The sequence below is a fragment of the Pseudomonas sp. 910_23 genome (assembly GCF_052850795.1).
This window is the reverse complement of record NZ_VXCZ01000004.1, coordinates 57,672-171,315: the sequence shown is the minus strand read 5'-3', so window position 1 is coordinate 171,315 and position 113,644 is coordinate 57,672. Positions and strand designations below refer to the sequence as shown.

The following is a 113,644-nucleotide window of genomic DNA, read 5'->3' as shown; positions in this document are numbered from 1 at the left end:
GATGTCCGCCCCCGCAGTCTGGATTGCGAATACGCCATGACCTTGCAGTACCCCACAATCGCCGATTGCGTCGGCAACACGCCCCTGGTCCGCTTGCAACGCATGGCGGGTGAAACCAGCAATACCCTGTTGCTCAAACTCGAAGGCAACAACCCGGCCGGCTCCGTCAAGGACCGCCCGGCGCTGTCGATGATCGCCCGCGCCGAGTTGCGCGGGCAGATCAAGCCAGGCGACACCCTGATTGAAGCCACCTCCGGTAACACCGGGATCGCCCTGGCCATGGCCGCCGCGATCAAAGGATACAAGATGGTGCTGATCATGCCCGACAACGGCAGTGCCGAGCGCAAGGCGGCGATGACCGCTTACGGTGCCCAGCTGATCCTGGTCACCCAGGAAGAAGGCATGGAAGGCGCCCGTGACCTCGCCGAGCGTATGGCCGCCGAAGGCCGTGGCGTGGTGCTGGACCAGTTCGCCAACGGTGACAATCCCGAGGCGCACTACACCAGCACCGGCCCGGAAATCTGGCGCCAGACCCAGGGCACCATTACCCATTTCGTCAGTTCCATGGGCACCACCGGCACCATCATGGGCAACTCGCGCTACCTGAAGGAGCAGAACCCTGCGATCCAGATCGTCGGTCTGCAACCGATGGAAGGCGCGGCCATCCCCGGTATCCGTCGCTGGCCCGAAGAGTACTTGCCGAAGATCTACAACGCGACGCGAGTAGACCGCATCATCGACATGGCCCAGCGCGAAGCCGAAGACACTACGCGCCGTCTGGCCCGTGAAGAAGGCATCTTCTGCGGCGTGTCCTCCGGCGGCGCTGTGGCCGGTATGTTGCGCTTGTCCAAAGAAGTGGAAAACGCGGTGATCGTCGCGATCATCTGTGACCGAGGCGACCGCTACCTGTCGACCGGCATCTTCGACGAACCCAACTGATGGCCAAGCACGAGAGAGGCCTGCGCTTCCAGCCGACAGGCGGCAGCCGGGCCCCGCAGATCCCGGTGGGCAAGAAACAGCGCCTGACCATCGAGCGCCTGGCCAATGATGGCCGTGGCATTGTGTTCTTTGAAGGCCGCACCTGGTTTGTGAATGGCGCGCTGGCCGGCGAAGAAGTCGAAGCGCGGGTGTTGGGCGCCCACGGCAAAGTGGTTGAGGCCCGCACCGAGCGGGTGTTCAAGGCCAGTGAGCTACGGCGCCCGGCACCCTGCGCCCACGTTGGCCGCTGCGGCGGTTGCAGCGTGCAGCATCTGCCCCATGACCAGCAACTTGCCCTGAAACAGCGCATGCTCGCCGAGCAGTTGTCGCGGGTGGCAGGTGTCGAACCGCAAGAGTGGGCGCCGCCGTTGAGCGGGCCGGAGTTCGGTTACCGGCGTCGCGCCCGTGTGGCCGTACGTTGGGACGCCAAGGCGAAGAAACTCGAAGTGGGTTTTCGCGCCGTGGCCAGTCAGGACATCGTCGCTATCGACGATTGCCCGGTGCTGGTACAAGCCTTGCAACCGATCATGCAGCGCTTGCCGAATATGCTGCGTCGCCTGAGCAAACCGCAGGCGCTGGGGCATGTGGAGCTGTTCAGTGGTTCGTCCATCGCCGTTTTGCTGCGGCATATGGCACCGCTGTCCGAAGCAGACCTGCTGATCCTTAAAGAATTCTGTACCTTCCATGAGGCCCAATTGTGGCTGCATGGCGAGGGCCAGCCGGAACCTGCCGAGCCCGACCAGGCCCTGGGGTTTCGCCTGGATGCGTGGAATCTGGAACTGGCTTACCGGCCGGGAGATTTTGTGCAGGTCAACGCCGGGGTCAATCAGGCGATGGTTGCCCAGGCATTGGAGTGGCTGGCGCCACAAGCCGACGAACGGGTGCTGGACCTGTTTTGCGGCCTTGGCAACTTCGCCTTGCCGCTGGCGCGCCAGGTGCGCGAAGTGGTGGCGGTAGAGGGTGTGCAGACCATGGTGGACCGTGCGGCACTCAATGCCGCGAGCAACCATTTGCCTAACGTGCAGTTCTTTCAGGCCGACCTGTCTCAGCCTTTGACTGACGCGCCATGGGCCAAACAGGGCTTTTCTGCGGTACTCTTGGACCCACCCCGCGATGGTGCCCAAGAGGTTGTGCGCAAGCTCGCCACCCTTGGAGCCAAGCGCCTGGTGTATGTGTCCTGTAACCCAGCTACGCTGGCGCGGGACACGGTTGAGTTGGTCAAGCAAGGCTACCGGCTAAAGCGTGCCGGGATTCTCGACATGTTTCCGCAGACTGCGCATGTCGAGGCCATGGCGTTATTTGAAGCGGGCTAGGATGCCCGTTTAATCCGACTGGCCTGCGTTCTCCAAGGCCTTGGTACTGCTACGGAGCTCGCAGTAAAAGTCGGCGATGATTTTGGCGCATCAAAGGTGCGTCGTAGGGAAGGTAAGCAAGATGGTACAGGTGAGAGCACACCAGCCGATCAACACTGACGGCAGTATCAATCTCGAGGCATGGCTGGATCATGCCGTCAGTGTCGACCCGGCACTGGACCGTGAAGCCTTGAAAGCAGCCTGCGAGTTCGCTCGTGAGTCTGAGCAGCAAGACAATGCGGCCAAGAACCTGTGGGCCGAAGGCACTTCAAGCTTTCGCACCGGGTTGGAAATCGCCGAGATCCTCGCCGATCTCAAGCTGGATCAGGATTCGCTGATCGCCGCCGTGCTGTATCGCGGCGTGCGCGAGGGGCATATTCCGTTGGCAACCGTTGGCCAGCGCTTCGGCTCGGTGGTGACCAAGCTGATCGACGGCGTGCTGCGCATGGCGGCCATCAGTGCCAGCCTCAGCCCGCGCCAGTCGATGGTGCTGGGCACCCAGGGCCAGGTGGAAAACCTGCGCAAGATGCTGGTGGCGATGGTCGACGACGTGCGCGTCGCCCTGATCAAGCTGGCCGAGCGTACCTGCGCGATCCGTGCGGTGAAGACCGCCGACGACGAAAAGCGCAACCGCGTCGCCCGCGAAGTCTTCGACATCTACGCGCCGCTGGCCCACCGCCTGGGCATCGGCCACATCAAGTGGGAGCTGGAGGACCTGTCCTTTCGCTACCTGGAGCCGGACCAATACAAACAGATCGCCACGTTGCTGCACGAGCGGCGCCTGGATCGCGAGCGCTTTATCAGCGACGTGATGGGCCAGCTGCGTTCCGAGCTGCAGGCAACTGGCGTAGACGCCGACATCAGCGGCCGGGCCAAGCACATCTACTCGATCTGGCGCAAAATGCAGCGCAAGGGCCTGGCCTTCAGCCAGATCTATGACGTGCGGGCGGTGCGCGTGCTGGTGCCGGAAATGCGCGATTGCTACACCGCGCTGGGGATCGTCCACACGCTGTGGCGCCACATCCCCAAGGAGTTCGACGACTACATCGCCAACCCCAAGGAAAACGGCTACCGCTCGCTGCACACCGCGGTGATCGGCCCTGAAGGCAAGGTGCTGGAAGTGCAGATCCGCACCCACGCGATGCACGAAGAGGCCGAGCTGGGTGTGTGCGCGCACTGGCGCTACAAGGGCACCGACGTCAAGGCCGGGTCCAACCAGTACGAAGAGAAAATCTCCTGGCTGCGCCAAGTGCTGGAATGGCACGAAGAACTCGGCGACATCGGCGGGCTGGCCGAACAGCTGCGGGTGGATATCGAGCCGGACCGGGTCTATATCTTCACCCCCGACGGCCATGCCATCGACTTGCCCAAGGGCGCCACGCCGCTGGATTTTGCCTACCGCGTGCACACCGAAATCGGCCATAACTGCCGGGGCGCCAAGATCAACGGGCGCATCGTGCCGCTCAACTACAGCCTGCAAACCGGTGAACAGGTCGAGATCATCACCAGCAAGCACGGCACACCGAGCCGCGACTGGCTGAACCCGAACCTGGGCTATATCACCACCTCGCGGGCGCGGGCGAAGATCGTCCACTGGTTCAAACTTCAAGCGCGCGACCAGAACGTCGCCGCCGGCAAGACCCTGCTCGAACGCGAACTGGCGCGCCTGGGCCTGCCTCAGGTGGACTTCGACAAGCTGGCCGAAAAGGCCAACATGAAGATCGCCGAAGACATGTTCGCCGCCCTCGGTGCCGGTGACCTGCGCCTGGCGCAACTGGTCAACCTGGCCCAGCAACTGGTCGAGCCCGAGCGCGGCAACGAACAGCTGGAACTCATCCCACGCAAGGCCACGGGTTACAAACCGGGCAAGCGTGGCGATATCCAGATCCAGGGCGTGGGCAACCTGATGACGCAAATGGCCGGCTGCTGCCAGCCGTTGCCGGGCGACGCCATTGTCGGCTACATCACCCAGGGCCGTGGCGTGAGCATTCACCGCCAGGACTGCGCCTCGGTGCTGCAACTGGGCGGGCGCGAGCCGGAGCGGATCATCCAGGTCAGTTGGGGGCCGGTGCCGGTGCTCACTTACCCGGTGGACATCATCATCCGTGCCTACGATCGTTCCGGCTTGCTGCGTGACGTCTCGCAAGTGCTGCTCAACGAGCGGATCAACGTGCTGGCGGTTAACACCCGCTCGAACAAAGAGGACAACACGGCGTTGATGTCCCTGACCATCGAGATTCCGGGCCTGGATGCGCTGGGGCGGTTGCTTGGGAGGATTTCCCAGTTGCCGAACATCATCGAGACGCGGCGTAACCGTACCCCATGAGTAACTGGGTGAACGCCGTTTAAAGTGTGGGAGGGGGCTTGCTCCCGATAGCTGCCTATCAGTTGATACATCTGGTGACTGAAACACCGCTATCGGGAGCAAGCCCCCTCCCACATTGGATCTTCAGTGGAAAGAGATTGATGTATTCACTAGATGACCTGCTGCACCTGATGAACCGCCTGCGCGACCCGCAATACGGCTGCCCGTGGGACATCAAGCAAACCTACGCAACAATCGTCCCGCATACCCTCGAAGAAGCCTACGAAGTGGCCGACGCCATCGAGCGTGGCGATTTCGATCACCTGCAAGGCGAGTTGGGCGACCTGTTATTCCAGGTGGTGTATTACAGCCAGTTGGCCCGAGAAGAAGGGCGCTTCGAATTTGCCGGGGTGATCGACAGCATCACGCGCAAGCTGATTCGACGCCATCCCCATGTGTTTCCCACTGGCGATCTGTATGCACCGCTGGATATTCCGCAATTGAGCGAAGAACAGGTCAAGGAGCGCTGGGAGCAGATCAAGGCCGAGGAGCGTGCGGAAAAATCCGACGCACCTGAGCAACTTTCCCTTCTGGATGATGTGCCAACGGCCTTGCCTTCACTGTCCCGTGCGGCCAAATTGCAAAAGCGCGCCAGCCAGGTCGGTTTCGACTGGCCAGCCGCCTTGCCGGTGGTGGACAACGTGCGTGAAGAGTTGGATGAAGTGCTCGAAGCCATGGCCGATAACGATCCGCAGGCCATTGCCGATGAAGTCGGTGACCTGCTGTTTGCCGCCGTCAACCTGGCCCGTCACCTCAAGGTTGACCCGGAAACCGCACTGCGCGGAGCCAATGCCAAGTTCGAACGACGTTTCCGATTTATCGAACAGGCATTGCGCGATACGCACCAACCCATAGAAGATTGCACCCTCGAAGAGTTGGACGCCCTGTGGGGCGAAGCCAAACGCCAGGAAAAGAATGTGTCCAGCTGCGGTTGAGCAGCTGCCTAAGTGAGTAAGCACCATGAGCCTTTCCCTTCGCGACCAGTTGCTCAAAGCAGGTCTGGTCAACCAAAAGCAGGCCAAGCAGGTCGGCAAAGAGAAGCAGAAGCAGCAGCGTCTGGTCCACAAGGGCCAGGCCGAAGTCGATGATACCCAGGCACGCCTGGCCGCTGAGGCACACGCCGAGAAGGTCAAGCGTGACCAGGAGCTCAACCGCCAGCAGCAGGAAAAAGCCGAAGCCAAGGCGCGTACCGCCCAGGTCAAGCAGTTGATCGAAACCTCACGCTTGCCCAAGTTGACCACCGAGGACTACTACAACTTTGTCGATGACAAGAAGGTCAAGCGCCTGTCGGTCAACACCTTGATGCGCAACAAGCTGAGCAACGGTTCTCTGGCTATCGTGCACCACGGTGGCGGCTACGAGGTGATCCCGCGTGAAGCGGCGCTCAAGATCCAGGAACGTGCACCGGAGCGCATCGTGCAGCTCAACATCCTCACCGAAAGCCAGGTGCCGGATGAGGATGATCCGTACGCCGCCTACCAGATCCCGGATGATCTGATGTGGTAAGGCTGTAGAAACAACAAACCCCGCTCAAAGGCGGGGTTTTTGTGTGTAGACGGCCCGGCTGCGTGGGCCGGGCGTCCACATGATTTCAGTGTTTCAGGAGCTTTTTGCCTGGCGTTGCAGTTCGAGAGTCTCGAGCTCGTTTTTATAATTGTGGGCGTCGCTCTCGTTGTGGAACATGCCGACCAATACGTCTTGCTGATGGACATCCCAGATGTGAATCCCGTGGCCTACTGCTTCATGGGACATATGCTCATCGTCGCGTTCAGTTACTTTTACAGTCATCTGCTTGCTCCAATCTCTGGTTGATCTGCGGCAAGTCGTCGCAGGCCTTTGTTATATAATTTGTTAGCTTGCTAAGTAAACTGATTTTGCGCGCAATAATTCATTGCAGAAAGCGCAACAGTGCTGCAGGCCGCGTAAACCAAGACATTGCGCCGCAGCTGCCGGAGTTTTATGACAAAAGTTTCATGTTCAGGTCGGTCTTTTTAGCTGGTTTGGCCCTGCCACCGCCATCGCAGGCAAGCCAGCTCCCACCTTGAAATGCAGCCCAGTGTGGGAGCTGGCTTGCCTGCGATAGCGGTAGTGGTTTTCTCTGAAATCCCAAGCAAAAAAAAGCCCCGCATTCAGCGAGGCTCTCTTCCAGCTCATCAGCGCAATCAGCTGCCTTTAACGGCCTGACCGTCAACGGTGCCATCCTGCAGCATGATGTTGTATTCCTTGCCATCGGTCTCAACCTGGCGCAGGGCAACCAGAATGCCGCCCTGGTCCTTGGCAAACCACATCTGCGTGATGCGTTTGCTCTGGGAGGGATCACGTACGCGTTCAACTTTGATCGCGTCAATGGAGCCTACCTTGGTCTGAACCTTTTCCGGGCCAATCACACGGAAGTCATAGGTATCGACATCAGTGCCTTCGGCCACTCGGTAGCTCATGCTCTTCTTGCCGGCAGCCACGTCGCGCTGAAGGGCGAGCTGATACGTGGACTTGTCGAGCATGCCGCTTTCGAGGGTGACGTTGACCGGATCCTTGTTTTCAAAGCCGGTGATTTTCTTGTTCGCCTGGTCGAAATCCAGGTTGATCTTCTTGGCCTTGCCCAAACCGCCGCGCTCGAAGCTGTAGCTCTTGGGTTGCAGGGTGTCCTTGTCGAACAGGATCACACTGGTTTCGGTCAGGCTGGCAATCATCATCGAGGCCTTGAAGTTCAAGGTCCAGGTGCCGTCGCCGTTTTTGGTCAGGCTGCGTTCAGCCGAACCACTCATGGGCAGTTGCTTCCAGTCGGCGGTGTAGCTGACGGAGAAAGGGTGAAGGTCTGCCGCTTGTACGGCAGGCAAAGCGAACAGCGCAAAAGCGAAGAGCAGGGCGCGACGCATAAAATCTCCTAGGTTCGAATCAAGTGGCCGCTGGCCGCGAGTAACTGACCGTCCAATAATGCACCCTGGTCACCAAGAATCAACCGTCCCTCGGCAAACCAGCGAACAGCCAGCGGGTAAATCCTGTGTTCCTGGGTATGAACCCGTTGCGCAAGCGTCTGCGCCGAGTCGCCTGACTCTACCGGAACCACTGCCTGTACGACCAGAGGCCCGCCATCGAGTTCCTCGGTGACAAAGTGCACGCTGCAGCCATGCTCGCTGTCGCCGGCGTCGAGGGCGCGCTGATGGGTGTGCATGCCTTTGTACTTGGGCAGCAGGGAAGGGTGGATATTGAGCAGGCGCCCTTCGTAGTGCCGCACGAAATCAGCACTGAGGATGCGCATGAAGCCAGCAAGCACGACGAGCTTGGGATTGAAGGCGTCGATCAGTTCGACCAGGGCGCGGTCGAAGGCCTCGCGGCCGTCGAACGCCTTGTGATCCAGCGAGCGGGTGTCGATACCCGCGTCCCTGGCGCGTTGCAGGCCGTAGGCGTCGCTGCGGTTGGAAATCACCGCAGCGATGCGCACCGGGCTGTCGCCGCTGCGCGTGCTATCGATCAGGGCCTGCAAGTTACTGCCGGTGCCGGAGAGCAGCACCACGACATCACAGGTTGCAGGCATCAGTGCGCCTTAAGGTTCTTCAGTTCAACCTGGGCTGCGCCTTCCGGAGCAGTGGCGATCTGGCCGATGACCCAAGGTTGCTCGCCGGCTTCACGCAATACGTTCAGCGCGGTTTCAACGTGCTCTTGCGCCACGCAGATGACCATGCCCACACCGCAGTTCAGCACGCGGTGCATCTCGGTTTCGTTGACGTTGCCTTTCTCTTGCAGCCAATCGAAGACTGCCGGGCGCTGCCAGCTGGCCACGTCGACAATCGCCTGGGCGCCTTTTGGCAGGACGCGCGGGATGTTGTCCAGCAGGCCGCCGCCGGTGATGTGGGCCATGGCCTTGACGGCACCGGTGTCCTTGATCAGCTTGAGCAGTGGCTTGACGTAAATGCGGGTCGGGGCCATCAGCAGGTCGGTCAGAGGCTTGCCGTCGAGCTGGATGTTCTCGATGTCGGCGCCGGACACTTCGATGATCTTGCGGATCAGCGAGTAACCGTTGGAGTGCGGGCCGGACGATGGCAGGGCGAGCAGGGCGTCGCCGGCAGCCACTTTGGAGCCGTCGATGATCTCGGCCTTTTCCACGACGCCGACGCAGAAACCGGCCAGGTCGTAGTCTTCGCCTTCGTACATGCCTGGCATTTCAGCGGTTTCGCCGCCGACCAGCGAGCACCCCGACAGTTCGCAGCCGGCGCCGATGCCGGTGACCACCTGGGTTGCGGTTTCGACATTGAGCTTGCCGGTGGCGTAGTAGTCGAGGAAGAACAACGGCTCGGCGCCGCACACCACCAAGTCGTTGACGCACATGGCAACCAGGTCGATGCCGATGCTGTCGTGCTTGTTCAGGTTCAGGGCCAGGCGCAGCTTGGTGCCTACGCCGTCGGTGCCGGACACCAGTACAGGCTGCTTGTAGCCGGCCGGGATTTCGCAGAGGGCGCCAAAACCGCCCAGGCCGCCCATGACTTCAGGGCGCGCAGTGCGCTTGGCGACGCTCTTGATGCGTTCGACCAATGCTTCACCGGCGTCGATGTCTACACCGGCGTCCTTGTAGCTCAGGGAGGGTTGCTTGCTCATGATCCAGGCCTTTAGGGGGGGATTCAGGGGTAACGACCGAGCGGGCGGGCGCTTTTTAAAAAGGCCGCTGCCGTTGACGGTCTGCGAAGGCGCGCGATTTTATCAGGCTTGAAGGGCAGCGGCCATCCTCGGGCCGACGGGCAGGGCCATATAGATTAAAAAAGCCGGTTAAAAAATGCTGATCGGCTCTGCCAAGCGGCGTATTAAGGTATAGCCTTGAACCCGCTATCGTTATGACAGTACAAAAACTTACCGAGGCCCTGTGAATGTTTTGCCGGGTGCTGTGGTCACAGCCTGGCTAAACCGATTCACGCGGTCTGTTCCAGCCGCTAAATTTGTCGTTCGGGAATCTTCCATGCGTCTGTGTAAATTCTTCTTTGTGGGCTGTTTGTCGTTGGTCAGCCTGGCGAGTCATGCCGAAACCCTCAATGGCCTCTATCAAGTGCTCGAACCGGTCAGCAGCCAGTCGCCCCAGGAGCGTGACCAGGCCACCCAGCGCGCCGTGCAGACCCTGGTGATCCGCCTCACCGGCGACGCCAAGGCCGCCGACGGCCCGGGCCTGGCGGCAATCCGCAAGGACCCGCAACAAATCATCACCCAATATGGCTACGACGCGGGCCCGCCCGAGAGCCTGCAAGTGGACTTCGACCCGGTCAGCACCGACCGCGCCTTGCGTGATGCCGGCCTGTCGATCTGGGGCAGTAATCGGCCGTCGATTCTCGGTTGGTGGCTGAACGATTCCACCGAAGGCAGCAGCCTGGTCGGCGATGGCCAGGCGGTTGCCCAGACACTGCGCCGCGCCGCGCAACACCGTGGCTTGCCGTTGCGCCTGCCGCTGGGCGACCTGGATGAGCAAGTGGTTGCCACTGCGCCGAATCTGGAAAGCGCGGACGCTGCGCCCTTGCGTGCAGCCTCCGAGCGCTACGGAGCCGATGCGTTGCTGGCTGTGCATGCGCGCCAGGAAGGTAATCAGTGGCAGGCCAAATGGCGTCTGTGGCTGGGCGATAAGTCTGAGCAAGGTACCGTCCAAGGCGCTGATACTGCCGCACTGGCAGATGCTGTATTGCTGGAGGTCAGCCAAAAGCTGGCGCCGCGCTTTGCGGTCAAGCCCGGCGTGAGCAGCGAGCAGCTGCTTGAAGTGCAAGGCATGAACCTGGAGCGATACGCCGCCCTGGGCCGGTTGCTGGAACCCTTTGGCGGTCAGCCGCAGTTGGTGGATGGCAATCGCATTGTGTATCGCGTCAACGGTAGTGCTGAGCAGTTGCGTACCCAATTGAGCCTGGCCAAGTTGCAGGAAGTTCCCGCAGGTGAAGTCCCGGCCCAGCAACCTGTGGTCGATGGCACGCAACCGGCTGCTGTACCTGAGCCTCAGGCGCAACTGCGTTTTCGTTGGTAAATAGTGTTCCTTCTTCTATATAGAAGAAGGGCGTCGATAATAGATGGAGTGGTTTATGGCGGATACGCGTCGTTGGGTGTGGCTTGGCGGGATAGTCCTGCTGTGCGGTTTTGTGTTCTTGCTGCATTCGATCCTGACGCCGTTTCTGGTGGCGCTGTTGCTCGCCTATCTGTTCGATCCCGTGGTGGATCGCCTGGAAAAAGCCGGTATGTCGCGTACTTTGGGCGTGGTCACGGTGTTCGCACTGTTCACGCTGATTATCACCGCGCTGGTGTTGATACTGGTGCCGATGCTGGCCAAGCAGCTGTTTCGCCTCTACGAGCTGGCGCCGCAGATGCTCGACTGGTTGCAGCACACGGCAATGCCGTGGGCTCAGTCCAAGTTCGGGTTGGCGGATGGGTTCTGGAAGTTCGACAAGGTCAAGGCGGCCATCAGCGAGCATATGGACAAGACCACCGATATCGTTACGGTGGTGCTCAGCCAGGCAACCGCTTCGAGCCTGGCACTGATCGGCTGGTTGACCAACCTGGTGCTGATCCCGGTGGTGGCGTTTTACCTGCTGCGTGATTGGGACATCATGATGGCCAAGATCCGCAGCCTGCTGCCCCGTGACCGTGAAGAACGCATCGTCTCCCTTGCTGCAGAATGCCATGAAGTACTGGGGGCATTCGTTCGCGGTCAGTTGCTGGTGATGCTGGCGCTGGGGGTGATCTACGCAGCTGGCTTGATGGCCATCGGCCTGGAGCTGGGGCTGTTGATCGGCTTGATCGCAGGCCTGGCAGCCATCGTGCCGTATATGGGCTTTGTGATTGGTATCGGCGCGGCGCTGGTGGCCGGTCTGTTCCAGTTTGGCGGCGACCTCTACCCAATGCTGGGGATTGTCGCGGTGTTCATGGTCGGCCAGGCATTGGAAGGCATGGTGCTGACGCCGTTGCTGGTAGGCGATCGGATTGGCCTGCACCCGGTGGCGGTGATCTTTGCGATCCTGGCGGGTGGCGAGTTGTTCGGGTTTACCGGCATTCTGCTGGCGCTGCCGGTGGCGGCGGTGATCATGGTGCTGGTGCGTCATGTTCACGACTTGTACAAGGATTCGGACGTGTATACGGGCGTTGATGAGCCCGAGTTGTAATCGCAATGTCACAAACCCGGCCAAGGCCGGGTTTGTTGTTTGTGGGGCAGGGGGCGTCAAACAATCCGCGTAAAACCGCCAGGTTAACGCAAACCTTTGATTTTGCTTGTGGTCTGCTGCATTGTGCACCCGGCGTCACGGGTATAAACTTTGCAAACTTTACACAGAGGCCACTAACGGTTCGATGGGAGCCGTTCAGTCAGCATGAAACCGATTCAGCTGCCCCTAGGTGTGCGTCTGCGTGATGACGCTACCTTTATCAATTACTACCCAGGCGCCAATGCCGCTGCACTCGGCTATGTGGAGCGGCTTTGCGAAGCCGACGCCGGGTGGACTGAAAGCCTGATCTATCTGTGGGGCAAGCATGGCGTGGGGCGTACCCACCTGTTGCAGGCCGCGTGCCTGCGTTTCGAACAGATGGGCGAGCCGGCAGTGTATTTGCCCCTGGCCGAGTTGATGGACCGCGGTGTCGGCATCTTCGACAACCTTGAGCAATACGAACTGGTGTGCCTGGACGACTTGCAGTCGGTGGCCGGCAAGGCGGATTGGGAAGAAGCGCTGTTTCACCTGTTCAACCGCCTGCGCGACAGCGGTCGTCGTTTGCTGATCGCCGCTTCCACATCGCCTCGTGAGCTGCCGGTGAAGCTGGCCGACCTCAAGTCGCGCCTGACCCTGGCGCTGATCTTCCAGATGCGCCCGTTGTCCGATGAGGACAAGTTGCGTGCCCTGCAGCTGCGTGCTTCCCGACGTGGCCTGCACCTGACCGACGAAGTCGGGCACTTTATCCTGACTCGTGGCACCCGCAGCATGAGCGCGCTGTTCGATTTGCTTGAGCAGCTTGACCAGGCCTCCTTGCAGGCGCAAAGAAAATTGACGATTCCTTTCCTCAAAGAAACACTGGGTTGGTAAGGCGTTGATTTGCCAGCAATCGGCAATTTACGGGCGCCAGAAAACCTGCGTTTGAGCCCAGAGGGCCACGCAAGTGCAGTGATAAATGGAATTACGGCTTAGATGGCATAGTCCAAACAATAAGTCACATAGATCACGATTGAATTTGCAAATCGATGTGATAGAGGGCATAGTCTCGGCTTCTTTACACATCAGCCACGGTCGTGCCCATGCTAAATCGCTTCGCACCCCTCGTGCCTCTCGCACTCGTTACCCTATTGTTTGGTTGCGCCTCCCACCCTCAACAGGTGGCAGAACAGCCCAAACCACAGGTTCAAAATCAGGCCAAGTTCGTTGCTGCACAGTCTGCTTCTGTTTATGAAGAAGAGATGGCAACCGAAAAAGAACTCGCCGAGTTTTCAGACAGCAAGCCTTACCAGCTGCCCCTTCTGGCCGACAGCATTCTTGAACGCGGCAAGTCCCTGATCGGTACTCGTTACCGTTTTGGCGGCACCTCTGAAGCCGGTTTCGATTGCAGCGGTTTCATCGGTTATCTGTTTCGTGAAGAAGCTGGCATGAACCTGCCTCGCTCCACCCGCGAAATGATCAACGTGGATGCACCGTTGGTCGCACGCAACAACCTCAAGCCGGGCGATCTGCTTTTCTTTAGTACCAGTGGCCGTGGTCGTGTCAGCCACGCCGGTATCTACCTGGGCGATAATCAGTTTATCCACTCCAGCAGCCGCCGCAGCGGTGGTGTTCGGGTCGATAACCTGGGCGACAGCTACTGGAGCAAAACCTTCATCGAAGCCAAGCGCGCACTCGCCATGGCCCCGACTACGGTTACCGCTAGTAAGTAAAGTTAAAGTGATACTTGAAGTTTGACGTGTAAGCGCTAGAATCCCTGGACATTGTTGTTATCCGTTCGCGCGAGCTTTGCTTGCGCGTTCTGGTTTTCAACGTTCGGCAGCGAAAGCCGCATCCAGACCAGGATTGTTCTGCACATGTCGACCTCGGCCCGCCTGATGCTCATTGTTTGCGCCGCGCTGCTCAGCGCCTGCGCCAGCCGTCCACCGCCGCCCGCGCCTGTAGCGGTCAAGCCCAAGCCGGTATTCAACTACGCCACCCAGAATTTTTCGCCTGCTGCCGAAGACGTGCTCTTCCGTGCGCTGGGCCTGGTCGGCACGCCTTATCGCTGGGGCGGCAATACACCGGATTCGGGGTTTGATTGCAGTGGCCTGATCGGCTTTGTGTTCCGCGACGCCGCCGGCATTTCCCTGCCGCGCACCACCCGCGAACTGATCGTGATGCGTGGCCAGGACGTCAGCGAGCAGAACCTGCAAACCGGTGACTTGCTGTTCTTCGCCACAGGCGGTGGTTCACGGGTCAGCCATGCGGGAATCTATGTCGGGGAAGGGCGCTTTGTGCATGCGCCGCAAACCGGCGGTACGGTTAAGCTCGACACGCTATCCAAAGCGTATTGGCAGAATGCCTACCTGAGTGCCAAGCGGGTTTTACCGGGGAATCTGGCACGCAACCCTTGAGTCGTACATAGATCCATGGTGGGAGGGGGCTTGCCCCCGATAGTGGTGTAACAGTCGGCACATACTCAGCTGACAGACCGCAATCGGGGGCAAGCCCCCTCCCACATTATTTGCAATGCTCTTGAGATGGGTTACTTGGCTGCAGAAACCCGCCACACCTTATTGCCCACATCATCAGCCACCAGCAAATCACCCTGCTGATCAATCACCACGCCCACCGGCCGGCCCATGGCTTTCTCGTCGCTGTTGAGAAACCCCGTCAGCACATCCACCGGCTGTCCTTTCGGCTGGCCCTCTTCAAACGGCACAAAAATCACCTTGTAGCCACTATGCGGCTTGCGATTCCACGAACCATGCTGGCCGATAAACGCGCCGTTGCTGAATTGCGTAGGCAACTTGCTGCCCTCGGCGAAGGTCAGCCCCAGTGAAGCGGTGTGCGGGCCTACCGCGTAGTCTGGCGCGATGGCTTTGGCAACCAAGTCCAGGTTTTGCGGCGTGACGCGCACATCCACATGCTGGCCGTAATAGCTGAAGGGCCAGCCATAGAAGCCGCCATCCTTGACTGAGGTGATGTAGTCCGGCACCAGGTCACTGCCGATTTCATCGCGCTCGTTCACCGCCGTCCACAGTTTGCCGCTCTGTGGCTCCCAGGCCATGCCGTTGGGGTTGCGCAGGCCGGAGGCGAAAATGCGGTGTTGGCCCGTGGCGCGATCAACTTCCCAGATCGCCGCGCGGCCTTGTTCGGCGTCCAGGCCATTTTCACCGACGTTGCTGTTGGAGCCGACGCTCACATACAACTTGCTGCCATCCTTGCTGGCCACCACGTTTTTCGTCCAGTGGTGGTTCAAGGGGCCACCTGGCAACTCCACGACTGTTGTGCCTGGGGATGTGATTGCGGTTTCACCTGGCTGATAAGGAAAACGCAGCAACTTGTCCGAGTCCGCCACGTACAGGTCGTTGCCCACCAGTGTCATGCCAAACGGCGAATTCAGATTTTGTAGAAATACCGTACGCGTTTCGGCCACGCCGTCATGATCGGCATCGCGCAACAACGTAATGCGGTTCGGGCTCGGCACACCGGCACCGGCGCGGCCCATGACTTTTTCCATCACCCAACCCCGCACGCCTTTGGTGTCGTCTGGCTTGGGTGGCGCATTGGTCTCGGCCACCAACACGTCGCCGTTGGGCAGTACGTAGAGCCAGCGTGGATGCTCCAGGCCCTCGGCGAATGCGGCCACTTGGGTGCCGGCGGCAGCCGTTGGCTTGGCGCCTTCAGGCCAACCGATCGCCGGGGCGATGTTGACGGTGGGAATCAGCGTCTTGTTCGGCTCCGGCAGTTTGGGCGAGGGCCCGGTGCCATCGGAGACTTGCAAGGTAGAGCTTTCGCCGCAGGCGGCGAGGCTGCCGGTGAGCATGATCAGTAAGGCCAGTCGGGTTTTAGGCATGGTTTTCTCCTTGATACCTGTAAGGGTAGAGAAGCACGCTGTACGGATGGTTCAAGTACAAGGCCAGCTTTAATTGACGCTCCACCCCCAACCCACTAACCTTCGCGGCTTGTTCCAGGTGCTCTGTGGCGTGCGCGTCGACAGGGTGAAACAGGGAAGCCGGTGAGCGAGCGCACTTGTACACAGTGCTGCCGCGATTCCGGCGCTGCCCCCGCAACGGTAAATGAGTCAAGACGGTGCTGTTTGCCACTGTATCGCCCGCGATATGGGAAGGCGCGCCCTCGGCTGCTTCGACAAGACGCGCCACTCATGAGTCCGGAGACCGGCCTTGAACATTCAACAGCATCACGGTGGGCGATGCTTGGCTGTCTGTTTTTTCTTTTTCCTGCCCGCCGTTTTTGTCCAGCCCCAACGGAGAGCTGCCATGACCGATTCCCCCGACCGAGACGAACGCCACCTGGCGCGCATGTTGCGCAAAAAAGCCGTGATCGACGAGCGCATCGCCAATTCGCCGAATGAGTGCGGCTTGTTGCTGGTATTGACCGGCAACGGCAAAGGCAAGAGCAGTTCGGCCTTCGGCATGTTGGCCCGCGCCATGGGTCACGGCATGCAGTGCGGTGTGGTGCAGTTCATCAAGGGCCGCAACAGCACAGGCGAAGAGCTGTTCTTCCGGCGCTTCCCCGAGCAAGTTCGCTTCCACGTCATGGGCGAAGGCTTCACCTGGGAAACCCAGGATCGTCAACGCGATATCGCCGCCGCCGAAGCAGCTTGGGCGGTGTCGCGGGCAATGCTCAATGACCCTTCCATTGGCCTGGTGGTGCTGGATGAACTGAACATCGCTCTCAAGCACGGCTACCTCGACCTGGACCAGGTACTAAGCGACCTGCAAGCCCGCCCGCCGATGCAGCATGTGGTGGTCACTGGCCGTGGTGCCAAGCCTGAATTGATCGAAATGGGCGACACCGTCACCGAAATGGGCATGCTCAAGCACGCGTTCCAGGCCGGTATCAAGGCACAGAAGGGCGTTGAACTTTGAATCAGCCCCGCCAATGCCCAGCCGTCTTGATCGCCGCTCCGGCGTCCGGCCAAGGCAAAACCACGGTCACCGCTGCGCTGGCCCGTTTGCATCGCAACCTGGGGCGCAAGGTGCGCGTGTTCAAATGCGGGCCGGACTTTCTCGACCCGATGATCCACGAGCGCGCCAGCGGTGCGCCGGTGTATCAATTGGACATGTGGATGGTGGGCGAGCAGGAAAGTCGTCGTTTGCTGTGGGAGGCGGCGGGGGAGGCCGACCTGATCCTGATCGAAGGCGTGATGGGGCTGTTCGACGGCACCCCCTCCAGCGCCGACCTGGCGCGGCACTACGGCGTGCCAGTGCTGGGGGTGATCGACGGGACTGCCATGGCCCAGACCTTTGGTGCCCTGGCCCTGGGCCTGGCGCGCTATCAGCCCGACCTGCCGTTCGCCGGCGTGCTGGCCAACCGTGTCGGCACCCTGCGCCATGCCCAGTTGCTCGAAGGCAGCCTCACGGAGGGCTTGCGTTGGTACGGCGCGTTATCCCGCGAGACCGGTATCGAACTGCCGAGCCGCCACCTGGGCCTGGTGCAAGCCAGCGAACTCAATGACCTCGATGTACGCCTGGATGCCGCCGCCCAGGCATTGGGCAGTAGCTGCGAAGTGGCCCTGCCGCCCCCCGTGACCTTTGCCGCGCCCGAAGTGATCAAGGCCGAACCGTTACTTGCCGGTGTGCGTATCGCCGTCGCCCGTGACGAAGCCTTTGCCTTTACCTATGGCGCCAGCCTGGATTTGCTGCGGGCCATGGGCGCAGAGCTGACATTCTTCTCACCTATTCATGATCGCCAACTGCCGCAGGCAGACAGCCTTTACCTGCCAGGCGGGTACCCGGAGCTGCACCACCAGGCGCTGTCGGCAAACACCTCGATGCTGGAGGCCATCCGTGCTCATCACGCCGCCGGCAAGCCACTGCTCGCCGAATGTGGCGGCATGCTCTATCTGCTCGATTCGCTGACGGATGTAGAGGGCGCCCGAGCCGAACTGGTTGGCGTGCTGCCAGGCGATGCGGTGATGCAAAAGAAACTCGCGGCACTGGCCCTGCAAAGTGTCGAATTGCCGGAAGGTACGTTGCGCGGGCACACCTATCACCACTCCTTGACCAGCACCGCATTGGCGCCGATCGCCCGTGGCCTGAGCCCTAACGGCGGGCGCGGGGCTGAAGCGGTTTACCGACAAGGGCGGCTGACCGCTTCCTACGTACACTTTTATTTTCCGTCGAATCCTGGCGCGGTGGCCGCGTTGTTCGTGCCAGACCTTGAGACCGCTATCGCAGGCAAGCCAGCTCCCACAGTTGACCGAGTTGAAACCCCATCCAATGTGGGAGGGGGCGTGCCCCCGATGAGGCCATGACTGACAACGCCTTCCCCGAGGCCGACCGCCAGGCCGTTTACCGCGCCATCGCCGAACGCCGCGACATGCGCCACTTCACCGGCGGCAGCGTCGCCCCGGAACTGTTGCACCGCCTGCTCCAGGCCGCGCACCAGGCACCCAGTGTAGGCCTGATGCAACCGTGGCGTTTTATCCGCATCAGCGACCGCTCATTGCGCAGGCAGATTCAACAGTTGGTGGAAGAAGAGCGCGCACGCACCGCGCAGGCCCTGGGCGAGCGCTCCGATGACTTCATGAAGCTCAAGGTCGAAGGCATCAGCGACTGCGCCGAGGTGCTGGTGGCTGCACTGATGGATGATCGCGAGCGCCACATCTTCGGGCGCCGCACCTTGCCGGAAATGGACATGGCGTCTCTATCTTGCGCAATCCAGAACCTGTGGCTGGCGGCGCGCGTGGAAGGCCTGGGCATGGGCTGGGTGTCGCTGTTCGAACCCCTGGCGTTGGCCGAACTGCTGGGCTTGCCAGCCGGCGCGAAACCCCTGGCCGTGCTGTGCCTGGGGCCGGTGGCTGAGTTCTACCCGGCACCGATGTTGCAGCTCGAAGGCTGGACCGAGCCGCGGCCGCTGAGTGACATGCTGTATGAAAACAAGTGGGGAGTGAGTCAATGAGTGTGGCCTTGCTGTGTGTCGCTGCGGTGGCGCTGGATGCGCTGCTGGGTGAACCCAGGCGCTGGCATCCGCTGGTGGCGTTCGGCAACTTCGCCGGGCGCATCGAGCAGCGTTTCAATAGCGGTGGGCGTGGCTGGCGCAGCCATGGCGTGACCGCGTGGTTTATCGCAGTCGTGCCTCTGACCTTGCTGGCCACCGCGTTATCGTGGGCGCCTTATATCGGCTGGCTCCTGGAAATCCTGGCGTTGTACTGCGCCTTGGGCATGCGCAGCCTGGGCGAGCATGTGACGCCGGTGGCCCAGGCCCTGCGCAGCGATGATCTGGATGAGGCACGCAAACGCGTGAGTTACCTGGTCAGTCGCCAGACCAGCGAACTGGACCGCACCGAAGTTGCGCGCGCCGCAACCGAGTCGGTGCTGGAGAACGGCAGCGATGCGGTATTCGCCGCATTGTTCTGGTTTGTGGTGGCGGGCGTGCCAGGCGTGGTGCTTTATCGCCTGAGCAACACCCTCGACGCCATGTGGGGCTATCGCAACGAGCGCTTTGAGCGTTTTGGCTGGGCGGCTGCAAAGATCGACGATGTGCTCAACTACATTCCTGCGCGGCTGGTGGCCTTGACCTACGCGCTATTGGGCAAAACCCGCCTGGCCCTCAAATGCTGGCGCACCCAGGGCCCGACGTGGGACAGCCCTAACGCCGGTCCGGTGATGGCTGCCGGTGCCGGTGCGTTGGGCGTTGAACTCGGTGGCGCAGCGATTTATCACGGCGAGGTGCATCAGCGCCCGCAGTTGGGCGAAGGCCCGCCGGCCGATGCCGACTCCATTGATCGTGGCTGGCACTTGGTGCAGCGCGGCGTATGGTTGTGGCTGCTGGTCTTGTGCGTAGGGGCGCAAATCTATGCTTGAACACGGTGGTCGGCTGCGAAAGGCCGCGATTGAATACGGGATTGCCGAAGCGGATTGGCTTGATCTGTCCAGTGGCCTGGCGCCCTGGCCGTGGCCGATTCCCGAGATCCCGCTGCGTGCCTGGGCCCGCTTGCCCGAAACCGATGACGGCCTGGAGAAGGCCGCCTGCGAGTATTACGGCGCCGCCCAGTTGTTACCGGTGCCGGGCTCCCAGGCCGCGATCCAGTTGCTGCCACGCCTGCGCCGCTCCGGCAAGGTCGGCGTGCTTTCGCCTTGCTATGCCGAGCACGCCGAAGCCTGGCGCCGCGCCGGTTATGTGGTGCGTGAAGTGCAGGAGCAGGAGGTCGACTTCTTTCTCGACAGCCTCGATGTGCTGGTGGTGGTCAACCCCAACAACCCCACGGGCCTGAGCCTGCCCCCGCAACGCTTGCTGGACTGGCACGCGCGGCTGGTCCAGCGCGGGGGCTGGCTGGTGGTGGACGAAGCGTTCATGGACGTGACCCCCGATTCAAGCCTGGCGAGCCATGCCGATCAGGTCGGTCTGATCGTACTGCGCTCGTTCGGCAAGTTTTTCGGCCTGGCGGGTGTACGCCTGGGCTTTGTGCTGGCCGAACGCAAGTTGCTCAAGTTGCTGGCCGAACAGGTCGGGCCCTGGGCAGTCAGCGGGCCGACGCGGGTATTGGGCCAAGTGTGCCTGCGCGATACGGATGGGCACACCCGCCAGCGCAATCGATGCATCGAAGCGGGCCAGCGCTTGTTCGAACTGCTTGAGCGCAGAGGCTTTCAACCTCACGGCGGCTGCGCATTGTTCCAGTGGTTGATCACGCCTCATGCCGAGCGCCTGCACGAATTCATGGCCCAGCGCGGCATCCTGCTGCGCCTGTTTGTGCACGACAGCAGCGTGCGTTTCGGCTTGCCCGACACCGAAGCTGACTGGTTGCGGCTGGACGAGGCTTTGGCCGCATACAAGGACGCCACATGAGTACACTGATGGTGCAGGGCACTACCTCCGACGCCGGCAAGAGCACCCTGGTGACCGCGCTGTGCCGTTGGCTGGTGCGCCAGGGTGTCGCGGTGGCGCCGTTCAAGCCGCAGAACATGGCGCTCAACAGCGCGGTGACGGCCGAAGGCGGCGAGATCGGCCGCGCCCAGGCAGTGCAGGCCCAGGCCGCCAACCTGGCACCCCACACCGATATGAACCCGGTGCTGCTCAAGCCCAACAGCGACACCGGCTCGCAAGTGATCATCCACGGTCGCGCCGTGACCAGCATGAACGCCGTGGCCTATCACGACTACAAAGCCATCGCGATGCAGGCGGTGCTGGCTTCCCACGCACGTTTGAGCCAAGCCTACCCGGTGGTGATGGTCGAAGGCGCGGGCTCCCCGGCCGAGATCAACCTGCGCGCCAATGACATCGCCAACATGGGCTTCGCCGAAGCGGTGGATTGCCCGGTGCTGTTGATCGCCGATATCAATCGCGGCGGCGTGTTTGCCCATCTGGTCGGCACCCTGGAGTTGCTGTCGCCCAGCGAGCAGGCACGGGTCAAGGGCTTCATCATCAACCGTTTTCGCGGTGATATCGCGCTGTTGCAGCCTGGCCTGGATTGGCTGGAGGCGCGCACCGGCAAGCCGGTTGTCGGCGTGTTGCCCTACGTGATGGACCTGCACCTGGAGGCGGAAGACGGCATCGACCAGCGCCAGATCGACAAGGCCGCCCACGTGCTCAAGGTGGTGGTGCCGGTGTTGCCGCGTATCAGCAATCACACTGACTTTGACCCGCTGCGCCTGCATCCTCAGGTGGATTTGCAGTTTGTCGGGCCGGGCCAGGCGATGCCTGCGGCTGACCTGATCATCCTGCCTGGCTCCAAAAGCGTACGCAGCGATCTGGCCTTCTTGCGCGCCAATGGCTGGGATGCGGCCGTGGCGCGGCATCTGCGTTATGGCGGCAAGGTGCTGGGGATTTGCGGCGGTTTGCAGATGCTGGGTGAGCAGGTGCATGACCCGCTTGGGCTGGAGGGTGTGGCCGGGTCCAGTGCCGGCCTCGGGCTGCTGGCGTTTACCACAACGCTGGAGGAGCACAAGCAACTGCGCAATGTGCGCGGACGCTTGGTGCTCGAAGATGCTGAAGTGAGTGGGTATGAGATTCACGCGGGTGTGACATCAGGCGATGCCCTGCTCAGCGCTGCGGTGCTGCTGGACGATGGTCGCAGCGATGGCGCGCTGAGTGCTGATGGGCAGATTCTCGGCACCTACCTGCACGGGCTGTTCGAAACACCGGCGGCGTGCAGTGCCTTGCTGCGGTGGGCCGGATTGCAGGAGGTGCAAGAGGTGGATTATCACGGGTTGCGCGAGCGTGATATCGAGCGGTTGGCGGACTTGGTGGAGAACCACCTGGATACGGATTTATTGCGTCGATTGTGCGGGATTTGACGGCATGTATAGGACGCAAATGTGGGAGGGGGCTTGCTCCCGATAAGTGCTTCACAGTCACTGAGGCATCGACTGATACACCTTAATCGGGAGCAAGCCCCCTCCCACAATGGATGGTATCAATCGCAATTTTTTCGGCTGGCTGGAAAAGGTATTTGCTCATGTATCAATTAATCCTCGGCGGTGCCCGTTCGGGCAAGAGTCGCCTGGCTGAAAAGCTCGCCTGCGACAGCGCTTTGCCGGTCACTTATATCGCCACCAGCCAACCGCTGGATGGTGAAATGAATCAGCGGGTGGCGCTGCATCGCGAACGTCGCCCGGATCATTGGGGGCTGATTGAAGAACCCATCGAGCTGGCGCATGTGCTGCGTGAAAACGCCGCTACCGACCGCTGCCTGTTGGTGGACTGCCTGACGTTATGGCTGACCAATCTGCTGATGCTCGACGATAGCGATCGTTTGGTGTTCGAGCGCGATCAACTGCTGCAAACCCTGGCCTCGCTGCCGGGTGAAATCATTTTTGTCAGCAACGAGACCGGTCTGGGTGTCGTGCCGCTGGGCGAATTGACTCGCCGCTATGTGGATGAAGCCGGTTGGCTGCATCAAGCCTTGGCCGAGCGGTGTCAGCGTGTGGTGTTGACGGTTGCCGGCCTGCCCCTGACTTTGAAAGGTACTGCGTTATGACGGACTCCTGGTGGCTCAACCCCTGCAAGGCCATTGATACTGCGGCCCATGAACAGGCGCTGGCGCGTCAGCAACAATTGACCAAGCCCGCCGGTTCCCTCGGCCAGCTGGAAGCGCTGGCGGTGCAGCTGGCGGGTTTGCAGGGCCAGGTCAAGCCGTCGGTGGAGCAACTGTGGATCGCGATTTTTGCCGGTGATCACGGTGTGGTCGCCGAAGGCGTGTCGGCATTTCCTCAGGAAGTGACCGGGCAGATGTTGCATAACTTCGTCACCGGTGGTGCGGCGATCAGCGTGTTGGCGCGGCAACTGGATGCGCAGCTGGAAGTGATTGATCTTGGCACGGTGACGCCCTCGCTGAACTTGCCCGGCGTGCGTCATGTGAATATCGGCGCGGGCACGGCCAACTTCGTTGATGGCCCGGCGATGACCCAGGCTCAAGGGCTGTTGGCATTGCAAGCCGGCCGAGACAGCGCGCACCGCGCTCTGGAACGCGGCGCGCAGGTGTTTATCGGCGGCGAGATGGGCATCGGCAATACCACTGCGGCCAGCGCGTTGGCCTGTGCATTGCTGGATTGCCAGGTGAGCGACCTGACGGGCCCGGGCACAGGTTTGAATGCAGCGGGCGTCAGCCACAAGGTCGCGGTCATCGAGCGCGCTTTGGCGCTGCATGCCGGGCAACGGGGTGATGCGTTGCAAACGCTGTTCAATCTCGGCGGTTTTGAAATTGCCGCGTTGGTTGGCGCTTACCTGGCCTGTGCGCAGGCAGGTATCGTGGTGCTGGTGGATGGGTTTATCTGCAGCGTTGCCGCGCTGGTGGCGGTGCGCTTGAACCCGGCGTGCCGCGAATGGCTGGTGTTCGGGCATCGCGGTGCCGAGCCGGGCCATCGCCATGTGTTGCACAGCCTGGATGCCGAACCGCTACTGGAACTGGGCTTGCGCCTGGGCGAAGGCAGCGGCGCGGCGCTGGCGGTGCCGTTGTTGCGTTTGGCCTGTGCGTTGCACGGGCAGATGGCAACCTTCGCCGAAGCGGCCGTGGCAGATCGCCCCGCATGACCTTGCACCTGGACCTGCTGCGCCACGGCGAAACCGAGCTGGGCGGCGGCCTGCGCGGCAGCCTGGACGATGCCTTGACCGCCAAGGGCTGGGCGCAAATGCGAGCCGCGGTGGTGGGGCAGGGGCCATGGGATCGGTTGATCGGCTCACCATTGCAACGCTGCGCCTTGTTTGCCCAGGAGCTGGGAGCACAGCTCGGCCTGCCGGTCAGCCTTGAGCCGGCTTTGCAAGAACTCCACTTCGGTGCCTGGGAAGGCCAGAGCGCCGCGGCGCTGATGGAGACCGATGCCGAAGGGCTGGGTTTGTTCTGGGCCGATCCCTACACGTTCACGCCGCCCCAAGGCGAGCCTGTCAGTGCATTTTCCGAGCGGGTGCTCGGCGCGGTGTCACGCCTGCATCAGGCTTACGCCGGCCAGCGCGTGTTGTTGGTCAGCCATGGCGGCGTGATGCGCCTGCTGCTGGCCCGGGCGCGTGGGATGCCGCGCGAGCAACTGCTGAACGTCGAGGTCGGCCACGGCGCGCTTTTCAGCCTGCAGGTCGGTGCCGACGGCGTACTGAAAGAAGGATCGTGACGATGTTGCCGTTCTGGATCGCCCTGCAATTTCTCAGCTGCCTGCCGATCCGCTTGCCGGGTATGCCGCAGCCTCAGGAGCTAGGCCGTTCGTTACTGTTTTATCCGCTGGTGGGACTGCTGTTCGGTCTATTGCTGTGGGGGTTGAACCTGGTATTGATGGGCGCGCCCTTGCTGCTGCACGCCGCGCTGTTGCTGACGGCCTGGGTGCTGCTCAGCGGTGGCCTGCACCTGGATGGCCTGGCGGACAGCGCCGATGCCTGGTTGGGTGGCTTTGGTGATCGCGAACGCACCCTCAGCATCATGAAAGATCCGCGCAGCGGGCCGATTGCGGTGGTTACCCTGGGCTTGGTGCTATTGCTCAAGTTCAGCGCGTTGGTGGCCTTGATCGAGCAGCATAATGGCGCCGCCCTGATCCTGGCGCCGTTGATCGGGCGGGCTTCGATGCTGGCGCTGTTTCTTACCACGCGCTATGTGCGGGTAGGAGGGTTGGGCCAGGCCTTGTCGGACTACTTACCGCGGATTGTCGGCCAGCAGGTGCTGATCCTCAGCGGATTGACCTGCATCCTGATCGGTGGTTTCAACGGCGGTATTGCGGTGTTGCTGGCGGCGCTGTGCTTTATGGGGCTGCGTCACTTGATGATCAGGCGCCTTGGCGGTACCACGGGCGACACGGCAGGCGCGCTATTGGAACTACTGGAAGTCGCTGTCCTGGTCGGGTTGGCGCTGTAACGCTTTCTTGCAATTCCTTAACTCCGGGTATATACACGCTCTATGCTTGCTTCCCAATGTTTATGCACCAACCTGCGACGCGCCGCCCGTGGCGTCAGCAGGCATTACGACGGCGCTCTCGACGGCTTCGGGATCAACGTCGCCCAGTATTCTTTGCTGTGTAACCTGCAGCGCCTTGACCAACCGAGCATTTCCAGCCTGGCCGAAGCCATGGGCCTGGATCGCAGCACCCTGGGGCGCAACCTGCGTGTTCTGGAGGGCGAGGGGTTGGTGCAATTGGTCGAGGGCGATGACCTGCGAAACCGCCTTGTGCTGTTGACTGAAAGTGGCCAGCAGCGATTGGCCGCCGCGTTGCCGGCATGGGAAGCGGCGCAACAGAAACTGATTGATAAGCTCGGCGCTGAAAAGCGCGAAACCTTGTTGGCCTTGCTGGATGAACTCGCCTGAACGGCGGTTTGTTCGACTACAAGCGGGTATATACCCGCGAGCGGAGAATAAAAAATGACCTCGATGTGGCGCACCAGCGGTTGGATCCTTGTGGGGAGTGCGCTGATCCTGGCGTTGTCCTTGGGCGTACGGCATGGCTTCGGCCTGTTTCTGGCGCCGATGAGCAGCGAATTCGGCTGGGGGCGTGAGACCTTCGCCTTCGCCATTGCCTTGCAGAACTTGATCTGGGGCCTGGCGCAGCCGTTTACCGGCGCCTTGGCCGACCGTTTCGGCGCAACCAGAGCGGTGTTTGTCGGCGGCGTGTTGTACGCCGTGGGCCTGGTGCTGATGGGGATGTCCGACTCCGCGTGGTCATTGTCCCTGAGTGCAGGCTTGCTGATTGGCATCGGCCTGTCCGGTACCTCGTTTTCAGTGATTCTCGGTGTGGTCGGTCGCGCCGTACCGCCGGAAAAACGCAGCATGGCCATGGGCATTGCCAGCGCCGCCGGGTCCTTCGGCCAGTTCGCCATGGTGCCCGGCACCCTCGGCTTGATCGGTTGGCTGGGCTGGTCCGCAGCGTTGCTGGCGTTGGGCTTGATGGTGGCGTTGATCCTGCCGCTGGTTGCCATGCTCAAGGACCGGCCGTTGCCGGTCACGGTCGGTCAGCAAACCCTGCGCGAAGCGTTGAAGGAAGCCTGCTCTCACTCCGGGTTCTGGCTGCTGTCTTTCGGTTTTTTTGTGTGCGGGTTCCAGGTTGTGTTTATCGGTGTGCACTTGCCGGCGTACCTGGTCGACCAACATCTGCCGGCCACGGTGGGCACCACGGTGCTGGCCTTGATCGGTCTGTTCAATGTGTTCGGCACCTATACCGCTGGCTGGCTGGGCGGGCGCATGTCCAAGCCGCGCTTGCTGACCGGCCTGTACCTGCTGCGGGCGGTGGTGATTGTGTTGTTCCTGTGGGCGCCAGTCACTGAAGTGACGGCCTATCTGTTTGGCATGGCGATGGGGTTTCTGTGGTTGTCCACCGTGCCGCTGACCAACGGCACCGTCGCGACGTTGTTTGGCGTACGCAACCTTTCGATGCTCGGCGGGATTGTGTTCCTGTTCCATCAACTCGGTTCGTTCCTCGGCGGTTGGCTGGGCGGGGTAGTCTATGATCGAACCGGCAACTACGATTTGATCTGGCAGGTGGCGATTCTGCTCAGCCTGCTCGCCGCGGCCTTGAACTGGCCGGTGCGTGAGCGGCCAGTGGCGCGTGTGCAGGCGCAGATGGAGGCGGCATGAGGGTAGCGGTGCGCTTGATGGTGATGGCGGCAGGGTTGCTTCTGTTGCTACTGGCCTGGTGGGGTTGGCAGCAAGGTGGCCTGGCGTTGATGCAACTGGGCATGGCGATCTGTTAAGTTCAATGCCTGAACTGACTCAAGGACTTTGATCATGTTGATGCGCTGGCTCGCTGTACCCGTCCTCATGGCTGTTGGCAGCGTGGCCATGGCCGCCAGCTGCCCGTCGCTGCTGACGGGCCAATTGCCCAAACTGCGGGCCAAGGAATCCATTGACCTGTGCCAGCAATTCGCTGGCAAACCCTTGGTGATCGTCAATACGGCGAGCTTCTGCGGCTTTGCCCCGCAGTTCAAGGGCCTGGAAGGCTTATATCAACGCTATAAGGGCGAAGGCCTGGAAGTGATTGGCGTGCCGTCCGATGACTTCAAGCAGGAAGCCAAGACCGGGGAGGAGACCGCCAAGGTCTGTTACGTGAATTATGGCGTGACCTTCACCATGACCGAGCCGCAGAAGGTCAAGGGGCCGGATGCGGTGCATCTGTTCAAGGTCCTTGCCGAGCAGGCCGACGCGGCGCCGAAGTGGAACTTCTACAAGTACGTGGTTGACCGCCAGGGCAATGTTGTCGCCAGCTTTTCCAGCCTGACCAAGCCGGACAGCCCGGAGTTGATCAAGGCGGTCGAGCAGGCGATAGCATCCAAACCCTGATAACCAGCCACTGAAAAGCCCCGCCTCCTTCACAGGAGAGCGGGGCTTTTTTATACGGTCGCGGTTTAGAACTTGTAGGTCATGCCCAGGCCGAAACCGTTGGCACTGTTTTCATACTTGGCGTTGTAGCTGGCCAATTGGTTGGAGCGCGAAACCTTGACGTCTTCTTCCTTCAGGTAGGAGTAGGCCAGGTCGATGGTCATGTTCGGCATGACCTCGTAGCCCAGGCCCAGGCTGAAGATCGTGCGGTCGCCGGTCGGGATGCGTGGCGAACGATCCGTGTTGTTGGTAGGCGACTGGTCGAAAGTCAGGCCGGTACGCAACACCACTTGCTTGGTGAGCTGATACGAAGTACCCACGGCATAGGCCCAGGTATCGTGCCAGTTCTGGTCTTCCTTGATAGTGCCTACCAAGGCAGGGGCGAGCGCGCCGCCTGTTGCGCCGGACACGCCGTCGTTCTTGACGGTGATGTCTTTCAAGCGGCTCCAGCGTGTCCAGGTTGCACCTGCATAGAGTTTCCAGGCGTCGGTCAGGTCTTGGGTCACCGACAGGTCGTAGGACTCAGGCGTATCGATCTTCAGCGACGCATCGTAGCGATTGCTGCGCAGGGCGGCAGCGGTCGCGGCTGGTGCGGTGACTTCGGTGTGGCCGTCCAGCTTGTAGCTGACCTTGGAGTGATAGGTCAGGCCGACGCGGGTGGTATCGGTGGCTTGTACCAGCACGCCGATGTTGAAGCCCAGCGCGGTGTCGTCACCCTTGATCTTGATGTTGGTGTCTGGCGCGAGAGCGTTCAGCGTCAGGTCTGATTCCAGGGTGCCGGCGATGCGGTTGATGGTCGGGCCAAAACCAACGGAAACACGGTCGTTGAAGGCGTAGCTGACCGTTGGCTGGAAGGTGATGACTTTCACTTCACTCTTGCTGCCAAAGCCACGGCCCTGGAAGCCGCTTTCGTAGTCGGTTACCAGGCCGAACGGTGCATAGACACCGAAGCCGACAGCCCACTGATCGTTGAGTTTATTGGTGTAGAAACCGAAAGGGACGGCGGTGAATGGCACCATGTCGCCTTTGTTGCTGCCGCGGGAGCGGCCGCTGACGTCGCTGATATCAGTAGAAGCATCAATGGCTGCAACGCCGCCGGTGATCTGTTGACCTTCCAGGCGTGCCATACCGGCAGGGTTGCCGAACACAGTGCTTGCATCATCGGCAGAAGAAGATCGACCTGCAAAACCAGTACCCATCCCGCTGACGCTCTGTTCGTTCAGGGCAAAGCCGCTGGCGAATAGTTGGGAGGATGCCATGGCAACGGCGAGGCTAAGTGTGGTCTTGAGCATTACTTTTTTCATTATTAGAACTCCGAGGTGATCACCGCAGCGGAAAGTAACAATAAATTTGCGATCGCGCTATAGGGTGTAATGCAGGAGATAGAGCGGTTTTGTAGGACAATCCGACCAGATTCGCTGTTTTTTGCCGAATCTTGCAATTTACCCGGTCAGCAGATCACCTGTTTCATGGCTGGAACACAGGTTTGCCAGGCTTGGGTGAAATCCCGCAGCCGACCTTGAGGGTGGAATATTTCTTTCCAGATACGCGCCATGGCCAATACGTCGCCTGGGGCGGGGAGTGCTGGGCGATGTTGTTCTACCAGCAGCCAGGCGATTGCCGTGGCGTATCGCAGGTTTACCGTCAACTCCAACTGGGGCGCACTCAGAAACGCATGTTGGCTGGCCAGCCCGCGCACCAGGCTTGCGCGTTCCGGGTCCAGCGCCAGGTATTCGTCCCAGAGGGCACGGTGGCGGGGTTCAGTGATGCTATAGAGGCCATGGCCGCGCCGATCATGCAGGGCCGACCCCAGTTCTGACTGGCTGGCGGCGATCCCCAGTAACAAGGACTCGGCTGTTGGGTTATGGCAGCCGAGGTAGGTCAAGGTCGGCCTGATCACATAACGACACAATTCGCTGGCGGCAATACCCATACAAGCCTCAGTCCATAAATGGGGTTGACGAGCCTGAGAATGAGGGCTTGGCAGCGGTGAATCGGATCTCAGGCCCGTCGCAAGCGGACGATGCCGCTTGAGTTGAAGTGTAGTGTCATATTCATGATGTAAAGGACTGTTTTTAAAACATCTTATCTATTCAGTTATAACGTTTATATCTATCGGTGCTTAGTAAATACCGGCCCGCGCCAAATTTCAGGCAATAAAAAACCCTGTTTTTCAGACAGGGTTTTTGTTTTCAGCGACTCGGTCGATCAGGCAGTCAGTGCCTGACGGGTACGCTCGATCACGGCCTGCAGCGGTTCTGCGCTGGAGTATTGATCGGGGTACAGGCGTTCGCTGTGACGAGCGATACCGTGTTCATTGACCAGGGTGAAGCTGAAGCAGCCTTTGCGAGCGGCCATGATCAGGCAGTTCATTGGGGCAAAAGCGTTAGTGAGGGTGCGAATGGCATCCTGAGTGTGGATTTGAGCGTTCATATTATTGGTGTTCCTACAAATGACACGGATAAGAACCGTGCAACGTTAAAACGTTCCAGTAACGCTGATCACCATTGATCAAACGAAGAACCTGACTGGAACAAAGCAGCCAGTTTGAAGCGCTAATAATTTAGGCGCGCTTGGGCTGGCAGGTAGGTACTTAGGAGGGCAGGCAACACAACAGGGGCAAAGGTTCTGGGCCCGGGGTGAAGATCCTGATCAATTTGCAGGTTGGTTCGGTCAGAGTATGTAAACTTCGCGACACCCTTTGCTTGTTCAAAGGCAGTGTCGTCGCAAGCGATACCTGGAAACCATCGAGGTGGTCGATCCCGTGTGGTTCAGGGGACTTGTTCGACCAGAATTGACTTTCAGCTTGGTACTAACGCCGCGGATAGTAACGGAATGAAGCAGGGAAGGGAAGGGGGTTGGTAAAAAACTTTAATCAGCCGCCGAGCAGTCCACGATAGACCAATACGGTCACAGACGCAGCCAGGGCGCAGCCCAGTGCGTAAGCGGCGAGCGTCAGGCGCAAGGACTGGCCGGTCTCGATCAGTTTCATGACCTCGTGAAGATCATTGATCCGGCCGTCACTCAGTTCGATGCACAGGCTCGCGGCGGTAAAGGCGGCCGAGAGCAAAATCGCGATAGCGAACAACGCGCCGTCCGGAGAGGGTAGCGCTGCATTGATTCCCAACGATGTCGCGCAGATGGCCAACAGCAGCATGGCGAAAAGCAGAATTCCTTTCATCGGCCCTACAGAGTTGCGTTGACGGTGGCGCAGTGTGGCGAGCCGGGGCAGATTTGAAAAGCCCCCGGGTTTGTCCTGGCAGTAACATGTTTAACGCGTGTTGAATCAAAAAACGCCGGCGATATAACCCTTGAATAGTTACTTGTGCACATTGGTTGCGGCATGTGTAACCCTCCTGCCACTCACCGCGAAGGGCGCCCATTTGCCTGTAATCAAAATTTAAGTCAATGAAAAATCTGGCTTTTTTTTATTGGTGAAAAAATCGTCAGTTTGACCGGGGGCCCCGTTCCATGGGCCTTTGCGCGAGTTCAAGGAGGGTTGTCCACTGAGTTATCCACAGCTTCTGTGGATTGTCCCAAGCGCTTGCTCTAGGACGGGCGTGCAGGTTTTTTTCAGCTTTACCTGTACGAAAAAAAGAGTAGAGTGGCGCGCCTTCCGTTCTGTCCCACAGTGCTTTATGAAGTTTCGCTCAGTATCACCTTCTGTTACCGACACTACTCAAACTGTTACCGCACCCAAGCGTTTTTCCTTGAAGGTCGCTCTGTGGCTGCTCGACAGCCCGCGTCTGGGCCAGAGCCGCAACGTCAAGCACTTCGCTGGGCGTTTGCTCAAGCAGCCTGCCCGGGAAGGCGTGGTGGCCGCACAGAGTCGTCTCGGCCAGCTGATGTGCCGCGAGTGCGGAAACGCACGTGACCGGCGCATTGGTCATGATCTATTACGCTCGGCCGCTCGCGCCGGCGATCGTCGCGCCCAGAGTGAACTGCGCCAGGTCGAAGACTGAGCTGTCTTCGGGCCCTGTGCTTGGTTACCCTTGATCTTTTTTGGTGATGGCAGAAATGGCTATGGTTTTTGACTGGACCAGTATTGCCTTGGGGCTTGTTGGCGCAGCCGTACCTTTATTGGCGCTGTGCTGGCAGATTCAGCGGCGCTTGAACGCGCGCAACACCGGCTGGGAACTGCTGGAAGAACGCCTGGCAAACGCGCAACTGGCCCAAGAGGGGCTCGCCGCCCAGCTGGATGCCAGTCGCGATGAAATCAGCGACCTGAGCCAGGCCAACGCCGCCAAACAGGCCGACCTGGCGGCACTGGGTCGCGAAGTCGAACTGTTGCAGATCGACCGCGATAACGCCCGCGATGCCGCCCATGCCTGGAACCTCGATCGCAGCGCCAAGGAGACCGAACTGCGCCGTCTCGATGCCTTGGCCGCAGCCCTGAGCGCGGAATTGCGCGAGCAACAGGAGAGCCATCAGCAGCGCCTCACTGACCTGCAAGGCTCACGGGACGAGCTGCGTGCTCAATTCGCCGAGCTTGCCGGTAAAATCTTCGACGAGCGTGAACAGCGCTTCGCCGAAACCAGCCAGGAACGCCTGGGCCAGTTGCTCGACCCGCTCAAGGAGCGCATCCAGTCCTTCGAGAAACGCGTTGAAGAAAGCTATCAAAACGAAGCCCGTGAGCGGTTCTCCCTGGCCAAGGAGCTTGAGCGCCTGCAGCAACTGAACCTGCGCCTGTCGGACGAAGCCACCAACCTGACCCGCGCCCTCAAGGGGCAGAAAACCCAGGGCAACTGGGGGGAACTGATTCTTGAGCGGGTGCTGGAACACGCAGGCCTGGAAAAAGGCCGCGAATACCAGACCCAGGTCAGCCTCAAGGGCCCGGATGGCGAGCGCTTCCAGCCGGACGTGCTGATCATGTTGCCGGGTGACAAGCAGGTGGTGGTCGACTCCAAGGTCAGCTTGACCGCCTATCAACAGTACGTCGCGGCGGATGACGAAGTGATTGGCCAGGCGGCGTTGAAGCAGCATGTGCTGTCTTTGCGCAATCACGTCAAGGGCTTGGCCGGCAAGGACTACAAGCGCCTGGAAGGTTTGCACAGCCTGGATTTCGTTCTGCTGTTCGTACCGATCGAGGCGGCTTTTTCCGCGGCCTTGCAGGCTGAACCGAATTTGTTCCAGGAAGCCTTCGATCGCCATATCGTGATTGTCAGCCCCACCACCTTGCTCGCCACCCTGCGGGTGATCGACAGCCTGTGGAAGCAGGAGCGTCAGAGCCAGAACGCCCGGGAAATCGCCGAGCGTGCCGGTTGGCTGTACGACAAGTTCGTATTGTTTATCCAGGACCTGGACGAAGTGGGCAACCGGCTGCAGCAGTTGGACAAGGCTTACAGTGCGGCGCGCAACAAATTGACGGACGGGCGTGGGAATCTGGTCAGCCGTACCGAGCAGTTAAGGTTGCTCGGCGCCCGAGCCAGCAAGAGCCTTCCGGCGGATTTGCTGGAGCGAGCGATGACAGATTCGGATGGCGTGGCGCATCTCCCCGAATAGACTTGGGGCCAAATGCGGGAGTGGGCAAGCCCCTCCCACATTTTGACCACGCACGACCCTTTTACAAGGGCAGGTGCCTGCTCAACAGTGCCCTCAACGCCGCCGGCTTCACCGGCTTGGCCAGGTAGTCCAGCCCCGCCCCATGCACCTGCGCCACCATCTCCGGGCGCCCGTCGGCACTGATCACAACGCCGGGAATAGGCTCGGCCAATTGCGCTCGCAGCCAGCCCATCAGTTCGGTGCCGGTTTCGCCGTGGTCCAGGTGATAATCCACCAGCGCCAGTTGCGGTCGCATACCGTCGGCCAGCAGCGCTGCGCACTGGGCCTGGTCGGTGGCGGTCCAGACTTCGCAGCCCCAGCGTGTCAGCAGGCTGCGCATACCGATCAGGATGCTTTCCTCGTTATCCACGCACAGCACCCGCGCACCGCTCAGGGGCAGGCCGTTCTCCACGGCGGCTTTTGGCTGCGGGCTGGCCTGGTTGCGCGCCAGCGGCACGCACACGCTAAACACGCTGCCCTTGCCCGGCCACGAGCGCACGCTCAGGCGATGGCCCAGCACGCGGCACAGGCCGTCAGCAATCGCCAAGCCCAGGCCCAGGCCCTTCTCGGCGCGGGTCTGGTGGCTGTCCAGGCGCTTGAATTCTTCGAAGATCACTTTTTGCTTGTCCGGCGGAATGCCCGGGCCTCGGTCCCATACTTCCAGGCACAGTTCGCCCTGACGTCGACGTACGCCCAGCAGTACGGGCCCGTCGGCATAACGGAAGGCATTGGTCAGAAAGTTCTGCAACACCCGCCGCAGCAACTTGATGTCGCTGTCCACTCGCAGGCGGCTGCCGCGCCAACGGAAGCGCAGGCCTTGCTCATGGGCCAGCGCCTTGAATTCTGCGCCCAGGGTGTCAAATAGCTCATTGAGTACAAAGGGCTGGCGTTGTGGATTGATCTTGCCGTTTTCCAGGCGCGATATGTCCAGCAAGTCGCTGATCAGGTCTTCGGCTGAGCGCAACGAGCTGTCCAGATGCTGCACCAGTTGCCGCGCCTCGTCGGACAGGCCGTCGTGCTGGTGGGAGAGGGCGGCGGAGAACAGCCGCGCCGCGTTCAAGGGTTGCATCAGGTCATGACTGACTGCCGCCAGGAACCGGGTCTTAGACTGGCTGGCAGATTCGGCCACGCCTTTGGCGTCGGTCAGCGCCACGTTGAGCTGCGACAACTCATGGGTGCGCTCGGTCACTCGTTGTTCCAGGCCTTCGTTTGCCTCGGTCAGTGCCTGTTCGGCTTCGCGGAACGCGGTGATGTCGGTGAAACTCATGACAAAACCGCCACCGGGCATCGGGTTGCCGATCAACTCGATCACCCGGCCATTGGGAAACAGGCGCTCGGAGGTGTGCGCGCGGCCCTGGCGCATCCAGTGCAGGCGTCGCGCCACATGCACTTCGGCTTCGCCAGGCCCGCAAAGACCGCGCTCGGCGTTGTAGCGAATAATGTCGGCAATCGGCCGGCCGACGCTGATCAAACCGTCCGGGTAGTTGAACAGCTCCAGGTAGCGCCGGTTCCAGGCCACCAGCTTGAGCGACTGGTCCACCACGCTGATGCCCTGAGTAATGTTCTCGATAGCGCCTTGCAGCAGGGCGCGGTTGAATTGCAGCACCTCGGAGGCTTCGTCGGCGATGCGTACTACGTCCTCCAGCTGCATTTCCCGGCCTTCGATCGCGGCTTTCACCACTGCCCGCGTCGAGGAGGCGCCGAGTACGCCGGCCAACAAACGCTCGGTATGGGCGATCCAATCGTTGTCGGCATTCTGGTTGGGGTTGAAGCCTTTACCCTGGCGATAGGCAAAGCGAATGAAGCTCTGCTGGGCACGTTCTTCGCCGACGAAACGTGCAGCCAGGCTGAGCAGGTCGCTGATCTGCACCGACAACATGGAACGAGCATTGGCGCGCTGGTTGATTTCCTGGCCGATAAACCGGCCGGCCTGCCAGTGCTCGGAAACTCGCGTGCGCGACAGCATCGATACCCAGACGAAGAGGGTGAAGTTACCCGCCAGGGAGAACACTGTACCCAAGGTCAGCGACGTCACCGACAGCCCGAATGGGTGAGAGTGCATCCAGGTCAGGCCGGGGAAAAGGCTGAGCGACCAGCCAAGGCTTTTCGCCGTCACCGGTAGGACCAAGGTGTAGAACCACAGGAATGTACCGGCGGCCAGGCCGGCAAATACACCGCGTCGGTTGGCCTGCTTCCAGTAGAGCGCACCGAGCATCGCCGGGGCCAGTTGGGTCACGGCGGCAAAAGCGATCTGGCCGATGGTGGCCAGGCTGGCAGTCGAGCCGAGCAGACGGTAGCTCACATACGCCAGCAGCAGAATGATCACAATGCTTACCCGGCGTACCGAGAGCATCCAGTGGCGGAACACTTCGAACGGCCGCTCGGCGCTGGAGCGGCGCAGCAACCACGGCAACAGCATGTCGTTGGAGACCATGGTCGACAACGCGATGCTGGCCACGATGACCATGCCGGTGGCTGCCGAAGCCCCGCCGATGAACGCCAGTACGGCGAGGGCCGGGTGGGCCTGGGCCATCGGCAGGCTGATCACGTAGGAGTCGGGCAGCACCGAACCGGGCAACAGCATTTTTCCGCCCAGGGCGATCGGTACCACGAACAACGCGGCGAGGATCAAGTACGCCGGGAATACCCACTTGGCCAGGCGCAGGTCCTGCGGGTCAATGTTCTCAACGACAGTCACATGGAATTGCCGGGGCAGGCAGATGATCGCCATCATGGCGACGCCAGTCTGCACCACCATTGATGGCCAGTTGATCGTTTCTTTCCAGTATTCCTCCAGGCGCGGCGCGAGCATGGCCTGGCTGAACAGATCGCCGAAACCGTCGTACAAGCCGTAGGTCACAAACGCGCCGACCGCGAGAAATGCGAACAGCTTGACCAAAGACTCAAAGGCAATCGCCAGCACCATGCCCCGGTGGTGTTCGGTGGCATCGAGGTTGCGCGTACCAAACACGATAGTGAACAGCGCCAGCACCAGCGACACGATCAAGGCGGTGTCCTGAGCCCGGGTACCGGTGGTGTCGGGGCCGGCGCCGATCAGCAGGTTTACGCCCAGCACGATGCCTTTGAGTTGCAGCGCGATATAGGGCAGCACGCCGACCAGACAGATCAGCGCGACCACCACCGCCAGGGATTGGGATTTGCCATAGCGAGCGGCGATAAAGTCGGCGATGGAGGTGATGTTTTCCTGCTTGCTGATCAGGATCATCTTCTGCAGCACCCAAGGCGCCAACACCAGTAACAGCACCGGCCCCAGGTAGATCGGTAAAAATGCCCACAGCTGCTCGGCGGCTTGGCCTACCGCTCCGAAGAACGTCCAACTGGTGCAGTACACCGCCAGCGACAAGCTATAGACCCACGCACGCACCCGGGGTGGCAGCGGCGCATGGCGGCGGTCACCGTAAAAAGCGATGGCAAACATAATGGCCATATAGGCCAGGGCAACGGCGGCGATCAGCCCGCTGGACAGCGTCATGGTAACTCCGAGCATAAGAACACCCGGGCATTCCGGGCCCGGTTGGACAGTCTCGCATGATGCCTGTTGTTAGTCAGTGTCGACCAAGGTCGCGTGGGATCTAATGTCGCAGGTGCGTTCAGCGCGGGGGCAGGGTTTTCTGGCGCAGGATGTAGATCGTCACCAGCACGGCGCTGGTCAGCATGAAGCCGCGAGCCCACGGCAAGGGCACCAGGTAACAGGATAGCGCGATGCTCAGCCACATCAGGCCGATGGCGTAGACCTTACCCCTGAGTGGAATGCCGTTGCCATCCAGGTAATCACGAATCCATGGGCCCAGCCGTGGGTGTTCCACCAGCCAGTGATAGAACCGCGGGGAGCTTCGAGCGAAGCAGGCGGCGGCCAGCAGTAGAAAGGGCGTGGTCGGCAATACCGGTAGGAAAATGCCAATCACTCCCAGCGCTACGCTCAGCCAGCCGATGGCCAGTAGTACGTAGCGCAGGAGCAGTGAGCGGTTGCCCATGGGTGCCACGGGCAAGCGACTCAGTGGTGACGTGGCTTGAGGATCGCCGGTTTTTCGTCAGGCGCGTTGCACAGCAGGTACAGCGCGGTCAGGGCTTCCGGGATCTGCACGATCATGTCGTCCATCAGGTTGGCATCGGCGGCGATGTCGGAGAACTCTGCTTCTTCTTCGAACAGGCCCGAACCAACCATGATCGGCAGGAGCATTTCGCTGACTTCTTCTTCGGCGGTTTCGAACCAGGCGGCTTCACGCAGGAACACGCCTTCCATGAAACCGATGCACCAGCCGCGCAGGTCGGAGTCGTCCGGGTCGTCGCCCAGGTCGAGGTCGCATGGCAGCTCGAACTCTTCGTCGGAGGCCAGTTGGCGCGCAATGTGGGCCTTGAGGGCGATCAGGGTGGATTCGATTTCTTCGCGCTGGGCGGCGTCGCTGTAATGAGGCTCTTCAGCGAACAGCGCGTCGATCCATTCACGGTCGGGGACGGTTTCGGAGCAGATCGACAGGGCGGTCAGGTAGCCGTGGGCGGCCACGTAGTCCAGCGCCTCGTCATGCAGCTCATCGGCGTCGAGGAAGGCTTGCAGGCGGGTTAGTTGCTCAGCGAAGGACATTGAAGGGCTACCTTGGGAATAAACGATGCTGAATTCTAGGCTTTCTTGAGCGCCCAGGCCAGCCGCACGGCATATTTGCCCGGTTTTAGAGCGGGCGTCTATTCGTCAGTCGCGCCCTTTGGCCGATGACGCTCGGGTATACTGCCGCGTTTTGTGATGCCCCTGCAGGCTTAGCGCCAATCCGGGAAAACTTCGCTTACGGATTATTTTCCGTGAAAGCGTATTTTTTCGGCCAGCCTGTACAGAGGGATTTCGGCACCATTTTGGAGTTTTACATGCTCGAGCAGGCTCAACGCGTCCTCAAGGACATCTTCGGCTACGACAGTTTTCGTGGCCGCCAGGGTGCGATCATTGAGCGTGTGGCCAGCGGCGGCGATGCCCTGGTGCTGATGCCTACCGGTGGCGGCAAGTCGCTGTGCTTCCAGGTACCTGCGCTGTTGCGCAACGGCCTGGCGGTGGTGGTGTCGCCGCTGATCGCGTTGATGGACGATCAGGTTGCCACCCTCGAAGAGCTGGGCGTCGCCGCCGCTTCCCTGAACTCCACTCTCAGCGCCGAGCAGCAGCGCGACCTGGCCGCACGAATCAAGCGCGGTGAAGTGAAGATGTTGTACCTGGCGCCGGAGCGTCTGGTGCAGCCACGCATGTTGGCCTTTTTGCAGAGCCTGGAAATCGCCCTGTTCGCCATCGACGAAGCCCACTGTGTATCGCAGTGGGGCCACGATTTCCGCCGCGAATACCTGCAGCTTGGTCAATTGGCGGAGCTGTTCCCCGACGTGCCGCGCATCGCCCTGACCGCCACCGCCGACAAACGTACCCGTGAAGAGATCGTCGAGCGCCTGCATTTGCAGAATGCCGAGCGCTTCCTGTCCAGCTTTGACCGACCGAATATCTTCTATCGCATCGTACCCAAGGAGCAGCCACGCAAGCAGTTGCTCGCGTTCCTGTCCGAGCGGCGCAGCGATGCGGGTATTGTCTACTGCCTGTCACGCAAGAAGGTCGATGAAGTCGCTGCGTTCCTGTGCGAGCAAGGCTACCCGGCGCTGCCTTACCACGCCGGCCTGCCCAATGAAACGCGCTCTGCGCACCAGAAACGCTTTCTCAACGAGGAAGGCCTGATCATGGTGGCGACCATCGCCTTCGGCATGGGTATCGACAAATCCAACGTGCGTTTCGTGGCGCACATGGACCTGCCCAAGTCCCTTGAGGCCTATTACCAGGAAACCGGTCGTGCCGGCCGAGATGGCCTGCCGGCGGATGCCTGGATGGTCTACGGCCTGCAGGACGTGGTGATGCTCAAGCAGATGCTGCAGAACTCCGAAGGTGACGAGCGTCACAAGCGTCTGGAGCAGCACAAGCTCGACGCCATGCTTTCGTTGTGCGAAGAAACCCGCTGCCGCCGTCAGACGCTGCTGGCGTATTTCGACGAAGACATGCCGCAACCCTGCGGCCACTGCGACAACTGCATCGACGGCGTGCAAACCTGGGACGCTACCGAGCCTGCGCGCCAGGCGTTGTCGACGATCTATCGCACTGGCCAGCGCTATGGCGTGGGCCATCTGGTGGATGTGTTGCTCGGCAAGGACAATGAAAAAGTGCGCAGCTTCGGCCACGAAAAACTGTCGGTCTATGGCGTCGGCAAGGCCCGTGCCGAGGGCGAATGGCGTTCGCTGTTTCGCCAGATGGTTGCCCGTGGCCTCGTCGACATTGATATCGAAGGCTATGGCGGGCTGCGCCTGAACGACAGTTGCCGGCCGTTGCTCAAGGGTGAAGTCAGCCTGGAACTGCGCCGCGACCTCAAGCCGCAGGCCAGCGCCAAAAGCAGCAGTACCAGCCAGGCCAGCCAGTTGGTGCGGGGCGAGGAGCGCGAGCAGTGGGAGGCGTTGCGTACCCTGCGGCGCAAATTGGCGCAGGAACACAGCGTGCCGCCCTACGTTATCTTCCCCGACTCCACCTTGCTGGAAATGCTCCGCGAGCAACCCACCACCATGGCCGAGATGGCTCGGGTCAGTGGTGTGGGTGCGCGCAAGCTGGAGCGTTACGGCCAGGCCTTCCTCGAAGTGCTCGGCGGCCAGGCAGAAGCGCCGAAGGAAATCGCCGATATTCGCCACGAACTGATCAGCCTGGCCCGCGCTGGCATGACCCCGATCCAGATCGCCGGCCAACTGCAATGCTCGGAAAAAAATGTGTATACCCTGCTCGCCGAAGCCATTGGCAAGCAACAGTTGTCGCTGGAGCAGGCCCTTGATTTGCCTGAGGATTTACTCGGCGAAATCCAGGATGCCTTCCTCGACGGAGAAGGCGAATTGCCACCTGTAGTGGAGATCGCTCCGTTGTTCACCGGGCGTGTTCCCGAGGGTGTTTTGTACTGCGTGCGTGCCGCTTTGCAGTCGGAATTCGAAATTTAGTGTGGCAATTACGACAATGTAACGAATCAGTACATACCGGGCCTTGCCTACTGGCATGGCTCATGCTTAGCTGACTAATAATTAGCCACACTTTATTTTCAGTCTTAAACATGAGTTTTTTATGCCGTTAACCGATCAACACCGTTTTGGCATGCAGTTGGCGCAAATGTCCCGAGGTTGGCGCGCTGAGCTGGACCGTCGTTTGGCGGGGCTAGGGTTGTCCCAGGCGCGCTGGCTGGTGCTGCTGCATCTGGCCCGTTTTGTCGAAGCACCTACCCAACGTGAACTGGCACAAAGTGTCGGCGTCGAAGGGCCGACCCTGGCGCGCCTGCTCGACAGCCTGGAAGGCCAGGGCCTGGTGCAACGCCAGGCCGTGGTGGAAGACCGCCGCGCCAAACGCATTTTGTTGTGTGATACCGCTCAACCGCTGATCGACCAGATCGAGACCATCGCCACGGCCTTGCGCCATGAGCTGTTCGTTGGGGTGAATGAAGAGGATCTGCGCGTGTGCATGCGTGTGCACGAGCACATTCTGGCGAACCTGGAAAAGTCCTGACTCCCAATTCGCCGAGAACCAAATGTGGGAGGGGGCTTGCTCCCGATTGCGGTGGGCCAGCTACAGAATTGTTGACTGATACCCCGCCATCGGGAGCAAGCCCCCTCCCACATTAGTTCTGTGCTGTGTCAGAAGGTCTGGCCGAGATTCAAGTACACAGCCTTCTGATTATCATCATTGAACCCATAGCTGAAATTCAGCGGCCCAAGTGGCGTATCAAACCCCAGGAAAATACTCGCGGCATTGATATACCCGCTGTCGAATTCGTTGTCGTTGTTCCACGCCCGGCCCCGTTCCAGTGAGGCACCCAGGTACAACGGGAAGTCCAGTGGCAGGTACGAGCGTGGGGTCAGCCGGCGGAAGTACACCGCGCGCATCAGGCTGACGTTCTGGCCCGAAATCGCATCCTGGCGAAAGCCCGACAATTGCCGCGCCCCACCCAGCAGGAAGCTGGAGATCACCACATCGGAATTATCCAGCGTGCGTCCATAGCGACCGCCGAGTATCAGAGTGTCCGGGCCATGGCTCATGGCCTTGTCCAGTTTGAACTCCCATTGACGGTAGCGCTGGTCCGAACCCAGTCCGGGTTCGAATTCGCGAAAGGCCAGGCCTATGTCTTCGCCGCTGTGCGGGAAGTAGACGTTGTCGAGGGAGTCGAAGGAATATTTAAGCTCATAGAACCCTTCGCTGAAACTCACGCTCGGCAGGTCGCGCTCGCCGATACGCACGTCCGCCTTGCCCCACGCCTCACCTACGCCGAAGCGGATCTCGCCGCTGTTGCCGATCTGGCGTCCTACGTTCAAGCCAAAGCCATAGCGTTCCAGGCGATATTCGGAGATGGGGTCGTTGTCCAGGATCAGCTCAACGTTCTGCGCCTCGGCTCTGATGTAAGGCGCGACGAAGTAGCGCGACCCGGTGTCCATCGGTTGGTAGAACTCGCTGTACAGCTCCTGTCGATCACCGATCTGCACCCGCGTCAGCCACTCCGCGCCGAGGCGGTTGATGCCGTTCACTCGATAGCTGGCACCAAGGTTGAAAGCGCTGTCGCCACGCATGTCATCCGACAGGTTCAAGCCCAGGCGCAGGTAGTCGGTGCCGCTGCGCTTGCCCCGCGCGCTGATCACCAGGGTGTTGTCCTGGCCCTTTTTGACCACGCGGTATTGCACCTGCTCGAAGTAATCCAGGCCGTACAGTGTGCCCATGTCCGATTGCAGGCGCCCCAGGTTCAGCGGTTCTCCCAGCCCCTGACGGATGTAATAGCGGATCACGTCGTCGCTGACTTTGGAGTCGTTCTCCACCTTGATAGCGGTGATCACCGGGGTGCGCTCGCCCGGCGTGCGTGCAGCCACCAGTTGCGCGTCGATGGGCTCGACCGGACGCAGGTTCGCCAGGCGCACATCGAGAGCGCGGGTGGCGCGGTAACCGGCGTCGATCATGTCTTTGGCGCGGCCGAAGTCGGTCACGCCATAGGCGGCCAGAGGCGGTTGGATCAGCACATCCTTGGGGTTCAGAGCCTTGAGTTGCTCCTCGGAATTGCGCCGGGTCATCAGGGTGATGGACTGGTTGAGCACGTCCACCACGGTCGCCAATTGCTTGCGCGAGCGCAGCGGGGTGCCGATGTCGACCACGATGGCAATATCGACGCCCATCTCCCGCGCCACATCCAACGGGATGTTGTCGGTCATACCGCCGTCCACCAGCAGGCGGCCGTCCAGTTCCACCGGGGCGAACACGGCGGGGATCGACATGCTGGCGCGTATCACCTGGGGCAGGTGGCCCTTGCTGAACACGACTTTTTCGCCGGTGGTAATGTCGGTGGCCACTGCGCGGAACGGGATCGGCAGCTTGTCGAAGTTACGCGTGTTGCTGCTGTGGGCAAACATGCTTTCCAGCAGCAGCGCCAGGTTCTGGCCCTGGATCACACCCAGTGGCAGGCCGAGGCTGCCGTCGTCGCGGAAACTGAGTTTCTGCTTGACCAGGAAATCCCGGTCGTCCTGTTTGCGCCGAAACGGTACGTCTTCGCGTGGTGGGGCGTCCGACAGGGCCTGTTGCCAGTCGATGCCCAGCGCCAGCTTCTCCAGTTCGTCGATCTTGTAGCCCGATGCGTACAGCCCGCCAATTACCGCACCCATGCTGGTGCCGGCAATCGCATCAATATGGATGCCCTGTTCCTCAAGGGCTTTGAGCACACCGATATGCGCCAGGCCACGGGCGGCACCACCGGACAACACCAGGCCGATTTTAGGGCGGGGTGCTTCCAAGGCTTCGGCAAGCAGGGGGACTAGGCACAGGAACAGGCAAGACAGCAGGCGGCGCATCATCAATCTCGAGGCTGGGCGATAAAGGCCGCTATTATAGCCACTCGATTCGCTGGGCCCGTCATGTCAGGAGCCGCTTAAATTATGTCTGCAAGCAAACCCGAGATCGTTATCACTTATTGCACCCAGTGCCAGTGGTTGCTGCGCGCCGCGTGGCTGGCCCAGGAGTTGCTCAGTACATTTGCCGATGACCTGGGGAGCGTGGCGCTGGAGCCGGCCACCGGTGGCGCCTTTCGCATCACCTGTGATGGCGTGCAGATCTGGGAACGCAAAGCCGACGGCGGCTTTCCCGAGGCCAAGGTACTAAAACAGCGGGTACGCGACCAGATGGACCCGCAGCGCGATCTGGGCCATAACGATCGTACGCAATGAAAGTCACCGCCACAGAGGGGCGGTGACCCTACCGCTACTTGGCAGCGAGCTTTTGTTTGATAAAACCGACGGCCCACGTCAATACCAACCCACCGACGCCACCGCCGACAATATTGCTGCCGATCGCGGCAACATCCAGCGCTTCGCCGCTGGTGGTGCCCGTGAGTGCGGCGACAATCTGGCCCAGCACCAAGCCGCCGACTCCGCCGAGAAAGGTATTGAGCCCTGTCCCCAGGCTCTGTTTGGTCATGCCGGCGATGTTGCCACCGACGGCACCGCTGATGATCTGGACCAGCAAGCTGATGAGCATTTCCATGATGAAACTCCTGCATCGCATTGAGGGGTGACCACTCGCTTGCAGCAACTTCAGAAAGCACCATGGCTGTCGTCGAGGAGTCTTTATCCGTTGAACGACTACAGACTGTTGCGGACGTTTAAAGTATAGATCAGGCTGTGGTTGCCGGTTGTTTGGCCTGGCTGGCGCTGCCCATCAGGCCGGAAAGCACGATGGCGAGGATGATCAAGGCGCCGCCCAGCAACATGCGCAAGGTCGGGGTTTCGGCAAACAACAGCCAGGCCACGGTGATGCCGTAGACAGGTTCCATGGCAAACACCACCGAGGCGGTGCGCGCCTTGATCACGGCAAGGCTGGCGACAAACAGGCTATGGGCAAGACCAGTACAAAACACTCCCAGCAACCCGATCCACAGCCAGTCAATCCCACGTACATCCGCCAGCCCTGGTGCGGCCACCGGCAGCAGGCAGGCCGCGACCACCACGTTCTGGCACAGCGCGGCCTGTACCGCAGGAATGCGCCCGGAGCTGGCGCGATTGTTCAGCGATAACAACGAGAACAACAGCCCCGAGGCGATCCCCCACAGTAGGCCGCTGGTGGCCTCGCTGGCGAGGTTGAAATCCGGGGTCACCAGCACCAGGCCAACGGTGACCAGGGCCACTAGCAGCACTTCATTGGCGCGAATGCGCTCGCGGAAGATCAACCCTTCAAGGATCACGGTAAAGGCCGGAAAGGCGGTAAACCCCAGGGTCGCCACGGCCACGCCGGCGACTTTGACGGCAATAAAGAACGTCACCCAATGCGCGGCCAGCAACACACCGCTGACCAGCAGGCGGCGCCAGTCGCGCATCTCCAGTGTCTTCCAGGGCGCGTTGCTGGCAAAGCGGGCAAACACCGCCAGGGCGAGCACAGCAAACGCGGCGCGACCAAACACGATGATGGCAGGGGAGGCCGCCGCCAGCTTGCCGAATACGCCGGTGAGGCCAAACATCAATGCGCCGATATGCAGGGCGCCGAGGGCTGAACGGGGAGTCATTGCGATCCTTGAAGCAACGGGGGTAACAGCCTCGCAGTCTAGAGGCATGGTTTGCGGGCGTCTGTCGCCGGCCTCGCGATTTTTAGCGTGGGGCTCTTGTCAGTCGGCCCGACGCAGGGCGCTGGGCGTGGCGCCAAACTCGCGCAACATGGCGGCACTGAATGCGCTTTGCGAGGCGTAGCCGACGCGCTCGGCAACCTCACCAATGGCAAGCGGTGTGCCGCGCAAAAGCCCCAGCGCCATGTGCAAGCGACGACTGCGAAGATAATCCATCGGCGTTTGCCCGCATTCGGCCATGAAGCGTGCATGCAGGCGCGCCACGGAAAGCCCGGCGATGCGCGCCAGGTCGGCCACCTGCAACGGGCGCGCAGCATGGCGCTGGATATGGGCATTGAACGCTGCATAAGGCAGGCGCCGGCCAGGCTGCGATTTAGCCTGGGGATGATTGAGGCTGGCCAGTAACAGCACCGCACCTTGCTGGACGATCAGCGGGTCGTCCACCGGGCTGTGCGCCAGCCACTGCACCAGTTGGCTTTGCCGCGGATCCAGCGTCAGTCGCGCCGGTTGCCCCAGCAAGCGGCGACTGGCATCGGCATGCTCGCCCAGGGATTGCACCACCCAATGCTCGGTCGGCACATCCAGCACCAGGCAGCGGCTGCCATCGCGGCTGCCACAGGCATGGTGAGTGGAGAAGGGCAGCACCATCACACTGCTCTCGCGCACTTGGCTGCCACGGCCATCGACTTCCAGCTCCAGGTGCCCGGACAGGCCGAACACCAACTGCGCATGATCATGGCTGTGAGCGATGGGGGCTTCGAGGTAGTGGCGTAGCGTGAGGGTCGGGCTCATCGCAATCTCCAGGGCGGCAAGGCGCCAGTCTACAACGCTTTGCGGGCATTTAGCGCTGTCATCAGACTGACGCGCAGCTGTCATGGGCTATTAATCGCCAAGGCGCAAGCTCGCGAAAACAGCGTCGAGGGATGCCCATGACCCATGCCGAGTTCACCAAGCCCAGCCGCAAACAACGGGTGCGAACCCTGTGGATTTCCGACGTGCATCTAGGCACCCGGGATTGCCAGGCCGAGCACTTGTCGCAGTTTCTCAAGGGCTACCACGCCGACAAGGTCTACCTGGTGGGCGATATTATCGATGGTTGGAAAATGCGTGGCGGCATGTATTGGCCCCAGGCCCACACCAATGTGATCCGTCGACTGCTGACCATGGCCAAGCGCGGCACCGAGGTGATCTACGTCACTGGCAACCATGATGAATTTTTACGACGCTATTCCAAGCTGATCCTGGGCAATATCCAGTTGGTCGATGAGGCAGTGCATGTGACCGCCGACGGTCGGCATCTATTGGTGATCCATGGCGACCAGTTCGATGTGATCACCCGTTATCACCGTTGGCTGGCGTTCCTCGGCGACTCGGCCTACGAATTCACCCTCACGCTTAACCGCTGGCTCAACCATTGGCGCGCGCGCTACGGTTATGGCTACTGGTCGCTGTCGGCGTACCTGAAACACAAGGTGAAAACCGCCGTGAGCTTTATCAGCGATTTCGAAGAAGCGATTGCCCACGAAGTCACCAGGCGCGAACTGCATGGGGTGGTGTGCGGGCATATCCACCATGCCGAGATTCGCAAAGTGGGCGAGGTGGATTACCTCAATTGCGGGGATTGGGTGGAATCGTGCACCGCGCTGATCGAGCACTGGGATGGGCATATCGAGTTGTATCGGTTGGCGGACGTCCAGGCCAGGGAGGCGCAGCTCAAGGCTGAAATGGTCACTGGCTAAAAGCCTCGCCTCGGTAAAAATGTGGGAGGGGGCAAGCCCCCTCCCACATTTTTGATCCCGCAGTTTTCAGTTGGAAACGTCGGCGATAGCTTGGGCCAGCAGCGTCAAACGTGTCGCATCCACCCCGGCCACGTTGGCCCGGCCTGAACTGACCATATACACGCTGTGCTCCTCGCGCAGTTGCTTGACCTGCTCGGCACTCAAACCGGTATAGGAAAACATCCCGCGCTGCGCGCCGATATGGGCAAACTTCTCGGCCAAGCCATGGGGCTTCAAGGCTTCCACCAACCCGGAGCGCAAGTGCGCGATCCGCGAGCGCATGGCCTCGACTTCCTCGCTCCACAGTTTTTTCAGCTCGGTATCACCGAGGATGGTCGCCACCACGGCAGCGCCATGATCCGGCGGCGTCGACCACAGGTTGCGGGCGATATTCGCCAGTTGGCTGCGCACATCGGTGAGCTTTTCGGCATCCGCAGCACACACGATCAGTGCGCCGACCCGGTCGCGATACAGACCGAAGTTCTTCGAGCAGGAACTGGTGACCAGCACTTCCGGCAACTCGGCTGCAAACAGGCGCACCGCCCACGCGTCCTGCTCCAGGCCATCACCAAAGCCCTGGTAAGCAAAGTCAATCAGCGGCAGCAACTGGCGTTCCCGCACAATCTGCAACACCTGGCGCCAGTCATCCTGGGTCAGGTCGAAGCCGGTCGGGTTATGGCAGCAGGCATGCAGCAGCACCACGTCACCCTTGGGTACCGTGGACAGGGTCGCAAGCATCGCCGCCACATCCAGGCGATTGTCGCTGCCTACGTAAGGGTAGTGACTGACCTTAAGCCCGGCCTTGGCAAAAATGGTCTCGTGGATCGGCCAGGTCGGGTTGCTCAACCACACGCCACGGCCAGGCAGGCTCTGGGCGATAAAGTCAGCGCTCAGGCGCAGGGCGCCGGTACCGCCTGGGGTCTGGGTGGCGCCGGCGCGGCGTTCGCGCAACAAGGCCGAATCGGCACCGAGCACCAGCTCACTGATCAGGGTGCCGAAAGCCGCGTCACCATGACCACCGATGTAGGTCTTGGTCACCTGGGTATCAACCAGGCGCTGTTCCGCCAGCTTCACCGAGTGGGGAATCGGCGTCAGGCCCTGGTCGTCCTTATACACGCCCACGCCCAGGTCGAACTTGTTCGGGTTGGCATCCTGGGCATACAGGTCCATCAGCCCGAGGATCGGGTCACCGGGTACGCGGCCAATCGCATCGAAGTGCATTACTTGCGGCCCTCGGCAGTCTTGGCCACTTCGTCGGTGCGCGCAGCCATGATGAAGTCGTTGCGGTGCAGGCCCTTGATGGAGTGGCTCCACCAGGTCACGGTGACTTTGCCCCATTCGGTGAGCAGGCCAGGGTGATGGCCTTCGGCTTCGGAGATTTCACCCATGGCGTTGGTGAAGGCCAGGGCGAACTTGAAGTTCTTGAACAGGAAGACCTTTTCCAGCTGCATGACGCCGTCGCGCACTTCGATGTTCCAGTCAGGGATCTGCTTGAGCAGCACCGGCAGTTCTTCATCGCTGACTTGCGGGGCATCGGCGCGGCAGGCTTCGCAGTGGGCTTGGTTCAAGGTGGTCATGGGAGGTGTCCTGAATTCGAATGTTTGAAGGTCAGTGGCGTTACCCTAAAGCAACGCGCGGCCAGGGAACAGACTCACCTGGCCTAAAAAGGCACAGCTCAAGCAGCCTTGGGCTTTGGCGGGAATTTCGGTGCGTGCAAGCCCAATTCCATACCGCGCTCGACCATGCCCATGATGTCTTCCTGCGCCACGTCGAACAGGCGCTTGAGTTCGGGCAATACGAAGTACAGCGGTTGCAGGATGTCGATACGATAAGGAGTGCGCATCGCTTCCAGCGGATCGAAGGCTTGGTGCTCGGGCTCATCCGACAAGCAATACACGCTTTCTTTAGGCGAAGACAGAATGCCGCCACCGTAGATGCGGCGCCCTTGGGGCGTGTCCACCAGGCCGAACTCGATGGTCATCCAGTACAGGCGCGCCAGGTACACCCGTTGCTCCTTGGTGGCCGCCAGGCCGAGCTTGCCGTAGGTGTGGGTGAATTCGGCGAACCAGGGGTTGGTCAGCAGCGGGCAGTGGCCAAATATCTCGTGGAAAATATCCGGTTCTTGCAGGTAGTCCAGCTCTTCACGGGTACGAATAAAGGTCGCCACCGGAAATTGCTTGCTGGCGAGCAATTCAAAAAAGGTCTGGAAGGGAATCAGTGCGGGTACACGCGCGACTTGCCAGCCGGTGGTTTCGGCCAGCACCTTGTTGATTTCGCCCAACTGGGGGATGCGATCCAACGGCAGGCCGAGCTTGTCGATGCCGTCCAGGTATTCCTGGCACGCACGGCCTTCGATCACTTTGAGTTGGCGAGTGATCAGCGTGTTCCATACCACGTGTTCTTCTGGCGGGTAATGGATAAAACCTTGCGCATCGGGCTCGCGGGCCACGTAGTGCGTCTGCTTCATACGGCTCTCCTGCTAGGCATTCGTTCTTGTTATGTCCTGCGATGCACCTATTGATAACCCGAACAGCGCCGGATTCCATCGCGGTCTTGCCTGGGTGCGTAGGAAAAACTACCCGTTTTCGTAAAGTATTCGTTACGGGTGTAGGCCTTATCTGTGTCTTGGGCTGTGAAAAGGTGACGCGCTGTCACATAATCTTGACGACTATCTGCGCCCAGCGGCAAAAAGACGCGGTGCCTCCCTACTTTTCGAGCCTTTCCATGCGTATCAAAGTGCACTGCCAGAACCGCATCGGCATCCTGCGAGACATCCTCAACCTGTTGGTGGAGTACGGCGTCAACGTCGCCAAGGGCGAGGTCGGCGGTGAGCATGGCAATGCCATCTACCTGTTTTGCCCGAACCTGGTGAACATGCAATTCCAGGCATTGCGCCCGCAGTTCGAGGCGATTGCCGGCGTATTCGGCGTCAAAAGGGTGGGGCTGATGCCGAGCGAGCGGCGGCATATGGAACTCAATGCGCTGCTCGGCGCCCTTGAATTTCCGGTGCTGTCCATCGACATGGGCGGTTCTATCGTCGCTGCCAATCGCGCAGCGGCACAGTTACTCGGTGTGCGGGTGGATGAGGTGCCGGGTATTCCACTGTCGCGCTATGCCGAGGACTTCGATTTGCCGGAACTGGTGCGTGCCAGCAAATCGCGGATCAACGGCTTGCGGGTCAAGGTCAAAGGTGACGTGTTTTTGGCGGATATCGCCCCACTGCAATCCAGCGAGCATGACGACAGTGAGGCCATGGCCGGTGCCGTGCTGACCTTGCATCGCGCTGACCGTGTGGGTGAGCGCATCTACAACGTGCGCAAGCAAGAGCTGCGCGGCTTTGACAGCATCTTTCAAAGCTCCAAGGTGATGGCTGCGGTGGTCCGCGAAGCACGGCGCATGGCACCGCTGGATGCGCCGCTATTAATAGAAGGCGAAACCGGCACCGGCAAAGAACTGCTGGCCCGTGCGTGTCACCTGGCCAGCCCGCGAGGGCAGTCGCCTTTGATGGCCCTCAATTGCGCGGGGCTGCCCGAGTCGATGGCCGAGACTGAACTATTCGGCTACGGCCCCGGTGCTTTTGAGGGGGCGCGAGCGGAGGGCAAGCTCGGGCTGCTGGAGTTGACGGCGGGCGGTACCTTGTTTCTTGATGGCGTTGGCGAAATGAGCGCGAGATTGCAGGTGAAATTGCTGCGTTTCTTGCAGGATGGGTGTTTCCGTCGGGTCGGCAGTGATGAAGAGGTGTATCTGGATGTGCGGGTGATCTGTGCGACCCAGGTGGACTTGTCGGAACTCTGCGCCCGGGGTGAGTTTCGCCAGGATCTCTATCACCGACTGAACGTGCTGTCGCTGCACATTCCACCCTTGCGTGAATGCCTGGACGGCCTGGCGCCCTTGGTCGAGCATTTTCTTGACCAAGCCAGTCGGCAGATCGGTTGCCCGCTGCCCAAGTTGGCGCCCGCTGCCATGGAGCGTCTTAGCCACTACCACTGGCCAGGCAATGTGCGGCAGTTGGAAAACGTGTTGTTTCAGGCGGTATCGTTGTGTGAGGGCGGCACGGTCAAGGTCGAGCATATTCGTCTGCCGGATTACGGCGTGCGTCAGCCGCTTGGGGATTTTTCGTTGGAAGGCGGTTTGGAGGATATCGTGGGGCGGTTCGAAAAGGCCGTGTTGGAAAGCCTGTACGCCGAGCACCCAAGCAGCCGGCAACTGGGTAAGCGCTTGGGTGTATCGCACACCACCATTGCGAATAAGTTGCGCGACTATAAGGTGATCAAGTAAGGGTATCGCGATGCTGGACACTGCGTCTTGTGAACGCAGTGTCCGATCTGACAACTGCCCAGTGTGTCAGCCGTAGACAATGTTGTACTGGCCTATTTCTTCAATCTTGCCTGTACTTTTGTCCCTCCAGGCCAGCGTTGTGTTTTCGTTGTCAATTTTAAAGAGCTCAATCAGGCTGTAGTTCTTGTCATGTTCCAAGTTGCTCAAACTTTTTTGAATCTCGGGAGAGAGTTTTCCGTACTTGCCGTTTTTCAGGTCCTTGGCAGTTACGCCGTAATCCTTGAATTGTTGGGCTTCGGAATTCGAATTCAACAGCTTTAATAAATCCGTACCGCTCGTTGGCGTCATATAGCCGTTTTCTGGCTGTTCAATAAATACAGGCCTGCCACCGTCGACGGGTGCCCAGAGGTAGGTCAATGCGTGTCCGTTAAACTGAGTCACCATCCGGTAGTCCCTATGTTCATCCAGTTTCCCCAGTTCCTTGGTAATACTGGGGGAGAGTGGCCCATATTTGCCGCCAAGCAGATCCTTGGTGGTGATATCCATGTCCATACGGATCATGGCCTGTGGCAGTGTGTCGATAAGTTTATCCAGCGCCTTTACGGCCGGGTTCCAGTGTTGATTTATTGGTGCGAATTCGTCTGCGAGCCTTGGAGAGACAAGATAACTTGGCCGCTGATCAGCATACCTGTCAGTAGGGTAGTTCCAGTCACGGCGCATGTCTGGTACGCGCCGCTCGGGAAGGTAGTCCCAGTCGCGACGCATTTGCGGCAAATCCCGGCCAGGGCGATAGTCCCAGTCTGGTTGCATGTCCGAGATGCGTCGGTCGGGGTAATAGTCCCTGGCACGGTGCATCTCTGGAAAGTATCGGTCAGGACGATAGTCTGAAACATCGGCCCTGTGCTCGTGGGTGCACGCGTGATAATGGGGCGCGGCCGATGGGTAGTTAGGTCGGTATACATCATGGTCCAGTCTGCCACCCGCTCTTGTAGGGAAGTAGGGAACACTGAAAGGCAGGGTGGGTACTTGTGAAATAGTGGACATGATACTGATCCTGTAGTTAGTGATAGGTGTGTCGCAAACACGCAACTTTAAATACTCGGGGTGGTGATGTTGCGATGGACAGAATTTACGCAGGCAGTAGGGTGTGTTCAAGTTGTCGTTGTTTAGTAATTGTAAGCGTGTGTCGAGACGTTTTAATTTGGTGTAAGTGTTGTGAGATGTCCGAGAAAGCAAGCGTAAAAACATGTATTAACTAAATGCTCAAGCGCCTGATAAAGATGGGTTTCACTCGCTGTACGTGAATTTGAAATAATAAGTCTGGTAGTCACCGCGTGTGTATTAATAACCCATCGCAACATTTCCCTCGATAAGAGCGGCCCAGGAAGCTGAAATGGCGACGCACCGGCGTAATTCAGGCATGGGGAGGGCCTCGGGCGTCAGGTCTTGCCGCAAGCGGCATAAGTCCGCCGTTTTTTCGACTCTTGAGAGTGGGTCTGCTCGACGCTCAAGCCCTCAACCCCCCGTATTCAGGGGGCTCCTTCGTTTTTTTTAAAGGTTGGTTCGCAAATTGCTTAAGCCTCCTCAGTACAGCGGTGGGCGGCAAGCGTCCGTCAGAAAGAGGAAAGAGCGTGGACAAGTACCTTTATGTGGCAATGACCGGCGCCAGCCAGAATGCACTGGCGCAGAAGGCCCATGCCAACAACCTGGCGAACATTTCCACCAACGGTTTCCAGCGCGACCTGGAGCAGGCGCGTTCGATGCCGGTGTTCGGTGACAGCTTTCCGGCGCGGGCATTTGCCATGACTGAGCGGCCGGCCACTGACTTCTCCCCAGGCGCGATGATCGAAACCGGTCGCGACCTGGATGTGGCCGTCAGCGGCGACGGCTGGATGGCCGTGCAAACCCCCGATGGCGGCGAAGCCTACGTGCGCAGCGCGAGCATGAACGTGGATGCGCTGGGGGTGCTGCGTGCCGGCAATGGTATGCCGATCATGGGTAACGGTGGCCCGATTGCCGTGCCGCCCCAGCAGAAAATCGAAGTCGGTGCCGACGGCACCATCAGCATCCGCGCCATGGGCGAAGGCCCGCGGGTGATGGCGGAAGTAGACCGGATCAAAATGGTCCAACCCGATCTCAAGAACATGACCAAGGGCCTGGACGGCACCATCCACACCAAGGATGGCCAGCCAGCCCAGGCCGATGCGAACGTCAAGCTGACTTCGGGCTTCCTGCAGGCGAGCAACGTCAATGCCGTGGAAGAAATGACCGCGGTGCTGGCGCTTTCCAAGCAGTTCGAGCTGCACATCAAGATGATGAACAGCGCTAAAGAAGACGACCAGGCCATGACGCGCGTCATGCAGATGAGCTGATTCAAGCCCATTAACTAATTTGCAACGTAGCGCCCACCACCCGGCGCACGAAGGAGAACAGCATGCTTCCGGCTCTATGGGTTGCCAAGACAGGCCTGTCCGCCCAGGACACCAACCTGACGACCATTTCCAACAACCTGGCGAACGTGTCGACCACGGGCTTCAAACGTGATCGCGCCGAGTTCCAGGACCTGCTCTATCAGATCAAGAAGCAGCCAGGTGCCCAATCGACCCAGGACAGCGAATTGCCGTCGGGCCTGCAATTGGGTACTGGTGTGCAGATCGTCGGCACCCAGAAAAACTTCAGCGCCGGTAACCTGCAGCAAACCGGCCAGCCGCTGGACATGGCCATCAATGGCCGTGGCTTCTTCCAGATCCTGCAACCGGATGGGACTACCTCCTACACCCGCGACGGTACTTTCCACCTGGATTCCAACGGCCAGATCGTCACCGCCAACGGTTTCGCCCTGGAACCGGCCGTGGTGGTTCCGGCGGATGCCAAGACCTTTACCGTGGGCAACGACGGCACCGTGTCTATCACTGTGGCCGGCAACCCGGCGTCGCAAGTGATCGGCAACCTGCAAACAGCCGACTTCATCAACCCGGCCGGCTTGCAGGCGATGGGCAATAACCTGTTCCTGGAAACTGCCTCCAGCGGCGCGCCGCAAATCGGCATCCCGGGCCTGAACGGGTTTGGCACCACGCTGCAAAGCACCCTGGAAACCTCCAACGTCAGCACCGTTGAGGAGATGGTCAACATGATCACCACCCAGCGCGCCTACGAGATGAACTCCAAGGTGATTTCCACCGCCGACCAGATGCTCTCGTTCGTCACGCAGAATCTGTAATCACGTTTATGGGGCGCTCTTGACGGCGCCTGCAACACCATGAGGTAAGGGTCATGAATCGCTATGTTTCCGTTTTGGCATTGAGTGGGATCGCCGTGCTCGCGGGCTGTGTTGCCCCAACGCCAAAGCCCAATGACCCGTACTACGCGCCGGTGTTGCCACGCACGCCGCTGCCGGCGGCGGCCAATAACGGCTCGATCTACCAGGCTGGTTTCGAACAGAACCTGTACAGCGACCGCAAGGCCTTCCGGGTCGGTGACATCATCACCATCACCCTCAACGAGAAGACCCAGGCCAGCAAGAACGCCAACTCGCAGATCGGCAAGAACAGCAAGACCAGCATCGGCCTGACGTCGCTGTTCGGCGGTGGCCTGAACACCAACAACCCGCTGGGCGGTGGTGACCTGAGCCTGGACGCCGGCTACAGCGGCGACCGTGCCACCAACGGCAAGAGTGCGGCGGGGCAGGGCAACAGCCTGACCGGCTCGATCACCGTGACCGTGGCCGACGTATTGCCCAACGGCATCATTGCCATACGCGGTGAGAAGTGGATGACCCTCAACACCGGCGACGAGCTGGTGCGCATTGCCGGGATGGTCCGCGCCGATGATATTTCCACCGACAACACCGTGCCGTCGACGCGCATTGCCGATGCGCGCATCACCTACTCGGGGACGGGTTCGTTTGCTGATGCAAGCCAGCCGGGCTGGTTCGATCGTTTCTTCCTTAGCCCGCTGTTCCCTTTCTAGGTGGCCATTTTGAATTTCAAACAGCTGATGGCGACGGCGCTCTTGCTGGCCTTGAGCACTGTGGCGCAGGCCGAGCGGCTCAAAGATATCGCCAGTATTTCCGGCGTGCGCTCCAACCAGTTGATCGGCTATGGCCTGGTGGTGGGGCTCAATGGCACGGGTGACCAGACCACCCAGACGCCGTTCACCCTGCAGACCTTCAACAACATGCTGTCCCAGTTCGGTATCAAGGTGCCGCCAGGCTCGGGTAACGTGCAATTGAAGAACGTTGCCGCGGTGTCGATCAGTGCCGATTTGCCGCCATTTGCCAAGCCGGGCCAGGTGGTGGACATTACCGTTTCGTCCATGGGCAACTCCAAAAGCCTGCGTGGCGGCACCTTGCTGATGACGCCGCTCAAAGGTATCGACGGCAACGTCTACGCCATTGCTCAGGGCAACCTGGTGGTCGGCGGGTTTGACGCTGAAGGCCGCGATGGTTCGAAGATCACTGTCAACGTACCGTCGGCCGGGCGCATTCCCGGTGGCGCGACGGTTGAACGCACCGTGCCGAGCGGTTTCAACCAGGGCAACAGCCTGACCCTGAACCTCAACCGCTCCGACTTCACCACTGCCAAGCGCGTGGTCGACAAGATCAACGACATGCTCGGCCCAGGTGTGGCCCAGGCCATCGACGGGGGTTCGATTCGCGTCACCGCGCCACTGGACCCCAGCCAGCGTGTGGACTACCTGTCGATCCTGGAAAACCTGGAGGTCGACCCTGGCCAGGCGGTGGCAAAAGTCATCATCAACTCGCGTACCGGCACTATCGTGATCGGTCAGAACGTCAAGGTCTCGCCGGCAGCGGTGACCCACGGCAGCCTGACGGTGACCATCACCGAAGACCCGATTGTCAGCCAGCCGGGCCCGCTGTCCAACGGCCAGACCGCCGTGGTCCCGCGCTCGCGGGTCAATGCCCAGCAAGAAGCCAAGCCGATGTTCAAGTTCGGCCCCGGCACCACCCTGGATGAGATTGTCCGTGCGGTGAACCAGGTGGGCGCAGCGCCCGGCGACTTGATGGCTATCCTCGAAGCTTTGAAACAGGCCGGCGCCCTGCAAGCCGACCTGATCGTGATCTGAGGCCATGGCCATGGATATGCGCAAGAGCGGCATCAGCAGCACGGCGGACTCGGGGTCTTACTCCGACCTGAATCGGCTTAACCAGCTGAAGGTCGGTGATGACAAGAACAGCGAAGGCAACATGCGCAAGGTGGCGCAGGAGTTCGAGTCGCTGTTCTTGAACGAAATGCTCAAGTCCATGCGCTCGGCCACCGACGCTCTGGGCAAGGACAACCCGCTGAATACCCCGGCGGCCAAGCAGTATCAGGAAATGTACGACCAGCAACTGGCGGTGTCGATGTCCCGCGAGGGCGGTGGTATCGGCCTGGCCGACGTGCTGATGCGTCAGATGCAAAAGAACAAACCTGTGGAGGCCCAGGCCGCCACCTTGCAAGGCCCGGCAGCGGATGGGCCGGTGAGGAAAGTCGATGTGCCGACCGAGATTGCTGCCGGTACCCAGGCTGAGGGCCCGTTGGGGCGCTCCAATGGCCAGCGTCCATTGTGGGCCTATCGTGTGGCCGAGCCGCAGGCCGGGGCCGTTGCGTCTCACAGCAACGACATGGAGCTGATGAACCAGCGCCGTATCGCCTTGCCCAGCAAGCTGACTGACCGTTTGCTTGCCGGCATCGTGCCCAGTACCCAGGTCGAGGCCAAGGCCGCGCCGTTGCGCAACAGTGCCGCCGATGACAACGTCATCAACAGCAGTGCGCGCACCTTTGCCGTACCGAGCGGGCGCATGCAGGTGTATGGCCGCGCCATTGCCCAGCCACCGCTGGCACCGGCGAAGAAAGCCTTCAGCTCCCAGGACGAATTCGTTGCCACCATGCTGCCGATGGCCAAGGCCGCCGCCGCACGGATTGGCATCGATCCCAAGTACCTGGTGGCCCAGGCAGCGCTGGAAACCGGTTGGGGCAAATCGGTCATGCGTGCCGAAGACGGCAGCAGCAGCCACAACCTGTTCGGCATCAAGGCCGGCCAGAGTTGGCAGGGCGGCCAGGCCCGTGCGATCACCAGCGAGTTTCGCGATGGGGCGATGGTCAAGGAAACGGCGCAGTTCCGTTCCTACAGCTCCTACCAGGACAGCTTCCACGACCTCGTGACCCTGCTGCAAAGCCATGATCGCTATAAAGAAGTTGTGAAATCAGCCGACAACCCGGAACAGTTTGTACGCGAGTTGCAAAAAGCCGGTTATGCAACCGACCCGGATTACGCCAGCAAGATTTCGCAGATCGCTAAAACCATGAACAGTTACCAGAACTACGCTGCCGCTGGCGCAACCACACATTTATAAGGTCTGAACCATGAGTTTGCTCAGTATCGGGATGTCAGGGCTCAACGCCGCTCAAGGATCGCTGTCGGTCTTGAGTAATAACATCGCCAACGTTAATACCCCAGGGTACTCGCGTCAGCAGACCACGCAGAATACTAACGCGTCGAACCCGTTCGGCGGTGTGTTCATCGGCACCGGTACCACCCTGGCCGACGTGCGCCGGGTGTACAACGAATACCTGGACACTGCCTACCAGAACAGCACGGCCCTGAACAACGATGCCAAGGCGTATCTGGATCAGGTCGGCGCCGTCGACAAAGTGCTGTCGGACAAGACCACCGGTCTGTCATCGGTGCTCAGCTCGTTCTTCGCTACCCTGCAAACTGCAGCGTCCAACCCCAGCGACCTGTCGGCCCGCCAACTGCTGGTGACCAACGCCCAGACCCTGAGCAGCCGTTTCAACGCGATCTCGACGCAGTTGACCCAGCAGAAAGAGACTATCAACAACCAACTGAGCAGCATGAGTGAGCAGGTCAATCAATTGACCGCCTCGATTGCCTCGCTCAACAAGCAGATCTCCCAAGTGCAAGGCGCGTCGGGCAATGCACCGGCCAACCTGCTGGACTCGCGTAACGAGGCGGTACGCTCGCTCAATGAGCTGATCGGCGTAACGGCCACCGAGAAGAACGGCCAGTTCAGCGTGACCACCGGCAGCGGCCAGTCCCTGGTGGAGGGTGGGATCTCCAATACGATTTCCGCAGTGCCGAGCAAAACCGATAACAGCCAGTACACCATTCAGCTGGACATGAACGGCACCACCATGGACCTGGGCGGCGTCATCAGTGGCGGCAGCATCGGTGGCCTGTTGCGTTATCGCAGTGATGCCTTGATGCCGGCTATCAACGACCTGGGCCGTATCGCCATCGCAACCGCAGACACCATCAATAACCAACTGGGCCAAGGCCTGGACCTCAATGGTGACTTTGGCGTTTCGCTGTTCAAAGACATCAACAGTGCCGCCGCCATTGCTTCGCGCAGCCAGGGCGCCTCGGGCAACAGTGCCGGGGCCGGCAACCTGAATGTGACGATCAAGGACAGCAGTAAGTTGTCCACGTTTGACTACACCGTGACCTTCAGCGACAAGACCGACCCCAACAAGGTCACGGTACTGCGTTCGGACGGCAAGGCCATGGGCACCTTTGACATGGGCTCCACACCGCCGCCGACCATGGATGGCTTTACCCTGGCGCTGGACGGCAAGGGCGCCATGGCGTTTGGCGACAGCTTCAAAGTCAGCCCGACCGCCACCGGCGCAAGCGGTATGGGTGTAGCGCTCACCGATGCCAACAAGCTGGCGTTTGCCGGCCCGCTGGCGGGTACCAGCAGCAAGACCAACAGCGGCACAGGCACATTTACCCAGCCGTCGTTGACGGTGCCGCTGGATATCCATGGCGGCACCGACACCGCACAGTTGCGCGCCGGTATTGAAAACTCGATGCCGGTGAAGATGGTGTTTGGCAAGCCCGCCGCTGACGGCACGCAGTCGTATACGATCAGCGATTCCAAGGGCAACCCGATTGGCACTGGCTCAATCATCCCGGGGCAGGGCAACAAGATCACCGTCGACGTACCGATGCGCGACGCCAGCGGTGCAGCCATCCCCGGCAAGAGCTTCAAGTTCGACACCACCGTCAATGGCTCCCCGGCAGACGGCGACAGCACTACCTTCGCCTTCAACAGCGGCGGCAAATCCGATGGCCGAAACGCCCAGGAACTGCTGAACCTGCAAACCAAGGCCACCGTTGGCATGGGCGAGGGCAACGGGGGCACCAGCCTGGTGGGGGCCAATAGCAAGCTGGTCTCCACTGTCGGCGCCAAGGCCAGCCAGGCCGGGGTCGACAGCGCCGCCACCGGTGCGTTGCTGAGCGCCAATAAAGATGCGCGCAACTCGGTGTCCGGGGTCAACCTGGATGACGAAGCCGGCGACATGATCAAGTTCCAGCAGTACTACACCGCGTCGTCGCAGATCATCAAGGCTGCGCAGGAAACCTTCACCACACTGATGAATGCTCTTTAAGGGAGGCTGGGACGATGCGTATTTCTACACAGCAGTATTTCGAGACCAGCTCTGCCAAGTACCAGAGCAACTATTCCAGCGTGGTCAAGGCCCAGGACCAGGCCAGCACCGGTGTCCGTGTGCAAACCGCCGCGGATGATCCGGTAGCGGCGGCGCGGTTGCTGATGCTGCAACAGCAGAAAGATATGCTGGCGCAATTCAACGGCAATATCGACACGTTGAAGAACTCGCTGACCACCCAGGACGGCGTGCTGGAAAACATCAATATCGCGATTCAGCGGGCCAGTGAGCTGGCGTTGAAGGCGGGTAACGTTGGTATCAGCGACGCTGACCGCAAATCGACTGCCGCCGAGATCGGCGCCATTGAAGATCAGGTGCTGGGCCTGCTCAATACCAAGGACGCCAGCGGTAATTACCTGTTCTCCGGGAGCAAGACCGACACGCCTCCCTACACCCGCAACAATGACGGCACCTATAGCTACCAGGGCGATGACACGCCGTTGAGCCTGAAGGTGGCTGAGAACCTGTCGGTCGCCATGGGCAATACCGCCAAGAGCATGCTTGAAAGCTCGGCGAATACGGGCCGTACGCAAACAGCACCGATCCTCGTGCCGCCAGCGGTCGATGATGGCAAGGTCACCGTGTCTGCCGGGTTGATCGCGGCCAACACCAGCTATAACAGCAGTTTTTCCGACGGCCAGCCGTACAAGCTGACCTTCACCAGCAGCACCCAATATGTCGTAACGGACAATGCCGGCAAGGACATCACCTCGGAGATTCCGGGCAACGGCACTTTCGATGCCACCAAGGAAGGCGGTTCGAGTATCAATCTGCGCGGGGTCAAGTTTGACATCGGCTTGAACCTGGGCAAGGACGCATTGGGCAAAGACATACTGCCCGGCGCGCCATCGGACGCCATCGTCAAGGATCGCGAGTTCAGCTTGTCGGTCAAGCCGGACACCTTCAGTGTTTCACGCACCCCGAGCAATCCGTCCACTGCGCAACTGAGCGGCGGCACGGTGAGCGATCCGGCGGCATACGCCAACACCTTTCCCAACTCGGGTGTCGTCGTCAAGTTTGGCGCGGCCGGTGCCTATGATCTGTATGCGCAGCCGTATACCGCAGACAGTAAATCCATTGCCAGTGGCACCCTGGCAGCTGGTGCAACGTCAATCACGGCGGCGGGCGTGACCTTCGATGTCACCACCGCACCGGCGCCGGCAGCCGGCGACCAGTTTTCGATCAGTGCCACCAGCAACAAGAACGAGAATGTCCTCGACACCTTGAGCCATTTGCGCAAAATCCTGGAAACGCCGTCAGACGGCAACCCGGCGGCGCAGAAGGAGCTCAAGGATGTGGTGGCCAAGTCCATTGGCAACCTGACCAATGCCTACAGTCAGATCGACCAGGCGCGTGGTTCTCTGGGTGCGCGTCTCAATGGCCTGGATATTCAGTCCAAGGAAAACGTCAGCCTGGACCTGGCCAATACCACCACCATGAATGCCCTGGGCAATGTCGACTTCGCCGAAGCCGCCATCAACCTGAGCTTGCAGCAGACCATGTTGCAGGCTTCGCAGTTGGCCTTTGTGAAAATCTCGCAGTTGAGCCTGTTCAACAAGATGTGATCGGCGCTGTGCACGACGGCCCAGCCTGGAAACAGGCTGGGCCGTCGTCGTTTCCGTGGCGCAATTGTTGAAACGTTTTGCATAAACCACGCAAAATTGAGTGACCTGTGAGTCATAAAGCGCATCTTCACTGTATCGTGTGAAAAGGATAAGTCGCCCACAGTTCTTTATCAGGCGGCTTTCAGCGGGATTTTTATGGGGTTATCCCCTTTATTGTCAGCACTTCCGGCGTAGCCCGAGGGGTGTTCTCCAGCTATTTAGTATTGGGAAGCCACAATGATTGGCATAAAAAGCATCGCCAGTTACGTGCCGGCGGACGGGATCGATAACTACGCCCAGGGTGCCAAGTTCGCCAAGGATGAAGAATTCATCATTGGCAAGATCGGCTCGGCGTTCCTGCCGCGCAAGGAAGCTGCACAGGAGACTTCCGATCTGTGCGTCGAAGCAGTCAACGCCTTGTTTGCCAACAACCCCGAATTGAAGCGTGAGTCCATCGACGCGCTGATCGTCGTCACCCAGAACGGCGATGAAGAGGGCCTGCCTCATACCGCCGCCATCGTTCAGGACAAACTGGGCCTGCCTACCCACGTTGCCGCCTTCGATATTTCCCTGGGCTGCTCCGGCTACGTCTACGGCATCTACGCGATGAAGGGCTTCATGGAAGCCGCCGGCCTGAAAAACGGCCTGCTGATCACTGCAGACCCGTATTCGAAGATCGTCGACCCGGAAGATCGCAACACCACCATGCTGTTCGGCGATGCCGCCACCGCCACCTGGATGGGCGAAGAGGCGCCGTGGTTGCTCGGCAAGTCCAAGTTCGGCACCGACGGTTCCGGCGCGCCGCACCTCAAAGTCAGCGACGGCGTGTTCTTCATGAACGGCCGCCAGGTGTTCAACTTCGCGCTGCTGAAAGTGCCGGCGCACTTGCACGAGTTGCTCGCCGAGTCGGACCTCAAGGCCGATGACATCGATGCGTTCTGCATCCACCAGGGCAGTGCGGCCATCGTCGATGCCGTGGCACGCCGCTTTGAAGAAGCGCCGGTGGACAAGTTCATCAAGGACATGGTCGAGACCGGCAACACCGTGTCGTCGAGCATCCCGTTGCTGCTGGAAAAGCACGTGATGGACGCCACCTGGAAGCGCGTGGCCATCAGCGGCTTTGGTGTGGGCCTGTCGTGGGGCTCGGCGATTCTCTATCGTCCGTGATGCTTTAGCGGCTGCAAAAAAAACGCCGATGATCGAAAGATCATCGGCGTTTTTTTGCGCTTCCACCCTGTAGGAGCAAGCTTGCTCGCGAAGAACCTGAGAGCGCCGCGTGCATCCTGAATGCCCGCGTCATCGTTAACGCTCTTCGCGAGCAAGCTCGCTCCTACAAGGGGGCTGTCTTGAAGGCGAAGTTTTGGCGCCAGTAACCCGTGATTGCTGGCGTTTCACGCCTCTATAAGCCCTTGAAATACAAGGGCTGGCACAGGGCTACTAAAAAAAATCAAAAAAATCCTCAAGCAACCGGCTACCACGACGATAACTATTACGTAGGTTCTCTAGGCCACACCCGGCGGTCGCCAGGGCCGGAAGCCGCAGTATCCAAATCACGAGGATTTCGTCATGGCATTATCAGTAAACACCAACATCACCTCCCTGGGTGTCCAGAAGAACCTGAACAAAGCTTCCGACGCCCTGAGCCAGTCGATGAACCGTCTGTCCTCCGGCCTGAAAATCAACAGCGCCAAAGACGACGCTGCCGGCATGCAGATCGCTAACCGTCTGAACAACCAGGTCAAAGGCCTGAACGTTGCCATCGCCAACGCCAACAACGGCGTGTCGATTGCCCAGACCGCTGAAGGCGCGATGCAAGAATCCACCAACACCCTGCAGCGTCTGCGTGAACTCGCCCTGCAAGCGTCCAACGGTGACAAAAGCGACGCTGACCGTGTTTCCCTGCAGCAAGAATTCACCGCTAAAGTGGGCGAGCTGAACCGTATCGCCAGCACTACCACCTTCGGTGGTCGTAACCTGCTCGACGGCTCGTTCAGCAACGTAGCCTTCCAGATCGGCGCCAACGCCAACGAGACTATCTCGTTTGGTATGACCGACATCAGCTCGACTGCGCTGAAGGGTAACTACAAAGAAGCTGCTGTAAACGGCACTGCAATGACTGGCCTGGCTGCTACTGCCACTGGTTCGGTTGTGACTGATAAAGCTGTTACCACGGGTACTGCTGCTGCCACGGTTCTGGCTGGTGAAGCCATCAACATCAACGGCACCGATATTACTCTCGGTTCGGGTGCTGCTGGTACCGCTGCCGCTACCTCTGCTGTCGCTGCCATCAACGCGCAAACTGCAACCACCGGCGTAACCGCCAGTGCCGATGCTACCGGTAAAGTCAGCCTGGTTTCCGATAAGGCTATCGTTCTGGCAGCACCGACTGCCGGCACTGACGGTCTGGCCGCTCTTGGTTTGACTGCTGGTTCTAAGGCCGTCTCCACTGACATGACCTCTGCCGGTTCGATCACTGTAAACGGCAACGCTGTAGCTTGGGGTGTCGGCGATACCAAGGCTTCCCTGCTGACCAAACTCGAAACCGCAGCGGGTGGCACCGCCACCGGTGCTTCCGCCACTTTCGGTGCAGACGGTCGCTTCAAAGTGACTTCGGGTAACGGTGCTGACATCAAGCTGGCGAACACCTCCGCCGGTTCCCTGTCCCAACTGGGCCTGTCGGCTGGTACTACCCAAGCCAAACTGACCGCTGACACCTCCATCGATGTGAACGGCGTTGAAGTCAAGTTCAAGAAAGGTGACACCGCTGACGCGATCGTTTCTTCGATCAACAGCGCCAGCACCGGTGTTCAGGCCAGCAAAAACGCTGACGGCACCCTGAACCTGTTCGCTGACAAAGACATCACCATCAAGGACGGCAGCGCCGGTACTGGCTTGGCTGCATTGGGTCTGACCACCGTTGCTGCCGCCGGTACTAAAACTGCTGTCACCATGGAAACCAGCGTTTCTGACCTGAACATCCTGACTGCCGCTGCTTCGCAACAGGCTACCCAGGCTCTGGACGATGCCATGCAGCAGATCGACAGCCAGCGTTCGCAGCTGGGTGCCGTACAAAACCGCTTCACCAGCACCGTCGCCAACCTGCAGAGCATTTCGCAGAACTCCTCCGCTGCCAAAGGCCGCGTAGAAGACGCTGACTTCGCTTCTGAAGCGGCTGAGCTGACCAAGCAACAAACCCTGCAACAGGCTTCCACTGCGATCCTGTCCCAGGCCAACCAACTGCCATCCGCTGTACTGAAGCTGCTTCAGTAATAGCGCTAGCGGTTAAATAACGGGAGGGTGCGTTTAACGACGTGCCCTTCCGTTTTTTCAGTTTGGAGGTGGTGACATGGACATGAGCATCAAGCTGACCTCGTCTTACCCCGCAGCCACGGCTTCGGCCAACCTTGGCGCAGTGGTGACCCAGGCCAAGCCTGTGGCCAGCAATGAGCCGATCAAGAGTGAAGAGCCTCAGCGCGTGGCGCTGGAGAAGGCTGTTACCGATATGCGTGAGTTTGTGCAGGCTTCACAGCGCAACCTGGATTTTTCCATCGATGACTCTACCGGCAAGGTAGTGGTCAAGGTGATCGCCACCGACAGTGGCGAAGTGATTCGACAGATTCCATCGGAGACCGCGCTGAAATTGGCGCAGAACCTGAGCGATGCCGGCAGCCTGTTGTTTGATAGCAAGGCTTGAGTTGGCACGAAACATGTTTCTGATTGCGGTCTAGGCGTTTAAGCGCCAAAAAAACGGCCGCCGCAGGACAAGGAGAATGAAAAATGGCTAGTTCAACGATTTCCGGCCCTGGTTCGGGCTACGACACGCAAGCTATCGTCAAGGCGTTGGTGGGGGCTGAACAAGCGCCTAAACAACAGCAGATCACCAACGAGCAGAAAACTGCCACCGTCCAGTTGTCGGCAGTTGGTTCGATCAAGACGGCGTTGGAGGCCTATCAGGCGGCGATCACCAAGTTGAATAACCCCTCCGCGTTCAATGGGTTGGCGGCAAGTTCTTCGGAAGAGAAAAACGCCAAGGTGACGTTGGGTGACGGAGCATCCAGTGGCAAGTACGTGTTGCAAGTCGATAACCTGGCAACCGCTTCAAAAGTTACCACTGCAGTGAATGCTGAGGGTGCCTCGGGCAAGGCCAACACTACAGACGAAGACCAGACGCTGACCATCAACCAGTCGGGTAAAAGCTTCGATGTGGTGATTCCAGGTGGCGCGACCCTGCAACAGGTGCGAGAGTCAATCAATACCCAGCTCTCGTCGCAGGGTATCAGTGCCAACGTATTGAGCGACTCCAATGGTGCGCGACTGGTACTGACCTCGACCAATATGGGCGAAGGCACCGACATCACCCTCAGCGGTGATTCGCAACTGGCCAGCGGGTATGACAAAGGCACGCCGCCGACCAACGCCAAGTACTCCATCGACGGCATTGCAATGTCATCCAGCAGCAACAAAATCACGTCGGCGATCAGTGGCGTCACGTTGGAGCTGTTGGACACCATTGATGTGAAAAAACCGACGACCATTACCGTGGCCAGTAACACTGACACGTTGAAAACCTCGGTACAGTCCTTCGTCAGTGCGTACAACACGCTGATGACCGCCATCAATACCCAGACCAAAGTTACTGCAACCGGTGACGCGTCGACTACCACTGCCGGTGCGTTGACCGGCGATGCATCAATGCGTCAATTGGTGAACAGCCTGCGCTCCGAACTGGTCAACGGCTCCGGCGCGGGCACCATGACCAGCCTGGCCCAGATGGGTATCACCACCGATCAGAAAACCGGCCTGCTGAGCCTGGATGACAAGACGTGGGACAAGGCGGTAGTCAAAGGCGCTGGCGATATTGCCAAGCTGTTCACCGGCGACACTGGTTTGATCACGCGCATGAACAAGGCGACGAAGAGCTACGTGGGCACCACCGGCACCCTGGCAACCCGGGCGACGGATCTCAACAACAAGTTGACCGACTTGACCAAAGAGACGGCCGACCTGACACGACGTATGGACGCCTTGCAAAAATCCCTGACCGCCAAGTACACGGCCATGGACACCATGATCGCGCAGATCAACGCCAGCAGCTCCAGCATCCTGACCACCCTCAACTCGTTGAACAATCCGAAATCGAACTGATGGGCGGCGCGCTTTCAGGCCCTGATTCAGGGCCTTGGCGTATGGTTGGGAATTAAAGTTTTCGTCGCCACGGTCGAAAAACTGGTTAAGCAAACCTATTCGATTGTCGCCAGTAACGAGGTAGCAACATGAACCCGATGAGAGCCCTTCGCCAATACCAGAAGGTCAGTTCCCATGCCCAGGTCTCCGAAGCCAGCCCGCACCGCCTGGTGCAGATGCTGATGGAAGGAGGCCTGGATCGCATGGCGCAGGCCAAGGGCGCATTGAACCGTGGGGATATTGCCCAGAAAGGGCTGATGCTGGGCAAGGCGATTGAAATTATCTCTGGCCTGCGTGACGGCCTGGAGCCAGAAAAGGCCGAAGATCCGGCAGCAGTGCACCAGTTGGACGCCTTGTATGGCTATATGAGCAATCGTTTGGTCGAGGCCAACCAGGTGAATGACGCCGAGATAATCGACGAAGTCGCCCGCCTGCTGATCACCGTCAAGACCGGCTGGGATGCCATCGCTCCACAATAAGGCCGATCGCCTTGAGGGACACATCATGAGCCATGCACTGCAACGCATCGACGAAACCCGCGAAGCCCTTCTCGGCGCGCTGGCCGAGCGCAATTGGGAAGCCGTGGGCGAGTTGGACCTGGGTTGCCGCGCGGTGATTGATGAGGTGCTCAGCGAAGTGCCGGTGGACGAGGGCGCCTTGCGCGAGAAACTGGAAAGCCTGTTGGTGGTGTATCAGCAGTTGCTGGAGGTCACGACCGGCGAGCGCCAGGCGATTTTCGAAGAGATGTCGCAGATCAACCAAGCGAAAAATGCGTCAAAGGTTTACCATCTCTTCGGTTGAACGGGCGCAGTTAATCCGCACGGCGCGTCATATATTTGACTGTGCCAGCATTTTTGACTTAACTAGTGCTGTTTTCAGATTTCAGACGTCTAGTAGGTAACAAATCTTACAGGTGTCTTGATTGCCCTCATTCCGGGGCAGGAAGTTTTACTAGGGAAGTTGCTATTGCATGTGGCGTGAAACCAAAATTCTGCTGATCGATGACGATAGCGTCCGCCGCCGCGATTTAGCGGTGATTTTAAATTTTCTCGGTGAAGAAAATTTACCCTGCGCCAGCCACGATTGGCAGCAGGCGGTCAGCTCGTTGGCGTCGAGCCGTGAAGTCATCTGTGTATTGATCGGGACGGTAAACGCTCCTGGCGCAGTTCTGGGCCTGTTAAAGACACTGTCAACCTGGGATGAGTTCCTTCCGGTGTTGCTGATGGGCGATATTTCTTCTGTGGACCTGCCGGAAGACCAGCGCCGCCGCGTGCTTTCCACCCTGGAAATGCCGCCCAGCTACAGCAAATTGCTCGATTCGCTGCACCGCGCCCAGGTCTATCGCGAGATGTACGACCAGGCCCGCGAACGTGGCCGTCACCGTGAACCCAACCTGTTTCGCAGCCTCGTCGGCACCAGCCGGGCGATCCAGCACGTGCGTCAGATGATGCAGCAAGTGGCCGACACCGACGCCAGCGTGCTGATCCTCGGCGAGTCGGGCACCGGCAAGGAAGTGGTCGCACGTAACCTGCACTATCACTCCAAGCGTCGCGACGGGCCTTTTGTGCCGGTCAACTGCGGGGCGATCCCGGCAGAGCTGCTGGAAAGCGAGCTGTTCGGCCACGAGAAGGGCGCCTTTACCGGGGCGATCACCAGCCGTGCCGGGCGTTTCGAGCTGGCCAATGGCGGCACGCTGTTCCTTGATGAAATCGGCGACATGCCGTTGCCGATGCAGGTCAAGTTGCTGCGCGTATTGCAGGAGCGCACCTTCGAGCGCGTGGGCAGCAACAAGACCCAGAGCGTGGACGTGCGCATCATTGCCGCCACCCACAAGAACCTCGAAAGCATGATCGAGGTCGGCAGCTTCCGCGAAGACCTGTACTACCGCCTCAACGTATTCCCCATCGAGATGGCCCCACTGCGCGAGCGCGTGGAAGACATCCCGTTGCTGATGAACGAGCTGATCTCGCGCATGGAGCACGAAAAACGCGGCTCCATTCGTTTCAACTCCGCTGCGATCATGTCCCTGTGCCGCCACGGCTGGCCGGGTAACGTGCGTGAGCTGGCCAACCTGGTGGAGCGCATGGCGATCATGCATCCGTACGGGGTGATCGGCGTGGTCGAGTTGCCGAAGAAATTCCGCTACGTCGATGATGAAGACGAGCAGATGGACAGCCTGCGCAGTGACATGGAAGAGCGCGTGGCCATCAACGGTCATACCCCGGACTTCGGTGCCACCGCCATGCTGCCGCCCGAAGGTCTTGACCTCAAGGACTACCTCGGCAACCTGGAACAAGGGTTGATCCAGCAGGCCCTGGACGATGCGCATGGCATCGTTGCCCGCGCCGCCGAGCGTCTGCGCATCCGCCGCACCACCCTGGTGGAGAAGATGCGCAAGTACGGTATGAGCCGCAAAGAAGGTGATGAACAGGCGGATGATTGACGCCTGTTTTTCAACTGGCTGATTTATATGTAGATTTTTTTCGGCACGGGTATTGCTACAGCCCTCGCAACGTTCCGTTTAACTGACGGTCAGCCAAGCGAGAGAGCATCATGCCCCACGCCGCCCAACTATCTTCGGCCCCTGCCATCCAGGGGCTGGTTTCGCCTGTAGAACCGCCGACCCGCCAGGGCCTGGAACAAGCGTTCTCGCAGTTCAACCAGATGTCGAGCCAACTGACCGACTCCTACAGTCTGCTTGAGGCGCGGGTGTCCGAGCTTAAAGGCGAGCTGGCGGTGGTCAGCGCCCAGCGCATGCAAGAACTGGCGGAAAAAGAACGCCTGGCCAACCGTCTGCAAAATCTTCTGGACCTGTTGCCCGGTGGCGTGATCGTCATCGACGACCAGGGCCGTGTGCGCGAAGCCAACCCGGCGGCCTGCGACCTGCTGGGCCTACCGCTGGAAGGCGAGCTGTGGCGCCATGTCATCACCCGCTGCTTTGCGCCGCGAGAAGATGACGGTCACGAAGTCTCCCTCAAGGACGGACGCCGCCTGTCTATCGCCACTCGCTCCCTGGATGCCGAGCCAGGCCAATTGGTGCTGCTCAATGACCTGACGCAAACCCGTCACCTGCAAGACCAGTTGGCCCGTCATGAGCGGCTGTCGTCGTTGGGCAGGATGGTCGCCTCGTTGGCGCATCAGATCCGCACGCCCTTGTCGGCGGCGTTGATCTACGCCAGTCATTTGACTGATGAGCAATTGCCTGTAGCCACTCAGCAACGATTTGCCGGGCGCCTCAAGGAGCGCTTGCATGAATTGGAGCACCAGGTGCGCGACATGCTGGTGTTTGCCCGCGGCGAATTGCCGCTGACCGACCGTGTCACGCCTGCCGGGTTGATGCAGGCCTTGCAAGCAGCGGCGGCGACCCATGTACAGGGCGCCAACCTGCGTTGGCAATGTGACAGCCACCAAGGCGAGTTGCTGTGCAACCGCGACACCCTGGTCGGCGCCTTGCTCAACCTGATCGAAAACGCCACTCAGGCCAGCGGCCCGGATGCACGCCTCAAAGTGCACCTCTACGCCCGCGAACAAACCCTGCGCCTGTGTATCAGCGACAGCGGCAGCGGCATCGACCCCCAGGTGCTGCAGCGCCTGGGCGAGCCGTTTTTTACCACCAAGACCAACGGCACTGGCCTGGGCCTGACCGTGGTCAAGGCAGTGGCACGCGCCCATCAGGGAGAATTGCAGTTGCGCTCCCGGTTGGGGCGCGGCACCTGTGCATTGATGACCTTGCCGCTGTTTTCCAGCGCGGCGAGCGCGGAGTAAAAGGATTATGGCTATCAAGGTTTTATTGGTGGAAGACGATCGCGCCCTGCGTGAAGCATTGGCTGACACGCTGCTGTTGGCGGGCCATGACTACCGGGCGGTCGGCTCTGCCGAGGAGGCCTTGGCGGCGGTCGAGCAGGAAGCCTTCAGCCTGGTGGTCAGCGATGTGAACATGCCCGGCATGGACGGCCACCAGTTGCTCGGCCTGCTGCGTGCGCGCCAGCCGCAGCTGCCGGTGCTGCTGATGACTGCCCATGGCGCCGTGGAGCGGGCGGTGGACGCCATGCGCCAGGGTGCGGCGGATTACCTGGTCAAACCGTTCGAGCCCAAGGCGTTGATCGAGCTGGTCGCCCGACATGCCCTGGGTGTGATGTCGGCGGGCGAGGGCGACGGCCCGATTGCCTTTGAACCGGCCAGCGCGCAATTGCTGGAACTGGCAGCGCGGGTGGCGCGCAGTGATTCCACTGTGCTGATTTCCGGCGAATCCGGCACCGGTAAAGAAGTGTTGGCACGCTACATCCACCAGCAGTCCAGCCGTGCCCAGCAACCGTTCATTGCGATCAACTGTGCGGCGATCCCCGACAACATGCTCGAAGCGACGTTGTTCGGCCATGAAAAGGGCTCGTTCACCGGCGCCATCGCGGCCCAGGCCGGCAAGTTCGAACAGGCCGACGGCGGTACCATCCTGCTCGACGAAATCTCGGAAATGCCCCTGGGCCTGCAAGCCAAGTTGCTGCGTGTGTTGCAGGAGCGTGAAGTGGAGCGCGTGGGGGCACGCAAGCCGATCCAACTGGATATCCGCGTGGTTGCCACCACCAACCGCGACCTGGCCGGCGAAGTGGCGGCGGGGCGCTTCCGGGAAGACCTGTTCTACCGGCTGTCGGTGTTCCCCCTGGCCTGGCGCCCGTTGCGCGAGCGCCCGGCGGATATCATTCCGTTGGCCGAGCGCCTGCTGAACAACCACGTCAAAAAAATGAAGCATGCCCAGGCGCGGTTATCGCCGCAGGCTCAGGCGTGCCTGGTTAGCTATCCGTGGCCGGGCAACGTGCGCGAGCTGGACAATGCCATCCAGCGTGCGCTGATTTTGCAGCAGGGCGGGTTGATCCAGCCGCAGGATTTCTGCCTGGCCATGGGCAATGGCGCTGCGCCGTTGCCGAGCCTGGCCCCGGCTCCAGTGGTCGCCGAGGTTGAATCAGCTGGCGCCCTGGGCGATGACCTGCGTCGTCGCGAATTCCAGATGATCATCGACACCCTGCGCGCTGAGCGTGGCCGCCGCAAAGAAGCGGCCGAGCGCCTCGGCATCAGCCCGCGCACCTTGCGCTACAAGCTGGCGCAGATGCGCGATGCTGGTATGGATGTGGAAGCTTATCTTTTCGCCACATGACCGGTAACAAGTTCTACAAGCTTTGTCGCCTTTTCTTACGAGTTGCTCCAGAGCTGGCACCCTTGTTGCTACCACCCCTAGTAACCGCTGCGTAGTGTCAAAAAATTGCGGGTCGTCGGAGAGAGAAGGTCATGAGCCAGGGTATTGAGTTCAATCGGTTGATGTTGGATATGCGCGCCATGCAAATGGATGCCATGGCTCAACCGAAATCCGTCGCGCCAGCGCCGGAATTGGGCCAAAGCAGTTTTGCCGACATGCTCGGTCAGGCAATCAATAAAGTCAGTGATACCCAACAGGCCTCCAGCCAGTTGGCAACGGCGTTCGAGATCGGTAAAAGCGGCGTGGACCTCACCGATGTGATGGTCGCCTCGCAAAAGGCCAGTGTGTCCTTCCAGGCCTTGACTCAAGTGCGTAACAAGCTGGTTCAGGCTTATCAAGACATCATGCAGATGCCGGTTTAAGGACGAGATTTAAGTCATGGCAGAAGCACTCTCCGACAACCTCCCCGCCAAGGCAGACGGCAAGCCGCCGTTGTTTGGCCTGTCGTTCCTGGAAAACCTCTCGCAAATGACCATGCTGCGTCAGGTGGGCCTGATGGTCGGCCTGGCGGCCAGCGTGGCGATTGGTTTTGCCGTGGTGTTGTGGTCGCAACAACCCGATTACCGCCCACTGTACGGCAGCCTGTCGGGCATGGATTCCAAGCAGATCATGGAAACCCTCGCCGCTGCCGACATCGCTTACACCGTGGAGCCCAACTCCGGTGCCTTGCTGGTCAAGTCTGATGACGTGGCCCGTGCACGGATGAAACTGGCCGCCGCTGGCGTGGCGCCGTCCGACAGCAATATCGGTTTCGAGATTCTCGACAAGGACCAGGGCCTGGGCACCAGCCAGTTCATGGAAGCCACCCGTTATCGCCGTGGCCTGGAAGGCGAACTGGCGCGCACCATCTCCAGCCTGAATAACGTCAAGGGTGCCCGTGTGCACCTGGCGATTCCGAAAAGCTCGGTGTTCGTGCGTGACGAACGCAAACCCAGCGCTTCGGTACTGGTCGAACTGTTTGCCGGCCGCTCCCTGGAGCCTGGCCAGGTGCTGGCGATCGTCAACCTGGTGGCCACCAGCGTTCCCGAATTGAGCAAGTCGCAAATCACCGTGGTCGATCAGAAGGGCAACCTGCTCTCCGACATGGCCGAAAACTCCGCGCTGACCCAGGCCGGCAAGCAATTCGACTACAGCCGCCGCATGGAAAGCATGCTCACCCAGCGCGTGCACAACATCCTGCAACCGGTGCTGGGCAACGACCGCTACAAGGCTGAAGTGTCCGCCGACGTAGACTTCAGCGCTGTCGAATCGACCTCCGAACAGTTCAACCCTGACCAGCCGGCCCTGCGCAGCGAGCAGTCCACCAGCGAGCAGCGCACCGCCGCCAATGGCCCGCAAGGTGTGCCGGGGGCCTTGAGCAACCAGCCACCGTCGGCCGCCTCGGCACCGCAGACCACTGGCGGCGCCGCTGCCACTGCTGGCGCGATCCAGCCTGGCCAGCCGCTGCTGGATGCCAACGGCCAGCAGATCATGGACCCTGCCACCGGCCAGCCGATGCTCGCACCGTACCCGGCGGACAAGCGTAACCAGTCCACCAAGAACTTCGAACTCGATCGCTCTATCAGCCACACCAAGCAGCAACAGGGCAAGATCAATCGCCTGTCGGTGTCGGTGGTGGTCGATGACCAGGTCAAGGTCAACCCAGCCGATGGCGCCGTGACCCGTGCGCCCTGGACCGCCGACGAATTGGCGCGCTTCACCCGCCTGGTACAGGACGCCGTCGGTTTCGACGCCAGCCGTGGCGACAGCGTCAGTGTGATCAACATGCCGTTCTCCGCCGAGCGCGCTGAAGTGATCAGCGACCCTGCGTTCTACACCCAGCCGTGGTTCTGGGACATCGTCAAGCAAGTGCTGGGGGTGTTGTTCATCCTGGTGCTGGTGTTCGGCGTGCTGCGCCCGGTGCTCAACAACATCACCGGCGGCGGCAAGAAACAGCTTGCGCTCGCAGGTGGCGACGTCGAGTTGGGTGGCATGGGCGGCCTGGATGGCGAACTGGCCAACGACCGCGTCAGCCTTGGCGGCCCGCAAAGCATCCTGTTGCCAAGCCCGAGCGAAGGCTATGACGCTCAGTTGAACGCAATCAAGAGTCTGGTGGCAGAAGACCCGGGCCGTGTGGCCCAGGTCGTGAAAGAGTGGATTAACGCTGATGAATGATCGAGCCGCTGTGGCCAAGCTCTCCCGGGTTGACAAAGCCGCCGTGTTGCTGCTGTCCCTGGGTGAAACCGACGCTGCCCAAGTGCTGCGCCACATGGGCCCCAAAGAGGTCCAGCGTGTCGGCGTGGCGATGGCGCAGATGCGCAACGTGCACCGCGAGCAAGTCGAGCAGGTGATGAGCGAGTTCGTCGAGATCGTCGGCGACCAGACCAGCCTGGGCGTCGGCTCCGACAGCTACATTCGCAAGATGCTCACCTCGGCGCTGGGCGAAGACAAGGCCAACGGCCTGATCGACCGCATCCTGCTGGGCGGCAACACCAGTGGCCTGGACAGCCTCAAGTGGATGGAACCACGTGCGGTCGCCGACGTGATCCGCTACGAACACCCGCAGATCCAGGCGATCGTTGTGGCTTACCTGGACCCGGACCAGGCCGGTGAAGTGCTTGGCCACTTCGACCACAAAGTGCGCCTGGACATCATCCTGCGCGTGTCGTCGCTCAACACCGTACAACCGGCGGCCCTCAAGGAACTCAACACGATTCTGGAGAAGCAGTTCTCCGGCAACTCGAATGCCTCGCGCACCACCCTGGGTGGCATCAAGCGCGCGGCCGACATCATGAACTTCCTCGACAGCTCGGTCGAAGGCCAGTTGATGGACTCGATCCGCGAGATCGACGACACCCTGTCCGGTCAGATCGAAGACCTGATGTTCGTCTTCAACAACCTTGCCGATGTCGACGACCGTGGCATCCAGGCGCTGTTGCGTGAAGTCTCCTCCGACGTGTTGGTGCTGGCCCTCAAGGGCTCGGACGAAAACGTCAAAGAGAAAATCTTCAAGAACATGTCCAAGCGTGCGTCCGAACTGTTGCGCGACGACCTGGAAGCCAAGGGCCCGGTGCGCGTCAGCGATGTGGAAACCGCGCAGAAGGAAATCCTCACCATTGCCCGCCGTATGGCCGAAGCCGGAGAAATCGTTCTCGGCGGGAAGGGCGGCGAAGAAATGATCTAAGGCGCCTTGCATGTCGAACAAAGATGAGACGCCCAGCGATCTGATTCGCGCGCGGGATGTCGGCGGGTTCGACATCTGGTCGTTGCCCAGCTTCGACCCCCATGTGCCGGAGCCCGAGCCTGAGCCGGTCGAAGAGCTTCCGGTGGAAATGGAAGAAGTGCCGCTGGATGAAGTCCAGCCACTGACCCTCGAAGAACTTGAAGCCATCCGCCAGGAAGCCTACAACGAAGGCTTTGCGGCGGGCGAGAAAGACGGTTTTCGCAGCACCACCCTCAAGGTCCGCCAGGAAGCCGAGGCAGCGCTGGGCACCCAGCTGGCCAGCCTGGAACGCCTGATGGGCAACCTGTTCGACCCGATTGCCGAGCAGGACACCCAACTGGAAAAATCCATGGTCGACCTGGTGCAGCACATTGCCCGCCAGGTGATCCAGCGTGAACTGGTGCTGGACTCCAGCCAGATCGAAAGCGTGATGCGTGAAGCCCTCAAGTTGCTGCCCTTGGGCGTCGGCAATGTGCGGCTGTACATCAACCCCCAGGATTTCGAGCAGGTCAAAGCCTTGCGCGAGCGCCATGAAGAAACCTGGCGCATCGTCGAGGACGCCTCGTTGCAACCCGGTGGGTGCCGTGTCGAAACCGAACACAGCCGCATCGATGCCACGGTGGAAACCCGCATCAGCCAGATCATGGCCAAATTGTTGGATCAACTGCATGAGCAAGCCCTGCATCCGGCAGCGCCTGACGTGAGCGTTGACCTGGACGCTCCCGATGCGCCTTGATCGCACCAGCTTTGCCAAGCGCCTGAGCAGCTACGCCGAGGCAACCGAATTGCCCGGCCAGCCGATCCTTGAAGGGCGCTTGTTGCGCATGGTCGGCCTGACCCTTGAAGCCGAGGGCTTGCGCGCTGCCATGGGCAGCCGTTGCCTGGTGATCAATGACGACAGCTACCACCCGGTGCAGGTCGAAGCGGAAGTGATGGGCTTTTCCGGCAGCAAGATTTTCCTGATGCCGGTGGGCAGCCTGGCCGGTATCGCCCCGGGTGCTCGCGTGGTACCGCTGGCCGACACTGGCCGCCTGCCCATGGGCATGAGTATGCTCGGCCGCGTACTCGACGGCGCCGGGCGTGCGCTGGATGGCAAGGGCGGCATGAAGGCCGAAGACTGGGTGCCGATGGACGGCCCCACCATCAACCCGCTCAACCGCAACCCCATCAGCGTGCCGCTGGACGTGGGCATTCGCAGCATCAACGGTTTATTGACGGTCGGCCGCGGCCAGCGCCTGGGCCTGTTCGCCGGTACCGGCGTGGGTAAGTCGGTGTTGCTGGGCATGATGACGCGCTTTACCGAGGCCGACATCATCGTGGTCGGGCTGATCGGTGAGCGGGGCCGTGAGGTCAAGGAGTTCATCGAGCACAGTCTCGGTGAAGAAGGGCTCAAGCGCTCGGTGGTGGTAGCGTCGCCTGCGGACGATGCGCCACTGATGCGCCTGCGCGCAGCCATGTACTGCACACGCATCGCCGAGTATTTCCGAGACAAGGGCAAGAATGTGCTGCTGCTGATGGATTCGCTCACGCGTTTCGCCCAGGCCCAGCGGGAAATCGCCTTGGCCATTGGTGAGCCGCCGGCCACCAAAGGCTATCCGCCGTCGGTGTTCGCCAAACTGCCCAAACTGGTGGAGCGCGCCGGTAATGCCGAGGCCGGCGGTGGCTCGATCACTGCGTTTTATACCGTGTTGTCCGAAGGCGACGACCAGCAAGATCCGATTGCCGACTCGGCGCGGGGCGTGCTCGACGGCCACATTGTGCTGTCGCGACGCCTGGCAGAAGAAGGGCACTACCCGGCCATCGACATCGAAGCGTCCATCAGCCGGGTGATGCCGGCGGTGGTCACCCCTGAGCATATGGCCCGTGCGCAGCAGTTCAAGCAACTGTGGTCGCGTTACCAGCAGAGCCGCGACCTGATCAGCGTCGGCGCCTATGTGGCCGGCGGCGATCGCGACACCGACCTGGCCATTGCCTTGCAACCACAGCTGGTGAACTACCTGCGCCAGGGCCTCAATGACAAGATCAGCATGGGCGAAAGCGAAGCGCATCTGCAGTCCATCTTCGCCCCCGCGCCAGGCGGTTAAGCCATGGCCAACAGCCGCGCCGCGCGCCTGGCCCCGGTGGTGGAAATGGCCGAAAAGGCCGAGAAAACCGCCGTGCAACGCCTGGGTTACTTTCAAGGCCAGGTGCGCCTGGCAGAGAGCAAGCTGGGCGACCTGGAGCGCTTTCGCCTGGAATACCAACAACAGTGGATCGAGCGCGGCAGCAAGGGCGTGTCGGGCCAGTGGTTGATGGGTTATCAGGGCTTTCTCAATCAGCTTGAAACAGCCGTCGGCCAACAGCGCCAGAGCCTGGCCTGGCACCAGAACAACCTCGATAAAGCCCGGGAAAGCTGGCAGCAGGCGTTTGCCCGCGTGGAAGGTTTGCGCAAGCTGGTGCAGCGCTATATCGACGAAGCGCGGGCGATTGAAGATAAGCGCGAGCAAAAGCTGCTTGATGAATTGTCCCAACGCCTGCCCCGCCAGGAACAATTCTAACTAACGACGCAGGATAAATGTGGGAGGGGGCTTGCTCCCGATAGCGGTGTGTCAGCCAGCAAATCCATTGCTGACACATCGCCATCGGGAGCAAGCCCCCTCCCACATTTGATTCGATGTGTTGCTCAGATCCGGTTCGCCTGCTAAACCTTGTTGCACAGTGCCAATGACAAGGAAGCAGTCACATGTCAATCGAGTCCGATGTATCCCTGGATGGGAAGAAGTTGACGATCGCAATCAAGGGCCGGTTCGATTTCGGCAGCCACCAAGACTTTCGCAATGTCTACGAGCATGTTTACCCCAAGCCGGAGACTGTTGTGGTGGACTTGAGGGGGACCACCTACATGGACAGTTCGGCCCTGGGCATGCTCTTGTTGCTGCGTGACCACACGGGTGGCGATACGTCCGATATTCGCGTGGTTAATAGCAACCCCGACGTGCGCAAGATCCTCGCCATCTCCAACTTCGACAAACTGTTCGATATCAGTTGAGCGCCTTGGCCCCGGTCCTTGAGGCGCTGACTATCCTGATCGCCGAAGACAGTGCCGCCGATCGGCTGTTGCTGTCGACCATCATCCGTCGCCAGGGCCATCAGGTGCTGACTGCCAGCAACGGCGCCGAGGCGGTGGAGATCTTCCGTCATGAGTGCCCGCAACTGGTGCTGATGGATGCGCTGATGCCGGTGATGGACGGCTTTGAAGCCGCCCGGCAGATCAAGCAGTTGGCGGGGGAGGCGCTGGTGCCGATCATCTTCCTCACCTCCCTGCGCGAAAGCGAAGCGCTGGCCCAATGCCTGGACGCCGGCGGCGATGACTTCTTGCCCAAACCTTACAACCCCCTGATATTGGCGGCGAAGATCAACGCCATGGATCGCCTGCGCCGCCTGCAGGCCACGGTCTTGCAACAACGCGACCTGATCGCCAGGCACCACGAGCACCTGATGCATGAGCAGCGGGCAGCCAAGGCGGTGTTCGACAAGGTTGCCCACTCCGGCTGTATCAATGCCGCACCCAATATCCGCTACCTGCAATCGCCCTATGCCTTGTTCAACGGTGATTTGCTGCTGGCGGCTTACACGCCGTCCGGTGACATGCACGTGCTGCTCGGCGATTTCACCGGCCATGGCTTGCCGGCCGCCATTGGCGCCATGCCGTTGGCCGAAGTGTTCTACGGCATGACCGCCAAGGGCTACGGCCTTACGCAGACCTTGCGGGAGATGAACGCCAAGCTCAAGCGCATCCTGCCGGTGGACATGTTCTGTTGCGCCACCTTGTTGTGCCTGAGCGCCCAGCGGCGTGCGGTCGAGGTGTGGAACGGCGGTATGCCCGAAGGCTATGTGCATGAAGTCGCCACTGGCAAGCGCACGCCGCTGATGTCGCGGCATCTGCCCCTGGGCGTGCTGTCGGCGGAAAGCTTTGATGACAGCACCGAGGTCTGGCCCATGGCCTTGGGCGACCGGGTGTTTCTGCTCTCCGATGGCGTGCTGGATACGGCTGACGCCAATGATCAACTGTTCGGCGCCGAGCGGTTGCAACAGGTGTTCGCTGCCAACCGCGAGCCTGACCGCCTGTTTGAGGATATCGAGCACGCCCTGGCTACGTTTCGGGGGCTGGCGCGCGATGACGTCAGCATGGTCGAGATCACTTTGCTCTCCGGCCAGGCGCTGCGAGTGGCCGAGCCGATGTATGCCGACAGCGGCCAGTCGTGCCCGCTGGATTGGTCGGTGGGTTTTGAGTTTCGCGCCCAGACGCTGCAGCGCTACAACCCGCTGCCGTACCTGCTGCAACTGCTGCTGGAGATCCATGGGTTGCGCGAGCAGAGCGGCGCGCTGTACAGCGTGATGGCGGAGTTGTATTCCAATGCCCTGGAACATGGTGTGCTGGGCCTGGACTCACGGCTCAAGCGCGATGCGCAAGGTTTTGCGCAGTATTATCATCAGCGCAATGAGCGTCTGGCGCAGCTGAGCAGTGGCTACGTGCGCGTGGATGTGCAGGTGGTACCGACCGACAAGGGCGGCAAGATGACCCTGTGCATCGAAGACAGCGGGCCGGGTTTTGATGTCGAACAGGAGCTGGCGCGGCCCTTGGAAATTGACCGTCTGTCTGGCCGAGGGCTGAACCTGGTGCGTCAACTGAGCAGCGCTGTACGCTGGTCCGAGGGCGGGCGCCGTGTCTGCGTGGAGTTTTGCTGGGAAGCTCTGGCATAATCCGCTGATTCTTGATCAAGGAGCGAGCAAGTGGCTGAGATTCATCTGGACCCCGACGTGTTGTCGGGTTTGCAGGACGTCATGGAGGGTGAGTATCCCAAACTGCTCGACACCTTCCTCGATGACTCGCAAAAGCGCATCGAAGCGCTGCGCGACGCGCGCGACGATGCCAAGGCATTGGGACAGATTGCGCACAGTTTCAAAGGCAGCAGTGGCCACCTTGGGGCGGTGCGGCTGGCGCAGCTGTGTCAGCGCCTGGAGGCTGAGTCCGTCAAGCCATCATCGGATCTGGGCGAATTGGTTGACCAGATCGATCATGAGTTCGCGTTGGTCCGGCCGCTGTATGAGTCGGAGCGCCAACGTTCAGTTTCTGAATCATCGCGCTAAACCTGGCCCGACTCTTGCTCTATCTCCACAGACTGCATCCCCGACCCCATGCAGTGGAGAACCTTACCCATGCCAGTCGCCCCCAATTCGCTCCTTCAGGCTGCCCCTGCGGCCAAGCCGTCAGCGCCTGCCGCTAACCCGCCGGTAGCGGTTGCGGCCCCGCGAGACAAGGGCGCAGGCTTTGCTCAAGTGTTTGCCAACCAGGGCGCCAAGCCGACGCTGAAGGGCGACGACACCCCTAACAAAGTCACGCGTGACAAGCCTTCCGATACCGGCGCCAAACCGGCTGCCGGCAGCGACAAGCCTGCCGCCAGCACGCCGGCGGTTGCCGATAGCGGCAATCCCTTGCCTGCCAAGCCGTCGGCCAAGCCCGATGACAGCGCCGGCACCGAGGGCGATAAACCCAGCGATCCAGTTCTGGCGCAGTCACCTGCGGTAGACCCTGTTGTCGACCCTGCGGTAATCGCCGCCGCGACGCCGGTGGCGGTGCCTGTACAAGTGTCGGCGGTTGACGAGGACGCCAAGGCCCAGCCGGTGGTCGCTGTGGTCGAGGAGGCCTTCGACCCGCAGGCTGATCCCCTGGATGCGATGCCGGCCGTACGCCTGGCGATGGAGCAGGGCGGTCATGTGTCGGCCAGCAGCCAGACGCCGCAGAAAAGCGCAGCCGGCCCTACGGATCAACCGACCGCCGCGCAGAGCTTTGCCGCTGGCCTGGCCACGATGGTCGACCAGCAAGCCACCAAGGACAGCACCGATCAGGGTGGCGACAAGGCGTTTGGCGCGTTGATCGATGACGGCCTCAAGGACCTCAGGAACGCCAGCAGCGACACCCGCGTGGACGATTTCGCCAACCGCCTCGCCGCGCTGACCCAGGCCGCCACGCCCAAAACCGCCAACGCCTTGCCGCCGGTTGCCAATGCACCGCTGGCCATGCACCAGAGCGGCTGGACCGAAGAGGTCGTCAACCGCGTGATGTACCTCTCCAGCGCCAACCTCAAGTCTGCCGAGATCCAGTTGCAGCCGGCTGAGCTGGGACGTCTGGATATCAAGGTCAACATGACGGCGGACCAGCAGGCCCAGGTCAATTTCATGAGCGGCCATGCGGTGGTGCGTGAAGCGCTGGAAAGCCAGTCTGGCCGCTTGCGTGAGATGTTTGCCCAGCAGGGGATGGGGCAGGTGGATGTGAATGTGTCCGACCAGTCCCGTGGGCAGGACCAGCAGCAACAGCAGGGCCAGGCGCGGGGGGTGAGCGGCAGCGGCAGGCGTGCTGACAGCGGCGACGCTGGTGGCCCTGTGGACGTGGCCGAAGTGGCGGGGCCCGTGAGCCAGAGCGTGATCGGCTCCAGCGCGGTCGACTACTACGCCTGACTTCCTGTCCAAACCCGGTCAGTGTGGGAGCTGGCTTGCCTGCGATGGCGGTGTATCAGTGACACATATGTGAACTGACCCACCGCCATCGCAGGCAAGCCAGCTCCCACATTTGATTTGGGTTGCCTTCGCGCCAGACAACTCTGGCATAACACTTGCTCTTGCCTTCCCGTAGATCTATGAATCCCCGAATAGTGACGGATTATTGGCATGGCGAAGAGCGACGACGCAGCAACTCCCCCCGCAGCAGGCAAAGGCAAGCTCAAGCTGATCCTGTTGATTGTGCTGGGCCTGCTCCTGGCCATCGGTGCCTCGATTGGCGGTACCTGGTACATCATGCACAGCAGTGCAAGCAAGCCGGCACCCGCCGCCGACGCCGCCACCAACGTCAAGCAACCGGCAATCTTTGAGCAGATGCTCCCGGCATTTGTTGCCAATTACAACGTCAACGGTCGTCAGCGCTACCTGCAGGTGAGTATTACCTTGCTGGCGCGCAACCAGGCGGACCTGGATGCCCTCAAGGTGCATATGCCGGTGATCCGCAACAACCTGGTGATGCTGTTCTCCGGGCAGGCCTTCGACAGCCTGGCCACCCCGGTCGGCCAGGAAATGCTACGCCAGAAGGTCACTGCCAGCGTGCAGGAAGTGGCCCAGAAAGAGCTAGGCAAAGTCGTGGTCGAGCAGGCGCTCTTCACTAACTTCGTATTGCAGTAGGATCACGACATGGCCGTGCAAGACCTGCTGTCCCAGGATGAAATCGACGCGCTGTTGCACGGCGTGGACGATGGTCTGGTACAGACCGAAATGGCTGCCGAACCCGGCAGCGTCAAAAGTTATGACCTGACCAGCCAGGATCGTATCGTCCGTGGACGTATGCCGACCCTGGAAATGATCAATGAACGTTTCGCCCGCTACACCCGTATCAGCATGTTCAACATGCTGCGCCGTTCGGCGGACGTGGCGGTGGGCGGCGTGCAGGTGATGAAGTTCGGTGAATACGTGCACTCGCTGTACGTGCCCACCAGCCTCAACCTGGTCAAGATCAAGCCGCTGCGCGGCACCGCGCTGTTCATCCTCGACGCCAAACTGGTGTTCAAGCTGGTGGACAACTTCTTCGGCGGCGACGGCCGTCACGCCAAGATCGAAGGGCGTGAATTCACCCCCACCGAACTGCGTGTCGTGCGCATGGTGCTGGAGCAAGCCTTCATCGACTTGAAGGAAGCCTGGCAAGCGATCATGGAAGTCAATTTCGAGTACATCAACTCGGAAGTGAACCCGGCCATGGCCAACATCGTCGGCCCCAGCGAGGCGATTGTGGTGTCGACTTTCCACATCGAGCTCGATGGCGGTGGCGGTGACCTGCACGTGACCATGCCGTACTCGATGATCGAGCCGGTGCGCGAAATGCTCGACGCCGGTTTCCAGTCCGACCTCGACGACCAGGACGAGCGCTGGGTCAAGGCCCTGCGCGAAGACCTGCTGGACGTCGACGTGCCCCTGAGCGCCACCGTGGCCCGTCGGCAGTTGCGCCTGCGCGATATTTTGCACATGCAGCCCGGGGATGTGATCCCTGTCGACCTGCCGGAAGAACTGATCATGCGCGCCAATGGCGTGCCGTCGTTCAAGGTCAAGCTCGGTTCCCACAAAGGCAACCTGGCGTTGCAAGTGGTTGAGCCGATCAACCGACGCTGATTCAACCCTAATTCATGATTGTTTGCTGCGCCGAGGACATGTAATGGCTACCGAACACGAAAACACTTCCGCCGAAGACCAGGCCCTGGCTGACGAGTGGGCCGCGGCCCTGGAAGAAACCGGCGATGTCGGCCAGGACGACATCGACGCACTGCTGGCCGCCGACGCAGCCACTGCGCCTGCCGGCAAGCGCCTGCCGATGGAAGAATTTGGCAGCGTGCCGAAGAACAACGAGCCGGTGACCCTCGACGGTCCGAACCTGGATGTGATTCTTGACATCCCCGTGTCGATTTCCATGGAAGTGGGCAGCACCGAAATCAATATCCGCAACTTGCTGCAACTCAACCAAGGCTCGGTGATCGAGTTGGACCGCCTGGCCGGTGAGCCACTGGACGTGCTGGTCAACGGCACGCTGATCGCCCACGGCGAAGTGGTGGTGGTCAATGAGAAGTTCGGCATCCGCCTGACGGACGTGATCAGCCCGAGCGAACGCATCAAGAAGTTGCGCTGAGATGAAGTACTCGATGGCGGGACTGTTTCTGGCGCTGCCATTGAGCGCCCGGGCGGTGGAGCCGGTCGCGCAAGCGGCTGCGGCACCGGTGGTCGGCAGCGTCGGCGGGCAATTGACGCAGCTGGTGCTGGGCCTGTTGCTGGTGATCGGCTTGATCTTTGTGCTGGCCTGGCTGATGCGCCGCGTACAGCGCATCGGCCCGGGCAATGGCCAGGTGATCGAGCTGGTCGGCTCGCGCGCCCTCGGCCCGCGTGATCGGCTGGTGCTGGTGCAAGTCGGCGAGGAGCAGATCCTGCTTGGCATCACGCCCGGGCGCATCACCCCGCTGCATGTACTCAAGACCCCGGTGGACGCGGCCAAGACCGAGACTGCCACACCAGAATTCGCCCAGCGCCTGATGGAGTTGCTGGGCAAGGATCAGAAGGATAAGAAGTAATGCGCGTTTTGCTGACGCTCATGCTGTTGCTGGCTGCGCCGCTGGCCCTGGGCGCCGACCCGTTGTCGATCCCGGCGATCACCCTGGGTACCAACGCGGTCGGCGCGCAGGAATATTCGGTCAGTTTGCAGATCCTGCTGATCATGACCGCGCTGAGTTTTATCCCGGCCTTCGTGATGTTGATGACCAGCTTCACGCGGATCATCATCGTGTTCTCGATCCTGCGCCAGGCCCTGGGCCTGCAACAGACGCCGTCGAACCAGATCCTCACCGGCATGGCCTTGTTCCTGACGCTGTTCATCATGGCGCCGGTGTTCGACAAGGTGAACCAGCAAGCCCTGCAACCCTACCTCGCGGAAAAACTCAACGCCCAGGACGCCATCGACAAAGCCCAGGGCCCGATCAAGGACTTCATGTTGTCGCAAACCCGCTCCAGCGACCTTGAGCTGTTCATGCGCCTGTCCAAGCGTACCGACATCGCCACCCCGGACCAGGCACCCTTGACCATTCTGGTGCCGGCCTTCGTCACCTCCGAATTGAAGACCGCGTTCCAGATCGGCTTCATGATCTTTATCCCGTTTTTGATCATCGACCTGGTGGTGGCGAGCGTGCTGATGGCCATGGGTATGATGATGCTGTCGCCGTTGATCATCTCGTTACCGTTCAAGATCATGCTGTTTGTGCTGGTGGACGGCTGGGCGCTGATTATTGGCACCCTGGCCGGCAGTTTCGGAGGGATATAGGGCCATGACCCCAGAAGTCGCCGTCGACCTGTTCCGCGAAGCGCTGTGGCTGACCACCCTGATGGTCGCCGTGCTGGTGGTGCCGAGCCTGTTGGTCGGCCTGCTGGTGGCGATGTTCCAGGCGGCCACCCAGATCAACGAACAAACCCTGAGCTTTCTGCCGCGCCTGCTGGTGATGCTGGTGACCCTGATCGTCGCCGGCCCGTGGCTGGTGCAAACCTTCATGGAATACATCCTGCAGTTGTACGGCAGTATTCCGCAGTTGATCGGCTGAGCCAATGCAGTCCTTGCTGGCGTTGACCGACACCCAGATCAGCACCTGGGTGGCCTCGTTCATCCTGCCGTTGTTCCGCGTCACTGCGATGTTGATGGCCATGCCGGTGTTCGGCACCACCCTGGTTCCGCGTCGCGTGCGTTTGTACTTTGCCGTGGCGATCACCGTGGTGATCGTGCCGGGCCTGCCACCGATGCCGCCGGTCAACGCGCTGGACCTCAGCGCCTTGCTGTTGATCGCCGAACAGATCCTGATCGGCGCCATGCTGGGGTTTTCCCTGACCTTGTTCTTCCAAGCTTTTGTGGTGGCCGGGCAAATCATCTCGATCCAGATGGGCATGGGCTTCGCCTCCATGGTCGACCCCACCAACGGCGTGTCGGCGGCAGTGATCGGGCAATTTCTGACCATGTTGGTGACCTTGCTGTTCCTGGCCATGAACGGTCACCTGGTGGCGTTCGAGGTGCTGACCGAGAGTTTCACCACCTTGCCGGTGGGCGCAGGCTTGGTGGTCAACCACTTCTGGGAACTGGTGGGGCGCCTCGGTTGGGTACTCGGCGCGGCGCTGTTGCTGGTGTTGCCGGCGATCACGGCGCTGCTGGTGGTCAATATCGCGTTTGGCGTGATGACCCGTGCGGCGCCGCAACTGAACATCTTCTCGATTGGTTTCCCGCTGACCCTGGTGTTGGGCATGGGGATTTTCTGGGTCGGCCTGGCCGACATTCTCAATCAGTATCAACCGCTGGCCACCGATGCCCTGCAGTTCTTACGTGATCTGGCACGGGCGCGCTGAGCCATGGCCGAAAGCGAGAGTGGTCAGGACAAAACAGAAGACCCCACGGAGAAACGTAAAAAGGACTCCAGGGAAAAGGGCGAGATTGCACGCTCCAAAGAGCTCAACACCTTTGCCACCATGATCGCCGGTGCCGGTGCCTTGCTGATCTACGGCGGGGGCCTGGCGCTGGACTTGCTGGAGATGATGAAACACAACTTCAGCTTGCCTCGCGAAGTGTTGCTCAACCCCGACGCCATGGGCCAGTACCTGCTGCACTCAGGCAAAATCGCCCTATTGGCGGTGCAACCGATCTTGATCACCTTGCTGCTCGCCGCGCTGATCGGCCCCGTTGCCCTCGGCGGCTGGTTGTTTGCCGCGGGCAGCATGGCGCCCAAGTTCAGCCGCATGAACCCGGGCGCTGGGCTCAAGCGCATGTTCTCCGCCAAGGCCCTGATTGAATTGCTCAAGGCCCTGGCCAAGTTTTTCCTGATTCTGTTCGTGGCGTTGGCGGTGTTGTCGTCCGACATCGACGACTTGTTGCGTATCGCCCATGAGCCGCTGGAGTCGGCGATCATCCACAGCGTGCAGGTGGTGGGCTGGAGCGCGCTGTGGATGGCCCTCGGGCTGATTCTGATCGCCGCCGTGGATGCGCCGATCCAGCTGTGGGAAAGCCACAAGAAACTGCTGATGACCAAGCAGGAAGTGCGTGACGAACACAAGGATCAGGAAGGCCGGCCCGAGGTCAAGCAACGCATTCGCCAGCTGCAGCGCGAAATGTCCCAGCGCAAGATGATGGCTTCGGTACCCGACGCCGACGTGATCATCACCAACCCGACCCACTACGCCGTGGCCCTCAAGTACGACCCGGAGAAGGGTGGCGCACCGATGCTGTTGGCCAAGGGCAGCGACTTCACCGCCCTGAAAATCCGCGAAATCGCCGTGGCCAACGACATTCTGCTGCTGGAATCGCCGGCGCTGGCGCGCTCGATTTTCTATTCCACCGACCTCGACCAGGAAATCCCTGCCGGGTTGTACCTGGCCGTTGCACAGGTACTGGCCTACGTTTACCAAATCCGCCAATACCGCGCCGGCAAGGGCAAGCGGCCTGATCCGCTCAAGGATTTGCCGATACCGCCGGATTTGCGTCGGGATTCCTGAGCGTAGCGGCATCTGTATCCGCTATGCGACATAACAGGTGGCGCGCAGCTCTGTGTGGTCCGAAGAGCATGACTTACGAGCCCTTTGACTCTTCATTCTTGAACACAAACACAAGTTGCAAAGGCGAGGGTGCTGGATTTTCACCGCGGGTGCCGAATAGCTCCATACGGTTATCCACTACTGCAAAGGCGTGGCGTGGCCCGGTAGTAACCCCGATTTCACCCGGTGTTTCCAAATCCTCAAGGGATGCAGGCTTGACATGATTCGTCAACCCAAGTAGCTCGTACCCTTCCCAGGGAGCATCCCCATCGTTAAGGCTTTTCACGCCATGGGCGTAACTTTGACTGGCACGACCATCGTTATTCTCGATTTGTGCTCGCTTGGCCGCCACCGCGTACATAAAGTTAGCGTCTTTGAGCATCTCCGGATCATCGCCTTTAAATCCTGAGTTGCGAGCGGCGAACTGCAACTCGCTTTTTGACAGGAACAGCTGGAAACCATCGCGCATGGTCACTTTATAGCCGTCAGCGACTTCCGTTACCTCCTTAAATACATCCGTAGGTTTTTGACCAAAATGCAGCATTGCCGCCTTTATCCAGGAAGTAATAACGCAGTTGCCTTCATAGCCTTGACTGAAACCAGTCCAGATATTCTGTGGCTTTTTGCCGGGTTCAGACCGATCGGGATGATAGCGGTAGAAGCTATCGGCCTTCATCAGGGGCTTGTCACTCATGACCTCGCCCGCTGGGTAAAGACTCATGTCGACCCCTTGGACATTGCTGCCGCCATCCCCTGGAATTCCGCGCGGGTCTGATGTCCAGCCCCCCCTTACCAAATTGATATCGTCCTGCAGGCGTTTGAAGCGTTCAGGAGACAGGGTTGATTCAAAGCGCTGTAGATAGGCTTGCAGATCTTTTTTCGGCATCACCTTGAGTTTTTCGATCAACTTATCGAAGTCCGCAGGTGAACTCACCTCATTACCTAAAATCTCGAATAGTGTGTTTTTCAGGTCCGGCATCAATTTAGTTTCGCCAGTCGACGGTGGTGTCGCCCAAGCGCGTTCAGCAGGAGAAGACGTTGTTTCTGTCGGTGGGTTAAAGCTGCTGGAAAAGGACTGAGGTGTTACTGAGTCAATACCCATAATTTCTCCGCTAGTTTTTCATCACTCATCCACCCCAGAGAGACGGACTTTAAAGAGCTAGTCGCTCAGCGGGTTGAGTGACAAAAAATGTCGTAGCGGTTCCATACAATTTTTAGCCTTGAGCCCGCTAGCGCGGTTGGGAAACGTCAAAATACCTATCCTCATGCCTCACAGCTCAACCCGGTCTTACCTGTCAACTTTGACAGTAGCCATTCCGCGGCCTTCACTGTTTGATACAGCTATGAGGCGCGCAGCCATGCGCGGCTCGGGAGGCGGTGATGGATAGGGGCACGGTCAGGTGGTTCGATGCGGTCAAGGGCATTGGTTTTATTGCTCGGGATCGCGATGGCAATGCGGTTGCCGTCCAATCGACGAATGTCAAATGCGCCGAACCCCCGCAAGCGCCTGCCAAGCAGCGCAAACCCCGCAAACGCAAAAAGTCAGGGGATGCATGATCCGCAACATTGCCATACCTACACTCACTGGAAGCCCGCGTCTACCTGTCAACTTTGACAGTAGCCAAAGGGCGCTGCCCGCTGTTTTATTACCCTCCATGCACTGCGCGTATGTAGTAAACGAGATGCAGGGAGAGCGGTTGTGAAGGTGGTTACGGGTACGGTCAGGTATTACGTCTGGCTCAGAGGCGATTGGTTGATCAAGCCCGATGGCGGGGGAGAGGATGTGTTTATCAATGGCAGAGACTGGCGTTGCACTGCGCTGTGGTTTGGCAAGCGCATGGAGTTCCAAATGGTCCATCGACCCGAGGGTATTTATGCGTTGCCCGTCAAACTGTGCAACCCAGGTGAACCGGGTCTCAAGTGAAGTGTAGGGAGAATGGCAATGGCAACTGGCACGGTGAAGTGGTTTAACGCGGAGAAGGGGTTTGGTTTTATTACCCAAGATGATGGAGGGCCCGATGTGTTTGCCCATTACTCGGCAATTGCGACGGCTGGGTACAAAAGCCTGGAGGAGAATCAAAAAGTAGAGTTTGACATCACGCAAGGTCCAAAAGGCCCACAGGCTGAGAATATACGGCCAGTTTAGAAACTGAATCACAGGTGGGAGCTGGCTTGCCTGCGATGGCTGACTCACAGCCAATATCCCAGTGGCTGACACACCGCAATCGCAGGCAAGCCAGCTCCCACCCTTATCCGTATTATCCGCTGCTTGCTTTGCCCGCCATTGTGGCGCCAAGGTGCAGGCGATCAGCCAGTAATTGCGCCAGTTCGATCAACTGCGCAACGCCGAGCAATTCCTCTCGTTATGGGGGAATTTGGGGCGGGTTTGATCACTGTGAAGCTCCTTTTATTGAAAGGGAGATGGTGCTTTTGCTCCTAGGTAATCCGGGCCGCGACGCCCGTCCGCTGCGTTTGCAGCGGTGTACGGAGACTAGACAGCGCATTTCCTAGGGGCAACCCCAAATCCTTGTCAGAAATTTCCTCGGTAGCATCGACCGCACACAGCTAAAAATGTGGGAGGGGGCTTGCTCCCGATAGCGGTGTGTCAGGCACCTGATCCGGGCCTGACCGCTATCGGGAGCAAGCCCCCTCCCACACCTGATTTGTATACAGCCAGCCACACTCAGTTGATTAACCAGCAGTAGCGGCCCCATTGGCAGCTCTACCACTCGTCGGGAACCAGTGAAAAACTGTCAATATTGACAGTACTCCGCGCTGTGTTTCTACGCTTAGATAAGGGTGTGTCACCGCACAAGGGGTGCGGTACCGATGAACAAAGGAGAGTCATCATGCCTTCAGGAAAAATTAAGGTGTTCGACCCTAGCAAAGGGTATGCAATTGTCGTAGATGATCGCGAGCAGGCTCAATATGACGCTTGGAGAACTGACTCGCGCGACAGCTTCGATTCACTTTCAGTTAATAAGTCAGTGACATTCGATACCCAGTGGAAAGCTGACGAGGGCAAATATGTTGCGGTAAATGTTGTCCTCAGTTAATTGACTTGCGGTAGAAAATCTATCCATCGGTATTCTCTCTCTTGAGCAAAAGTTGGAAGGCTTCTTGCAACCCCGCCTCCAAGTCGCCTCCCAGCGTCAAAACTTTGCTTCAAGGACACGAGGAATACCGGTGGTAGATCGCTCTCAAATGCTCAACACGGCCCGTGGCACCCTGACTGACCTGTCGCGGGGCAATCTGGGTGTGCCGTTGTTGTTGCTGGTGATGCTGGCAATGATGATGTTGCCGATGCCGCCGTTCCTGCTCGATGTGTTCTTCACCTTCAACATTGCCCTGTCTGTCGTCGTGCTGCTGGTGTGCGTGTACGCGCTGCGGCCGCTGGATTTCGCGGTATTCCCGACCATTCTGCTGGTGGCGACCCTGCTGCGCCTGGCGCTGAACGTGGCGTCCACGCGGGTGGTGATGCTTCACGGCCAGGACGGCCATGCCGCTGCCGGTAAGGTGATCCAGGCGTTCGGTGAGGTAGTGATCGGCGGCAACTACGTGGTCGGTATCGTCGTGTTCGCGATCCTGATGATCATCAACTTCGTGGTGGTGACCAAGGGCGCCGGGCGGATTTCCGAGGTGAGCGCGCGGTTTACCCTCGACGCCATGCCCGGCAAACAGATGGCCATCGACGCCGACCTAAACGCCGGCCTGATCGACCAGAACCAGGCCAAGTCACGCCGGGCGGAAGTCGCCCAGGAAGCCGAGTTCTACGGCTCCATGGACGGTGCCAGCAAATTTGTGCGCGGCGACGCCATCGCCGGCCTGCTGATTCTGTTTATCAACCTGATCGGCGGCATGGCCGTCGGTATCTTCCAGCACGGCATGACCTTCGGTGATGCGGGCAAGGTGTACGCCTTGCTGACCATCGGTGACGGTTTAGTGGCGCAATTGCCATCACTGTTGTTATCGACAGCTGCGGCCATCATGGTTACCCGCGCTTCGGGCTCCGAAGACATGGGTAAGCAGATCAGCCGCCAGATGTTCGCCTCGCCCAAGGCACTGGCCGTGGCGGCGGGTATCATGGCGATCATGGGCATCGTGCCGGGTATGCCCCACTTCTCGTTCCTGAGCATGGCGGCCCTGGCCGGCGGCGCAGCTTACCTGTTCTGGAAAAAGCAGAACGCGGTCAAGGTCCAGGCCCAGCAAGAGATTGCCCGCCAGCAGGATCTGCTGCCATCCCCGGCCCGCGCCCAGGAAACCAAGGAGCTGGGCTGGGACGATGTGACCCCGATCGACATGATCGGCCTGGAGGTCGGCTACCGCCTGATCCCGCTGGTGGACCGCAACCAGGGCGGGCAATTGCTGGCGCGGATCAAGGGCGTGCGCAAGAAGCTGTCCCAGGACCTGGGCTTTTTGATGCCCACCGTGCATATCCGCGACAACCTCGACCTGGCCCCCAGTGCCTACCGCCTGACCCTGATGGGCGTGATCCTGGCCGAAGCCGAGATCTACCCGGACCGCGAGCTGGCGATCAACCCCGGGCAGGTGTTCGGCACGCTCAACGGCATTACCGCCAAAGATCCGGCTTTTGGCCTGGAAGCGGTGTGGATCGAAGTCAGCCAGCGCAGCCAGGCGCAATCGCTGGGTTACACCGTGGTGGATGCCAGCACCGTGGTTGCCACGCACCTCAACCAGATTCTCTACAAGCACTCCCACGAGCTGATCGGTCACGAGGAAGTCCAGCAATTGATGGGCTTGCTGGCCAAATCCTCACCGAAACTGGCCGAAGAGCTGGTGCCGGGTGTCCTGACACTGTCGCAGATGCTCAAGGTGCTGCAAGCGCTGTTGGCCGAGCAGGTGCCGGTGCGTGACATTCGCAGCATTGCCGAGGCCATCGCCAACAATGCCGCCAAGAGTCAAGATACTGCCGCTCTGGTGGCGGCGGTGCGCGTCGGATTGTCCCGTGCAATCGTGCAAAGCATTGTAGGCATTGAGTCCGAGCTGCCTGTGATCACCCTGGAACCCAGGTTGGAACAAATATTGCTCAATAGTATTCAGAAGGCAGGGCAAGGCCAGGAAGAGGGCGTTTTGCTGGAGCCGAGCATGGCTGAAAAGCTGCAGCGTTCGTTGATCGACGCCGCACAGCGCCAGGAAATGCAAGGCAACCCGGTGATCCTGCTGGTGGCCGGCCCGGTTCGGGCGATGTTGTCGCGGTTTGGACGCCTGGCTGTACCGAATTTGCACGTGTTGGCTTACCAGGAAATTCCTGACAATAAGCAAGTGACTATCGTCGCGACAGTTGGGCCCAATGGCTGAGGTAGTGGGTTATGCAAGTTAAGCGTTTTTTCGCCGCCGATATGCGTCAGGCCATGAAACTGGTCCGTGATGAGCTGGGCGCCGATGCCGCGATTATCGGTAACCGTCGTATCGCCGGCGGTGTCGAGCTGACGGCTGCCCTGGATTACACGCCGCAGGCGCTGGCCCCGCGCGTGCCGAACATGGAGCTCGAAGACGAGCTGCGCAAGACCGCCTCGCGCATTGTGTCGGCCCAGGCTGAACTGAGCATGCGCGGTGACAGCGATGCCAGCACCAATCGCCAGTTGTTTGCCGGCTTGCCGCTGACCGCCGCCGAGCCGCTGGTAGAGCCGACATTTGTCGAACCGCCGCGTCCAGCCGCGCCCGCCCCGGCTGCTGCTGTCGACCAGCGTGTGTTCGATTCGATGCGCTTTGAACTCAATGGCCTGCGTGAACTGCTGGAAGTGCAGCTGGGCTCGTTGGCCTGGACGCAACTGCAAGGCAGCAAGCCCCAGCAAGCCAACTTGTGGCGCCGCCTGCAACGCATCGGCTTGTCCGGCCCTTTGTCCCGCGACCTGCTGGCCTTGACCGCCGAAGTCGAAGAGCCGCGTCAGGCCTGGCGCATGTTGCTGGCGCACTTGGCGCGCATGATCGCCACCCCGGAAATCGAACCCCTGGAAGAGGGCGGTGTGATTGCCATGGTCGGCCCCGCCGGCATGGGCAAGACCACTACCCTGGCCAAGCTGGCCGCACGCTACGTACTCAAGTACGGCGCACAGAATATCGCCCTGGTGAGCATGGACAGCTACCGCATCGGCGCCCAGGAGCAGCTCAAGACCCTGGGCCGCATCCTCAATGTGCCGGTGACGCACGTCGACCCGGGCCAGTCCCTGGCCAATGCCCTCGACCCGCTGCTGCGCAAGCGCGTGGTGCTGATCGATACCGCCGGCCTGCAAGCCAGCGACCCGGCCCTGCGTATGCAGCTCGAAAGTCTGGCCGGGCGTGGCATCAAGTCGAAAAACTACCTGGTGCTTGCAACCACCAGCCAGAAACAGGTTCTTACCGCCGCGTACCATAGTTACAAACGCTGCGGTCTGGCCGGCTGCATCCTCACCAAGCTCGACGAAACCGCGAGCCTGGGCGAAGTGTTGAGCCTGGCCATCAGTCATGAATTACCGGTCGCCTACCTGACCGACGGGCCGCGGATCCCTGATGATCTGCATCTGCCGCGCCGTCATCAGTTGGTCAGCCGTGCCGTCAGTGTGCAAATGCAAGAAGAGCCTAGCGAGGAAGCGATGGCCGATATGTTCGCCGACCTTTACCACCACCCGGCAAAACGGGTCGGTTGAGGCAGGATGAACACCGTGAAATGTACCTACATCGATGGTCTGCAAGCGTTTCAAGCGGCCAAGCCATGTAGCCTGCGTCTAAGCAAGACAAGGTAAAGAAATAAAATGGGCAGCATGCATCCCGTACAGGTGATCGCGGTGACCGGCGGCAAAGGTGGCGTCGGCAAAACTAACGTGTCAGTGAATTTGTCCCTGGCCCTGGCAGAGCTTGGCCGTCGCGTCATGCTGCTGGATGCTGATTTGGGCTTGGCGAACGTGGACGTTCTGCTGGGGCTGACACCCAAACATACCCTTGCCGATGTGATCGAGGGCCGCTGTGAGCTGCGCGATGTGCTGCTCCAGGGGCCCGGTGGCATTCGTATTGTGCCGGCTGCCTCGGGCACCCAGAGCATGGTGCACCTGAGCCCCGCGCAACATGCCGGGCTGATCCAGGCCTTCAGTGATATCGGCGACAACCTCGACGTGCTGGTGATCGACACCGCCGCCGGGATCGGCGAATCGGTGGTCAGCTTTGTGCGCGCCGCGCAGGAGGTGCTGCTGGTGGTGTGCGACGAACCCACTTCCATCACCGACGCCTACGCGCTGATCAAACTGCTTAACCGTGACTACGGCATGAACCGCTTTCGCGTGCTGGCCAACATGGCCCAGAGCCCGCAGGAAGGGCGCAACCTGTTCGCCAAGTTGACCAAGGTCACGGATCGCTTCCTCGATGTGGCTTTACAATACGTCGGCGCAGTTCCCTATGACGAGTGTGTGCGCAAGGCCGTGCAAAAGCAGCGTGCGGTCTACGAAGCGTTCCCTCGTTCGAAATGCGCACTGGCGTTCAAGGCCATTGCCCAGAAGGTCGATACCTGGCCGTTGCCCGCCAATCCGCGGGGGCATCTGGAGTTTTTCGTCGAGCGTTTGGTGCATCAGACGAGTGCGGGACCGGTGCTATGACATCCAGCGGCTACAACCTTTACAAAAAGTCGGCACGTGACAGCCAGGGCGAATTGATCGAGCGCTATGCGCCTCTGGTCAAGCGCATTGCCTATCACCTGTTGGCGCGCCTGCCGGCGAGCGTGCAGGTCGAGGACTTGATCCAGGCTGGCATGATCGGCCTGCTTGAAGTGTCGACCAAATACGACGCGAGCAAGGGTGCGAGTTTCGAGACGTATGCGGGTATCCGTATTCGTGGCGCAATGCTCGACGAGGTGCGTAAAGGCGATTGGGCGCCGCGTTCGGTACACCGCAATACCCGCATGGTCAGTGATGCAATTCGTGCAATTGAAGCAAAAACCGGTCGTGACGCTAAAGATCATGAAGTTGCGGCCGAACTCCAATTGAGTCTCGACGATTACTACGGGATTTTGAACGATACCTTGGGCAGCCGCCTGTTCAGTTTCGACGACCTTTTACAGGACGGCGAACACGAAGGGCTGCACGAGGACGGCGCGAGTGCACATCTTGAACCGTCGCGCGATCTGGAAGATGAACGTTTCCAGAAAGCGTTGGCGGACGCGATTGCCAACTTGCCCGAGCGTGAGCGCCTGGTGCTGGCGCTGTACTACGACGAAGAGCTGAACCTCAAGGAAATCGGTGAGGTCCTGGGGGTCAGCGAGTCGCGTGTCAGCCAATTGCATAGCCAGTGCGCAGCCCGCTTGCGGGGGCGATTGGGAGAGTGGCGCGCGCGCTGACAGGCAGTGTGGGGACACTGCAGACGCTACCGCGAAACCGCAGGGTTTTGCGGGTGAGTACCGTGGTGCCCTGGGCAGTCCTTTTTGTGTAACGCCTGTTGATTGAAATGGCGCGTCCAGGTGCTGGGCGCGTTTAAGACTGCTTGGAGGTCGAATTGGACAAGAACATGAAAATCCTCATCGTTGATGACTTCTCAACGATGCGGCGGATCATTAAAAACCTGTTGCGTGACCTTGGGTTCACCAACACGGTCGAGGCGGATGACGGCCTGACGGCGATTCCGATCCTCAACAGCGGGAGCATCGACTTTCTGGTAACCGACTGGAACATGCCGGGTATGACCGGTATCGACCTGCTGCGCCATGTGCGTGCCGATGAAAAACTGCGCAGCCTGCCTGTGCTGATGGTGACCGCCGAAGCCAAGCGTGAACAGATCATCGAAGCCGCCCAAGCCGGGGTCAACGGTTACGTGGTCAAGCCATTCACGGCACTGGCCTTGAAAGAGAAGATCGAGAAAATCTTCGAACGCATCCACGGCTAATGCCATCGCGGGGGAGCTATGGAGCATAACGAAACGTCACAGGGCGACTTTGAGTCGACCCTGAAAAAACATGCTCACCAGTTGGTCGACAGCCTGGAAAAAGGCCAGTTCGCCGATGCGGTGCAGTTGATCCATGAGCTTAACCAGACCCGTGACCGCGGCCTGTACCAGGAAGTGGGCAAGCTCACACGCGAGCTGCACAGTGCAATCGTCAATTTCCAGATTGACCCGCGCATGCCCCAGGCCGAAGAAATTTCCCAGATCACCGATGCCACTGAGCGCCTGTCGTATGTGGTCAGGCTGACCGAGGCCGCTGCCAACCGCACCATGGACCTGGTGGAAAACGCCACGCCTCTGGTCAACGGCATGGCCAGCGAAGCCCAGGCCCTGAGCCTTGACTGGGGCCGCTTCATGCGCCGTGAAGTGGGCGCTGAGGAATTTCGTGAGTTGGCGCGTCGGGTCGACGGTTTCCTGTCGCGCAGCGAGCAAGAGAACCGTACGGTGGCGAGCAACCTCAACGACATTCTGCTGGCCCAGGATTACCAGGACCTCACCGGCCAAGTGATCAAGCGCGTGACCCAGTTGGTCACCGAAGTGGAAAGCAACTTGCTCAAATTGGTGCTGATGGCCGGCCAGGTCGACCGTTTTGCCGGCATCGAACACGACCGCGAAGCGATCCTCTCGGAAAAAGATCCACAAAAACATCTCGCCAAGGGTGAAGGTCCGCAGATTCATGCCGATAAACGTGAAGACGTTATGTCAGGTCAGGATGACGTAGATGACCTGTTATCCAGTTTAGGCTTCTAAGGAGCACACCCATGAGCTTCGGCGCCGATGAAGAAATCCTTCAGGATTTCCTTGTAGAGGCCGGCGAAATTCTAGAGCAACTGTCCGAGCAACTGGTCGAGCTGGAAAGCCGACCGGATGATGCGAACCTGCTCAATGCAATTTTTCGCGGTTTTCACACTGTAAAAGGGGGCGCCGGCTTCCTCCAGCTCCATGAACTGGTGGAGTGCTGCCACATCGCCGAGAACGTGTTCGACATCCTGCGCAAGGGTGAGCGTCACGTTGATTCGGAATTGATGGACGTGATTCTCGAAGCACTGGATGCGGTCAACGGCATGTTCAGCCAGGTGCGTGAACGTGCGCCCATCACGGCGGCTACCCCGGAACTGCTGGCCGCCCTGGCGCGCCTGGCTGAACCGGCTGCTGCTGCGCCGGTTGTGCAAGCGGCGCCTGAGCCGGTGGTAGAAGCCGAGCCGGACGTGACCGACAGCGAGTTCGAACAGCTGCTCGACTCGCTCAATGCGGTCAAGGCCGAGGCTGAAGCGCCGGCTGCACCTGTCGCCACGCCGACCAGCGAAGACATTACCGACGCAGAATTCGAATCCCTGCTCGACCAGTTGCATGGCAAAGGCCAGTTCGCGGCCGATGCCGTGGCCCCTGTGGCGCCGCCGCAAGTGCCGGATGCCAATGCCAGCACCGACATTACCGACGATGAGTTCGAAGCACTGCTCGACCAACTGCATGGCAAAGGCACCTTTGTGGCCGAAGCCCTGCCGGAAGTCGCGGCCACGGCTGCCGCCCCGACCACCAAGGCCGGGCCTGCCGACGACGGGCTGATCTCCGATCACGAGTTCGAAGCGCTGCTGGACGAGTTGCACGGTAAAGGCAAGTTCACCGAAGTGGCCCCGGCTGCCGCCGCAGCGGTCGCCACTGCCGCACCGGCGGCTGCCAAAGCACCTGCGCCAGTCGCCAAGCCAGCACCCGCGCCGGCACCTGCCCGTGCAGCGGCACCGGCCGCGGCGGAAAAGCCCGCCAGTGAAGCCGAAACCACCGTGCGGGTCGATACCGCACGCCTGGACGACATCATGAACATGGTCGGCGAACTGGTGCTGGTGCGTAACCGCCTGGTGCGCCTGGGCCTCAACAGCGGCGACGAAGCCATGCAAAAGGCCGTGTCGAACCTCGATGTGGTCACCGCCGACTTGCAAACCGCCGTGATGAAAACGCGGATGCAGCCGATCAAGAAAGTCTTTGGCCGCTTCCCGCGCCTGGTCCGCGACCTGGCGCGCCAGCTCAAGAAAGAAATCAACCTGGAACTGGTGGGCGAAGAAACCGACCTGGATAAAAACCTGGTCGAGGCCCTCGCCGACCCGCTGGTCCACTTGGTGCGCAACGCGGTCGACCACGGGGTAGAAACCCCGGAAGAACGCGAAGCCGCCGGCAAGTCGCGTAACGGCAAGGTGATCCTGGCCGCAGAGCAAGAGGGCGACCACATCCTGCTGTCGATCACCGATGACGGCAAAGGCATGGACCCGACCATCTTGCGCAATATCGCGGTCAAGCGCGGCGTGATGGACAAGGACGCCGCCGACCGTCTGACCGACACCGAGTGCTACAACCTGATCTTCGCCCCGGGCTTCTCGACCAAGACCGAGATTTCCGACGTGTCCGGCCGTGGCGTCGGCATGGACGTGGTGAAAACCAAGATCAGCCAGCTCAACGGCTCGATCAACATCTACTCGACCAAGGGCCAGGGCTCCAAGATCGTCATCAAGGTGCCGTTGACCCTGGCGATCATGCCGACCCTGATGGTGATGCTGGGCAACCAGGCGTTCGCTTTCCCGCTGGTCAACGTCAACGAAATTTTCCACCTCGACCTGTCGCGCACCAACGTGGTGGACGGCCAGGAAGTGGTGATCGTGCGCGACAAGGCATTGCCATTGTTCTACCTCAAGCGTTGGCTGGTGGCGTCGGCCAAGCATGAAGAGCAGCGTGAAGGCCATGTGGTGATTCTGTCCGTGGGCACCCAGCGCATCGGCTTTGTGGTCGATCAACTGGTGGGCCAGGAAGAAGTGGTGATCAAGCCTTTGGGCAAGATGCTGCAGGGCACCCCGGGCATGTCGGGCGCAACCATTACCGGTGACGGTCGGATCGCGTTGATTCTCGATGTTCCAAGCATGCTCAAGCGTTACGCCGCACGGCGTATTTGATTCTGGTGGGGCAGGGCGGTCATGCCCGCCCCACCTAACGGAGTGTTTATGGCAGTCAAGGTCCTGGTGGTGGACGATTCGGGTTTCTTCCGCCGCCGCGTCTCGGAAATTCTTTCCGCCGATCCAACGATCCAGGTGGTCGGCACGGCCACCAACGGTAAAGAGGCGATCGATCAGGCCATCGCGTTGAAGCCGGACGTGATCACCATGGACTACGAGATGCCAATGATGGACGGCATTACCGCCGTGCGTCACATCATGCAGCGCTGCCCCACCCCGGTATTGATGTTCTCGTCGCTGACTCACGAAGGCGCACGGGTGACCCTCGACGCGCTGGATGCCGGCGCGGTGGACTTTCTGCCGAAGAATTTCGAAGACATCTCGCGCAACCCCGACAAGGTCAAGCAGATGCTGTGCGAGAAGGTGCACAGCATTTCCCGCAGTAACCGTCGCAGCCTGTTCAGTGCACCTGCGCCGGCACCTACGCCTGCGCCCGTAGCGGCTGCACCGACCTCATCGTTTGCACGCCCGGCCCCTGCGCCGGTGGCTCGGCCTGCGGTGGCGCCGGTACGTGCCGCCGCTGTACCGAGCACCCATTCGCCAGCGCCCAAGCGCAAGGCTTACAAGCTGGTTGCCATCGGTACCTCCACCGGTGGCCCGGTGGCCTTGCAGCGGGTGTTGACCCAGCTGCCGGCCAACTTCCCGGCGCCGATTGTGCTGGTGCAGCACATGCCCGCGGCGTTCACCAAGGCGTTCGCCGAGCGCCTGGACAAGCTGTGCCGGATCACCGTCAAGGAAGCCGAGGATGGCGACATCCTGCGTCCTGGCCTGGCGCTGCTGGCGCCGGGTGGCAAGCAGATGATGGTGGACGGCCGTGGTGCGATCAAAATCCTGCCGGGCGACGAGCGCTTGAACTACAAGCCGTGTGTGGATATCACCTTCGGTTCGGCGGCCAAGTCCTACGGTGACAAAGTTCTGGCGGTGGTGCTCACCGGCATGGGCGCCGATGGCCGTGAAGGCGCACGCCTGCTCAAGCAAGGTGGCAGCGCCATCTGGGCCCAGGACGAAGCCAGCTGTGTGATCTATGGCATGCCCATGGCCATCGTCAAGGCTGACCTGGCTGACGCGGTCTACAGCCTGGACGACATCGGCAAGCATCTGGTGGAGGCCTGCCTCTGATGGATGTCTTGAGCCTGATCGGGATCACCATGGCATTTGTCGCCATCATCGGCGGCAACTACCTCGAAGGCGGCCACCTCGGCGCCCTGGCCAATGGCCCGGCGGCGCTGATCGTGATTGGTGGCACCGTGGGCGCGGCGCTGTTGCAGTCGCCGCTGAGCTCGTTCAAGCGGGCCATGCAGATCCTGGTGTGGATCATTTTCCCGCCACGGGTCGACCTGCCCGGCGGCATCGACCGCGTGGTCAACTGGAGCCTCACTGCCCGCAAGGAAGGTTTGCTGGGCCTGGAAGGCGTGGCCGATGCCGAGCCCGACAGCTACGCACGCAAGGGCCTGCAATTGCTGGTGGACGGCGCTGAGCCGGAAGCGATCCGCAGCATCCTGGAGGTGGATTTCTACACCCAGGAAAGCCGTGACATCAATGCGGCCAAAGTCTTTGAAAGCATGGGTGGCTACGCGCCGACCATCGGCATCATCGGCGCGGTGATGGGCCTGATCCACGTGATGGGCAACCTGGCTGATCCTTCGCAACTGGGCAGCGGTATTGCCGTGGCGTTTGTGGCGACCATCTACGGCGTGGCCAGTGCCAACCTGGTGCTGTTGCCGGTGGCCAGCAAGCTCAAGTCGATTGCCATGCGCCAGTCGCGTTATCGCGAAATGCTGCTTGAAGGCATCCTGTCGATTGCCGAAGGTGAGAACCCGCGCTCCATCGAATTGAAGCTCCAGGGCTTCATGGATTGATGGGGAGGAACCGCCTGTGAGCCGTCGCCGTCGCGAGCCTGAAGAACATGTCAACCACGAGCGCTGGCTGGTGTCCTACGCGGACTTCATCACCTTGCTGTTTGCGTTTTTCGTGGTGATGTATTCGATTTCGTCGGTCAACGAAGGCAAGTACAAGATCATTTCCCAGGCGCTGGTGGGCGTGTTCAACGATACCGAGCGTGCGCTAAAGCCGATTCCCATCGGTGACGAGCGGCCCAAGACCGTCACCCCGGCCAAGCCGCTGGTTAACGACAGCGATGAGATCGCTGCCGGTGTCGGCGGCACCAGTGACCCGCTCAAAAGCATCGCCGACGACATCAGTGCCGCCTTTGGCGACCTGATCAGTTCCAATCAGATGACCGTACGCGGCAACGAGTTGTGGGTGGAGATCGAACTCAACTCCAGCCTGTTGTTTGCCAGTGCCGATGCGTTGCCCAGTGACCAGGCGTTCACCATCATCGACAAGGTGGCGGCAATCCTCAAACCGTTTGAAAACCCGATCCACGTGGAAGGCTTCACCGACAATTTTCCCATCAGCACCGCGCAGTACCCGACCAACTGGGAACTGTCATCGGCCCGTGCATCGAGCATCGTGCGCATGTTGGCCATGCAGGGTGTGAACCCTCAGCGGCTGGCGTCGGTGGGCTATGGTGAATTCCAGCCGGTGGCCAATAACGCCACAGTGGAAGGGCGGGCACGCAACCGCCGGGTGGTGCTGGTGGTGTCGCGCAACCTGGACGTACGTCGCAGCCTGACCGGCACCGGCACGGCCAATGCAACACCGGATGCGGCGTTGAAGCGCGCTGGCACACAAACTGCACCGGCCCCTGCAAAGTCGCCGGTTCGGGCAAGCGCCGTCAATTCTCCGTCACCGGCTCAATAACCTTATGCCATGTCTCGGTCGCGCCTGTGCCCGCCGGGAGGAACCAACCGAATGAGAGTCTGGGCAGTTGCCAATCAAAAGGGTGGAGTCGGCAAGACCACCACCTCCATCGCCTTAGCCGGCTTGCTGGCCGAAGCGGGCAAGCGTGTGGTCGTGGTCGACCTCGACCCCCACGGTTCCATGACCAGCTATTTCGGCTACGACCCGGATGCGCTGGAACACAGCTGCTATGACCTGTTCCTGCACAAGGGCAGCGTGCCGGCGGATTTGCCCGGGCAATTGCTGCTACCCACCAGCAACGAGAGCATTTCGCTGTTGCCATCGAGCACCGCGCTGGCCACCCTTGAGCGCCAGTCGCCGGGGCAGAGCGGCCTGGGCCTGGTGATCGCCAAAACCCTGGCGCAGCTGTGGCAGGATTTCGACTACGCGATCATCGACAGCCCGCCGTTGCTGGGCGTGCTGATGGTCAACGCCCTGGCGGCCAGCCAGCAATTGGTGATCCCGGTGCAAACCGAGCACCTGGCGGTCAAGGGCCTGGAACGCATGGTCAGCACCCTGGCGATGATCAACCGTTCGCGCAAACAGGCGCTGCCGTTCAGCATCGTGCCGACCTTGTTCGACCGCCGTACCCAGGCATCCCTCAGCACTTTGCGTGTATTGCGCGATGCCTATCCGGACACCATCTGGAACGGCTACATCCCGGTAGACACGCGCCTGCGTGATGCCAGCCGTGCAGGGCTCACGCCGTCGCAGTTCGATGGCAAGAGCCGTGGTGTGCTGGCCTACCGTGCGTTGCTCAAGCATCTGCTGTCGCAGCAGCTTGTGGCGCAGGTGGCGTGATGAACCGTCCTGTCGAATTCAAGACCCGGCCGCAACTGGCGCTGGAATCCTACTTGGATGCCCTGCTGCAGGATGCGACTGACGAAGCGCTGCCGGAACCGATTCTGGTACTTGAGCCTGCTGTAGAGCCTGACACTACGCTGGACGAATTCCAGCAGGCCGTCATGGAAGAGCAGGCGCGCGATGCGCAGGTGGTGGAGGCTCCAGTCGTGGTGCCGATCACCCCTGCGGTGGTGGCGCCGATGGTGGTCGAACCGGTGGTGGACGTGCACCTGCCGCCGAGTATCACGCCACCGCCGGTAACCGGTGACGGCCGCCCGGCCTGGGCGGCCGAGCCGTTCGAGTGCCTGCTGTTCGACGTCGCCGGCTTGACCCTGGCAGTGCCGCTGGTGTGCCTGGGCTCGATCTATTCTTTGGAAGGCCAGGAGCTGACACCGCTGTTTGGTCAGCCGGAGTGGTTTCTCGGCATCCTGCCCAGCCAGGCCGGCAACCTCAAGGTGCTGGATACCGCGCGCTGGGTGATGCCCGACCGCTACCGCGACGATTTCCGCCAGGGCCTGCAATACGTGATTTCGGTGCAGGGCTACGAATGGGGGCTGGCGGTGCATCAAGTCAGCCGCTCGTTGCGCCTGGACCCCAATGAAATCAAATGGCGCAGCCACCGCGGCCAGCGCCCCTGGCTGGCGGGCACCGTGATTGAGCACATGTGCGCATTGCTGGATGTCGCTGAACTGGCCGAGTTGATTGCCAGCGGTGCGGTCAAGGCGATGCCACAGAACAAACGTAGTTGATTGAACAATAAGGGCCGTGCGGTTGCGCGGCGCAATAGCATACACGCCGTCGATAGCGGCATTTGAAGGGGTTACACGAATGAACAAGTCAGCGTCCGCACAAGGTTTGGATGATCCGATCCTGCAATGGGTTACCTTCAAACTCGACAACGAGACCTACGGCATCAACGTGATGCGCGTGCAGGAAGTGCTGCGCTACACCGAGATCGCTCCGGTACCGGGTGCACCGAGCTATGTGCTGGGCATCATCAACCTGCGTGGCAATGTGGTGACAGTCATCGACACCCGCCAGCGTTTTGGCCTGGACACGGTTGAAGTCAGCGACAACACCCGTATCGTGATCATCGAAGCCGACAAGCAAGTGGTCGGGATCATGGTCGACAGCGTGGCCGAAGTGGTTTACCTGCGCCAATCGGAAGTGGAAACCGCACCGAATGTCGGTAACGAAGAATCGGCCAAGTTCATCCAGGGCGTGTGCAACAAGAACAACGAACTGCTGATCCTGGTTGAGCTGGACAAGATGATGAGCGAAGAAGAGTGGTCGGAACTGGAGAGCATCTGATTGTTCCTTGAGGCAGCGGTGATTGTCCTGGCCCTGTTGTGGGCCGGGACCTTGGCGTTTGTACTGCGCTATATGCGTCAGCAACGGGAGTTGGCCTTGCAACAGGCCGAACGCGATGCCGTGCGTGATCGGCGCATTCTGGAGCTGGTCAAGCGCGTGGATCATTACCAGCAGAGTGCGGTGCGGGTCGGCGATGAAGTGCATGAACTGCGCGCGATTCTCGGGCCTTTGCCGGATAAGTTGGTGCAATTGGAACAGCGCGACCCTTCGAACCTGTCCTTTGCCCAGGCGGCCAAGCTGGTGGGGATGGGGGCGACGGTGGACGAACTGACCCAGTCGTGCGGCTTGACCCAGGCCGAGGCGCAGTTGATGAGCAAATTGCACAAGAGCTGATTCGGTTGACTGATGATCAAAAGGTGGGAGGGTGCTTGCCCCCTCCCACCTTTTGATCATCAGTCAATTTTTCTCCATCCACAGACTTTTCCCGTTCTCCAAGGGTCAACATCCTTCAAGCACCTTGACCCAGGAGATACCCTCAAATGACCACCCCCAAAGCCCTGTTGATCCTTCACGGCAAACAAGCCCTGAACGAGGACGTGCGTGCCGCCGTGCTGGCCCGACGTGAGCAGGGTTGGGAGTTGGCGGTGCGGGTGACGTGGGAGGGTGGTGATGCCCAGCGGCTGGTCGATGAAGCCCTGGCTGACGGCTACACCCATATCATCGCCGGCGGCGGCGACGGTACGCTGCGCGATGTGGCCGAGGCCATGGCGCTGGCCAAGGCCGACGCCAGCCTGGTGTTGATGCCCCTGGGCACCGCCAATGACTTTGCCAAGGCCGCGGGCGTGCCGTTGGAACCGGCCGGCGCCCTGGCGTTGCTTGATGTCGAGCCCAAGGCCATCGACCTCGGCCAGGTGGGCGGGCAGATCTTCCTGAACATGGCCACCGGCGGTTTCGGTAGCCAGGTCACGGCCAACACCTCCGAAGACCTGAAGAAAGTCCTAGGCGGCGCCGCCTACCTGTTCACTGGTTTGTCGCGCTTCAGTGAATTGAAGGCTGCCTACGGGGAGCTGGAAGGCCCGGATTTCCACTGGAAAGGCGAGCTGCTCGCGCTGGGTATCGGCAACGGTCGCCAGGCCGGTGGCGGGCATGTCCTGTGCCCCGGCGCATTGGCCGATGATGGATTGCTCGACGTCAGCATCCTGCCAGCCCCCCAGGAAGTGGTCGGCACCCTGCGTGAATTGATGAACAATGGCTGGGGGCTGGACACCATGTTCGTTCGCGCACGTCTGCCATGGGTCAATATCAAGGTCGCCCAAGGCTTGTACATCAACCTCGATGGCGAGCCGCTGGAAGGCGACGACCTGCATTTCGAAGCGTTGCCCAAGGCGCTTCGCGTGCATCTGCCGCTGGGTTCGCCGTTAGTCGTCCAGGCTGATGATTTGCTCACGCACGGCGAATAACACCAGGCCCGCCACGTCGAAAATCTGCAAGCGCTTCATGATCTGCGAGCGATGGGCCTCTACAGTCTTGATGCTCAGACCCAGGCCCTGGGCGATTTCCCGGGTGGACTTGCCACGTACGATCAAACGCAAAATCTCCAGTTGCCGCGCCGTCAGGTTATGGCCGTGGGCAACGGGGGTGCTGGGGCTCTGGCTGCGGATCAGCGCCTGGTTGATCACCGTGTGGGCGATGGCGGGGCTCAGGTAGCGTTCGTTGTTACGCAGGGCCAGCAGGGCATGTTCCAACTCGTTGGCGGTGGTGTCCTTGAGCAGGTAGCCGTGGGCTCCGGACTCCAGCGCGCGCATGATCAGGTCTGGTTCAGTGTGCATCGACAGAATCAGCACCTTGCAGTTGGGGTAAAAGCGCTTGAGTTGCTGCAAGGCATCCAGCCCACCGGTGTGCCGCATCGACAGATCGAGCAGCACGATATCCGGCTGCAAGGCGCTGTATTGCGCCAGCAGTTGTGCGCCATCGCTGGCTTCGCCGATGACGCTGTAGCCGGGAATATCCAGAATCAGCGCACGCACACCGGCGCGAATCAGTGCGTGGTCATCCACCAGGAGTAAATTGCAGGTCACTCGAGAACCTTAGGGGCGCTGGCCCGTTCGAGAGCGCGGGGCGCCCAGGGGAAAAGTGCGTTGATACGGGTGCCGTTGCCAGGCTGGCTGCTGATGGAAAAGGTGCCCCCCAGCTGGTGTGTCCGTTCGCACATACCGGCCATGCCCCGTTGACCTTCCCGGCCCGGGTCGGGGGCAGGCGAGAACCCCTGGCCGTCATCGCAGATCATCAGCGACAGGCCTTCAGGCAGGCGTTGCAGGCGCACCAGCAGGTTGCGCGCCTTTGCATGGCGAAGCATGTTGGTCACCGCTTCCTGGGTGATGCGAAAGGCCGCCACGGCCACTTCTTCGGGGATGCCGGTGAGCCGTTGCTGACACTCCAGGCTCCAGCACACCTGGGTGTTTTCCAGGGTCTTGAGCAGGTGCGCGCGCAGGCTGGCTTCCAGGCCCAGGCTGGTCAGTTGGCGGGGGTTGAGGATGGCGCAGACGTCGCGCACCTTGGCCAGGGTTTCATTGAGCGTATTGCACAGCACCGTGCAATGGGTGTTCAGGTCCGGGGGCAGGCGGCGCTGCAACCATTCGCTTTGCAGTTTGGCGGCGGTCAGCAGTTGGCCGATATCGTCATGCAGTTCGCGGCTGAGCCGGTGGCGTTCGTTCTCCTGCACTTGCAGCAAGCGGTCGGCCAGCTCCTGGGGCTCGAACTTGATGGCTTTGCGCGAATTCCACTGTTGCAGCCCCACCACCACCAGCGTGGCGAAGTTGAGCAGCAGGATCGGCAACGGCAGCGGCGCGTCCTGCAGATAGGCCCACAGGCTGCCCAGCAATGAGCACAGGCACAGCGCAAGGGTGAGTCGGCGCACATGGCTGCGGGACACGGACCTGGCGATAAGTGACTTGAAACTCGCGTACATAGCGGATGGAGCCAATGAGGGTTCACTGCGGTGAGGCCGGTTGACCGGGCTCTGTTTGGAGTGCGCTGCCAAATCGTCTTTAAGCATGTTGAAGTTAAATCACTTCGAGCGGGGCATAGTACCACCCCGCTTACCGTTGGTCGCCTGATTGGTTTATGGCCCACACAAATACTCTGGCCGTTAATCCCAGAGTTGAAAGCGGAAAGTTGTATTAACGAAGTTGGTTTGTATAATTATTACATTGATGGCTAATTGATATTTTCCCATTGCGTCCAAGCCGGTCGTTTTTAGATAACTCGGCAGTTAAATACGACCTGCACGACGCTCACGACCCATGATGCAGATGCTGCGGCGGTGTACGGCTCAAATCCTTTTGCGGGATCTGCAAGGCAACCGTTGCGATCAATGAAGTTTGCTCGCTGTCATCCAGGCTCAGTTCACCGGTGCGGGTGTCGATCAGTTCCAGTTGCCAGGCCAGCAGGGTCAGGCAGTCATGCAGCGCGTCCAGCGCCTCGTCATGCAACTGCAGAGGGCTTTGGGCATTGGCGATCAGATTTTGCAGATGCCCCGAGAACTCGCTGATTGCCTGCAGCGCCAGGCCATCGGCTTTTTCAGCCAGTTTGGCCAAGCTGGCTTTCATGCAGTCGATGGCGTCGCTGTCGTTGCGGATCAAATGCAGATGGCTCAAACACTCTTCGGATTTGCCCAGAAGCAGTTGAGCCTCGCCCAGAAACGCGAGAAGTGCTGTTTGCCATTCGTTTGCGCTATTCATCATGCAAGTCTCCGCAACGTAAGGTCGGGTGATGAGATGTCGCACCGGGTGAATGGCTTAAAACTAGCGCTGAAATACGACTTGGACTTGTAGGTCGCTTCCGATGTTTCAGTAGGACGTTTATTGAAATGCTCACGAAAGTCGTATGTAGCCCCTGGGGTGCGGGATGACACGACTTCAGTTGCCGATACGTGAGTGCCTGAAAGGCCCGTGGGCCAAGGGCTGGGGATGGCAAACAAAAGCCTGACTCCATTCATGCAATGAGAATGGCGTCACATTAATGGCTATTAGATATCGCGAATATCAGGTTGGGCCTGATTGCGTATAGGGGAACCCCCTATATGGTGGAACTGCACGTCGGTTCGACTGTCGCGCACGGCGCCTTGAAACAGTATCAAGGGCCGAAGCAGTAAAGCATGATGTCAGTGTGACATCAATGGATTTACATGGCATTTTATTGGGGTCAAGGTCCGGCGCTTGCCGCCGATAATGTACCTATACGACTGCACACCCTCTCAACGCGCCTGCGGCGTGTACACCAGGAGCTTTTAATGGCCGGCATTCTCGACACGGTAGATCAACGCACGCAATTGGTGGGTGAGAATCGCCTGGAAATTCTCATGTTCCGCCTCTTCGGTCGGCAGTTGTTCGCGATCAACGTGTTCAAAGTGCAGGAAGTGCTGCAGTTACCCAAGCTGACCCTGATGCCCCAGCGCCACCCATTCGTGTGCGGGGTGGTCAACCTGCGGGGCCAGACCTTGCCGGTGATCGACTTGTCCCAGGCCATCGGTATGCGCCCTTTGGTGCCGGGGCCCAACAGCACCATCATCGTCACCGAATACAACCGTTCGGTGCAGGCGTTTCTGGTGGGCGGCGTTGACCGCATCGTCAACATGAACTGGGAAGCCATCCTGCCGCCGCCGACCAGCGCCGGTCGCCAGCACTACCTTACTGCCATCAGCAAGGTCGATGACCAGTTGGTGGAAATCATCGACGTGGAAAAAGTCCTCGCCGAGATCGTGCCCTATAACGCCAAGGTCTCGCGGGAAAAACTCGAAGACCCGGTGCTCGAACGTGCCCGTGGTCGCGAAGTGCTGTTGGTGGACGACTCCAACGTGGCGCTGTCGCAGTTGCGCGATACCCTGGGACAGTTGGGGGTGAAGATGCACATCGCCAGCGACGGTCTCAAGGCGTTGAACATGCTCAAAGCCTGGGCCGACAGCGGCCAGGTGATGACCGACAAGCTGCTGATGATCTTCACCGACGCCGAAATGCCCGAGATGGACGGCTACCGCCTCACCACCGAAATCCGCAACGACCCGCGCCTGCGCGGCCTCTATGTGGTGCTGCACACCTCGCTGTCGGGCAGCTTCAATGAGTCAATGGTGAAAAAGGTCGGCTGCGACAATTTCCTCTCCAAATTCCAGCCGGACAAGCTGGTGGATGTGGTGCGCGAGCGACTGATGTTGGACGAAGTGCCCGCCTGACTTTAGGATGACACTTTGTTTCCCAGGAAGGCAGGCCCATGCTTCGTCTCAGCGCGTTGTACCGTTACCCCCTCAAATCCGGCAAGGCCGAAGCCTTGCAGCACATCGGCCTGGATAAACTCGGCCTGCAAGGGGATCGACGTTGGATGCTGGTGGACGAAGCCAGTGGGCGGTTCCTGACGCAGCGGGCGGTGGCGAAGATGAGCCAACTGTCGGCGCTGTGGAACGACGCTGGCGGCCTGACCTTGAGTTCGCCGGGCTACTCATCGTTGGAGGTGGCGTTGCCGGAGGGTGCCAGTGAACTGCGCGGCGTGACCATCTGGCGCGACACCCTGCGCGTACCCGATGCTGGCGATGAGGCGGCCGCCTGGGTCAGCGAGTTTATCGGCAAGCCTACGCGCCTGGTGCAGCTTCCCCTGGAACGTGCGCGCACCACCGAAGCCGGCTACGGCAAGGATGACGACAAGGTCGGCTTTGCCGACGGCTACCCGCTGTTACTGATCGGCCAAGGCTCCCTGGATGACTTGTGTGAGAAGATCGGCCGCCCGATGGAGATGCTGCGTTTTCGTCCCAACCTGGTGATCGAAGGCGCTCAAGCCTTTGCCGAGGATGGCTGGAAGCGCTTGCGCATCGGCGATGTGGAGTTCCGGGTGGTCAAGCCGTGCTCGCGTTGCATCCTAACCACCATTGATCCCCGCACCGGCGAGCGCAGCCCCGACCGCGAACCCTTCGCGACGCTGGAGACCTATCGCAAGACCGAGAAGGGCGCGATGTTCGGCCAGAACCTGGTCAACGATGGCATCGGCCACTTGGAAGTCGGGATGCCGGTGACGGTCCTGGAATAAAAAATGCCCGTCTCGCTGGAGACGGGCATTTTTGTTTACCGGTGATACTTAGCCGCGGTATTCACACAGGTAAGCGGTGTCCACGGCGACCTTCAACTGGAACTTGCTGTTGGCCGGTACGTTGAACTGGCTGCCGGCGGCGAAGGTTTCCCACTCGGCGTCGGGCAGTTTGACGATCAGTGCGCCGCAGACCACATGCATGATTTCACGCTGGGCGGTACCGAATTCGTATTCACCCGGAGCCATCACGCCGATGGTCGCCGGACCTTCTGCAGTGCCGAAAGCGATCGACTTGACGGTGCCGTCGAAGTACTCGTTGACTTTGAACATGGGTGAATCCTCGGAAAAAGGGTCTGGAAAGGTCGGCCAGTATGCCCAAGCCCACGGGAGCTGCCTAGACCGGCAAAATCAACGGTAACAGGCGTGCGGTGTTACGCGCGTCTTCCAGGGCGCGATGCTGTTGGCCATTGAACTGCATCCCCGCCAATTGCAGCGCACCATTGAGCCCCAGTGGTTTGTCCAGGCGCCGGGCCTTGGCAAAGCGTTGCTTGAGGTTTACATGGGGCGTTTGCCCCAGGGCGCTGGACAGGCCATGGCGCTGCCATTCGAGTTCAAGTTGCACGCGATCGTAATCACCCCAGCTGGCCCAGCCTTCCAGGCGTGCCTGGTGCTGGCCCAGCCAGCGCTCGAACAGCGGCCACACCTCGGTGATCGGTGTGGCTGCGTCGATATTGGCTTGGGTGATATGGGTCAGCTTGCGGCAAAAGGGCGTCAGCAACGGCCGTCGCAGTGGCCGCACAAAGCGCTGAAAGTGATCCAGTTCGCGGCCCTGGCGGTTGACCAGGCTGGCGCCGATCTCGATGACTTCCATCTCCGTCACGGGCCAACCGCCGTCATCCGTTGTGGCTTCAAGGTCAATAATCAGCCAATGAGGCATGGTGCAGGTTCCCGTACTCGTCCCTTTCTGATGGGGATAGAGCGTAGCCCGGCCCTGTAGTTCCGCCTAGGGCGTTATTCGATCTGTAGCAAAACCTGACGATTGCGCACCTGATCGCCCGCCATGACCTGCACCGCCTTGACGATGCCGTCGATCCCGGCCTTCAGCGGGTGCTCCATTTTCATCGCTTCGAGCACCAGCAACAGTTGGCCTTTGGTGACTGTGTCGCCGACGCTGACCTGGATATCGACAATGGCGCCATCCATCGGCGCCTTGACCGTGCCACTGCTGGCATCCACCTGGCGGCTGGCGACCTGCTGGGTGCGGTTGGTCACCTTCACGCCGGGCAGCCACAGTTGGGTATCGTCGATGTAGTAGGCGGTACGCCGGCGGATGCCGTTGAGCACCCAGGTGACCCAGCGACCGTCGATGGTGAGTTGCAGGTCGTCGGCACTCACGGTGTGGGTTTGGCCATTGACCTCCAGGCGGTAGGTGCACGGCACATTGGCGGTGTTGCGCCATCCCGCCAGGCCGTGGGGATGCTGGTCGGCGCTGTGCCGGTAAAACAGCGCTGCGGCCAGGCTGAGCTGTTCAGTCGATGGCGCTTGGGGCAGTAGCTGGCCGAAGCGTTCGGCGATAAAGGCGGTGCTGAACTCGCCGGCGATAAAATCCGGCTGCTTGAGCAAATCAACCAAAAACCGCTGATTGGTGGTGACACCCAGTAGCACGGTGTCTTCCACTGCCCGCAGCAACTTTCGGCGAGCTTCTTCGCGAGTGGCGCCGTGGGCGATGATCTTGCCCAGCATCGGGTCGTAGAACGGGCTGATGGTTTCGCCTTCGCGTAGGCCATGGTCGATGCGCACGCAGGCGGCAGGCTCCCAGCGCAGCACCTCACCGGTTTGCGGCAGGAAGCCCTGGGCCGGGTCTTCGGCGTACAGGCGTACTTCCATGGCGTGGCCGCTCAGCACCACATCGGCTTGTGCCAGCGGCAGCGGCTGGCCGGCGGCGATGTGCAGTTGCCAGGCCACCAGGTCAAGGCCGGTGATCAGCTCGGTCACCGGGTGTTCGACTTGCAGGCGCGTGTTCATTTCCAGGAAATAAAACCGGCCATTGCGGTCGAGCAGAAACTCCACGGTACCGGCGCCGACGTAGCTCACCGCCCGCCCGGCCTCGAGCGCCGCGTCGCCCATGGCCTGGCGCAGTTCGGGCGTCATCACGGGGCAGGGCGCTTCTTCGATGACTTTCTGATGGCGGCGCTGGATCGAACAGTCGCGCTCGCCCAGGTAGATCAGGTTGCCATGGCGATCGCCGAACACTTGCACCTCAACGTGGCGCGGGTCGATCAGGGCCTGCTCAAGAATCAGTTCGTCGCTGCCAAAAGCGTTCATTGCCTCGGAGCGCGCAGTGCGCAGTTGCTCCAGCAGCTGTTCAGGTTGGTGTACCAGGCGCATGCCACGCCCGCCGCCACCGGCGCTGGCCTTGATCATCAGCGGGAAGCCGATGCGCTCGGCTTCCTGTTGCAGCGTGGCGTCGTCCTGGGCGCTGCCTTGGTAACCGGCGATACAGGGCACACCGGCGTCGAGCATGGCGATCTTCGACAGGCGCTTGCTGCCCATCAGCTCGATGGCTTCGCTGCTGGGGCCGATGAAAACGATATGGGCGTTCTGACAGGCGCGGGCGAAGTCGGGGTTTTCCGAAAGGAAGCCGTAGCCTGGGTGGATGGCGTCGGCGCCGGTGCGTCGGGCGGCGTCGAGGATGGCGGCGATGTTCAGGTATGACTGTTGTACGGGAGCCGGGCCGATATTCACGGCTTCGTCAGCCATCTGCACGTGCAGGGCATGGGTGTCGGCGTCGCTGTACACGGCCACGGTGCGGTAGCCCAGGGCTTGGGCAGTGCGCTGGATACGGCAGGCGATTTCGCCGCGGTTGGCGATCAGGATTTTGGTGAAGGCGGGCATTGGGTTATCCCTTACTGGATGTGGCGTGTGTTGGGGCCTCTTCGCAGGCAAGCCAGCTCCCACATTTGAAATGTGTTCCCTGTGGGAGCTGGCTTGCCTGCGATGGCGTCATCGAGACCAACCCGGCTTTCGCTTCTGCACAAACGCCTGCGTCCCCTCAATCCCTTCCTCGCTCGCCACCGCCTCGGCAAACCACTGCGCCCCGCGGTCCAGTACTGCATCAAGCGGCTCATCCACGCTTGCCAGCAACAGGGATTTGGTTCGCGCATTGGCCCCCGGCGCGCACTGCAATACCTGCCCCAACACTTCATCCAGCCGCTGCGCCAGTGCCTGGGCATCGTGCTCGACAAAATGCACCACGCCCAAACGGCCAGCCTCGATCCCATCAAACCGCGCCGCCGTCAGCGCCAGCCGCCGTGCCTGGGTCAAGCCGATGCGCTTGACCACAAACGGCGCTATCTGCGCCGGCAACAACCCCAGGCTGGTCTCCGGCAAGCCGAACTGCGCCTTGTGTTCGGCGATCGCAATATCGCTCACACAGGCCAACCCAAACCCACCGCCCAGCACCGCGCCTTGCAGCACTACGATTACCACCTGCGGCAGTGCTTGCACCTCTTGCAGCAAGGTGCCGAACGCGCGGTTCAACGCGTGTAACTGATCCCCCGCGCCGACCAGGTCCTTCACATCGGCCCCCGCGCAGAAATGCCCCCCCGCACCGCTGATCACCACGGCGCGTACCTGTCTGTCCAATTGCGCCAGTACTGCACGCAGTTCCTTGACCATGGCCAGGCTCATTGCATTGCGGCATTCGGGCCGGTTGAGGGTGATATGCAGCACGCCGTTATGGGCTTCCAGCAGCAGGGTACTCATGGCTTTTTACCGGGCAGGGTGCCCATCAGTTTGCAGATGATGCCCAGCATGATTTCGTCGGCACCGCCGCCAATCGATACCAGGCGCACGTCGCGGTAGGCGCGGGCCACCGGGTTGTCCCACATGAAGCCCATGCCGCCCCAATATTGCAGGCAACTGTCGCTGACCTCACGGCCCAGGCGTCCGGCCTTGAGCTTGGCCATGGACGCCAGGCGAGTCACGTCCTGGCCCTTGATGTACTGCTCGGTAGCCTGGTAGACCAACGCACGCAGAC

At 60.5% G+C, this 113,644-nt stretch carries 113 protein-coding genes, 1 pseudogene and 1 riboswitch (1 of these 115 running past the window's edge); of the genes and pseudogenes, 84 read left to right on the top strand and 30 right to left on the bottom strand.

Annotated features, from left to right (window positions below; translation table 11 throughout):
• Positions 1–36: 36 nt before the first annotated feature.
• From cysM to FW800_RS06450, 5 genes are all read left to right on the top strand, one after another.
• Positions 37–939: a cysteine synthase CysM gene (gene cysM, locus FW800_RS06470; RefSeq protein ID WP_003193080.1), complete on the top strand. Its 903-nt coding sequence runs from the start codon at positions 37–39 to the stop codon at positions 937–939.
• Positions 939–2,291: a 23S rRNA (uracil(1939)-C(5))-methyltransferase RlmD gene (gene rlmD, locus FW800_RS06465; RefSeq protein WP_078821996.1), complete on the top strand. Its 1,353-nt coding sequence runs from the start codon at positions 939–941 to the stop codon at positions 2,289–2,291. The genes cysM and rlmD overlap by 1 nt, the downstream gene beginning before the upstream one ends.
• A 121-nt stretch (positions 2,292–2,412) precedes the next feature.
• Positions 2,413–4,656, top strand: a complete 2,244-nt coding sequence (relA, locus tag FW800_RS06460) for a GTP diphosphokinase (protein WP_032880009.1) — start codon at positions 2,413–2,415, stop codon at positions 4,654–4,656.
• Positions 4,657–4,796: 140 nt separating this feature from the next.
• Positions 4,797–5,630, top strand: a complete 834-nt coding sequence (gene mazG / locus FW800_RS06455) for a nucleoside triphosphate pyrophosphohydrolase (protein WP_446437237.1) — start codon at positions 4,797–4,799, stop codon at positions 5,628–5,630.
• Positions 5,631–5,655: 25 nt separating this feature from the next.
• Positions 5,656–6,201 carry a DUF2058 domain-containing protein gene (locus FW800_RS06450; RefSeq protein ID WP_014719402.1) on the top strand — a complete coding sequence of 182 codons (546 nt, stop codon included), beginning with the start codon at positions 5,656–5,658 and terminating at the stop codon, positions 6,199–6,201.
• Positions 6,202–6,294: 93 nt separating this feature from the next.
• On the opposite strand, the gene FW800_RS06445 is transcribed toward FW800_RS06450, so the two are convergent.
• The 4 genes from FW800_RS06445 to purM form a co-directional block, all read right to left on the bottom strand.
• Positions 6,295–6,483 carry a hypothetical protein gene (locus tag FW800_RS06445; protein ID WP_003193064.1) on the bottom strand — a complete coding sequence of 63 codons (189 nt, stop codon included), beginning with the start codon at positions 6,481–6,483 and terminating at the stop codon, positions 6,295–6,297.
• A 374-nt stretch (positions 6,484–6,857) separates the two neighbouring features.
• Positions 6,858–7,571, bottom strand: a complete 714-nt coding sequence (locus FW800_RS06440; RefSeq protein WP_122732135.1) for a DUF3108 domain-containing protein — start codon at positions 7,569–7,571, stop codon at positions 6,858–6,860.
• A gap of 8 nt (positions 7,572–7,579) precedes the next feature.
• Complete coding sequence (purN, locus tag FW800_RS06435) at positions 7,580–8,230, bottom strand: phosphoribosylglycinamide formyltransferase (RefSeq protein ID WP_005790184.1); 651 nt, start codon at positions 8,228–8,230, stop codon at positions 7,580–7,582.
• Entirely contained in the window at positions 8,230–9,288 is a 1,059-nt protein-coding gene (gene purM, locus FW800_RS06430) for a phosphoribosylformylglycinamidine cyclo-ligase (RefSeq protein WP_005790182.1), read from the bottom strand. Before purM ends, purN begins: the two co-directional genes overlap by 1 nt.
• A 355-nt stretch (positions 9,289–9,643) precedes the next feature.
• Between purM and FW800_RS06425 the strand changes: the two genes are divergently transcribed.
• From FW800_RS06425 to FW800_RS06405, 5 genes are all read left to right on the top strand, one after another.
• Entirely contained in the window at positions 9,644–10,684 is a 1,041-nt protein-coding gene (locus FW800_RS06425; protein WP_005790181.1) for a DUF2066 domain-containing protein, read from the top strand.
• 55 nt (positions 10,685–10,739) lie between these two features.
• On the top strand, positions 10,740–11,813 hold the full coding sequence (locus tag FW800_RS06420; RefSeq protein ID WP_005790179.1) for an AI-2E family transporter: 1,074 nt from the start codon (positions 10,740–10,742) through the stop codon (positions 11,811–11,813).
• Positions 11,814–12,017: 204 nt separating this feature from the next.
• On the top strand, positions 12,018–12,722 hold the full coding sequence (hda, locus tag FW800_RS06415; RefSeq protein WP_446437236.1) for a DnaA regulatory inactivator Hda: 705 nt from the start codon (positions 12,018–12,020) through the stop codon (positions 12,720–12,722).
• 209 nt (positions 12,723–12,931) lie between these two features.
• Entirely contained in the window at positions 12,932–13,561 is a 630-nt protein-coding gene (locus FW800_RS06410; RefSeq protein WP_005790175.1) for a C40 family peptidase, read from the top strand.
• A 144-nt stretch (positions 13,562–13,705) separates the two neighbouring features.
• Complete coding sequence (locus FW800_RS06405) at positions 13,706–14,245, top strand: C40 family peptidase (protein ID WP_005790173.1); 540 nt, start codon at positions 13,706–13,708, stop codon at positions 14,243–14,245.
• Positions 14,246–14,376: 131 nt separating this feature from the next.
• Here the strand turns inward: FW800_RS06405 and FW800_RS06400 are convergent, their stop codons facing one another.
• On the bottom strand, positions 14,377–15,690 hold the full coding sequence (locus FW800_RS06400; RefSeq protein WP_446437235.1) for a PQQ-dependent sugar dehydrogenase: 1,314 nt from the start codon (positions 15,688–15,690) through the stop codon (positions 14,377–14,379).
• Between the two features lie 99 nt (positions 15,691–15,789).
• A riboswitch (cobalamin riboswitch) is annotated at positions 15,790–16,035 on the top strand.
• Between the two features lie 79 nt (positions 16,036–16,114).
• Between FW800_RS06400 and cobO the strand changes: the two genes are divergently transcribed.
• From cobO to FW800_RS06335, 13 genes are all read left to right on the top strand, one after another.
• Positions 16,115–16,726: a cob(I)yrinic acid a,c-diamide adenosyltransferase gene (gene cobO / locus FW800_RS06395; protein WP_005790169.1), complete on the top strand. Its 612-nt coding sequence runs from the start codon at positions 16,115–16,117 to the stop codon at positions 16,724–16,726.
• Positions 16,723–18,114 (top strand): cobyrinate a,c-diamide synthase, encoded by a 1,392-nt coding sequence (locus tag FW800_RS06390; RefSeq protein ID WP_446437234.1) that lies wholly within the window; start codon positions 16,723–16,725, stop codon positions 18,112–18,114. The genes cobO and FW800_RS06390 overlap by 4 nt, the downstream gene beginning before the upstream one ends.
• A complete protein-coding gene (bluB, locus tag FW800_RS06385; RefSeq protein WP_103733668.1) occupies positions 18,111–18,761 on the top strand; it encodes a 5,6-dimethylbenzimidazole synthase in 651 nt (216 codons plus the stop codon). The genes FW800_RS06390 and bluB overlap by 4 nt, the downstream gene beginning before the upstream one ends.
• Positions 18,758–19,666, top strand: coding sequence for an adenosylcobinamide-phosphate synthase CbiB (gene cbiB / locus FW800_RS06380; RefSeq protein ID WP_005790163.1), 909 nt, complete (start codon positions 18,758–18,760; stop codon positions 19,664–19,666). The genes bluB and cbiB overlap by 4 nt, the downstream gene beginning before the upstream one ends.
• Positions 19,659–20,648, top strand: a complete 990-nt coding sequence (gene cobD, locus FW800_RS06375) for a threonine-phosphate decarboxylase CobD (RefSeq protein ID WP_223018127.1) — start codon at positions 19,659–19,661, stop codon at positions 20,646–20,648. Before cbiB ends, cobD begins: the two co-directional genes overlap by 8 nt.
• Entirely contained in the window at positions 20,645–22,096 is a 1,452-nt protein-coding gene (locus FW800_RS06370) for a cobyric acid synthase (RefSeq protein ID WP_228308803.1), read from the top strand. Before cobD ends, FW800_RS06370 begins: the two co-directional genes overlap by 4 nt.
• A gap of 161 nt (positions 22,097–22,257) precedes the next feature.
• Entirely contained in the window at positions 22,258–22,779 is a 522-nt protein-coding gene (gene cobU / locus FW800_RS06365) for a bifunctional adenosylcobinamide kinase/adenosylcobinamide-phosphate guanylyltransferase (protein WP_032880036.1), read from the top strand.
• Entirely contained in the window at positions 22,776–23,831 is a 1,056-nt protein-coding gene (gene cobT, locus FW800_RS06360; RefSeq protein WP_032880037.1) for a nicotinate-nucleotide--dimethylbenzimidazole phosphoribosyltransferase, read from the top strand. The genes cobU and cobT overlap by 4 nt, the downstream gene beginning before the upstream one ends.
• On the top strand, positions 23,828–24,403 hold the full coding sequence (gene cobC / locus FW800_RS06355) for an alpha-ribazole phosphatase family protein (RefSeq protein ID WP_446437233.1): 576 nt from the start codon (positions 23,828–23,830) through the stop codon (positions 24,401–24,403). The genes cobT and cobC overlap by 4 nt, the downstream gene beginning before the upstream one ends.
• A 2-nt stretch (positions 24,404–24,405) precedes the next feature.
• Positions 24,406–25,134, top strand: a complete 729-nt coding sequence (locus tag FW800_RS06350) for an adenosylcobinamide-GDP ribazoletransferase (protein ID WP_148852860.1) — start codon at positions 24,406–24,408, stop codon at positions 25,132–25,134.
• A gap of 42 nt (positions 25,135–25,176) precedes the next feature.
• The gene (locus FW800_RS06345; protein WP_005790150.1) at positions 25,177–25,581 is read left to right on the top strand and encodes a MarR family winged helix-turn-helix transcriptional regulator; all 405 of its coding nucleotides are present in this window, start codon (positions 25,177–25,179) and stop codon (positions 25,579–25,581) included.
• Positions 25,582–25,644: 63 nt separating this feature from the next.
• Complete coding sequence (locus tag FW800_RS06340) at positions 25,645–26,844, top strand: MFS transporter (protein ID WP_164365808.1); 1,200 nt, start codon at positions 25,645–25,647, stop codon at positions 26,842–26,844.
• A gap of 150 nt (positions 26,845–26,994) precedes the next feature.
• Complete coding sequence (locus FW800_RS06335) at positions 26,995–27,546, top strand: glutathione peroxidase (protein ID WP_005790144.1); 552 nt, start codon at positions 26,995–26,997, stop codon at positions 27,544–27,546.
• Positions 27,547–27,611: 65 nt separating this feature from the next.
• Here FW800_RS06335 and FW800_RS06330 read toward each other — a convergent pair whose 3' ends face one another.
• The 4 genes from FW800_RS06330 to FW800_RS06315 form a co-directional block, all read right to left on the bottom strand.
• On the bottom strand, positions 27,612–28,889 hold the full coding sequence (locus FW800_RS06330; protein ID WP_005790143.1) for an OmpP1/FadL family transporter: 1,278 nt from the start codon (positions 28,887–28,889) through the stop codon (positions 27,612–27,614).
• A 146-nt stretch (positions 28,890–29,035) separates the two neighbouring features.
• On the bottom strand, positions 29,036–29,518 hold the full coding sequence (locus FW800_RS06325) for a hypothetical protein (RefSeq protein ID WP_078821982.1): 483 nt from the start codon (positions 29,516–29,518) through the stop codon (positions 29,036–29,038).
• A gap of 275 nt (positions 29,519–29,793) precedes the next feature.
• Complete coding sequence (locus FW800_RS06320) at positions 29,794–30,018, bottom strand: hypothetical protein (protein WP_005790139.1); 225 nt, start codon at positions 30,016–30,018, stop codon at positions 29,794–29,796.
• A 442-nt stretch (positions 30,019–30,460) separates the two neighbouring features.
• Positions 30,461–30,766 (bottom strand): hypothetical protein, encoded by a 306-nt coding sequence (locus FW800_RS06315; protein ID WP_032880043.1) that lies wholly within the window; start codon positions 30,764–30,766, stop codon positions 30,461–30,463.
• A gap of 457 nt (positions 30,767–31,223) precedes the next feature.
• Here FW800_RS06315 and FW800_RS06310 point away from each other — a divergent pair, with 457 nt between their 5' ends.
• Positions 31,224–31,547, top strand: a complete 324-nt coding sequence (locus FW800_RS06310) for a hypothetical protein (RefSeq protein WP_032880044.1) — start codon at positions 31,224–31,226, stop codon at positions 31,545–31,547.
• Between the two features lie 175 nt (positions 31,548–31,722).
• On the top strand, positions 31,723–33,087 hold the full coding sequence (gene rmuC / locus FW800_RS06305; protein ID WP_177464428.1) for a DNA recombination protein RmuC: 1,365 nt from the start codon (positions 31,723–31,725) through the stop codon (positions 33,085–33,087).
• A gap of 61 nt (positions 33,088–33,148) precedes the next feature.
• On the opposite strand, the gene FW800_RS06300 is transcribed toward rmuC, so the two are convergent.
• The 3 genes from FW800_RS06300 to FW800_RS06290 form a co-directional block, all read right to left on the bottom strand.
• Entirely contained in the window at positions 33,149–36,619 is a 3,471-nt protein-coding gene (locus tag FW800_RS06300) for a hybrid sensor histidine kinase/response regulator (protein ID WP_032880045.1), read from the bottom strand.
• Positions 36,620–36,737: 118 nt separating this feature from the next.
• Complete coding sequence (locus tag FW800_RS06295) at positions 36,738–37,121, bottom strand: YbaN family protein (RefSeq protein ID WP_446437232.1); 384 nt, start codon at positions 37,119–37,121, stop codon at positions 36,738–36,740.
• Between the two features lie 20 nt (positions 37,122–37,141).
• Positions 37,142–37,729 carry a UPF0149 family protein gene (locus tag FW800_RS06290; RefSeq protein ID WP_005790129.1) on the bottom strand — a complete coding sequence of 196 codons (588 nt, stop codon included), beginning with the start codon at positions 37,727–37,729 and terminating at the stop codon, positions 37,142–37,144.
• Positions 37,730–38,004: 275 nt separating this feature from the next.
• Here FW800_RS06290 and recQ point away from each other — a divergent pair, with 275 nt between their 5' ends.
• Together recQ and FW800_RS06280 are read left to right on the top strand one after the other, a co-directional pair.
• Positions 38,005–40,134, top strand: coding sequence for a DNA helicase RecQ (gene recQ, locus FW800_RS06285; protein ID WP_005790127.1), 2,130 nt, complete (start codon positions 38,005–38,007; stop codon positions 40,132–40,134).
• Positions 40,135–40,255: 121 nt separating this feature from the next.
• Positions 40,256–40,690, top strand: a complete 435-nt coding sequence (locus FW800_RS06280) for a MarR family transcriptional regulator (protein WP_003193007.1) — start codon at positions 40,256–40,258, stop codon at positions 40,688–40,690.
• Between the two features lie 128 nt (positions 40,691–40,818).
• Here the strand turns inward: FW800_RS06280 and FW800_RS06275 are convergent, their stop codons facing one another.
• A complete protein-coding gene (locus tag FW800_RS06275; protein ID WP_005790125.1) occupies positions 40,819–43,008 on the bottom strand; it encodes a patatin-like phospholipase family protein in 2,190 nt (729 codons plus the stop codon).
• A gap of 84 nt (positions 43,009–43,092) precedes the next feature.
• Here FW800_RS06275 and FW800_RS06270 point away from each other — a divergent pair, with 84 nt between their 5' ends.
• Positions 43,093–43,380, top strand: a complete 288-nt coding sequence (locus tag FW800_RS06270) for a SelT/SelW/SelH family protein (protein WP_446437231.1) — start codon at positions 43,093–43,095, stop codon at positions 43,378–43,380.
• 34 nt (positions 43,381–43,414) lie between these two features.
• Here FW800_RS06270 and FW800_RS06265 read toward each other — a convergent pair whose 3' ends face one another.
• From FW800_RS06265 to FW800_RS06255, 3 genes are all read right to left on the bottom strand, one after another.
• On the bottom strand, positions 43,415–43,696 hold the full coding sequence (locus FW800_RS06265; protein ID WP_003193002.1) for a hypothetical protein: 282 nt from the start codon (positions 43,694–43,696) through the stop codon (positions 43,415–43,417).
• A 130-nt stretch (positions 43,697–43,826) separates the two neighbouring features.
• A complete protein-coding gene (locus FW800_RS06260; protein ID WP_032880046.1) occupies positions 43,827–44,711 on the bottom strand; it encodes a DMT family transporter in 885 nt (294 codons plus the stop codon).
• 99 nt (positions 44,712–44,810) lie between these two features.
• Positions 44,811–45,560 (bottom strand): AraC family transcriptional regulator, encoded by a 750-nt coding sequence (locus FW800_RS06255; protein WP_446437230.1) that lies wholly within the window; start codon positions 45,558–45,560, stop codon positions 44,811–44,813.
• 137 nt (positions 45,561–45,697) lie between these two features.
• On the opposite strand from FW800_RS06255, the gene FW800_RS06250 reads away from it, so the two are divergent.
• Positions 45,698–46,507 carry a UDP-2,3-diacylglucosamine diphosphatase gene (locus FW800_RS06250; RefSeq protein ID WP_005790116.1) on the top strand — a complete coding sequence of 270 codons (810 nt, stop codon included), beginning with the start codon at positions 45,698–45,700 and terminating at the stop codon, positions 46,505–46,507.
• Between the two features lie 66 nt (positions 46,508–46,573).
• Here the strand turns inward: FW800_RS06250 and FW800_RS06245 are convergent, their stop codons facing one another.
• From FW800_RS06245 to phhA, 3 genes are all read right to left on the bottom strand, one after another.
• Positions 46,574–47,767, bottom strand: coding sequence for an amino acid aminotransferase (locus tag FW800_RS06245; protein WP_078821979.1), 1,194 nt, complete (start codon positions 47,765–47,767; stop codon positions 46,574–46,576).
• Complete coding sequence (locus tag FW800_RS06240; protein ID WP_005790113.1) at positions 47,767–48,123, bottom strand: 4a-hydroxytetrahydrobiopterin dehydratase; 357 nt, start codon at positions 48,121–48,123, stop codon at positions 47,767–47,769. The genes FW800_RS06245 and FW800_RS06240 overlap by 1 nt, the downstream gene beginning before the upstream one ends.
• A gap of 98 nt (positions 48,124–48,221) precedes the next feature.
• Positions 48,222–49,013 (bottom strand): phenylalanine 4-monooxygenase, encoded by a 792-nt coding sequence (gene phhA / locus FW800_RS06235; RefSeq protein WP_446437229.1) that lies wholly within the window; start codon positions 49,011–49,013, stop codon positions 48,222–48,224.
• A gap of 257 nt (positions 49,014–49,270) precedes the next feature.
• Here phhA and FW800_RS06230 point away from each other — a divergent pair, with 257 nt between their 5' ends.
• Entirely contained in the window at positions 49,271–50,824 is a 1,554-nt protein-coding gene (locus tag FW800_RS06230) for a sigma-54-dependent phenylalanine hydroxylase transcriptional regulator PhhR (RefSeq protein WP_005790109.1), read from the top strand.
• A gap of 66 nt (positions 50,825–50,890) precedes the next feature.
• Here FW800_RS06230 and FW800_RS06225 read toward each other — a convergent pair whose 3' ends face one another.
• Positions 50,891–51,868 carry a hypothetical protein gene (locus FW800_RS06225; RefSeq protein ID WP_446437228.1) on the bottom strand — a complete coding sequence of 326 codons (978 nt, stop codon included), beginning with the start codon at positions 51,866–51,868 and terminating at the stop codon, positions 50,891–50,893.
• Between the two features lie 587 nt (positions 51,869–52,455).
• Between FW800_RS06225 and FW800_RS06220 the strand changes: the two genes are divergently transcribed.
• The 34 genes from FW800_RS06220 to flhB all read left to right on the top strand — a co-directional run bounded on the left by FW800_RS06220 (position 52,456) and on the right by flhB (position 86,617).
• Complete coding sequence (locus tag FW800_RS06220; protein ID WP_032880052.1) at positions 52,456–53,196, top strand: flagellar basal body rod protein FlgF; 741 nt, start codon at positions 52,456–52,458, stop codon at positions 53,194–53,196.
• Positions 53,197–53,258: 62 nt separating this feature from the next.
• The gene (gene flgG / locus FW800_RS06215; protein ID WP_446437227.1) at positions 53,259–54,044 is read left to right on the top strand and encodes a flagellar basal-body rod protein FlgG; all 786 of its coding nucleotides are present in this window, start codon (positions 53,259–53,261) and stop codon (positions 54,042–54,044) included.
• Between the two features lie 53 nt (positions 54,045–54,097).
• Positions 54,098–54,793, top strand: coding sequence for a flagellar basal body L-ring protein FlgH (gene flgH / locus FW800_RS06210; RefSeq protein ID WP_005790104.1), 696 nt, complete (start codon positions 54,098–54,100; stop codon positions 54,791–54,793).
• A 6-nt stretch (positions 54,794–54,799) separates the two neighbouring features.
• Positions 54,800–55,909 (top strand): flagellar basal body P-ring protein FlgI, encoded by a 1,110-nt coding sequence (locus FW800_RS06205; protein WP_371920236.1) that lies wholly within the window; start codon positions 54,800–54,802, stop codon positions 55,907–55,909.
• 4 nt (positions 55,910–55,913) lie between these two features.
• On the top strand, positions 55,914–57,179 hold the full coding sequence (flgJ, locus tag FW800_RS06200) for a flagellar assembly peptidoglycan hydrolase FlgJ (RefSeq protein ID WP_032880054.1): 1,266 nt from the start codon (positions 55,914–55,916) through the stop codon (positions 57,177–57,179).
• 10 nt (positions 57,180–57,189) lie between these two features.
• Complete coding sequence (gene flgK, locus FW800_RS06195; RefSeq protein ID WP_005790099.1) at positions 57,190–59,235, top strand: flagellar hook-associated protein FlgK; 2,046 nt, start codon at positions 57,190–57,192, stop codon at positions 59,233–59,235.
• 14 nt (positions 59,236–59,249) lie between these two features.
• Positions 59,250–60,860, top strand: a complete 1,611-nt coding sequence (locus tag FW800_RS06190) for a flagellar hook-associated protein 3 (RefSeq protein WP_446437226.1) — start codon at positions 59,250–59,252, stop codon at positions 60,858–60,860.
• 276 nt (positions 60,861–61,136) lie between these two features.
• Positions 61,137–62,066: a ketoacyl-ACP synthase III gene (locus tag FW800_RS06185; protein WP_446437225.1), complete on the top strand. Its 930-nt coding sequence runs from the start codon at positions 61,137–61,139 to the stop codon at positions 62,064–62,066.
• Between the two features lie 399 nt (positions 62,067–62,465).
• On the top strand, positions 62,466–64,169 hold the full coding sequence (locus FW800_RS06180; protein WP_446437224.1) for a flagellin N-terminal helical domain-containing protein: 1,704 nt from the start codon (positions 62,466–62,468) through the stop codon (positions 64,167–64,169).
• A gap of 76 nt (positions 64,170–64,245) precedes the next feature.
• Entirely contained in the window at positions 64,246–64,593 is a 348-nt protein-coding gene (locus tag FW800_RS06175) for a flagellar protein FlaG (protein ID WP_078821974.1), read from the top strand.
• 83 nt (positions 64,594–64,676) lie between these two features.
• Positions 64,677–66,044 carry a flagellar filament capping protein FliD gene (fliD, locus tag FW800_RS06170; RefSeq protein WP_032880058.1) on the top strand — a complete coding sequence of 456 codons (1,368 nt, stop codon included), beginning with the start codon at positions 64,677–64,679 and terminating at the stop codon, positions 66,042–66,044.
• Between the two features lie 128 nt (positions 66,045–66,172).
• Positions 66,173–66,562, top strand: coding sequence for a flagellar export chaperone FliS (fliS, locus tag FW800_RS06165; RefSeq protein WP_005790090.1), 390 nt, complete (start codon positions 66,173–66,175; stop codon positions 66,560–66,562).
• 25 nt (positions 66,563–66,587) lie between these two features.
• The gene (locus FW800_RS06160) at positions 66,588–66,884 is read left to right on the top strand and encodes a hypothetical protein (RefSeq protein WP_005790088.1); all 297 of its coding nucleotides are present in this window, start codon (positions 66,588–66,590) and stop codon (positions 66,882–66,884) included.
• 169 nt (positions 66,885–67,053) lie between these two features.
• A complete protein-coding gene (locus FW800_RS06155; protein ID WP_122732108.1) occupies positions 67,054–68,526 on the top strand; it encodes a sigma-54 dependent transcriptional regulator in 1,473 nt (490 codons plus the stop codon).
• A gap of 110 nt (positions 68,527–68,636) precedes the next feature.
• Positions 68,637–69,848, top strand: coding sequence for a sensor histidine kinase (locus tag FW800_RS06150; protein WP_005790086.1), 1,212 nt, complete (start codon positions 68,637–68,639; stop codon positions 69,846–69,848).
• A 7-nt stretch (positions 69,849–69,855) separates the two neighbouring features.
• Positions 69,856–71,232: a sigma-54-dependent transcriptional regulator gene (locus FW800_RS06145; RefSeq protein ID WP_005790084.1), complete on the top strand. Its 1,377-nt coding sequence runs from the start codon at positions 69,856–69,858 to the stop codon at positions 71,230–71,232.
• A 131-nt stretch (positions 71,233–71,363) separates the two neighbouring features.
• Entirely contained in the window at positions 71,364–71,693 is a 330-nt protein-coding gene (fliE, locus tag FW800_RS06140; RefSeq protein ID WP_005790083.1) for a flagellar hook-basal body complex protein FliE, read from the top strand.
• A gap of 16 nt (positions 71,694–71,709) precedes the next feature.
• Positions 71,710–73,485, top strand: a complete 1,776-nt coding sequence (gene fliF, locus FW800_RS06135) for a flagellar basal-body MS-ring/collar protein FliF (protein WP_032880061.1) — start codon at positions 71,710–71,712, stop codon at positions 73,483–73,485.
• The gene (gene fliG, locus FW800_RS06130; RefSeq protein WP_003192957.1) at positions 73,478–74,494 is read left to right on the top strand and encodes a flagellar motor switch protein FliG; all 1,017 of its coding nucleotides are present in this window, start codon (positions 73,478–73,480) and stop codon (positions 74,492–74,494) included. Before fliF ends, fliG begins: the two co-directional genes overlap by 8 nt.
• Before the next feature lie 10 nt (positions 74,495–74,504).
• Positions 74,505–75,269, top strand: a complete 765-nt coding sequence (gene fliH, locus FW800_RS06125; RefSeq protein WP_032880062.1) for a flagellar assembly protein FliH — start codon at positions 74,505–74,507, stop codon at positions 75,267–75,269.
• Positions 75,259–76,617, top strand: coding sequence for a flagellar protein export ATPase FliI (gene fliI, locus FW800_RS06120; protein WP_194438866.1), 1,359 nt, complete (start codon positions 75,259–75,261; stop codon positions 76,615–76,617). The genes fliH and fliI overlap by 11 nt, the downstream gene beginning before the upstream one ends.
• Before the next feature lie 3 nt (positions 76,618–76,620).
• Complete coding sequence (gene fliJ, locus FW800_RS06115; protein ID WP_005790077.1) at positions 76,621–77,070, top strand: flagellar export protein FliJ; 450 nt, start codon at positions 76,621–76,623, stop codon at positions 77,068–77,070.
• 185 nt (positions 77,071–77,255) lie between these two features.
• Entirely contained in the window at positions 77,256–77,561 is a 306-nt protein-coding gene (locus FW800_RS06110; protein WP_032880063.1) for an STAS domain-containing protein, read from the top strand.
• A complete protein-coding gene (locus FW800_RS06105) occupies positions 77,558–79,276 on the top strand; it encodes a SpoIIE family protein phosphatase (RefSeq protein ID WP_446437223.1) in 1,719 nt (572 codons plus the stop codon). The genes FW800_RS06110 and FW800_RS06105 overlap by 4 nt, the downstream gene beginning before the upstream one ends.
• A gap of 30 nt (positions 79,277–79,306) precedes the next feature.
• A complete protein-coding gene (locus FW800_RS06100) occupies positions 79,307–79,663 on the top strand; it encodes an Hpt domain-containing protein (RefSeq protein ID WP_032880065.1) in 357 nt (118 codons plus the stop codon).
• Positions 79,664–79,732: 69 nt separating this feature from the next.
• Complete coding sequence (locus FW800_RS06095; protein WP_446437222.1) at positions 79,733–81,031, top strand: flagellar hook-length control protein FliK; 1,299 nt, start codon at positions 79,733–79,735, stop codon at positions 81,029–81,031.
• A gap of 210 nt (positions 81,032–81,241) precedes the next feature.
• Positions 81,242–81,745 (top strand): flagellar basal body-associated protein FliL, encoded by a 504-nt coding sequence (gene fliL, locus FW800_RS06090; RefSeq protein WP_005790069.1) that lies wholly within the window; start codon positions 81,242–81,244, stop codon positions 81,743–81,745.
• A 9-nt stretch (positions 81,746–81,754) separates the two neighbouring features.
• Positions 81,755–82,723, top strand: a complete 969-nt coding sequence (fliM, locus tag FW800_RS06085; RefSeq protein WP_005790068.1) for a flagellar motor switch protein FliM — start codon at positions 81,755–81,757, stop codon at positions 82,721–82,723.
• A 43-nt stretch (positions 82,724–82,766) separates the two neighbouring features.
• Positions 82,767–83,234, top strand: coding sequence for a flagellar motor switch protein FliN (gene fliN / locus FW800_RS06080; protein ID WP_005790067.1), 468 nt, complete (start codon positions 82,767–82,769; stop codon positions 83,232–83,234).
• Between the two features lies 1 nt (position 83,235).
• Complete coding sequence (fliO, locus tag FW800_RS06075) at positions 83,236–83,670, top strand: flagellar biosynthetic protein FliO (RefSeq protein ID WP_446437221.1); 435 nt, start codon at positions 83,236–83,238, stop codon at positions 83,668–83,670.
• A complete protein-coding gene (fliP, locus tag FW800_RS06070; protein WP_446437220.1) occupies positions 83,670–84,413 on the top strand; it encodes a flagellar type III secretion system pore protein FliP in 744 nt (247 codons plus the stop codon). Before fliO ends, fliP begins: the two co-directional genes overlap by 1 nt.
• Positions 84,414–84,417: 4 nt before the next feature.
• On the top strand, positions 84,418–84,687 hold the full coding sequence (gene fliQ / locus FW800_RS06065) for a flagellar biosynthesis protein FliQ (RefSeq protein ID WP_003192936.1): 270 nt from the start codon (positions 84,418–84,420) through the stop codon (positions 84,685–84,687).
• Positions 84,688–84,691: 4 nt separating this feature from the next.
• A complete protein-coding gene (gene fliR / locus FW800_RS06060) occupies positions 84,692–85,477 on the top strand; it encodes a flagellar biosynthetic protein FliR (protein WP_005790062.1) in 786 nt (261 codons plus the stop codon).
• Positions 85,478–85,480: 3 nt separating this feature from the next.
• Complete coding sequence (gene flhB / locus FW800_RS06055; protein ID WP_057700898.1) at positions 85,481–86,617, top strand: flagellar biosynthesis protein FlhB; 1,137 nt, start codon at positions 85,481–85,483, stop codon at positions 86,615–86,617.
• Positions 86,618–86,690: 73 nt separating this feature from the next.
• Here flhB and FW800_RS06050 read toward each other — a convergent pair whose 3' ends face one another.
• A complete protein-coding gene (locus tag FW800_RS06050) occupies positions 86,691–87,758 on the bottom strand; it encodes a hypothetical protein (protein ID WP_446437219.1) in 1,068 nt (355 codons plus the stop codon).
• A gap of 597 nt (positions 87,759–88,355) precedes the next feature.
• On the opposite strand from FW800_RS06050, the gene FW800_RS06045 reads away from it, so the two are divergent.
• Both FW800_RS06045 and FW800_RS06040 read left to right on the top strand, forming a co-directional pair.
• Positions 88,356–88,580, top strand: a complete 225-nt coding sequence (locus FW800_RS06045; protein ID WP_032880067.1) for a hypothetical protein — start codon at positions 88,356–88,358, stop codon at positions 88,578–88,580.
• Positions 88,581–88,598: 18 nt separating this feature from the next.
• The gene (locus FW800_RS06040) at positions 88,599–88,802 is read left to right on the top strand and encodes a cold-shock protein (protein ID WP_032880068.1); all 204 of its coding nucleotides are present in this window, start codon (positions 88,599–88,601) and stop codon (positions 88,800–88,802) included.
• 112 nt (positions 88,803–88,914) lie between these two features.
• On the opposite strand, the pseudogene FW800_RS06035 reads toward FW800_RS06040, so the two are convergent.
• Positions 88,915–89,019: pseudogene (locus FW800_RS06035) on the bottom strand (DUF6124 family protein); the annotation flags it as partial.
• A 486-nt stretch (positions 89,020–89,505) separates the two neighbouring features.
• On the opposite strand from FW800_RS06035, the gene FW800_RS06030 reads away from it, so the two are divergent.
• From FW800_RS06030 to yegS, 16 genes are all read left to right on the top strand, one after another.
• The gene (locus FW800_RS06030; protein ID WP_446437218.1) at positions 89,506–89,712 is read left to right on the top strand and encodes a cold-shock protein; all 207 of its coding nucleotides are present in this window, start codon (positions 89,506–89,508) and stop codon (positions 89,710–89,712) included.
• A 148-nt stretch (positions 89,713–89,860) separates the two neighbouring features.
• Positions 89,861–91,975 carry a flagellar biosynthesis protein FlhA gene (gene flhA / locus FW800_RS06025; RefSeq protein ID WP_446437298.1) on the top strand — a complete coding sequence of 705 codons (2,115 nt, stop codon included), beginning with the start codon at positions 89,861–89,863 and terminating at the stop codon, positions 91,973–91,975.
• An 11-nt stretch (positions 91,976–91,986) separates the two neighbouring features.
• Entirely contained in the window at positions 91,987–93,303 is a 1,317-nt protein-coding gene (gene flhF, locus FW800_RS06020) for a flagellar biosynthesis protein FlhF (protein ID WP_005790047.1), read from the top strand.
• Between the two features lie 105 nt (positions 93,304–93,408).
• The gene (fleN, locus tag FW800_RS06015) at positions 93,409–94,242 is read left to right on the top strand and encodes a flagellar synthesis regulator FleN (protein WP_003192912.1); all 834 of its coding nucleotides are present in this window, start codon (positions 93,409–93,411) and stop codon (positions 94,240–94,242) included.
• Positions 94,239–94,979 carry an RNA polymerase sigma factor FliA gene (gene fliA, locus FW800_RS06010; RefSeq protein WP_005790042.1) on the top strand — a complete coding sequence of 247 codons (741 nt, stop codon included), beginning with the start codon at positions 94,239–94,241 and terminating at the stop codon, positions 94,977–94,979. The genes fleN and fliA overlap by 4 nt, the downstream gene beginning before the upstream one ends.
• Positions 94,980–95,146: 167 nt before the next feature.
• Positions 95,147–95,521, top strand: a complete 375-nt coding sequence (locus FW800_RS06005) for a chemotaxis response regulator CheY (RefSeq protein WP_003192908.1) — start codon at positions 95,147–95,149, stop codon at positions 95,519–95,521.
• Between the two features lie 18 nt (positions 95,522–95,539).
• Entirely contained in the window at positions 95,540–96,328 is a 789-nt protein-coding gene (locus FW800_RS06000; protein WP_032880071.1) for a protein phosphatase CheZ, read from the top strand.
• A gap of 11 nt (positions 96,329–96,339) precedes the next feature.
• Positions 96,340–98,517, top strand: a complete 2,178-nt coding sequence (locus tag FW800_RS05995; RefSeq protein WP_446437217.1) for a chemotaxis protein CheA — start codon at positions 96,340–96,342, stop codon at positions 98,515–98,517.
• A 48-nt stretch (positions 98,518–98,565) separates the two neighbouring features.
• Positions 98,566–99,696 carry a protein-glutamate methylesterase/protein-glutamine glutaminase gene (locus tag FW800_RS05990; protein ID WP_446437216.1) on the top strand — a complete coding sequence of 377 codons (1,131 nt, stop codon included), beginning with the start codon at positions 98,566–98,568 and terminating at the stop codon, positions 99,694–99,696.
• Positions 99,696–100,436: a flagellar motor protein gene (locus tag FW800_RS05985; RefSeq protein WP_005790033.1), complete on the top strand. Its 741-nt coding sequence runs from the start codon at positions 99,696–99,698 to the stop codon at positions 100,434–100,436. Before FW800_RS05990 ends, FW800_RS05985 begins: the two co-directional genes overlap by 1 nt.
• Positions 100,437–100,452: 16 nt before the next feature.
• A complete protein-coding gene (gene motD, locus FW800_RS05980; RefSeq protein WP_446437215.1) occupies positions 100,453–101,340 on the top strand; it encodes a flagellar motor protein MotD in 888 nt (295 codons plus the stop codon).
• A gap of 51 nt (positions 101,341–101,391) precedes the next feature.
• Positions 101,392–102,180 (top strand): ParA family protein, encoded by a 789-nt coding sequence (locus FW800_RS05975; RefSeq protein ID WP_005790028.1) that lies wholly within the window; start codon positions 101,392–101,394, stop codon positions 102,178–102,180.
• Positions 102,180–102,971: a chemotaxis protein CheW gene (locus tag FW800_RS05970; protein ID WP_446437214.1), complete on the top strand. Its 792-nt coding sequence runs from the start codon at positions 102,180–102,182 to the stop codon at positions 102,969–102,971. Before FW800_RS05975 ends, FW800_RS05970 begins: the two co-directional genes overlap by 1 nt.
• Before the next feature lie 79 nt (positions 102,972–103,050).
• Entirely contained in the window at positions 103,051–103,533 is a 483-nt protein-coding gene (locus FW800_RS05965; protein ID WP_005790025.1) for a chemotaxis protein CheW, read from the top strand.
• On the top strand, positions 103,534–103,926 hold the full coding sequence (locus tag FW800_RS05960; protein WP_005790023.1) for a DUF2802 domain-containing protein: 393 nt from the start codon (positions 103,534–103,536) through the stop codon (positions 103,924–103,926).
• Positions 103,927–104,072: 146 nt separating this feature from the next.
• Complete coding sequence (gene yegS, locus FW800_RS05955; RefSeq protein ID WP_032880078.1) at positions 104,073–104,993, top strand: lipid kinase YegS; 921 nt, start codon at positions 104,073–104,075, stop codon at positions 104,991–104,993.
• Here the strand turns inward: yegS and FW800_RS05950 are convergent.
• The 3 genes from FW800_RS05950 to FW800_RS05940 form a co-directional block, all read right to left on the bottom strand.
• A complete protein-coding gene (locus FW800_RS05950; RefSeq protein ID WP_446437213.1) occupies positions 104,952–105,611 on the bottom strand; it encodes a response regulator in 660 nt (219 codons plus the stop codon). The genes yegS and FW800_RS05950 overlap by 42 nt on opposite strands.
• Positions 105,608–106,501: a sensor histidine kinase gene (locus tag FW800_RS05945; protein ID WP_032880081.1), complete on the bottom strand. Its 894-nt coding sequence runs from the start codon at positions 106,499–106,501 to the stop codon at positions 105,608–105,610. Before FW800_RS05945 ends, FW800_RS05950 begins: the two co-directional genes overlap by 4 nt.
• Positions 106,502–106,826: 325 nt before the next feature.
• The gene (locus FW800_RS05940) at positions 106,827–107,276 is read right to left on the bottom strand and encodes a hypothetical protein (protein WP_103733692.1); all 450 of its coding nucleotides are present in this window, start codon (positions 107,274–107,276) and stop codon (positions 106,827–106,829) included.
• A gap of 548 nt (positions 107,277–107,824) precedes the next feature.
• On the opposite strand from FW800_RS05940, the gene FW800_RS05935 reads away from it, so the two are divergent.
• Together FW800_RS05935 and FW800_RS05930 are read left to right on the top strand one after the other, a co-directional pair.
• The gene (locus FW800_RS05935; RefSeq protein WP_005790014.1) at positions 107,825–108,760 is read left to right on the top strand and encodes a chemotaxis protein CheV; all 936 of its coding nucleotides are present in this window, start codon (positions 107,825–107,827) and stop codon (positions 108,758–108,760) included.
• 38 nt (positions 108,761–108,798) lie between these two features.
• Positions 108,799–109,605 carry an MOSC domain-containing protein gene (locus FW800_RS05930; RefSeq protein WP_005790011.1) on the top strand — a complete coding sequence of 269 codons (807 nt, stop codon included), beginning with the start codon at positions 108,799–108,801 and terminating at the stop codon, positions 109,603–109,605.
• A gap of 48 nt (positions 109,606–109,653) precedes the next feature.
• On the opposite strand, the gene ppnP is transcribed toward FW800_RS05930, so the two are convergent.
• The 5 genes from ppnP to atuD form a co-directional block, all read right to left on the bottom strand.
• The gene (gene ppnP / locus FW800_RS05925) at positions 109,654–109,935 is read right to left on the bottom strand and encodes a pyrimidine/purine nucleoside phosphorylase (RefSeq protein WP_032880083.1); all 282 of its coding nucleotides are present in this window, start codon (positions 109,933–109,935) and stop codon (positions 109,654–109,656) included.
• A 64-nt stretch (positions 109,936–109,999) separates the two neighbouring features.
• Positions 110,000–110,542 (bottom strand): exonuclease domain-containing protein, encoded by a 543-nt coding sequence (locus FW800_RS05920; protein ID WP_005790007.1) that lies wholly within the window; start codon positions 110,540–110,542, stop codon positions 110,000–110,002.
• A gap of 74 nt (positions 110,543–110,616) precedes the next feature.
• Complete coding sequence (locus FW800_RS05915; RefSeq protein WP_446437212.1) at positions 110,617–112,500, bottom strand: acetyl-CoA carboxylase biotin carboxylase subunit; 1,884 nt, start codon at positions 112,498–112,500, stop codon at positions 110,617–110,619.
• Between the two features lie 108 nt (positions 112,501–112,608).
• Positions 112,609–113,370, bottom strand: coding sequence for an enoyl-CoA hydratase/isomerase family protein (locus tag FW800_RS05910; protein WP_446437211.1), 762 nt, complete (start codon positions 113,368–113,370; stop codon positions 112,609–112,611).
• On the bottom strand, positions 113,367–113,644 hold the 3' portion of the coding sequence (atuD, locus tag FW800_RS05905) for a citronellyl-CoA dehydrogenase (protein ID WP_446437210.1). Its footprint extends 880 nt past the window's final position; the window shows 278 of its 1,158 coding nt (coding positions 881–1,158); its start codon lies beyond the right edge, outside the window; its stop codon occupies positions 113,367–113,369. Before atuD ends, FW800_RS05910 begins: the two co-directional genes overlap by 4 nt.

Coding starts and splice junctions, on each gene's coding strand:
- FW800_RS05920 (WP_005790007.1), bottom strand. CDS start 110,542: ATGCCTCATTGGCTGATTATTGACCTTGAAGCCACAACGGATGACGGC.
- ppnP (WP_032880083.1), bottom strand. CDS start 109,935: ATGTTCAAAGTCAACGAGTACTTCGACGGCACCGTCAAGTCGATCGCT.
- fleN (WP_003192912.1), top strand. CDS start 93,409: ATGGGCAGCATGCATCCCGTACAGGTGATCGCGGTGACCGGCGGCAAA.
- hda (WP_446437236.1), top strand. CDS start 12,018: ATGAAACCGATTCAGCTGCCCCTAGGTGTGCGTCTGCGTGATGACGCT.
- fliO (WP_446437221.1), top strand. CDS start 83,236: ATGAAGTACTCGATGGCGGGACTGTTTCTGGCGCTGCCATTGAGCGCC.
- FW800_RS06410 (WP_005790175.1), top strand. CDS start 12,932: ATGCTAAATCGCTTCGCACCCCTCGTGCCTCTCGCACTCGTTACCCTA.
- flhA (WP_446437298.1), top strand. CDS start 89,861: ATGCTCAACACGGCCCGTGGCACCCTGACTGACCTGTCGCGGGGCAAT.
- FW800_RS06350 (WP_148852860.1), top strand. CDS start 24,406: ATGTTGCCGTTCTGGATCGCCCTGCAATTTCTCAGCTGCCTGCCGATC.
- FW800_RS06290 (WP_005790129.1), bottom strand. CDS start 37,729: ATGTCCTTCGCTGAGCAACTAACCCGCCTGCAAGCCTTCCTCGACGCC.
- FW800_RS06155 (WP_122732108.1), top strand. CDS start 67,054: ATGTGGCGTGAAACCAAAATTCTGCTGATCGATGACGATAGCGTCCGC.
- fliQ (WP_003192936.1), top strand. CDS start 84,418: ATGACCCCAGAAGTCGCCGTCGACCTGTTCCGCGAAGCGCTGTGGCTG.
- flhF (WP_005790047.1), top strand. CDS start 91,987: ATGCAAGTTAAGCGTTTTTTCGCCGCCGATATGCGTCAGGCCATGAAA.
- cobO (WP_005790169.1), top strand. CDS start 16,115: ATGACCGATTCCCCCGACCGAGACGAACGCCACCTGGCGCGCATGTTG.
- flgJ (WP_032880054.1), top strand. CDS start 55,914: ATGGCCATGGATATGCGCAAGAGCGGCATCAGCAGCACGGCGGACTCG.
- FW800_RS06280 (WP_003193007.1), top strand. CDS start 40,256: ATGCCGTTAACCGATCAACACCGTTTTGGCATGCAGTTGGCGCAAATG.
- mazG (WP_446437237.1), top strand. CDS start 4,797: ATGTATTCACTAGATGACCTGCTGCACCTGATGAACCGCCTGCGCGAC.
- fliD (WP_032880058.1), top strand. CDS start 64,677: ATGGCTAGTTCAACGATTTCCGGCCCTGGTTCGGGCTACGACACGCAA.
- FW800_RS06110 (WP_032880063.1), top strand. CDS start 77,256: ATGTCAATCGAGTCCGATGTATCCCTGGATGGGAAGAAGTTGACGATC.
- flgK (WP_005790099.1), top strand. CDS start 57,190: ATGAGTTTGCTCAGTATCGGGATGTCAGGGCTCAACGCCGCTCAAGGA.
- FW800_RS06095 (WP_446437222.1), top strand. CDS start 79,733: ATGCCAGTCGCCCCCAATTCGCTCCTTCAGGCTGCCCCTGCGGCCAAG.
- FW800_RS06425 (WP_005790181.1), top strand. CDS start 9,644: ATGCGTCTGTGTAAATTCTTCTTTGTGGGCTGTTTGTCGTTGGTCAGC.
- flgH (WP_005790104.1), top strand. CDS start 54,098: ATGAATCGCTATGTTTCCGTTTTGGCATTGAGTGGGATCGCCGTGCTC.
- fliR (WP_005790062.1), top strand. CDS start 84,692: ATGCAGTCCTTGCTGGCGTTGACCGACACCCAGATCAGCACCTGGGTG.
- fliH (WP_032880062.1), top strand. CDS start 74,505: ATGTCGAACAAAGATGAGACGCCCAGCGATCTGATTCGCGCGCGGGAT.
- FW800_RS06255 (WP_446437230.1), bottom strand. CDS start 45,560: ATGAGCCCGACCCTCACGCTACGCCACTACCTCGAAGCCCCCATCGCT.
- fliP (WP_446437220.1), top strand. CDS start 83,670: ATGCGCGTTTTGCTGACGCTCATGCTGTTGCTGGCTGCGCCGCTGGCC.
- FW800_RS06000 (WP_032880071.1), top strand. CDS start 95,540: ATGGAGCATAACGAAACGTCACAGGGCGACTTTGAGTCGACCCTGAAA.
- relA (WP_032880009.1), top strand. CDS start 2,413: ATGGTACAGGTGAGAGCACACCAGCCGATCAACACTGACGGCAGTATC.
- fliE (WP_005790083.1), top strand. CDS start 71,364: ATGAGCCAGGGTATTGAGTTCAATCGGTTGATGTTGGATATGCGCGCC.
- FW800_RS06240 (WP_005790113.1), bottom strand. CDS start 48,123: ATGACCACCTTGAACCAAGCCCACTGCGAAGCCTGCCGCGCCGATGCC.
- FW800_RS06320 (WP_005790139.1), bottom strand. CDS start 30,018: ATGAACGCTCAAATCCACACTCAGGATGCCATTCGCACCCTCACTAAC.
- cobT (WP_032880037.1), top strand. CDS start 22,776: ATGACGGACTCCTGGTGGCTCAACCCCTGCAAGGCCATTGATACTGCG.
- FW800_RS06185 (WP_446437225.1), top strand. CDS start 61,137: ATGATTGGCATAAAAAGCATCGCCAGTTACGTGCCGGCGGACGGGATC.
- FW800_RS06300 (WP_032880045.1), bottom strand. CDS start 36,619: ATGACGCTGTCCAGCGGGCTGATCGCCGCCGTTGCCCTGGCCTATATG.
- FW800_RS06420 (WP_005790179.1), top strand. CDS start 10,740: ATGGCGGATACGCGTCGTTGGGTGTGGCTTGGCGGGATAGTCCTGCTG.
- FW800_RS05995 (WP_446437217.1), top strand. CDS start 96,340: ATGAGCTTCGGCGCCGATGAAGAAATCCTTCAGGATTTCCTTGTAGAG.
- cobD (WP_223018127.1), top strand. CDS start 19,659: ATGCTTGAACACGGTGGTCGGCTGCGAAAGGCCGCGATTGAATACGGG.
- fliN (WP_005790067.1), top strand. CDS start 82,767: ATGGCTACCGAACACGAAAACACTTCCGCCGAAGACCAGGCCCTGGCT.
- fliF (WP_032880061.1), top strand. CDS start 71,710: ATGGCAGAAGCACTCTCCGACAACCTCCCCGCCAAGGCAGACGGCAAG.
- rlmD (WP_078821996.1), top strand. CDS start 939: ATGGCCAAGCACGAGAGAGGCCTGCGCTTCCAGCCGACAGGCGGCAGC.
- FW800_RS06450 (WP_014719402.1), top strand. CDS start 5,656: ATGAGCCTTTCCCTTCGCGACCAGTTGCTCAAAGCAGGTCTGGTCAAC.
- purM (WP_005790182.1), bottom strand. CDS start 9,288: ATGAGCAAGCAACCCTCCCTGAGCTACAAGGACGCCGGTGTAGACATC.
- FW800_RS06400 (WP_446437235.1), bottom strand. CDS start 15,690: ATGCCTAAAACCCGACTGGCCTTACTGATCATGCTCACCGGCAGCCTC.
- FW800_RS06270 (WP_446437231.1), top strand. CDS start 43,093: ATGTCTGCAAGCAAACCCGAGATCGTTATCACTTATTGCACCCAGTGC.
- FW800_RS06310 (WP_032880044.1), top strand. CDS start 31,224: ATGAAGTTTCGCTCAGTATCACCTTCTGTTACCGACACTACTCAAACT.
- FW800_RS05985 (WP_005790033.1), top strand. CDS start 99,696: ATGGATGTCTTGAGCCTGATCGGGATCACCATGGCATTTGTCGCCATC.
- FW800_RS05910 (WP_446437211.1), bottom strand. CDS start 113,370: ATGAGTACCCTGCTGCTGGAAGCCCATAACGGCGTGCTGCATATCACC.
- FW800_RS06230 (WP_005790109.1), top strand. CDS start 49,271: ATGCGTATCAAAGTGCACTGCCAGAACCGCATCGGCATCCTGCGAGAC.
- FW800_RS05990 (WP_446437216.1), top strand. CDS start 98,566: ATGGCAGTCAAGGTCCTGGTGGTGGACGATTCGGGTTTCTTCCGCCGC.
- FW800_RS06340 (WP_164365808.1), top strand. CDS start 25,645: ATGTGGCGCACCAGCGGTTGGATCCTTGTGGGGAGTGCGCTGATCCTG.
- FW800_RS06445 (WP_003193064.1), bottom strand. CDS start 6,483: ATGACTGTAAAAGTAACTGAACGCGACGATGAGCATATGTCCCATGAA.
- FW800_RS06345 (WP_005790150.1), top strand. CDS start 25,177: ATGCTTGCTTCCCAATGTTTATGCACCAACCTGCGACGCGCCGCCCGT.
- FW800_RS06040 (WP_032880068.1), top strand. CDS start 88,599: ATGGCAACTGGCACGGTGAAGTGGTTTAACGCGGAGAAGGGGTTTGGT.
- FW800_RS06160 (WP_005790088.1), top strand. CDS start 66,588: ATGAGCCATGCACTGCAACGCATCGACGAAACCCGCGAAGCCCTTCTC.
- FW800_RS05915 (WP_446437212.1), bottom strand. CDS start 112,500: ATGCCCGCCTTCACCAAAATCCTGATCGCCAACCGCGGCGAAATCGCC.
- bluB (WP_103733668.1), top strand. CDS start 18,111: ATGACTGACAACGCCTTCCCCGAGGCCGACCGCCAGGCCGTTTACCGC.
- phhA (WP_446437229.1), bottom strand. CDS start 49,013: ATGAAGCAGACGCACTACGTGGCCCGCGAGCCCGATGCGCAAGGTTTT.
- FW800_RS06370 (WP_228308803.1), top strand. CDS start 20,645: ATGAGTACACTGATGGTGCAGGGCACTACCTCCGACGCCGGCAAGAGC.
- fliL (WP_005790069.1), top strand. CDS start 81,242: ATGGCGAAGAGCGACGACGCAGCAACTCCCCCCGCAGCAGGCAAAGGC.
- FW800_RS06260 (WP_032880046.1), bottom strand. CDS start 44,711: ATGACTCCCCGTTCAGCCCTCGGCGCCCTGCATATCGGCGCATTGATG.
- FW800_RS06190 (WP_446437226.1), top strand. CDS start 59,250: ATGCGTATTTCTACACAGCAGTATTTCGAGACCAGCTCTGCCAAGTAC.
- FW800_RS06295 (WP_446437232.1), bottom strand. CDS start 37,121: ATGGGCAACCGCTCACTGCTCCTGCGCTACGTACTACTGGCCATCGGC.
- FW800_RS05975 (WP_005790028.1), top strand. CDS start 101,392: ATGAGAGTCTGGGCAGTTGCCAATCAAAAGGGTGGAGTCGGCAAGACC.
- FW800_RS06180 (WP_446437224.1), top strand. CDS start 62,466: ATGGCATTATCAGTAAACACCAACATCACCTCCCTGGGTGTCCAGAAG.
- FW800_RS06315 (WP_032880043.1), bottom strand. CDS start 30,766: ATGAAAGGAATTCTGCTTTTCGCCATGCTGCTGTTGGCCATCTGCGCG.
- FW800_RS06050 (WP_446437219.1), bottom strand. CDS start 87,758: ATGGGTATTGACTCAGTAACACCTCAGTCCTTTTCCAGCAGCTTTAAC.
- recQ (WP_005790127.1), top strand. CDS start 38,005: ATGCTCGAGCAGGCTCAACGCGTCCTCAAGGACATCTTCGGCTACGAC.
- FW800_RS06330 (WP_005790143.1), bottom strand. CDS start 28,889: ATGAAAAAAGTAATGCTCAAGACCACACTTAGCCTCGCCGTTGCCATG.
- FW800_RS06265 (WP_003193002.1), bottom strand. CDS start 43,696: ATGGAAATGCTCATCAGCTTGCTGGTCCAGATCATCAGCGGTGCCGTC.
- cysM (WP_003193080.1), top strand. CDS start 37: ATGACCTTGCAGTACCCCACAATCGCCGATTGCGTCGGCAACACGCCC.
- fliA (WP_005790042.1), top strand. CDS start 94,239: ATGACATCCAGCGGCTACAACCTTTACAAAAAGTCGGCACGTGACAGC.
- cobU (WP_032880036.1), top strand. CDS start 22,258: ATGTATCAATTAATCCTCGGCGGTGCCCGTTCGGGCAAGAGTCGCCTG.
- FW800_RS06175 (WP_078821974.1), top strand. CDS start 64,246: ATGGACATGAGCATCAAGCTGACCTCGTCTTACCCCGCAGCCACGGCT.
- FW800_RS06325 (WP_078821982.1), bottom strand. CDS start 29,518: ATGGGTATTGCCGCCAGCGAATTGTGTCGTTATGTGATCAGGCCGACC.
- fliM (WP_005790068.1), top strand. CDS start 81,755: ATGGCCGTGCAAGACCTGCTGTCCCAGGATGAAATCGACGCGCTGTTG.
- flhB (WP_057700898.1), top strand. CDS start 85,481: ATGGCCGAAAGCGAGAGTGGTCAGGACAAAACAGAAGACCCCACGGAG.
- FW800_RS05930 (WP_005790011.1), top strand. CDS start 108,799: ATGCTTCGTCTCAGCGCGTTGTACCGTTACCCCCTCAAATCCGGCAAG.
- FW800_RS06145 (WP_005790084.1), top strand. CDS start 69,856: ATGGCTATCAAGGTTTTATTGGTGGAAGACGATCGCGCCCTGCGTGAA.
- FW800_RS05935 (WP_005790014.1), top strand. CDS start 107,825: ATGGCCGGCATTCTCGACACGGTAGATCAACGCACGCAATTGGTGGGT.
- FW800_RS05945 (WP_032880081.1), bottom strand. CDS start 106,501: ATGTACGCGAGTTTCAAGTCACTTATCGCCAGGTCCGTGTCCCGCAGC.
- FW800_RS05965 (WP_005790025.1), top strand. CDS start 103,051: ATGAACAAGTCAGCGTCCGCACAAGGTTTGGATGATCCGATCCTGCAA.
- FW800_RS06275 (WP_005790125.1), bottom strand. CDS start 43,008: ATGCGCCGCCTGCTGTCTTGCCTGTTCCTGTGCCTAGTCCCCCTGCTT.
- FW800_RS06250 (WP_005790116.1), top strand. CDS start 45,698: ATGACCCATGCCGAGTTCACCAAGCCCAGCCGCAAACAACGGGTGCGA.
- FW800_RS06440 (WP_122732135.1), bottom strand. CDS start 7,571: ATGCGTCGCGCCCTGCTCTTCGCTTTTGCGCTGTTCGCTTTGCCTGCC.
- cbiB (WP_005790163.1), top strand. CDS start 18,758: ATGAGTGTGGCCTTGCTGTGTGTCGCTGCGGTGGCGCTGGATGCGCTG.
- fliI (WP_194438866.1), top strand. CDS start 75,259: ATGCGCCTTGATCGCACCAGCTTTGCCAAGCGCCTGAGCAGCTACGCC.
- fliJ (WP_005790077.1), top strand. CDS start 76,621: ATGGCCAACAGCCGCGCCGCGCGCCTGGCCCCGGTGGTGGAAATGGCC.
- FW800_RS06005 (WP_003192908.1), top strand. CDS start 95,147: ATGAAAATCCTCATCGTTGATGACTTCTCAACGATGCGGCGGATCATT.
- FW800_RS05940 (WP_103733692.1), bottom strand. CDS start 107,276: ATGATGAATAGCGCAAACGAATGGCAAACAGCACTTCTCGCGTTTCTG.
- fliS (WP_005790090.1), top strand. CDS start 66,173: ATGAACCCGATGAGAGCCCTTCGCCAATACCAGAAGGTCAGTTCCCAT.
- purN (WP_005790184.1), bottom strand. CDS start 8,230: ATGCCTGCAACCTGTGATGTCGTGGTGCTGCTCTCCGGCACCGGCAGT.
- FW800_RS06405 (WP_005790173.1), top strand. CDS start 13,706: ATGTCGACCTCGGCCCGCCTGATGCTCATTGTTTGCGCCGCGCTGCTC.
- fliG (WP_003192957.1), top strand. CDS start 73,478: ATGAATGATCGAGCCGCTGTGGCCAAGCTCTCCCGGGTTGACAAAGCC.
- FW800_RS06150 (WP_005790086.1), top strand. CDS start 68,637: ATGCCCCACGCCGCCCAACTATCTTCGGCCCCTGCCATCCAGGGGCTG.
- flgG (WP_446437227.1), top strand. CDS start 53,259: ATGCTTCCGGCTCTATGGGTTGCCAAGACAGGCCTGTCCGCCCAGGAC.
- FW800_RS06245 (WP_078821979.1), bottom strand. CDS start 47,767: ATGCACTTCGATGCGATTGGCCGCGTACCCGGTGACCCGATCCTCGGG.
- cobC (WP_446437233.1), top strand. CDS start 23,828: ATGACCTTGCACCTGGACCTGCTGCGCCACGGCGAAACCGAGCTGGGC.
- FW800_RS06030 (WP_446437218.1), top strand. CDS start 89,506: ATGCCTTCAGGAAAAATTAAGGTGTTCGACCCTAGCAAAGGGTATGCA.
- FW800_RS06335 (WP_005790144.1), top strand. CDS start 26,995: ATGTTGATGCGCTGGCTCGCTGTACCCGTCCTCATGGCTGTTGGCAGC.
- FW800_RS05970 (WP_446437214.1), top strand. CDS start 102,180: ATGAACCGTCCTGTCGAATTCAAGACCCGGCCGCAACTGGCGCTGGAA.
- yegS (WP_032880078.1), top strand. CDS start 104,073: ATGACCACCCCCAAAGCCCTGTTGATCCTTCACGGCAAACAAGCCCTG.
- FW800_RS06225 (WP_446437228.1), bottom strand. CDS start 51,868: ATGTCCACTATTTCACAAGTACCCACCCTGCCTTTCAGTGTTCCCTAC.